The organism is Nocardioides sp. NPDC051685 (assembly GCF_044453405.1).
GTDB lineage: Bacteria > Actinomycetota > Actinomycetes > Propionibacteriales > Nocardioidaceae > Nocardioides.
This window is the reverse complement of sequence record NZ_JBITCR010000008.1, coordinates 1-112784: the sequence shown is the minus strand read 5'-3', so window position 1 is coordinate 112784 and position 112784 is coordinate 1. Positions and strand designations below refer to the sequence as shown.

The following is a 112784-nucleotide window of genomic DNA, read 5'->3' as shown; positions in this document are numbered from 1 at the left end:
GGCCAGGCCGATCTTGAGCTGATCGAAGAAGTTGACGTCGAGCACGGTGGCTTCCAGTTCCTTCGTTAGTTCTTGGAAAGTTCAAAGGGGACTGAGGGAGGGAGGTGCGCCCGGAGGCGCACCTCCCGCTCGTCAGACTTCCTCTACGGAAGAGGGCTCGCGACGGGAGAGGTCGATACCGAGCTCCTCGGCGGCGCGGAAGACGTCTTCCTCCGCGTCACGGAGCTCGATCGCCGAACCGTCCTGGCTCAGCACCTCGACGTTCAGGCACAGCGACTGCATCTCCTTGACGAGAACCTTGAACGACTCCGGGATACCCGAGTCGGGGATGTTCTCGCCCTTGACGATCGCCTCGTACACCTTCACGCGGCCGGGCACGTCGTCCGACTTGATGGTCAGGAGCTCCTGCAGGGCGTAGGCGGCGCCGTACGCCTCCATCGCCCAGACCTCCATCTCACCGAAGCGCTGGCCACCGAACTGGGCCTTACCGCCGAGCGGCTGCTGGGTGATCATCGAGTACGGACCGGTCGAGCGCGCGTGGATCTTGTCGTCGACCAGGTGGTGCAGCTTGAGGATGTACATGTAGCCCACGGCCACCGGCTCCGGGAACGGTTCGCCGGAGCGACCGTCGAAGAGACGGGCCTTGCCGTCGGTGCCGACCACACGCTGACCGTCCCGGTTGGGGAGGGTCGCGCTGAGCAGACCGGTGATCTCGTCCTCACGCGCACCGTCGAAGACCGGGGTGGCCACCTTGGTGCCCGGCTCGGCCTTGTCGGCGTGGATCTTGATCAGGCGCTGCTTCCAGTCGCTGTCCTCGGGGTCGTCGGAGAGGTTGAGGTCCCAACCCTGCTTGGCGAGCCAGCCGAGGTGGAGCTCCAGGACCTGTCCGATGTTCATACGACGCGGAACACCGAGCGGGTTGAGCAGAACGTCGACCGGGGTGCCGTCCTCCATGAACGGCATGTCCTCGACCGGCAGGATCTTCGCGATGACGCCCTTGTTGCCGTGACGGCCGGCGAGCTTGTCACCCACGGAGATCTTGCGCTTCTGCGCCACGTAGACCCGAACCAGCTGGTTCACGCCCGGGGGCAGCTCGTCGCCCTCCTCACGGTCGAAGACGCGGACACCGATGACGGTGCCCTCCTCACCGTGCGGAACCTTCATCGAGGTGTCGCGGACCTCGCGCGCCTTCTCACCGAAGATCGCGCGGAGCAGACGCTCCTCCGGGGTCAGCTCGGTCTCGCCCTTCGGCGTGACCTTGCCGACCAGGATGTCACCGGTGGTGACCTCGGCGCCGATGCGGATGATGCCGCGCTCGTCGAGGTCGGCCAGCATCTCCTCGGAGACGTTCGGGATGTCCCGGGTGATCTCCTCCGGGCCCAGCTTGGTGTCGCGAGCGTCGACCTCGTGCTCCTCGATGTGGATCGAGGTGAGGTAGTCCTGCTGCACCAGACGCTGGGAGAGGATGATCGCGTCCTCGTAGTTGTGACCCTGCCACGACTGGAAGGCGACCAGGAGGTTGGCACCCAGCGCCATCTCGGCACCCTGGGTCGCCGGGCCGTCGGCCAGCGGGGAGCCGACCTCGACCCGAGCGCCCTCGTCGACCAGCGGCTGCTGGTTGACGCAGTTGCCCTGGTTGGAGCGCTCGAACTTCGCGAGCTTGTAGGAGGTGTAGGTGCCGTCGTCGTTGAGGGTCTCGATCAGGTCGGAGGAGACCTCCTTGACCACACCGGCCTTCTTCGCGACGAGCACGTCACCGGCGTCGACAGCCGCGCGGTACTCGATGCCCGTGCCGACCAGCGGCGAGTCGCTGCGGACCAGCGGCACCGCCTGACGCTGCATGTTGGCGCCCATGAGCGCACGGTTGGCGTCGTCGTGCTCGAGGAACGGGATCAGCGCGGTCGCGACCGACACCATCTGGCGCGGCGAGACGTCGATGTAGTCGACCTCCTCGGCCAGGAGCTCGGAGACCTCACCGTCGCGCTGGCGGACCAGGACGCGCTCGGTGGCGAACCGCATGTTCTCGTCGACGGCCGCGTTGGCCTGCGCGATGACGTACTTGTCCTCGTCGTCGGCGGTCAGGTAGTCGATCTTGTCGGTGACGACGCCGTTCTCGACCTTGCGGTAGGGCGTCTCGACGAAACCGAACGGGTTGATCCGACCGAAGGAAGCCAGCGAACCGATCAGACCGATGTTGGGACCTTCAGGGGTCTCGATCGGGCACATCCGGCCGTAGTGCGACGGGTGGACGTCTCGGACCTCCATGCCGGCGCGGTCACGGGAGAGACCACCCGGGCCGAGGGCCGACAGACGCCGCTTGTGCGTCAGGCCCGCGAGCGGGTTGTTCTGGTCCATGAACTGCGAGAGCTGCGAGGTGCCGAAGAACTCCTTCAGCGCAGCGACCACCGGACGGATGTTGATCAGGGACTGCGGCGTGATCGCCTCGACGTCCTGGGTCGTCATCCGCTCGCGCACCACGCGCTCCATACGAGCAAGCCCCGTACGCAGCTGGTTCTGGATCAGCTCGCCGACCGTACGCATCCGGCGGTTGCCGAAGTGGTCGATGTCGTCGGCGGCGATGTCGATCGTGCCCTGCGGCGTCTCGAGCTGCGTACGCCCGTCGTGCAGCGCCACGACGTACTTGATCGTCGCGACGATGTCGTCGACGGTCAGGGTCTGCTGGTCGAAGGCCTCGGTCAGACCGAGCTTCTTGTTGACCTTGTAGCGACCGACCTTGGCGGTGTCGTAACGCTTCGGGTTGAAGTAGTAGTTGTTCAGCAGCGTCTGCGCGGCCTCACGCGTCGGCGGCTCGCCCGGGCGCAGCTTGCGGTAGATGTCGAGCAGCGCGTCGTCCTGCGCGGTGGTGCTGTCCTTCTCCAGGGTCAGCATCATCGACTCGTACTCGCCGAACTCCTCGCGGATCTGCTCGTTGGTCCAGCCGAGGGCCTTGAGCAGCACCGTGACGTTCTGCTTGCGCTTGCGGTCGAGGCGGACGCCGACCAGGTCGCGCTTGTCGATCTCGAACTCGAGCCAGGCACCGCGGCTCGGGATCAGCTTGGCGGTGTAGATGTCCTTGTCGGACGTCTTGTCGGCGGTGCGCTCGAAGTAGACGCCCGGGGACCGGACGAGCTGCGAGACGACGACGCGCTCGGTGCCGTTGATCACGAAGGTGCCCTGGTCGGTCATGAGCGGGAAGTCACCCATGAAGACCGTCTGGCCCTTGATCTCACCAGTGTCGTTGTTGGTGAACTCCGCCGAGACATAGAGAGGCGCGGAGTAGGTGAAGTCCTTCTCCTTGCACTCCTCGACGGTGTACTTGGGGTCGTAGAAGACAGGGCTCTCGAAGGAGAGGGACATGGTCTCCGAGAAGTCCTCGATCGGGGAGATCTCCTCGAAGATCTCCTGCAGACCGGACTTGTGGGACACGTCCTCACCCGCTGCTTCGCGGGCGGCAACCTGCTCCTGCCAGCGCTCGTTGCCGATCAGCCAGTCGAAGCTGTCGGTCTGGAGGGCGAGGAGCTGAGGAAGCTCGAGAGGCTCTGAGATCTTTGCGAAAGAGATGCGGCGAGGGGTGGAGTCACCCGACGAGGTGCGCGCGGCCAAGAGGAATCCTTCGACAAGGTTCGCAGGTGGATTCGCGCTGCCGACCACCGAACAGCCACCGGGCAGGCTGAGGGGCATATGAAGGCATGCGCAAAGCGCCATAGTACGGCACAAAAGCGCACTTCACAACACCGGGCCCGATTAAAAGTCCGGAGTACCTTCCTTCACACCTGCGGCGCTCGAAGATCGGCGTGGTCCTGCAGTGCCTTCGTCGAGCATCGCGGATGATCATGCGCCCCATCGGCACCCTGGGTCAAGCATCCGCGCCAATCGGTCCGCCCCACGGAAATGTTATTCCAATCACTTGACAGGTAGCGCAAAGGCCTGGGCGGCCGGGCCCGACCGGCCCCTAGCCCTTGCTGGGCTGCGTCTCGACCTTGTCGACCAGCCACTCGTCGCCGACCTTGGCCATCGTGAGCATCGCGTACTCCTGGTAGCCGATCGGGGTGCTCCGCTGAGCGTTGGTGACCTGGCGGTCGACCAGCACCAGGATCTGCACGGTGTCCTCGGAGACCCGGATGACGCCGGCGTCGACCGGAGCCAGGGTCTTCACCACGGTCTTCGTCTCGGGGACGTTGTCGACGAGCACCGCGAAGAGGCGGTCGTAGTCCTCGCGGTAGTCCTTCGTCATCACGGCGTGAGCCTTGCTCTTCGACTCGTCCATCTTGCTGTAGTCGTAGGAGAGCAGCGGGACCGCGGCCTTCTTGGCCGCCTCGAGAGCGTCGGCGCCCTGCTCCTCGACGAGGAGCTTGTGGTTGCGGGTGATCTGCTTGCCCATCGCACCCTCGACCGTGCTGGTCGTGACGTTGTTGTTGGAGACGGTGGAGACCTTCTCCTGGCCGAAGAAGACCACACCGGCAGCGACGACCGCGGCCAGGGCGAGGGCGCCGGCAGCGACCAGCCCCCACGTCGGGAGCGGGGGCAGCGTACGTCCTGCGGACTCCTTCACCTCGGCATCGGAGCCTTCGTCGGCGGGCTCGGCCTCGTCGGATACCTCGTCTTCGAGCTCGTCCTCGGCGGTCTCCTCGACCGCGGCCTCCTCGAGAGCGGCCAGCTCTGCGTCGTACGCAGCCCGCTTCTCCTCGTCCAGGAGGACGGCGGCAGCCTCGTTGAGGGTGCGGAAGCGACGGTCGGTCGGGTCCAGGTCGGCGATAGCCGCCTTCCACGCCGCGCGGATGTCGTCGGTCGCGGCATCGGGCTCGACGTCGAGCAGGTCGTACCAGGTCGGACTAGTCATCGTGGAACTCATGGTGTCACCCCTTCGCCGCTTTCCGAAGTAGGAGCCTCCTCGGCGGGGTACCAGTCGTCGACCAGCCACTTCCCGTTCTGCTTCACGAGCTCCACCTCCGTCCGCGCGAGCTGGCGCGCCGCCTCGACGCGCTCCTCGGACCCTTCCGACTTCGGGTAGCTGATCGCGAGCTCGGCGACGACCAGCACAGTCGCGCTGTCCTCGTCGAGACCGGCGACCGCCGTGCTGTGCACGCTCGTCGTGCGACCGACGCCCTGCTGGACGACGGTTGCCTCGGCGAAGGCGACGTTGCCCAGGAAGCTCTTCTCGAACTTCGGGGTCAGCAGCTCGCCCACTCGCTCGCGATACTTCGGCATGGTCTTCTTGTCACTGCCGACGTCCTCGGGACCGTAGGTGTTGACCCGGCCGACGAACTTGTCGGCCGCTGCCATGACCTGCTCGCGCTGGCTCACCACCGAGTCGGCGGCGCCGCGGGTCAGCTGCCAGCCGACGTAGCCGGCGGCAGCCAGGATGACGGCGATCAGCAGGGCCAAGACGCCCCAGCGGAGCAGAGAGCCTCGCTTCCCGGTCGTCTGGTCGGTCTCTGAGCCGGTCTCCGTATCGGGGCCGGGGTCGGTCGTGGTGCTCAAAACGGATCACTCTCTGTGGTCAGTGGCTCAAGGAGCCATTTCCAAGCATCATCACCGTACGCCGCAGGCGAGTCGGTCGATGCGGCAGCACTCCGGGACCCCGACCCCGATCGGCTGCGTGTGGTCTGGGGCGTCCGGCTACTCGGTCTCCATCGGCTGGAGGTAGAGCCACTTCCAGGCGTCGTCGCCGTAGGAGGCCGGTGCCGCGGTCGACACCGAGGCATTCTCCGGGTCGGCCCAGGTCAGCTTGCCCGTGTCAGGGTCGAAGGTGGCCACCGAGCCGGGGTCGCCGACCGCGGCGCGCGGGATCTGGCTGGAGCCGCGGGCGTTGGACTTGGACGGGGGCTCGGTGCAGGTGACCTCAGTGTTGAACGGACGGTCACGCAGGTCGAGCGGGCTGCGCTTCTTCGTGCTCTCGTAGCCCTGCTTGCACGGCGGCTGGGTGGTGATGACCATCCCGAAGTGGGCCTGCGCCAGGCCTGGGTGGCCAACGTCGACAACCCCGAAGCCGCCCTCGACCACGAGCGGAAAGACCGAGAGTACTTGCTTGACGCCCGGAAGGTTCTTCCGGACGACCTTCCCGGTCACCAACACCTCGTTGAGGAGCTCGCCGAGATCTACCTGGTTCTGCTCCAGGAACTGGCGCAGCTCGGTGGAACTGGCCGATCCGCTCTCGATCAGCCTGATCAGGTCCTTGTTGGAGCCGGCCAGCGTGCCGGTGAACAGCTCCAGGTCGGTCGCGAACGACTTGATCGCCGAGCTGCTGTCCAGCTGTCCTTGGAGGACGGTGTTGCTGTCCCGGATCAGCTGGGTGGTGAGGCCGAAGTTCTGGTCGGCGGTCTCCACGAACGCCGTGCCGGTGTCGATGATGGTCTGCAGGTCCCGGCCGGTGCCGGCGAACCCCTTGCCCAGCTCGTCGACGGTGGTGGTCAACGCTTGCTTGTCGACCGAGTTGACAGTCGTGGTGATGTCCTCGAGCAGCTTCTCGGTCGGCAGCGGGGTCGTGGTGGCCGCGCGGGCGATCTCGGAACCTTCCTCGAGGTAGGGCCCACCCTGCGACTGCGGCTGCAGCTCGACGTACTGCTCACCGACCGCCGAGCGGTTGCCGACCACGGCGAGGCTGTCGGCCGGGATCTTGTTCTTCCACGCGTTGTCGATCTTCAGCGTGACGTCGACACCGCTGCGGTTGAGGATCAGGTCGCCGACCTGGCCGATCTTGACGCCTCGGTAGTCGATCTCCGCGTCCTCGTAGATGCCGCCGGACTGCTCGAAGTGAGCCATCACGACGTAGTGGTCCTTGACGAACAGGGACCCCAGACGGGCGTAGCGCGCACCGACGAAGCTGACCCCGAGCAGGGTGATCAGCAAGAAGACCATCAGCTGGATCTTCGTACGGCGGGTGATCATGAGACGCCCTCCTGGTGAGTGTTGCCCGAGGTGCTCAGCGCCGGGATCATCAGCGAGGTCAGACCCGGGTCGAGCTCCTTGCTCAGCTCGTCGTACGTCACCGCGTACGTCCCCGGGGTCGCGCCGGCGCGACAGAACAGCAGCAGGACGCACCCGGAGCCGTCGTCGGTGGCGGTCCCGCCGCCGGACGAGGACGTCCCGAGCCCGAGCAGGCCGTCGAGGGTCTTCCCGATGGACCCCAGCACACCCGTGACGCACTCCTGCGGCGCCGTGGACTGCCCGGTCAGCGCTTCCTGGCACGTGTCGATGGCACTGGCCAGGCCACCGTCCTTGCAGACGTTGGTGAGGTTGTTGAGCCAGTCGAGGGCGGTCTCCTCGTCGGGGTACGTCTTCAGCTTCCGGTTGATCTCCTCGAGACCCCAGCAGGCGGTGCTGCCGACCCGAGGGGCGTTTTGGAGCAGGGTGTCGAGGTTGAGGTCGACGGTGACGTCGAGGTTGACGAAGTCGCCCTGGTGCAGGTTGCGAGCAGCCTGGGGGGAGCCACCGACGGCCTGGTCCACGAACGGGTAGGTCAGGATCGTGTTCATCGCCCGGACGAACTTGTCGCCCGAGTCGGCCAGGTTCGTCAGGACCGGCTGGAGGTCCTTCACGATGCCGATGGTGTTCTCCTTGGACGCCCGGATGACGCGTACGCCGGTGTCCCCGAGCCGTTCCAGAGCCTTGAGCATCTTGACCAGGTCGGCGCGCTGCTTGTCGATGCTCGAGAGCGCCGAGGGCAGCTCGTCGAGCGCGGCGTCGATCGAGCCCATCTGCGCGTTGGTGGCCTTGGCCAGCGCGTCGAGCGCCTCGATCGCCGCGACGATCTTCGCCTTGTTGTTGTCGAGGTCGCGCGCCAGCTTCTCCACCTGGTGGAGAACCGAACGGGCGGAGTCCTCGCGACCGGCGAGCGCCTTGTTGAGCTCGGTCGAGATCGTCTTCAGCTGGGCGACGCCACCGCCGTTGAGCAGCAGGCTCAGGGCACCGAAGACCTCTTCGATCTCCGGGTTGCGGCCGGTCTGGGACAGGGGGATGGTCGAGCCGTCAGTGAGCTTCGTGGACTCGGGCTCCGCGGGCCGCTCCAGGGAGATGAACTTCTCGCCGAGCAGCGACGTCTGCTGGATCGAGGCCCGTACGTTGGCGGGCAGATTCACGTCCTTCTTCAGCAGCACCTCGACGGTGGCGACGCCGTCGTCGAGCCAGATCTTGTCGATCTTGCCGACGTCGATGTCCTCGAGCTTGACGGTCGACTGCGGCACCAGATCGAGGGTGTCCTGGAACTGCACCGTGACCGACATCGCGTCGTCCCCGGCGTCCACGCCACCCGGGAGCGGCAGGTCGTAGACGGAGAAGGTCCCACAGCCGGTCAGCATCAGGGCGCCGACGACCACGCCGACGAACGCCTGAGCGGCGCGCTTCATCATGGGCATCGTCGTCTGCCTCGGGCTCAGCTTCGGCATCATTCCTTCACCTCCACCAGGCCGCCGAGCGACATGTCATAGGGAACCCCGTAGGACGAGCCCGTGCCGGGGCCGATCGCCGCGGAGCGGTTGAGGCCCGGCATCTGCCGGATCTGGGTGCAGATCTCGGCGCTGCTGCCGTTGGTCGCCTGGTCCACGAGGCTGCACAGGAACGCGGCGGGGTTCTGGGTGATCTCGTCGATGACCATCGACAGGTTGGCCTGGGTGTCGAGCGTCCCCGTCTCCGGGTTGTACGCATGCCCCAGGTTGGTGAGGGCCAGCGGCGCGGTCCGCAGGCTCTCGTCGAGCGCCTTGCGCTGCTTCACGAGGACCTTGCCGACCCGGTTGAGACCCTGGATGTCCTCGCGCAGGATCGACTTGTTGTCCCTGACGAACTGGGTCACCTTGGTCAGCGCCACCGACAGGTTCCGCAACGACGCGGCGAGCTCGTCGCGCTCGCCCTCCAGCATGGAGGACACCTCCGAGAGAGCCTGGGCGAAGTCGCGTACGGTCTGGTCGTTCTTCGCGAGCGTGCCGATGAAGCCCTCGAGCTGCTCGGCCGAGTTGAAGAACTGCTCGTCACGGTTGTCGAGCGCCTTGGTCAGCTTGCCGAGGTCGCCGATGGTCGAGTTGATCTTCTCGCCCTGGCCGCCGAGGTTCTTCGCGGTCTGCTGCAGCAGGTCGGTGAGGGCGCCGTTCTTGTTGGCGCCGTCGGGTCCGATCGCGACCACGAGGTCGTCGACGCTGGAGTAGATCTGGTCGAGCTCGACCGGAACAGAGGTCTTGTCGGTGCTCAGCACCGCACCGTCGGCCATCTTCTTGCCGCCGTCGTAGGCAGGCGTGACCTGGACGTAGCGGTCACCGACGATGGACGGGGAGATGATCACGGCCTTCCCGTCTGCCGGCAGGTCCACGTCCTCCCGGTATTCCATGGTGACCTTGACATCGGTGCCGTTCGGGTCGACGTCCGTCACCTTGCCGACCGGCACGCCGAGCACGCGCAGGTCGCTGCCCTCGTAGAGGGAGACCGTGCGCGGGAAGTGCGCCACCAGCGTCTTCTCGCCGGTGTCGCGGACCAGCGCCCAGGCGCCGACGCCGAGGACGAGGGCGCCGATGATGATCGGGACGATGAACTTGTTCATGGGGTCCCCCCAGTGACAGCCGGGACGGGAGGCATGTTCTGGACGTAGGTGTCCCACCACGGGCCGTTGCCCAGGGTGTTGTTGAAGACCCGGTAGAACGGGGCCATCAGGCGCAACGACTTCTCGAGGTTCTCCTCGTTCTTCGTGAACACGTCGAGGATCACGTCCAGGCTCTCGAGCGCCGGCTTGAGATCTGCCCGGCTGTCATCGACCAGCCGGGAGAGCTCCTTGGAGAGCTGCTGGGTGGACAGGAGCAGGTTGTGGACCGCCTCCCGACGCTCGACCAGCGCCGCGAAGAGCTGGTTGGCGTTGTTCATCAGCGTGAGCAGATCCTCGTCGCGCTCGTCGAGCACCTTCGTCACCCGGTCGAGCTGGGTGAGCAGGGACTCGATGCGCTCGTCCTTGGCGGCCAGGTTGCGGGAGAGGTCCGAGACGCCGGTGAGGGCTGCCTGGAACTCCTCCGGCGTCGACCGGGTCAGGTCGGCGAGCGTGGTGAGCGCCGCGGCGAGCTGGTCCTTGTCGATGTTGGCGGAGGTGTCGGCCAGGCCCTCGAAGGCCTCGACCACGTCGAAGGGAGACTGCGTGCGGTCCACCGGGATGGTGGCGCCCGCCTTCATCTGGCCCTCGCCGGCCGGCTGCAGCTCGAGGAACATGTCGCCGAGCAGCGTCTTCACGCGTACGCCCGCTCCAGAGTTCTCACCGAAGTTGACCTTCTCGCGGATCTTGAAGCCGACCTTGACCTGGTCGCCGTCGAGCTCGATCGAGTTGACCTTGCCGACACGGACACCGGCCACCCGGACCTCGTCGCCGGTCTTCAGGCCACCGGCCTCGGAGAAGTTGGCGTAGTAGGTGGTGCCACCACCGATCAGCGGCAGGCTGTCGGCCTTGAAAGCCATCACCAACAACAGCAGGAGAACGGCGATCGAGACGGCGCCGATCTTGACTGGGTTACGTTCGCGGAAGGGAATCATCCGAGGTTGCACCTCGCTTGACCGGGCTGGTAGATCGGAATGTCGAGGTCCTTGCCGTCCGTGTCCCGGATCGTGCCCCGCAGGCCACACAGGTAGAAGTTGAACCAACCGCCATAGGTGGCCGTCGCACCGATCTTGTCCAGCTTGATCGGCTGGAGCTCGAGGGCGTCGTCCAGCTCGCGCTTGTCCTTGGCGATCTCGTCGGAGAACCGCCGGGTCTGGCGCAGGTCCTCCAGGAGCGGGTCCTTGGCCTCGTGCACCAGGTCTGCGGTCTCGACGGAGAGCGCCGAGATCTGGTCGAGGGAACCCAGGATCGCGTCACGGTCCTTGTTGAGACCGCCGATGAAGTCGCGGAAGGTCACGATCAGGCTGGAGAGCTCCTTCTCGCGATCCCCGACATGCTCGAGCACCTCGGTGAGGTTGTCGATCAGGGCGTTGATGATCTGGTCCTTCTCGGCCAGGGTCGAGGTGAGCGACGCCGTGTGGGAGAGCAGGCTCTCCAGCGTGCCGCCCTCGCCCTGGAAGACCTGGACGATCTCGTACGACAGCGTGTTGACGTCGTTGGGCGACAGCGCCTGGAAGAGCGGCTTGAACCCGTTGAAGAGCACCGTCAGGTCGAGCGCCGGGTGGGTCTGGCCGACCGGGATCGTCTGGCCCTCCTGCATCGCGGAGGCGTCGCCCACCAGCTGGTTGGTCAGCGCGAGGTAGCGCTGGCCGATCAGGTTGCGGTATTTGATCGTCGCCTCGGTCGTGGTCGCGATCTGCTGCGCGCTGTCGACCGTGAAGGTGACCACGGCGCTGCGGGCGTCGTCGGAGATCTCGATGCCCTTGACCGAGCCGACCTTGACCCCGGAGATGCGTACGTCGTCGCCCTTGTTCACACCGGTGACGTCGGTGAAGACCGCCTTGTACTCATCGGTCCGACCGAACGTGACGTTGCCGATCGTGATCGCGAGCAGGCCGGTGGCCAGCGTCGTGACGATCACGAAGATGATCAGCTTCCAGAAGTCCTGGAAGGTCTTGGCGTCGAAGAGCTTGACTGCGCTCACCGGTAGCTCACCTCCGCTCCACGCGCGGCCGGACCGAGCATCAGCGCGCCGAGGTCGGGGACCTCGTCAGCACTCATGCCCAGACCCGGAGCGAACAGCTCGTTGATGACATCGGCCTCGGCCGACGTACCGACATAGGACAGGGGCGAGAACTCGCTGGTCCCGGTGGCCGCACGCATGGTGCCCTTTCCGGTGGGCTCGTCGACTCCGTCGTCGACGTTGGGAACCTGGGTGAAGGGGTTCTTCTGGGTCCAGGGGGCGTTCGGGAGCTTTCCGCACCTGGGTCCGGTGTCCGCGCCGTAGCGCGGCTTGTCCTTGGTCGACCACGGACGTGGCTGGTGCGGCAGCGTCTCGAGCGTGATGTGGACGGTGTAGTTGCGGAACACCTCGGTGTACTCATCGGTCAGGGTGTCGATGCCGCCGATCAGGCACGGGAACATCGGCGCGTAGCGCGCCAGGGTCTGGGTGACCGGCCGGCCGACCTCGCCGAGCTGGATCAGTGTGTCCCCGTTGTCGTCGAGGAACCCGTCGGCCGTGTTGGAGAAGGCGGTGACGTCGGTCAGCATCTTGTTGAGCTGCACCTCGCGGTCCTCGAGCGTGGTCGCGGTGACGATGGTGTTGCGGAGGATCTGACCGATCTCCGGAAGCACCGCCTGATAGGTCCCGGAGACCTTGGTGGCGAGCTCGAGGTCCTCGATCAGCGCCGGAATCTGGGGGTTCAGGCGCTTCAGGTAGGAGTCGAGGGTGTCGAGCGACTCCCCGAGCTTGTCGCCCCGACCCTCGAGCGCCGTGGCCATCGCGTTGAGCGTGTTGTTGAGATCGGCCGGCTGGATCGTCCGCAGCAGCGGGTAGAGGTCACGCAGCACCGCCTGGACCTCGGTCGCGATCTTGGTCTTCTCGATGACCGCACCCGGCTTGATCGACTCGGTGAAGTCGGTGTCGGGCGGGATCAGCGAGACGTACTTCTGCCCGAAGAGCGTCTTGGGCAGGATCGCGCCGGTCACGTCGGGGTGGACCTTGCTGATCTCGTCGGGGAAAAGCCCCAGGGTCAGCTCGGCGCCGTCCTCGGTCGGCTTCATGTCGAGGACCTCACCGACGATCAGGCCACGGACCTTGACGTCGGCACGCTCGGGAAGCTGCAGGCCGATGCGGTCGGCCTTGAGGGTGATCTCCTCGAAGTCTCCGAACTTGTTGGTGAACTGCGCCCAGGTCAGGACGAGCGCGGTGAGGACCAGGGCGATGAAGACGATCCCGAGGATCTTGCCCTTCTGCCGGGCCCAGGCCAGCGCCACGGCGCTCCTCTTGTGAGGAGCAGGCACGTGGTGCTCGATGCCGCCACGGGTGAGTGTCTGGGTCATCCCGCCAACCTCACCGTCGTCGTGCTGCCCCAGATCACCATCGAGAGCATCAGGTCGACCACGTTGACGGCGACGATGCTCGTACGCACCGCCTTGCCGACCGCGACACCGACACCGGCAGGGCCGCCGGAGGCGTGGTAGCCGTGGTAGCAGTGGATCAGGATCACCACGACCGCGAAGATCAGCACCTTGCCGAAGGACCACAGCACGTCGACGGGCGGCAGGAACGTGTTGAAGTAGTGGTCGTACGTGCCCGCGCTCTGGCCGTAGAAGAGGACCACCGTGAACCGGGTGGCGACGTAGGAGGACAGCAGGCCGACCACGTAGAGCGGCACGATCGCGATCAGGCCACCGATCATCCGGGTGGTCACCAGGAACGGAAGCGACGGGACCGCCATGACCTCGAGCGCGTCGACCTCCTCGGAGATCCGCATCGCACCGAGCTGGGCGGTGAATCCACAGCCGACCGTCGCCGCCAGCGCGATGCCCGCGACCAGCGGGGCGATCTCACGCGTGTTGAAGTAGGCCGACACGAAGCCGGAGAACGCCGAGGTGCCGAGCTGGTCCAGGGCGGTGTAGCCGGAGAGCCCGACCTGGGCTCCGGTGAAGAACGTCATCGCCAGGATCACGCCGACGGTGCCACCGATGACGGCCAGCGCGCCGGAGCCGAGGGTGACCTCGGCGAGGATCCGGAGGATCTCCTTCTTGTAGCGCCGCAGCGTGCGCGGGAACCATCCGATCGCGCGCAGGTAGAAGCCGAGCTCGTCACCGAGATGGTCGAGGCTCTTGGCCGGCTTCTCGTAGATCGCCTTGATGTTCGCCATTTCCTCGCCCTCCTAACCGGCTTTGCTGGGGATGATCTGCAGGAAGATCGCAGACATCACGAAGTTGGTGATGAACAACAGCAGGAACGTGATGACGACCGACTCGTTCACGGCGTCACCCACACCCTTCGGGCCGCCACCCGCGTTCATGCCCTTGTACGCAGCCACGATCGCCGCGATCAGACCGAACACGAGCGCCTTCGCCAGGCCCTGCCACAGGTCGGCCATCTGCGCCAGCGCGGTGAAGCTGGCCAGGTAGGCACCCGGGGTGCCGCCCTGGATGATGACGTTGAAGACGTACCCACCCATGACGCCGACGATCGAGACCATGCCGTTGAGGAAGACCGCGATCATCATCGCGGCAAGCACACGTGGGACCACCAGACGCTGGATCGGGTCGATGCCCAACACCATCATCGCGTCGAGCTCTTCGCGGATCTTCCGGGCACCGAGGTCGGCGGCGATCGCCGAGCCACCAGCACCCGCGACCAGCAGCGCGGTCGCGATCGGGGCAGCCTGCTGGACGACCGCGAGGACCGCGGCCGACCCGACGAAGGACTGCGCGCCGAACTGGGCCACCAGGCCGCCGACCTGCAGCGCGATGACCGCGCCGAAGGGAATCGCGACCAGCGCAGTCGGGACGATCGTCACCGACGCGATGAACCATGCCTGCTGGATGAACTCCCGGAACTGGAAGGGGCGCCGGAACAAGGCGCGCCCCACGTCCAGCCCGAACGCGAAGAGTGAGCCAGCGGTCCCGATCGGTTTCAGGACCCTGGCGGCGGTCAGAGATGACATCAGTGAGGAGCCTCTGTGGGATCTGCTTTCACGCCGCCGGGGGCCATGGCGGCATCCGGACGGAACGATCCGGGCGGCGGGGTGACACCGTTCTCACGGCACCAGGCACCCGGCGGGCGCTGGTATTTGCGGGGAATGCCGTTGGACGGCTCGAGCTGCATCGGGATCGGCGGCAACGGCGGCAGACCCATGTCCTTCTCCGCAGCCAGCTCGTCGGCGTCCTTCTCCTCGGACATGCCGATCGGGCCGATCGTCTGAGCGTTGAGGAACTGACGGACCACCGGCTCCTCGGAGCTGAGCAGCATCTCGCGGGGACCGTACATCGCCAGGTGCTTGTGGTAGAGCAGGCCGATGTTGTCCGGCACCGTACGCGTCGAGTTGATGTCGTGGGTCACGATCAGGAACGTCGCGTCGATCTGCGCGTTCAGGTCGATGAAAAGCTGGTTGATGAACGCCGTGCGCACCGGGTCCAGACCGGAGTCGGGCTCGTCGATGAGCAGGATCTCCGGGTCGAGGACGAGAGCACGCGCCAGGCCGGCGCGCTTGCGCATACCACCGGAGATCTCACCAGGAAGCTTGTTCTCGGCGCCGATGAGACCGACCAGGTCCATCTTCTCCATGACGATGTTGCGGATCTCCGACTCGCTCTTCTTCGTGTGCTCACGAAGCGGGAACGCGACATTGTCGAACAGGTCCATCGACCCGAACATGGCGCCGTCCTGGAACAGCACCCCGAACAGCTTGCGGACCTCGTAGAGGTCTCGCTCCGAGCAGCTGGCGATGTCGACGCCCTCGATGACCACCGAGCCCTGGTCGGGCTTGATCAGGCCGATCAGCGTCTTCAGGAGCACGGACTTACCCGTACCGGACGGACCCAGCATCACGCTGATCTCGCCCGCAGGCAGCGTCAGCGTGACATCTTTCCAGATGAGCTGCTTACCAAAGCTCTTGGTCAGCCCTTCGATCTTTACGTCTACACCCATCCGGGCCGGCTCCCTTCCTGTTCGCGGGGGTCTCCCTCAAGTCCCCTACTGCCCGACTAACGGCAGAGTGTGACGGGGGTTACGCACTTCCTGCGACACGAGTCACACTTTTGTAAACCATAACGGTCTGCGAATGGCGACGATGATCACCACCCGAGACGAGCTCCCCCTGCGAACACGTCGACGGTCGGATTGCGACCGCCTCGCTCGGCGTGTGTTCAAGATAACGAAACAAACCGCGGGAGGCTACTCCCGAGTAGCCTCCCGCGGTTGGAACGATCGGAACACTGCGCTGCAGCTTGGCCGATCTGTTGCGGAACTGTTTCCGCGATGTAGCGAGCCCGGGCCCGGCGGAAACCGCCGAACCCGGGCTCGCAGGGCCGAAGCCCTCAGATCACTTGACGGTGACCGTGGCGCCGGCGGCCTCGAGGGCCTCCTTCGCCTTGTCAGCGGTCTCCTTGTTGGCGGCCTCGAGGACGGCCTTGGGGGCACCCTCGACGAGCTCCTTGGCCTCCTTCAGACCGAGGGAGGTCAGGGCGCGCACCTCCTTGATGACGTTGATCTTCTTGTCGCCGGCGGACTCGAGGATGACGTCGAACTCGTCCTTCTCCTCGGCAGCGGCGGCGGCCGGGGCACCCGGGGCGCCGGCAGCGGCAACGGCGACCGGAGCGGCAGCGGTGACACCGAAGGTGTCCTCGAAGGCCTTGACGAACTCGGAGAGCTCGATGAGGGTGAGCTCCTTGAAAGCGTCGAGCAGCTCGTCGGTGGAGAGCTTCGCCATGATGGCATTTCCTTTCGTGGTGGCCCTGTGCGTTTTTCTGTGAGTACGCGGCAGGGCCGGGTTACAGGTGGTGGTTAGTTACGACCGGGGCCATCAGGCCTCGGCCGGAGCCTCCTCGGCGGCAGCCGGCTCAGCGGCACCACCTGCGAGGATCGAGGGGTCCTCCGCGGCCTTGGCCTCGAGAGCGGCAGCGAGCTGCGCGGTCTTCGAGGGCAGAGCGTTGAAGGCGTAGAGAGCCTGCGACAGCGACGCGGTGAACGCGCCCGCAAGCTTGGCGAGCAGGACCTCGCGCGACTCGAGGTCGGCAAGCTTGCCGACCTCAGCAGCGTCGATGGCCTTGCCGTCGAGGTACCCGCCCTTGATGACAAGGTTGGGGTTGGCCTTGGCAAAGTCACGCAGACCCTTGGCCGCCTCGACGACGTCACCCTTGATGAAGGCGATCGCGGTCGGGCCGGTCAGCAGGTCATCGAAGCCTTCGATGCCGCTCTGGGAGGCAGCGATCTTGGCCAGCGTGTTCTTGACCACGGCGTAGTTAGCGCTCTCACCAAGCGAGCGACGAAGAGTCTTCAGCTCGCCGACGGTGAGACCACGGTACTCGGTCAGCACGACGCCGCTCGAGGCGCTGAACTCGTCAGCGATCTCGGCAACGGCAGTCTGCTTGTCAGCCCGCGCCATGGGTCTCCTTCTTCCGGGAATCGATCCCACCGGCGAGGGCCCGTGAATGACAAACGCCCCGAGCGCAGGCTCAGGGCGTGACGTACGTTCTCGTCTTGCTCTTCACCTACGCTGGCCGTCCGCATCTCAGCGGTACCTTCGATCGGGTGCATGCGCACCTGACAACCGGCGGTCTCTGGTTTCGAACAACAATTATGCGTACGCCGCGGGGCACGGCCAAATCGACGGCGGGCGCTACCTTTGCGGGCATGGAGAGCCACACCTTCGGAAGGATCGGGCGCTCGGCGTCGGTCATCGGTCTCGGCACCTGGCAGCTCGGTGCCGACTGGGGCGAGGTCAGCGAGTCGGACGCGCTGGCGGTGCTCGAGGCCGCGGTGGGCGACGGGGTCACCTTCCTCGACACCGCCGACGTCTACGGCGACGGTCGGAGCGAGCAGGTGATCGGGCGATTCCTCCGCTCGCACGACGGGATCTTCGTCGCGACGAAGATGGGGCGCCGGGTGGACCAGGTGCCTTCGAACTACACCCTGCCCGCCTTCCGGTCGTGGCTGGATCGGTCTCGATCGAACCTCGGGGTCGACACGATCGACCTCGTGCAGCTGCACTGCCCGCCCTCGGAGACGATCGAGTCTGCGGCCACCTATGACGCCCTGGACACCCTGGTCTCGGAGGGGGTGATCGCGGCGTACGGCGTCAGTGTGGAGACCTGCGACCAGGCCCTGGCCGCGATCGCGCGGCCCAATGTGGCCTCGATCCAGATCATCCTGAACGCGTTCCGGCTCAAGCCGCTGGACCGCGTGCTGCCCGCGGCCGCGGAGGCCGGTGTCGGGATCATCGCGCGGGTGCCGCTGGCGTCGGGGCTGCTGTCGGGGCGCTACTCGGAGTCGACGACGTTCGCCGCCGACGACCACCGCACCTACAACCGCCACGGCGAGGCCTTCGACGTCGGTGAGACCTTCTCGGGCGTCGACTTCGCGACTGGCGTCAAGGCGGCCCAGGAGTTCGCCGCACTGGTGTCCGAGCACGGCCCCGAGGGCGCGACTCCCGCGCAGGTCGCCCTCGCGTGGGTCGCTCAGCAGCCCGGCGTCACCACCGTCATCCCCGGCGCCCGCAACACGTCGCAGGCCCACGCGAACTCCGCCGCCGGCTCGCTCCCACCCCTCTCGGACGAGCTGCTCTCCGGCGTACGCCAGATCTACGACACGCACCTCCGCGAGGCCGTCCACTCCCGCTGGTGACCATCCCCCGCCGAGACGTCACCCGCGTCGGCCGAGTGGGCACCGCGATGACCACTCGGCCGACCGGAGTGACGTCTCGGCCGACCGGAGTGACGTCTCGGCCGACCGGGGTGACGTCTCGCCCAGCATAAAAATAGTGAGCCTTGGTAACGAATAGTGCAGAGTAAAGGCGTGACGACGGAGACGACGACCAAGGAGTTCCGGTTCCGAGACATCGCGGTGGTGGCGTACGCACCCTCGATCGTCAGCTCCATGGGGCACGGTGCGGTGATGCCGGTGCTGGCGCTGCGGGCCTCCGACCTGGGTGCGGACGCATCGATGGCCGCGTTCGTGGTCGCGCTGCTCGGGATCGGGTCGCTGGCCACCTCGTTGCCCGCGGGCTCGCTGGTGGCGAGGATCGGCGAGCGGCGTACGTTGATGGGTGCCGGCGCGCTCGACGCGGTGGCGATGACCGTGGCGTTCCTCAGCAGCTCGGTCGCCGTGCTCGCTGTCGCCGTCTTCGTGAGCGGGATGAGCTGGACGGCGTTCCTGATCGCGCGGCAGGGCTTCCTCATCGACGCGACGCCGCTCTCCCACCGGGCGCGGGCGATGTCGCTGCTGGGCGGGTCGTTCCGACTCGGCGTCTTCGTCGGCCCGCTGCTCGGCGCCGGCCTCATCCATCTCTTCGGGCTTCCCGTGGTCTTCCTGTTCGCGGCCGCGATGTCGCTGTGCTCCGCGGTGATCGGCGGCTGGATGCCCGAGCTCGGCCGGACCCGCTCGCGCGAGCAGGGACACCTGAGCGTACGCAGCGTGCTGTGGGCCCACCGGCGGACCTTCGCCACGCTCGGGGTGGCCGTGGTGATCATCGGGATCTCGCGGTCCGTACGCACCGGCCTGCTCCCGCTGTGGGCCGACCACATCCACCTCGACGCCTCGGTCGTGTCCCTGCTCTTCGCCGGGGCCGCGCTGGTCGACATCGCCCTCACCCTGCCCGGCGGCTGGCTCCTCGACCACCGCGGGCGGCAGGTCGTGGCGATCCGGTGGTGCTCGCCGTCGGCGTCGGCTGCCTGCTCCTCCCCCTCACCCACGACGCGCTCAGCCTGGGCGCGGTGATGGCGCTGATCGCGATCGGCAACGGCCTCGGCTCGGGGATCGTGATGACGCTGGGCGCCGATGCCGCGCCGGCCGACGGACGCGCGCAGTTCCTCGGCGGCTGGCGGCTGTGCGGCGACCTCGGCGGCACCGGCGGACCGCTCCTGGTCTCCGGGCTGGCCGCGGTCTTCTCGATCGCCGCCGCGCCGGTCGCGCTCGGGCTCTTCTCGCTCGCCGGGGCGGTCTGGGTCGGTCACTGGACCGGCCGTGCCGACCGCGACCGGCTCTCTCGGCTGCCGGCCCGGCTACGGGACGATCGCGCGTGAGAGTGCCTCGGCCAGGGCGGCCTCGTCACCGGTGACGGTCAGCTCGACGGCCTTGGGCGACGTACGGCCCCAGAGCAGCAGCGCCAGGTCGCGAGCGGATCCGGTGACGGACACCTTCTGCACCGCGTTCGGTGCTCCGATCGCCCAGGTGCCGCCGGTGTCGGTGGCGGTGAGCTCGATGCGGGTGACGACCTTCCGGGTGCGCTTCAGGGCGATCTGCCGCGGGTACATCACGGTCAGCACCTCGTCGACGGCGTCCGCCCAGAGCTCCGAGGTCGCCTCGGGCGCCGGTAGCCCGAGCGCGGTCCGAATGTCCCAGAGGTGGATCAGGGTCTCGTGCACCTGACGCCGGAACCAGAACGAGACCGGCCCACGGCCGTCTTCGGTCAGCCCGTTGAGGATCCGGCCGGTCGCGTCCGGCCCCAGCTCCGAGAGCGTCGCGCGCAGCTCGGCGGCCTGCGCCTCGTAGGTCGCGACCAGGTCCAACGGGACCGGCAGCGGCTCCTCGTCCTCGTCGCGGGCCATCGCCGCCGCCCAGTGGTGCACCCCGGCCAGATGATCGGCCAGGTCCCCGACCGACCAGTCGTCGCAGGAGGGCACCGGTACGTCCGGATCGGCCTGCTTCAGCGCGGCCGCGAACTCGGACTGCAGCTCACCGAGGGTCACGAAGTAGTCGTCAGGCGTGGGCACGTCGCCGACCCTACTGGCATCGGAGGCCGGGCTCAGCGGCATCTCGGCAGGACCACGGCAAGCCGCTCCTCGAGGCGGGCCAGCTCGGCCGGATCGGTGATGAACGACGCCCTGCCCGGTGGCGGGAGGAAGCCGACGACGTCCATCACGTCGAAGTAGGGCTGTGGCACGCGACCGGTCGTCGTGGCGTACGCATCGGCGAAGCGGTCCGCGACCTCGGTGCCGTGAACCAGGGCGAGATTGGTCGCACAGTGGGCCACGTCCAGCCAGGCCGGTCCGATCGACGTCTCGACCCAGTCGACGACGCCCGTGATCTCACCACGAGACCACAGCACGTTGCGCGGCTGGAAGTCACGGTGGATGAAGCAGGGTTCGTAGGCCGGCGGCTCGCTGCGCAGCAGTGCGAACGCCTCCTCCCACAGGCCCCCGTCGCTCGCCCAGGCCGGGACGACGAACTTCGCCTCCCACGCCCACGACTGGTAGCTGCGTACGTCGATCGTGGTGTCGATCGCGTGGATGCTCGCCAGCAGCCCGGCGAGCCGGGCGAGCGAGGCGTCGTCGTCGCGCTGCGGCTCGATCTCGCCCGGGAGCAGCGTCATCAGGTGGGCAGGATGTCCGCAGTGTTCACCCGTGGCGTCGAGCGCGAGCGACCGAGGCGCCGGCACGTCGGTGGCCGCGAGCATCCGCTGGACCTCGCTCTCCCGAGTGGTGAGCGGTTCACCGTGCGTACGCCACGGCTCGTTGGTCATCAGGCGGAGCACCGCCGGCTCGTGGCCGTCGGCCGAGATCGCCAGCATGGTCGAGGTCCAGCCGCCGGAGAGGCGGCGTACGTCACAGAAGGGATCGCCCAGCTGCCCCTGTGCCCACTCGAGCGCCGCAGACCAGTCCACTGTCCCGGGATCAGTTCGCACGCAGCAACCCTAGTGAGATAGTTCGGGACGTTCCTGCCCATTACCCGCCGGTAGACCGACCGAAACGTCCCGGACTACTTCTGGCGGGCCCGGTGTGCGGCAGCCTTGACGCGGCTCTGGCATCGCGTGGAGCAGAAGCGGCGGCCGGCGTTCTTGGAGGTGTCGACGAAGGCGCGGTCACAGGGCGCCGCCTGGCAGACGCCCAGCCGGCCGGCCAGATCCGAGCCGATCGCCAACGCGAGCCCGGCGGCGATCCCGGCACCCCAGCCGACGACCAGGTCGGGCTCGCGACCGTGGAAGTGGAGTGTCCAGCCGCCTCCACGGGCCCGGTCGAGCTGCGGGACGGAGCCCATCTCCCGCAGGAGCCCGTTGACCGTGGTCGCGGCGGTGTCGAGGTCATCGCGCGCCGCGGCTTCGAACACGACCCGCAGCGACTCGGCGAGGGCGACCATCCCGTCCGCCGCGGTCTCGTCGACCCGCGGGTCGTAGTCGCGACGGGCCAGCAGGTCGTGGACGACCTGGGCCCGCTGCCCCGCTGGCGGCGGCTCGACGGCGCGGGTGCCGTCGTGACCGGAGGTCAGCGCGTTGACGAGCCTGCAGGCCTGATCGGTCACCGTGTGCACATGACTGTCGAAATGTATTTGACCAGTCACCATCGTCGGATCTACCGTCGCGCTCATGACTGTCATTCAACCATTGGCCAGTCACCAACGCACGAGATGGCCGAGGTCGCTCGTCGCCCTGGTCATCGCCCGAGCGGTCAACCGGCTGGGTTCGTTCGCCATGGCGTTCATGGCGGTCGTCCTGGTCGAGGTGCACGGCGCATCCCTCGCCACGGCCGGCGCGGTCGTGACGGCGTTCGGCGCCGCCACCATCCCGTCACGGCTCCTCGGAGGTTGGCTGGCCGACACCGTGGGCCGTCGCCCGACCATCGTCGCGGGACTCGTGGCCTGCGCGGCGGCACAGCTGGTCATCGCCGCGTCGCCAGGCATCGGCGGTGCGCTGGTCGGCGCGACGCTCCTCGGGCTGGCCTACGAGATCTACGAGCCGGCGTCGCAGGCGCTGATCGCGGAGTCGGTGGAGGCCGAGCGGCGGCCGCAGGCGTACGGGCTCTATGGAGCCGCGATGGCTGTCGCGGGCGTCGCGGCGGGCGCGCTGGCGGCTCTGGTGGGCGGCGTCGACCTGCGCCTACTTTTCGTCGCCGACGCGGTCACCTGTCTGTGCGCCGCGGGCCTCGTCCTGGCTCTCGTGCGGGACACCGGTGGCCGAGTCCCGGGCCCGCGGCGACGCGGGCGGAGCCCCTGGCGCGACCGTCGGCTCCTGACGATGCTCGCCCTCGGCACCGGGTTCGCGACCGCATGGATCCTGAGCACGATCGCGCTCCCGCTCACCGCCTCCGCCCGCGGACACGAGGCCGCGGCGACCGGCTGGCTCCTCGTCGTCGCCGCCATGGTCACGATCGCCGGCCAGCGCCTGCTCCGCGGCGCCGCCGCCCGGCCCTTCGCGCTCATCCGCGCGGGCCTGGTCCTGATGGCCGTCGGCTTCGCCGTCGTCGCGTACGCAGCGACGTTGCCGCTCCTCGCCGTCGGCTCGGGGATCGTGGCACTCGGCGAGGTGCTCCTTCTCGCCCCACCGATCGCGCTCGTGGCCGGCCTGGCGACCGACGCGTCGCGAGCGGGCTACCTGGCGGCGTACGGGACCTGTTGGGGGATCGCGCAGACGATCGGCCCGATCCTCGCGACCGGCCTGATGTCGCACGGGGTGCCGACGGTCTGGCTCACCGGCACCGGTCTGTGCCTCGCCCTCGCGGCGGCCACCGCGCCGGTGGGACGCTGGATGTTCACCGAGGGATCTCGGTGAACATCCAGGCTCAGAGCACCCGGGAGAGGAACGCCTGGGTGCGCTCGTGCTGCGGGTTGCCGAGGACGTCGGCGGGGAGGCCCTCCTCGACGATCACGCCGCCATCCATGAAGACGACCTTGTCGGCGACCTCGCGGGCGAAGCCCATCTCGTGGGTCACCACCATCATGGTCATGCCCTCGGAGGCGAGGTCCTTCATGACGGCCAGGACATCCCCGACGAGCTCGGGGTCGAGCGCCGAGGTCGGCTCGTCGAAGAGCATCATGTCGGGGTTCATCGACAGCGCCCGCGCGATGGCGACGCGCTGCTGCTGGCCGCCGGAGAGGTGCGCCGGGTAGGCGTCGGCCTTGTCCGAGAGGCCGACCTTCTCCAGGGTGGCCCGAGCGATCTGCGTGGCCTCGGCCCGACCACGCTTGAGCACCTTCTCCTGAGCAACCGTCAGGTTGCGGAGCACCGTCATGTGCGGGAACAGGTTGAACTGCTGGAAGACCATCCCGATCCGCGCCCGCAGCGCGTCCACGTCCGCGTCGGGGTCGGTGATCTCGTCGCCCTCGACCAGGATCGTGCCGCTGGTCGGCTCCTCGAGCATGTTCACGCAGCGCAGCAGGGTCGACTTGCCGGACCCGGAGGGCCCGATCACGCAGACCACCTCGCCCCGCCCGACGTGGAAGTCGATGCCTCTGAGCACCTCGTTCTTTCCGAAATACTTGTGCAGGTTCTGTACGTCGATCGCGGCGGCACTCCGCGCGCTCGCGGTCACAGTCTGATCGGTCATGCGCGAGCCTTTCCGGCCTTGGCCTCGAGCCGACGTACCAGCATCGACAGCGGGATGGTGATCAGCAGATAGCAGAGACCGACGATCACGATCGGCGTCAGGTTGGCCTCGCTGTTCATGCCTTCCCTACCCCACTTCGTGAGCTCGTACTGGTCGAGCGAGAGGCCGAGCAGGTAGATGAGAGACGAGTCCTTGGTCAGCAGGATCAGCTCGTTCGTCAGCGGCGGCAGAATGATGCGGAACGCCTGCGGGATCACGACAGTCGTCATCGCCCGTGCATGCGACATTCCGAGCGTGCGTGCTGCCTCATACTGTCCCTTCGGCACTGCCTGGATCCCGGCCCGGATCGTCTCGGCCATATAGGCGCCACCGACCAAGCCAAGCGCGAGGGTGGCGACGCCGTAGTTGTCGAACGGGATGTCCAGCTGCGGGAACGCTCGAGACCAGCCCGGTCCCAGCATCAGGAAGACGACCAGGGCGGGAAGCCCGCGGAAGAGCTCGATGACTCCAGTCGACAACCATCTCCAAGGTCCCACACTGGAGAGCCGCATCAGCGCCAGCAGGAGGCCGAGAAGTAGGCCGAATGTGAACCCCAGCGCGGTATAGATGACCGTGTTCTTCAGCGCTACGGTCAATACCTTGGGGAACTGATCGACGACCAGATCCCACTTGAAGAAACTGTCGAGCAGTGCCTTCCAGTCCGCGAAGATCGCCGCGATCACGACGATCGCGGCGATCAACACGTACTGGGCGTAGCGGATCAGCGCCCCACGCCGGCGCTTGCTCAGAGCCATCACTGAGCGGCGGCCTCGCCGAACCACTTCTCGTAGGCCTTGTCGTAGTCCGGGCTGGCAATCGCCTCGTTGAGCACCTCGAGAAGCTTGTCGTTGCCGTCCTTCTTGACCGCCAGGCCGTACTCCTCGCCGGTCGAGAACTCAGTCGAAACCTTCACCTCAGGGTTCTGTTCCACGTAGTAGTTGACCAGTCCGTTGTCGTTGACTCCGGCGTCGACGTCGCCGTTGCGGACCGCCTCCATCATCAGGACCGAGTCCTCGTAGGAGACCGACTTGGCACCCTTGGGCAGGTTCTCCTTGACGTACGTCTCGCCCGTCGTGCCCTCCTGGACGGCGATCTTCTTCCCAGCCAGCGAGGCCAAGTCGGCGACCTTCGAATCCGCAGGAACCAGCAACGCCTGGGTGGCCTGGAAATAGGGGTCGGAGAAGTCCATGACGGCCGCGCGCTGCTCGGTGATCGTCATGGCGCCCAGGGCGACGTCACAGTCGTCGTTCTTCAGGGACTCACCGGAGACGATCGTCTCCCACGGGGTGTCAACGACCTCGACCTCGAGACCCTCGGCCTTCGCCGCGATGTCGACGATGTCGATGTCGAACCCGACGACATCGCCGCCCTTCGTGAACTCGAAAGGCTCGTAGGGAAGGTGCGTGCAGACCGTGAGCTTGCCCTCTTCGATGACCTTGGCGCCCGATTCGGTGGTCGCCGGTCCGCCGCCACCACATGCCGCGAGAGCCAGCCCCAACAGCGGCACGGACAGGGCAGCAGCGTAGTTCCGCAGATTCATGCGCCGCACTCTACGACGCTTTGTACGACGATGGCCCGCCACCCCTCGGGGTGGCGGGCCATCAGCGTGAGATCGTGAGGCTCAGGCCTCGTCCTCACCCGCAACGTTCTTGATGCGGTTGGGGTCGACCTGGACACCGGGGCCCATGGTGGTCGAGAGGGTGACCTTCTTCAGGTAGCGGCCCTTGGAGGAGGACGGCTTCAGACGAAGCACCTCCTCGAGAGCAGCGGCGTAGTTCTCAGCGAGCTGGGCCTCGGAGAAGGAGGCCTTGCCGATGATGAAGTGAAGGTTGGCGTGGCGGTCGACCCGGAAGTCGATCTTGCCGCCCTTGATGTCGGTCACGGCCTTGGCCGGGTCCGGGGTGACGGTGCCGGTCTTCGGGTTCGGCATGAGGCCACGGGGGCCGAGCACGCGGCCGAGGCGACCGACCTTACCCATCATGTCGGGGGTCGCGACGACCGCGTCGAAGTCGAGCCAGCCACCGGAGACCTTCTCGATGAGGTCGTCGCCACCGACGACGTCCGCGCCGGCCTCGCGAGCGGCCTCGGCCTTGTCCGGAGCAGCGGCGAAGACGATGACGCGCATCGTCTTACCGGTGCCGTGGGGCAGGCTGACGGTGCCGCGCACCATCTGGTCGGCCTTGCGGGGGTCGACGCCGAGACGCATGACGACGTCAACGGTCTCGTCGAACTTCTTCTTGCTGGAGCCCTTGGCGATCTTGATCGCGGCCAGCGGGGCGTAGAGCTCGTTCTTGTCGAACGTCTCCGACGCCGCGCGGTAGGTCTTGCTGCGCTGCATGGTGATTCCTTCGGTAGTTAAGAGGAGATGTGGTTAGCGAGCCAGCGCGGCTCTCCCACGTATCAGTCGGTGGTGACGCCCATGGAGCGGGCGGTGCCCTCGACGATCTTCATCGCGGCGTCGATGTCGTTCGCGTTGAGGTCGGGCAGCTTGGTGGTCGCGATCTCGCGCACCTGGTCCTTGGTCAGCTTGCCGACCTTGTCCTTGTGCGGGACGGACGAGCCCTTCTTCAGGCCGGCGGCCTTCTTGATCAGCTCAGCGGCCGGCGGGGTCTTCGTGATGAAGGTGAACGAGCGGTCCTCGTAGATGGTGATCTCGACGGGGATCACGTTGCCGCGCATGGACTCGGTCTGGGCGTTGTACGCCTTGCAGAACTCCATGATGTTCACGCCGTGCGGACCGAGCGCGGTACCGACCGGCGGGGCCGGGGTCGCGGAGCCGGCCTGCAGCTGCACCTTGACGAGCGCTGCGATCTTCTTCTTCGGAGGCATTCTTGAGATCTCTTCCTTCTCGTGGTCATGACGAAGCCGCTTGTACGTTTCGGCCTCTGCCACCTGCGGTGTTGCTCTCGCAACTGGTCAATTGTCCGTGATCTGTCCGGGTTCGCGAAATCAGCGCGGGGCGGCCCACTGAGTGGGACCCCCTGAGTGACGGGCACCACTCCCCTTGGCATACTCCCCCGGGGATTTACAAAGGGAGCTCAATTGTTCAATCGACGCCTGTCCAAGTTCGCCGCGCTCGTGCCGCTGGCAGCGCTCTCGGCGGCGTGGACCGCCGCCGCGACCGGTGCCGGGTTCGACCCGGTCGAACCCGTGACACTGCCCGGCGGGGAGACCTTGGTGACCTCGGCGATCGACCAGCCCGCGAGCGTCACCGAGCCCGCCCCGGCGCAGGGGGCCCGCGAGGGAGCCCGGACCGGCACGATCGCCATCGCGATGGCGCGGGGCAGCGACATCCCGATGGCCGCGCTGGCCGCCTACCAGCGTGCCGCCGCGGTCGTCACCACCGCCGACCGGGCCTGCGCCCTGGACTGGACGCTGCTCGCCGCCGTCGGGATGGTCGAGTCCGACCACGGGCGCCTGAAGAGCAGCCGGCTCGACGACGCGGGCAAGGCTCACCCGGCGATCTACGGTCCCGCGCTGACCACTCCCGCCGGCGATCCGGCACCCGACACCGACGCCGGCGCCGTCGACAAGCTCACCAGCGGCGACCGCGCCGTCGGGCCGATGCAGTTCATTCCCACGACCTGGCCGTTGGTGGCCGTCGACGGAGACGGCGACGGCGTACGCGACCCGCAGGACATCGACGATGCCGCGCTCGCCGCCGCGGTCTACCTCTGCTCCGGCGACGAGGACGTCTCCACCGAGGCGGGAAAGAAGGCCGCGCTCACCCGCTACAACCGCAGCGAGGCGTACGTCTCCACCGTCCTGAAGATCGCCAAGGGCTACTCCGACAGCCCCTATGCCGGTGACGACATCGAGCTCGCTGCCGCTCCCGCGCACGCCGAGCCCAGCCCGGGCGGCCACAAGCCGAACCCCGGGAAGAGGGCCGACAAGAAGCCCACGAAGAAGAAGCCCGCCAGCACCGCACCGAAGCCGACCGCCGGCGCCCAGCCCTCGGCGAAGCCGAGCTCGAGCCCGTCGACGGCCCCGAGCCCCAGCCCCACGCCCACCGACGACGGCAGCTGGGCCTCGATCTCCGAACGTCGCGGGATCTGTGCCGCCGAGCTGTCCTCCCGCTTCCCCGAGCTCGCCGACGGCTGGGACACCGACCGCGCCATCGATGCCTGCAGCATCCGGCTGCTCGGCAAGACCGTCACCCAGGCCAACGCCGCCGTGCCCGGTGTCGTCACCGACATCTCCGGGTACGTCGAGTGGCTGATCAAGACGCTGCCGTGAGGCGCCCTCGCGGCCCCCGGACGCTCACTTGGCACTCCGGATAGGCTCGAATCAAGGTCACAGTCGTCCAGGTCACTCTCGACACTGGCATGGTGACAAACCCGAGGCGGTGGCACATGGCCGCACCCGGCGCGTCTCGGTCGGCCCCGACCCACCAGGCGTGGTGGAAGTCGGCGGTGGTCTACCAGATCTACGTCCGCAGCTTCGCCGACTCCGACGACGACGGCATCGGTGACCTTCACGGCATCGTGCAGCACCTGGACTACCTCCAGGAGCTGGGGATCGATGTGATCTGGCTGTCCCCGGTCTACCGCTCGCCGCAGGAGGACAACGGTTACGACGTCAGCGACTACCAGGACGTCGATCCGCTCTTCGGCACCCTGGAGGACCTCGACCGGCTGCTCGCCGCGGTCCATCTGCGGGGCATGAAGCTGATCATGGACCTCGTCGTCAACCACACCTCTGACCAGCACCCCTGGTTCCTCGCCTCGCGCGCCTCGCGCGAGGCGGCCACCTCCGAGTGGTACTTCTGGCGGGACGCACGGCCGGGGACGGTCCCGGGTGCGCCCGGGTCGGAGCCGAACAACTGGGGCGCGTCCTTCGGCGGGTCCGCATGGGAGTGGGTGCCGGAGCGCGGCCAGTACTACCTGCACCTGTTCGCTCGGTCCCAGCCCGATCTGAACTGGGACAACCCGGACACCCGCGAGGCGGTGTTCACCATGATGAACTGGTGGCTCGACCGCGGGATCGACGGCTTCCGGATGGACGTCATCAACTTCATCTCCAAGGATCCCCGGCTGCCCGACGCGCCGCTCAACCGCGACGGCTACGGCGACGGGATGCCGTACTTCAGCCATGGCCCCCGGATCCGCGACTATCTGGCCGAGATGAAGCGCCGGGTGTTCGACTCGCGGCCGGGCAGCTACCTCACCGTGGGCGAGATGCCAGGGGTCACGCCCGAGCAGGCCCGGGAGTTCACCCACCAGGTGCACGGCCAGCTGGCCATGGTGTTCCAGTACGAGCACGTCAACCTCGACGCGGACGGCGACAAGTGGACCCAGCGACGGATGAGCGTGAAGGACCTGCGCGACACGCTCGCGACATGGCAGACCGCCCTCGGCGACACCGGATGGAACAGCCTCTACTGGAACAACCACGACCAGCCCAGGGTCGTCTCCCGCTACGGCAACGACACGACGTACTGGCGCGAGTCGGCAACCGCCCTGGCCACGGTGCTGCACCTGCACCGGGGAACCCCCTACGTCTTCCAGGGCGAGGAGATCGGGATGACCAACGCCCCGTTCACCGGCATCGACGACTTCCGAGACATCGAGTCTCTCGACTACTACGCGAGAGCGGTCGGTACGCACCGCGTGGACGCCGCCGTCGCGTTGGACACCCTGCGACGGCGGAGCCGGGACAACGCACGTACGCCGATGCAGTGGAGCCCCGCGCCCGGCGCCGGCTTCACGCCCGGCACTGCCTGGATCGGGATCAACCCCAACCACAGCTGGTTGAACGTCGCCGCGCAGCGCGGTACGCCGGGCTCGGTCTATGAGTACTACCGCGCCCTGATCGCGCTGCGGCACCGCCTGCCGGTCGTGGTGGACGGGCACTTCGCCGCCGTCGACACGGGCCGTGACCAGATCTACTCGTTCCGGCGCCAGCTGGACGGCACGACCCTCACCGTGGATGCGAATCTGTCTGACCTGCCGGTCTCCGTCGACCGCGACGACCGAGTGGCTCGCGACCTGGTGCTGGCCAACTATCACCGCAGCAGGATCGATCCCGATCGGCTGGAGCCCTGGGAGGTCCGCGTCTACGTGAGGTGACGTCCCGGCGGCTAGACTGGGGCCAAGACTGCAGGACACCTACCGCCCGACGCGGACATCGCGGAGGCACACGGCAGCGGTGTCGGCAGCAACCCGCAGACAGTGGGCAGATGGCTTCGTATCTCGACGATCGTCCGACGACAGTCGGAAACATCTACTTCGTCTGGAACCCGCACCAGCCACTGCCGGCGGGCACCGGAGGCACCGAGAACTACACGATCGGCCACGTCAGGGAGCTCAATCGCCGCGGTCTCAACGCCCACGTCGTCACCATCGGAGTCGGGATGACGGACGGACGCGACGAGTTCGCGGACGTCCCCTTCCTCTCGATGGCGTGTGTCGCGGACGTCGGCGAGCTCGACGGGGTTGTGATCTTCGTGGCCGAGTTCCCCGTCGTGAGGACCAAGCGACCTGCCTACCAGATGCTGCACGTGCCACCACCGGGAGACGCTGCCGGCCGGGTCCGCATCGCGGCGACGATGCAGGACCGGTCGCTGATCGCGACCAGCCGATTCTCGGCGCGGTTGTGGGCCGAGTTCCTCGATGTCGACATGGACACCATCAGCATCGTCTACCCGTACGCCGAGGCGTGCTTCAGCACCGAGATACGCCCGCCTTCCGAGGAGACGGGGACTCGCATCCTCTACGCGGGCCGGCTCAGCCCCGAGAAGGGGATCTACACGTTGCTGGCGATGCTCGACCTGGACCCAGCCGGCCAGGAACGGACCTTCACCTGCACGGCCACGACCGCGGGCTCCGACAAGCCACAGGGCCGCAACATCGAGCGGGTCCTCGAAGCGCATCCCAGCGTTCGGCTCGTGCCCCGCAGAACCACGCCGAGCGCGATGGCCACATTGATGGCCCGGCACGACATCATCGTCATGCCCTCCAACAGCCAGTACTGGCACGAGACCTTCGGCATCGTCTCGATCGAGGCCCAGCACTCCGGCTGTCGCGTGGTCGCCTCCGACGACGGAGGACTCCCTGAGACGGACTGCGGATCGATCACGCTGGTCGCCCCCGACGACCCCGCCGCGTTGGCTCGAGGCATCCGCGAGGCCGCGGCCCTCGGCTCGGTCGACGAGCTCATCAGGATCGACGCCGCCGCCAGGTTCACCGTCGACAACTCGGTCGACGACCTCATCGACGTGTTGCTGATGCCCTCTCCGATCACGCCCGCAGCCGTCGTACGCGACTTGGAGACTCTCGTTCGGTTGCCGGCTGCTGCGGAGCCGCTGGAGCGGCCGGCTTTGCAGACACCCGCCTGGAGCTCAGCGGCCGACGCATCAGGCCCCCTGTTCGGATGACGAACAGAGGGCCTGATTGCTACGGGAAAGTGGGTCTCGACCCGCTCGACCTCTTCGCGTTGTGACCTGCGACTTCGTCGCAGGTCACAGGCTCAGACCTTCTCGATCTGGTTGAACGAGAGCTCGACCGGGGTCTCGCGGCCGAAGATCTCGACGAGCGCCTTGACGCGCTGGGACTCGGCGTTGAGCTCGGTGATGGTCGCGTGGAGGGTGGCGAAGGGGCCGTCGACGACGGTGACCGAGTCGCCCTCGGCGAAGTCGACGACCTCGATGGGCTTCTTGGCGGTGCCGGTGGCACCCGCGGTGGCGGTCGCGGCCTCGCCGGCGGCGGCAGCCTCGGCCTCGGCCTGGGCGACGACGGCGGGGGCGAGCATGTTCTCGACCTCGGTCATCGACAGCGGCACCGGCTGGTGGCTGTGGCCGACGAAACCGGTGACCGACGGGGTGTGGCGTACGGCGGCCCAGGACTCGTCGGTGAGGTCCATCCGGACCAGGACGTAACCCGGGAGAACGGTGCGCTTGACCATCTTGCGCTGGCCGTTCTTGATCTCCGGGACCTCCTCGGTGGGGACCACGATCTCGTGGATGTAGTCCTCCATGTTGAGGGAGACGATGCGGTTCTCCAGGTTGGACTTCACCCGGTTCTCCATGCCGGAGTAGGTGTGGATCACGAACCAGTCGCCCGGCTTCGCCCACAGCTCACGGCGGAACGCCTCCAGCGGGTCGTCGTCAGCGGCCTCGGGGGCCTCGCCCTCGACGATCTCGTCGAACGACGTCTCGTCCTCGCCGGCGTCACCGGACTCGTCGAACTCGGCCTCTGCAGGTGCGTCGGAGGCGGCCTCAGCCGTCTCGAGGACCTCGGTCTCCTCGGTGTAGTCCTGCTCAGACACGTCCTGCTCCAAACCGTTGAATGTGTATTTCGGGTGTGCTCCGCGGGCCGGGGCCCACGCGATCACGCGTCGCGGCCGCCGAACACCCAGAACATCAACTTGCCGAACCCGAGGTCAAGGCCCGCAGTGATCGCCATCATCACGAGGACGAAGACCAGAACCACGATGAAGTACGTCGTGAGCTGATTCTGCGTCGGCCAGACGACCTTGCGGAGCTCGGCCACGACCTGGCGGTAGAACGTCGGGAGACTGGTGCGCTTCTCCGTCTTCTTGTTGCTCGGAGTCGGGACCGCCTTGCTGTCCGTCACGCCGCCACCTTCTCTCGAAAACGATCCATCGCTGGTCCGGCTTTGCAGGGCACGAGGGACTTGAACCCCCAACCTTCGGTTTTGGAGACCGATGCTCTGCCAGTTGAGCTAGTGCCCTACGGAGGTCTGCATCAGACGCGCGGTTGAGGGCGCGGCTAACCATGTGGGAAGACCACCGACGGTGAGTCTACGCACTCGGGTTAACGCGTTCCAAACTGGGCCCTCATGACCCATAGGATTGCGGGCATGACCTCAGATCCCCGTCCCCTCGCCGAGCTCTCGCGCGAGGAACTCGAAGCGTTCGCAACGGAGCAGCGCACGGCGTACGACAACTTGGTGGCCAAGGGCCTGAAGCTGGACCTGACCCGCGGTAAGCCCTCCGCGGACCAGCTCGACCTCTCCGACGGCCTGCTCCATCTCCCCAAGTCGACGACGGCCCCGGACGGCACCGACACCCGCAACTACGGCGGTCTGGCGGGCGGCATCGAGATCCGCGAGATCTACGCCGAGCTGCTCGGCCTGAGCACCGACCAGCTCATCGCCGGCGGCAACTCGAGCCTCACGATGATGCGCGACACGCTGATGTACCTGTGGCTTCACGGTGGCGTCGACAGCGAGCGCCCGTGGGGCCGCGAGGAGACGGTGAAGTTCGTCTGCCCGGTGCCGGGTTACGACCGCCACTTCACGCTGCTGGAGTGGTTCGGGATCGAGATGCTGCCGGTCCCGATGAACGCCGACGGCCCCGACGTCGAGGCCGTCGCCGCGCTGGTCAAGGACGACCCCGCGGTCAAGGGCATGTGGCTCGTGCCGACCTACTCCAACCCGACCGGCGACACCACCTCGCAGGAGATCGCCGAGCGACTCACCTCGATGCCGACCGCGGCTCCCGACTTCAAGATCTTCTGGGACAACGCCTACGCCCTGCACCACCTGACCCCGGCCGAGACCAAGACCGCCGACATCGTCTCGCTGGCCAACGCGGCCGGCAACCCGCACCGTCCGCTGGTCTTCGCCTCGACCTCGAAGGTCACCTACGCGGGCGCGGGCGTCGGCTTCTTCGGCGGATCGAAGGAGAACGTCGCCTGGTGGCTCGACCACCTGAGCAACGGCGCGATCGGCCCGGACAAGGTCAACCACCTGCGGCACGCGGAGTTCTTCGGCTCCGCCGCCGGCGTACGCGAGCACATGGCCAAGCACCGCGCGCTGCTCGCGCCTCGGTTCGCGGCCGTCGAGGACGCGCTCACCGACGAGCTCGGCTCGCTCGGTGTGGCGACCTGGACCAAGCCCGCCGGTGGCTACTTCGTCAGCCTCGACGTGCTCCCCGGCACCGCGACCCGGGTGATCGAGCTGGCCAAGGGCGCCGGCGTCGCGCTGACCCCGGCCGGGTCCGCGTTCCCCGGGAAGCACGACCCGGAGGACACCAACATCCGGCTGGCGCCGTCCTTCCCGCCGTTGGAGCAGGTCAGCGCGGCCATGGAGGTCGTCACGGCCTGCGTGAAGCTGGCTGCTGCGGAGAAGCTGCTCGCGTGAGAGAGCGTCGCGACCTCCGTACCCTCCCGAAGGCGCACCTGCACCTGCACTTCACGGGTGCGATGCGCCACGAGACCCTGCTCGAGCTGGCCACCCGCGACGGGATCCGGCTGCCCGAGCAGCTGGTCGCGGACTGGCCGCCGACGCTGAGCGCGGCCGACGAGAAGGGCTGGTTCCGGTTCCAGCGGCTCTATGACGTGGCGCGCTCGGTGCTGCGCACCGAGGCGGACATCCGGCGGCTCGTCATGGAGGTGGCCGAGGACGACGTACGCGACGGCGGCCGGTGGCTCGAGATCCAGGTCGACCCGTCGGGCTATGCGGCGAAGTTCGGCGGGATCACCGCCTTCACCGACCTGGTGCTCTCGGCGGTCGGTGACGCCGAGCGGGCGACCGGGCTGGGGATCGCGGTGATCATCGCCTCCAACCGCACCCGGCACCCGATGGACGCGCGCACGCTGGCGCGCCTGGCCGGGCAGTACGTCGACCAGGGTGTGGTCGGCTTCGGGCTCTCGAACGACGAGCGGCGCGGGCGGACCGAGGAGTTCGACCACGCCTTCCGGATCGCCGAGCGGGCGGGCCTGCGGTTGATGCCGCACGGCGGTGAGCTGCGCGGGCCCGAGCACATCCGCACCGTGCTGCGGTCGCTGCACGCGACCCGGCTGGGTCACGGCGTACGTGCTGCCGAGGACCCGGCGTTGCTCGACGAGATCGTGCGGGCGGGCGTCGCGCTGGAGGTCTGCCCGACCTCGAACGTGTCGCTCGGCGTCTACTCCGACCTCACCTCGGTGCCGCTGCCGCAGCTGCTCGACGCGGGCGCGACCGTGGCGCTGGGGGCCGACGACCCGCTGCTGTTCGGGTCGCGGCTGGCGGCGCAGTACGCCACCATGCGGGCCGCCCACGAGCTCACCGACGAGACCCTCGCCGACCTGGCTCGGATGTCGATCACCGCCTCGACCGCGCCCGAGTCGACCAAGAAGGGCCTGCTCGCCGAGATCGACGACTGGCTCGACACGCCCTCGGGCCCCACGGATGTCCCGAGTTAAGACAGAATGTCGGCCATGACGAACCCGTCCGACGAGCAGCCCGATCCCAACAAGCCGAGCGACGCGCCCACTCCGCCTCCGCCGACGCCTTCCGAGCCGGACCAGGGCGACGTGACCCAGGTGGCGACTCCGCCTGGGTCGACGCCGCCCGCGCCGACTCAGCCGATGTACGGCCAGACCTACGGTGAGCAGCCGTCGAACCCCTACGGGGGTGCGACGTTCGACCAGAAGCCGCCGGTCCCGCCGGCTCCGGCCGCGGGCTACGGACAGACGCCTCCCCCGCCGTCCTACGGCGGTCAGCCGGGTTATGGCCAAGCGCCCTACGGCGCCCAGCCGGCGTACTCAGGTCCCGTCGGCGCCCCGGACTCGGGCGCGACCACGGCGATGGTCCTGGGCATCATCGGGCTCGCGGGCGGGTTCTTCTGCGGGCTCCCGATCGTGCTCTCCCCCTTCGCCCTGTTCATGGGTCTGTCCGCGAAGAAGCGGATCGATGCTTCCGCCGGCGCCCTGACCAACCGCGGCAACGCGCAGGCCGGCTTCATCCTCGGGCTCATCGGCACCATCCTGCTGGTCCTGAGCATCCTCGCCATCGTCGTCGTCATCATCATCGGCGTCAGCGGCGGGTTCGACTCGGGATACGACAGTGGCTACGAGACGTACGACAGCGGGTTCTGAGCGATGACGAGCACGCCCCCACCGGGCTACCAGCCGGCGCCGTACGGCTTTCCGCAGCCTCCCCCACACCCCGAGGCCAACTCGGCGATGGTCTTCGGGATCGTCGGGCTGTGCCTCTCGGTCATGTGCGGCGGCATCGGCGTGTTCGTCGCCCCGTTCGGGTGGATCAAGGGCAGGCGGGTGATGGCTGAGATCGACGCCAACCCGGCGGCCTACAGCGGGCGTGGCAACGCCCAGGCCGGCTTCATCACCGGTCTCATCGGGACGATCTTCGGCGCGCTCTACATGCTCTTCTGGGTCGCCTACATCATCTTCATCATCGTGATGATCGTCGTCGCCTCCAACGAGACCGACAGCACGACGACGTTCGACAGCATCAACGCGATGCTGAGCAACCGAATCTGACGGATGGACTGCGGCTACTTCACCTCCGGCGTCTGCCGCTCCTGCCGCTGGCTGGAGACGGCGTACGCCGACCAGCTCACGCAGAAGCAGCAGCGGGTCGCCGCTGTGCTCGATTCCTTTGGCGTCGGCGACGTACGTTGGGAGGAACCGGTCTCCAGCCCGGAGGCGGGTTTCCGCAACAAGGCGAAGATGGTCGTCGCCGGCTCCGTGGAGGCGCCGACGCTGGGGATCCTGTCCCACGACGGCCTCGGCGTGGACCTGCTCGCGTGCGGGCTGCACACGCCGGGGCTGCAGGCGGCGCTGCCGGTCCTGTCCCGGTTCGTCACGACCGCGCGGCTGACCCCCTACTCGGTGCCCGAGCGGCGCGGCGAGCTCAAGCACGTGATCCTCACCGAGGCTCCGACCGGGGAGCTGATGGTGCGCTGGGTGCTGCGGTCCACCGAGGCGCTGGCCCGGCTGCGCAAGCACCTCCCGGCGCTGCTGGACTCGCTGCCGATCGCGGTGGCGTCGGTGAACATCCAGCCGGAGCACAAGGCCGTCATCGAGGGGCCCGAGGAGATCTTCCTGACTCCTCGTGAGGCGCTCACGATGGAGGTCAACGGGATCGGTCTCCGGCTGCGCCCGCACTCGTTCTTCCAGACCAACACCTCCGTGGCGGCGGCGCTCTACCGCCACGCCCGTGACCTGGTCTCCTCGGTGTCACCGAGCACGGTGTGGGATCTCTACTGCGGCGTCGGCGGCTTCGGCCTGCACGTCGCCGCCCCGGGGAGGGAGGTCGTCGGGGTCGAGTCCAGCGCGCAGGCCATCGAGGCCGCCGCCTCGACCGCCGCCGAGCTGGGCCTGCCGGGCACCAGCTGGGTGGCCGGGGACGCGACCGCGTACGCCCTCTCCTCCGCCTCCGCGCCCGACCTGGTCATCGTCAACCCGCCCCGGCGCGGCATCGGGTCCGCGCTCGCCGGGTGGTTGGAGCAATCGGGGGTCGAGCACGTCGTCTACTCCTCGTGCAACGTCGACACCCTCGCCCGCGACCTGCGCGACATGCCCTCGTTGCGGCCGGTGTCGGCACGACTGCTCGACATGTTCCCGAACACCGATCACCACGAGGTGCTCGTCTCGCTCACCCGCCGCTGACCCGCCGAGTCGGCGCGTCTGTCCCAGAAATCTCTGCTGAGTCGGCGCGTCTGTCCCATGCCGATGAGGCAGACGCGCCGACTCGGCGCCCTGGTGCGGGGCATTAGCGCCGGCTGGACGTCTTATCGCGGGACAGACGCGCCGACTCGACGGGATCGGGACAGGGCGAGGGCGCCCAGGACCAGGGCAGCGAGGCCTAGGACGATCGCTATCCCGCCGCCGACGACGCCGTTGCCGGTGCCCGGTCCGCCGTCGGCCACGAGCAGGTTGACGACACCGACGACCAGGGCGATCGAACCGCAGCCGAGCGCCACGACGGCGCCGTTGCGGCCACGGTTGCCGACGCCGCGGGCTGCGCGGGTCAGGGCTGCGGCACCGGCCACCGCGCCGCCCAGGCCGACGAACGCGGCGAGCGTCGCCCACAGCCGGGCGGTGGTCAGTGTGTAGGCGCCGACGTCAGGGTCGGCGGCGCTGATGAGCAGGTCGTTGAGAGACATGGAGGACTCCTTCGTTCGGGTTCGACCGGATGACTCGATCGTCCCGTCGGCGCCCGCCGGAGTCGTCCTGCCTGCGTGGACTCTTCGGCGCCGCCGCTACTGCGTACGTGGTAGCCGGAAGTGCCGCGCCAGACGGACTCGCGCGCGACGCCGCGGGCATATCCTGCTGGCATGGCCAGGCGGCGGATCACAGTCGGGGACGCAGGTCTAGCCGCAGGAGTGGCCATGGCCCAGCTCGCTGCTGCGCTGAGCGGCGGCCAACCCGCCTCCGGAGGCGATCTCCTCGGCTACGCCGCGGTGGTCGCGAGCGGGCTGGTCCTGGTCCTCCGGCGCCGGGCACCTGTCCTCGTGCTGGTCCTCTGCGGTGCGTGCGGTCTGGCCTTTCAGGCGCTCGGGTTCCACGTCGCGGTGATCGCCTTCCTGGTCGCGGTCTACGCCGCGGTCCGCGAGGGGCACCGGCTGGTCACACTGGTCGCCGCGGTGGCGATGCAGAGCGGGCTCGTCCTGGTGGCCTACGCGTCGCTGGGGGACTTCGGCGCCGCCTCCGAGCAGGCGCGCAGCGCCCTGGAGATCGCCTGGCTGATCGCGGCCGGAGCCGCCGGCGAGGCGCTCCGGCAGGCGGAGCAGCGCGCCGACGAGGCCGAGCGCACCCGCGAGGCCGCCGCCCAACGACGGGCCGACGACGAGCGCCTCCACATCGCCCGCGAGCTGCACGACTCCCTCACCCACCAGATCTCGGTGATCAAGGTGCAGTCCGAGGCCGCCGTCCACGTGGCCCAGCGGCGCGGCGAGGAGGTCCCCGAGTCGCTGCTGGCGATCCGGGAGGCCGGGCGCGAGGCGGCCCGCGAGCTGCGGGCCACGCTCACGGCGCTGCGCGACGACGACCCCAACCCGCCGCGGGGGCTCGAGGACGTACGCGATCTGGTGGGGTCGGCCGGATCCACCGGGCTGGACGTCACGCTGACCGTCGACGGGCAGCCCGGTGCGGTGCCGGTCGCGGTGGGCCGGACGGCCTACCGGATCGTCCAGGAGGCGCTGACCAACGTGACCCGTCATGCCGCGGCCACCGCCGCGTCGGTCCACATCGACCATCGGCCCGACTCGCTCGGCATCCGGGTGGAGGACAACGGCACCGGCACCCCGGCCACGACCACGCCCGGCATCGGCCTGCTCGGGATGAGCGAGCGGGTCTCCGCGCTCGGAGGTCAGCTGCGGGCACAGCCCCGTGAGGAGGGCGGTTTCATGGTCGAGGCACGGCTGCCAGTGGAGCGTACGTCGTGATCCGGGTGCTCCTGGTCGACGACCAGCCGCTCATCCGCAGCGGCTTCCGGGCCCTCCTCGACATCGAGGACGACATCGAGGTGGTCGCCGAGGCGGCCGATGGCGTCGAGGCGGTCGCGCTCGCCCGCGCGCATCTGCCGGACGTGGCGCTGGTCGACATCCAGATGCCGGTGGCCGACGGTCTCGAGGCGACCCGGCGGATCGCCGCCGACCCGACGCTCGCTGACGTGCACGTCGTGATCCTGACCAACTACGGCATGGACGAGTACGTCCTCGAGGCCCTGCGCGCCGGTGCCGCCGGCTTCCTCGTCAAGGACATCCAGCCGGAGGACTTCGTCCACGCTGTCCGGGTCGCCGCGCGAGGTGACGCGCTGCTGGCGCCGTCGGTCACCCGCGCGTTGATCGACCACTACGTCAGCCAACCCTCGCCCGCCGATGCTCCCCGGGGCCTCGCCGAGCTGACCAACCGGGAGCGCGAGGCGGTCGCCCTGGTCGCCCGGGGCCTGACCAACGACGAGGTCGCCGAGGCCATGGTGATCAGCGTGCTGACCGCCAAGACCCACATCAACCGGGCGATGACCAAGCTGCACGCGCGCGACCGCGCGCAGCTCGTCGTCGTGGCGTACGAGTCGGGGCTGATCTCGCCTAGAGCTCCACGCCGAGCATGACGGGCTCGTTGACGAGCACGATCCCGTACGCCGCCTCGACCCCGTCCCGCACCTCTCGCGCCAGGGCGAGCAGGTCCTCGGTCGTGCCTTCGCCACGGTTGGTGAGGGCGAGGGTGTGCTTCGTGGAGAGCGACACCTTCCGGTTGCCGTGACCCTTCTTGAACCCGGCGTGGTCGATGAGCCACGCGGCCGAGGTCTTCACGGTGCCGTCGGGCTGGGGGTAGGCCGGCGCACCGTCGGGCACGTCCTCGGGCGCGACCACGGGGTTGGTGAAGAACGAGCCCGCCGACCAGGTGTCGTGGTCGGCCTCGTCGATGACCATGCCCTTGCTGCGCCGCAGAGCGAGGACGGCCTCGCGGATCTGCTTGGACGGCACCCGGGTGCCCTGCTCGACGCCGAGGGCGCCGGCGAGCTGGGCGTACGCGATCGGGGACCCGGTCTCGCCGTCGGTGCCGAGCCGGAAGGTGACCTCGAGGACCACGTAGCGCCCGGGCACCTCCTTGAACCGCGACCAGCGGTAGCCGAAACCACACTCTCCGGCGGAGAAGCTCCACACCTCGCGGAGCTCGCGGTCGAACACCATGACCGAGGTGATGGTCTGGGAGACGTCCTGGCCGTACGCCCCGACGTTCTGGATCGGCGTCGCGCCCACGCTTCCGGGGATGCCGGAGAGCGCCTCGACGCCGCTCCAGCCCTTGTCGACCGCGGTCGTCACGAAGTCGTCCCAGGTCTCGCCCGCCGCCACCGTGACCAGTACGCCACCCTCCACCGTCTCCGCCGCGACCCCCGTGGTCGCCAGCTTGATGACGGTGCCCGGGAACCCGGCGTCGGCGACGACCAGGTTGCTGCCGCCGCCGAGGACGAGCACCTCCTTGCCGGCGGCGTCGGCCGCGGTGACGGCCTCGATGATCTCCGCCTCGGAGGTCGCGGTGACGAACTCCGCCGCCGGGCCGCCGAGATGGAAGGTGGTGTGGTCCGACAGCTTCTCAGGCACGCACGGTCACCTTCGGCATGCCCAGCACCTTCTGGTCGCCGGAGACGACGGTCAGGGCGATCGTCGCGAGCCCGTCCTCGACCGACTTGACGGTGCCGGAGACGGTGACGGTCGTCCCCTCGTCGTCGTCCGGCACGACCACCGGGTTGGTGAACTTCGCGCCGAAGTCGACGACCTCGGCCCCGTCGGTCCACTCCGAGACGGCCCGGGCGACCAGCGCCATGGTGAACATCCCGTGGGCGATCACGCCGGGGAGGCCGACGGCGGTGGCGATCCGGTCGGACCAGTGGATCGGGTTGAAGTCGCCGCTGGCGCCGGCGTAGCGCACCAGCGACGCGCGGGTGATGGGGTAGGTCTTCGGGGCCAGCTCGGCGCCTGCTTCGAGCGTCATCAGGCGACCTCCGCCGCTCGGTGGACCAGGGTGGCCGAGGTGGTGCACACGACCGCCCCGGAGTCGTCGGTGATCTCCGAGACCGTGCCGATGATGTCGTTGCCGCCGATCTGGCGCAGCGAGGCGACGCTCAGGGTCGCGGTCAGCACGTCCCCCGGCGCGATCGGGCGGGCGTAGGAGAACTTCTGCTCACCGTGCACGATCCGCGACAGCTCGACCTGGACGTCGTCCAGGAACGCGTTCATCGCATCGAAGGCGAGCACGATCGGGAACGTCGCCGGAACCGGGTCCCCGCTCTCCCAGCCCACACCGGTGGCGGCAGCGAACTCCCGCACCTTCTCGTCGGTGACCCGATAGGGCCTGGTCGGAGGAAACGCGCGCCCTACGAGCGACCCATCAACTGCCATGCGGGCAACTGTAGTGGTCCCCCGAGAGGTCCCGGAAAAGTACGAACGCCCCGCCTCCCGGAACTCGGGGCGGGGCGTTCGGAGCGCCGATCAGCGTCGCGCTCTACCTAGAAGACAGGCTTCAGCGGGTCTCGCGGTGCGGCGTGTGCTTGCGGCAACGCGGGCAGTACTTGTTGAGCTCGATCCGGTCGGGGTCGTTCCGACGGTTCTTCTTCGAGATGTAGTTCCGCTCCTTGCACTCGGTGCAAGCGAGGGTGATCTTCGGGCGAACGTCGCTGCTCTTGCTGGCCACGGGAGAATCCTTACGGTGCTGATCGAGGTGTTGCGGTCTTTGGCGGTAGCGGGGGCGGGGATCGAACCCGCGACCTCACGATTATGAGTCGTGCGCTCTAACCGCCTGAGCTACCCCGCCTCAACAGGAATCAGGCCCGCCGTATTCCTACCGCGGGTCCCGAACTCCAGAGCCCCTTTACGGAATCGAACCGTAGACCTTCTCCTTACCATGGAGACGCTCTGCCGACTGAGCTAAAGGGGCGTTGCGAGAGAGAACGTTACGGCAGGGGCGCCATGCTCAACAAATCGACACGACCCCTCCGTGAAGCCGTCGCATCATCCCAGGTCAGCAGGGTCCTCGGCGTCGCCGCCAGGCTCCCAGATGCGCGCGAAACCCATCGCTTCCTCGAGCTCGTAGGACAGCTCGAGGAGCATTCGCTCCCGCCCCGGAGCCGCCCCGAACATCATCCCCTGCGGAAGCCCGGCCAGGGTCTGCTGCACCGGCAGCGACACCGCGGGCCCACCGGTGACGTTCTGCCACGGCGTGAACGCGACCCAGTCCATCAGCCGCTTCATCACCACCTCGTAGTCCTGGCTCGGCGCCAGCCGGCCGACCTCCGGGGTCTCGTGTGCGACGGTGGGCGACAGGACGACGTCGTACGCAGCGTGGAACCCCTCCGCGATCGCCTGGGCCTTGCGCAGCCGGACGATGGCTGCGGGGACGTACTTGGCGTTCTTGAGCGTGTGCTGGGCCAGGCCGACGGTGAGGTTGTCGAGTCGCTGACGGTCCCACGTCTTGCCGCGGAGCGGGCCGGCGTTGACCAGGGCGACGGCGAGCGTGCCCCAGTAGAGGACGAAGTCGTCGGCGAAGGTCTCGGGCACCGGCGGCGGCACGGTCTCGACGGTGTGCCCGAGCTCCTCCAGCACAGCAGCGGTCTTCAGCGTCAGCTCCGCGACCTCCGGACTGGCCTCGCGCCCGAGCGCGCCGGTGAAGACGGCGAAGCGGAGCCGCTTCGACCCGGGTCCGGTGACGTCCCCGATCGGCGCCAGCGAGGTGTGGTGCGCCTTCTCCGCCTCCCGGAGGAAGGCGGCGGTGTCGCGCACCGAGCGGGTGAGCACGCCGTCGGTGACGATCTTGAGCGGCAGCAGCCCGTAGAGCGGGTCCTGCGGCATCCGGTCACGGGTCGGTTTGAGCCCGACCAGACCGCAGGCGCCGGCCGGGATCCGGATCGATCCGCCACCGTCGTTGCCGTGGGCGACCGGCACGGCCCCGGCGGCCACCAGCGCACCCGATCCGGCCGACGACGCACCCGCCACCCGGCCGGTGTCCCACGGGTTGCGCACCGCGCCGAGCCGCGCGTGCTCGGCGGTGCCGGAGAATCCGAACTCCGAGAGCTGGGTCTTCCCCAGCGACAGCAGCCCGAGCTTGAAGAGCAGCTTGGTCATCTCGCCGTTGCGCGAGGCCGGCGGCATGACGTACGAATCCGTGCCGTTCCTCGTGGGCACCCCAGCGACGTCGGTGTTGTCCTTGATCAGGGTGGGCACACCGGCGAAGAAGCCGGCCCGGGGAGCACGCGCCTGGATCCGGGCACGGTCGAAGGTCCGGTAGGCCATCGCGCCGAGCGCCGGGTCGACCGCCTCGATCCGGGCGATGGACGCCTCGACCGCCTCGACGGTGCTGAAGTCACCGCGCCGCAGAGCCTCGGCGACCCCGACCGCGTCGAGAGTGCCGAGTACGTCGTCGGTGAAGGCGTGCACACGGGCCATGGAACCAACGTTAGGCCGCAGAGAGCCTCAGAGGAGGAAGTACGCCACCAGCGGAACCAGGAGACATGTCACAACCGCGGTGAGCCCCATCGCCAGCCCTGAGAAGGCGCCCTCGACGCGGCTCTCCTCCAGCATCCGGGCGGTGCCGATGCCGTGCGAGACCGCGCCGACGGCGATGCCGCGGGCCCGCGGGTCACGGATCCGGAGCAGGGTCAGGACCCGTGGCGCGACCATCGCCGCGAAGGTGCCGATCACGATCGCGAAGCACGCCGACAGCTCCGGATAGCCACCCAGCCGCTCGGCCAGCGCGATCGTCACCGGCGCGGTGACGGCCTTGGTCGCCATCGTCCGCTCGAGTACGTCGCCGCCACCGAGCCAGCGCACCAGCAGGATGCCGCTGACCATCGACACGACCGCGCCGGCGGTCAGCGCGACCAGGACGGGCACCACCATCCCCTTCAGTCGCGCGACCTGGTGGTAGAGCGGGATCGCCAGCGCAACCGTCGCCGGGCCGAGCAGAAAGCTGATCAGCGTGGTGGCGTCGGCGTAGTCGTCGTAGGTCGTGCCGCTGACCGTCAGCAGGGCGCCGACGATCACGATCGCCACCGCCACCGGCTGGGCCAGCGGCGAACGGGTCCGCGCCCGAAGCCACCGCCCGAGCTCGTACGCCGCCACCGTCACGAACAGCCACAGGATGACGCTCAAACCGCCACCTCCGTAGCGCAAGCGCCACAATACGGACGTGGCGGTTTGAGGCTCATTGTCGCTCGCTGACGCTCGCTCATTCGATCTCCTCCCCCGGAGCACCTTCCGTGCCGGCCACCGACGGCACCCGGCGCAGGAACAGGTTGAGCACCCAGCCGACGGTGGCCAGCCCCAGGAACCAGGAGCCGAGCAGCGCGACGACGATCGGCACCGCGGCGTCACGGATGACCGCGAGGTAGGCGATCACGCCGACGCCGGCCGGGATGAAGAAGAGCTGCAGGTGGGAGAGGAAGTAGTCGCCGACCTGGATGACCGGGTCGTCCTCGCCGTCACGGCGCCGCAGCACCAGGACGACGAAGAGCAGCAGCATCCCCACCACCGGGCCGGGCAGCGGGATCCCGGTCAGCTCGACGATCGCGGTTCCGGCCAGCTGGCATCCGAGCAGCCAGAGCAGGCCGACGATCACTGCGGGTCGGAGAGGGACTCGATCGCCATCGCGGCGCAGCCCACCAGGCCCGAGGAGTCGCCGTGCAGCTGGGCCATGAAGGTGAGCTCGCGGGTGGCGATCGGGTTGGAGCGGGCGTAGACGCTCTCGCGCACCCCTGCGGTGTAGAGGTCGAAGGCTCCGGCCATGTCGCCGCCGATGACGACGACCTCCGGGTTGAGCAGGTTGACGGCGGTGGCCACCACCTCGCCGAGCTGTCGTCCGCCCTCGCGCAGGAGCCCGCGCGCCACGGCGTCGCCGGCGAGCGCGGCGGCCACCAGGTCGCGTACGTGGCCTGCGGGGACGCCGGAGTCGGTCAGCCGCTGGGCGAGCGCCCAGCCGGAGGCGACCGTCTCCAGGCAGCCGGTCGAGCCGCAGCGGCAGGGCCGGTCACCGGCGGCGTCGATGCGGGTGTGGCCGATCTCGCCGGCCGCCCCGAGGGCGCCGGTGACCAGCTTGCCGTCGACGATGATGCCCATGCCGAGGCCGGTCGAGGCCTTGACGACCAGGGCGTTGCGTACGGGATGGTCGGAGTTGAAGAGCTCCGAGCGCGCCAGCGCGTGGGCGTCGTGGGCGAGGATCAGCGGGGCGTCGGTCAGCGCGGTGAAGTAGGGGGCCAGCTGGACGCCGTCCCAGCCACCCATCGCCGGGGTGTCGATGCTCATCCCGAGCTCGGGGTTGACCACCCCGGGCAGGCTCATCCCGATCGCCAGCACCGGCAGGTCGACCGAGGCCACCATCTTGGTCATCCGCTCGACGATCTCGGGCATCAGTGCCTCGGCGGAGATGCCGACCTCGTGGTCGCGGGTGTCGCCCGCCAGCTCCCGCCCGGCGAGGTCGAAGACCGCCGCCTGGCTGCGGCTGCGGCCCACCGCCACGGCCAGCACGACCCCTGGGTCTGAGGATTCGTCACTCACGACTGCAGTCTAAGCACGACCCTCGACGCCGCCTAAGACCGCTGGCTACGACCGCGAGCGGAGGCGGGCGTTGGGCAGCGGAGGCGCCGGGATCGGCCTCTGGTGGTTGCCCTCGACCACTCCGAAACGCCCCTCGGCCAGGTCCTGGGAGTCCTCGACCACCTCACCGCCACCGCGGGTGACCTGGTCCTGCCACTCCTGGCGGTAGCCGACGACCTCGTCATGGGTGCGTCCGACGAAGTTCCACCACATGATGATCGACTCACCGAACGGCGGACCACCGAGGAGGAGCAGCCGGGTCCAGGCCTCGCCGGCCTGCAGGACCAGCGTGGTGGCGCCCGGAGGCGCGTAGGCGAGCGAGTCCTTCTCCACCTCGGCCGAGGCGGGACCCGACGGGCCCACACCGGTCATCGACACCTGCCCGGTGTCCACCAGTACGCCGTGCTCGAACCGGTCGTCGACCGGGATCTCGAGCCGGGTGCCGGGCTCGAGCAGGATCTCGGCGCCGAGGATTTCGGAGTGGGTCCGCACCGGCGACGTCACGCCCAGCAGCGACCCCAGGAAGACCCGGATCGTCGCCCCGTCGCGCTCGATCGGCGTCGGCCGGTGGTTCTCGAATGCGGGCTCCACGTCGCGGAACTCGTCGGGGAGCGCGACCCACAGCTGCGCCCCGTGCAGGACGGTGGTCTCGGGCGTCGAGTTCTCCGAGTGGGAGATCCCGCGTCCGGAGGTCATCAGGTTGACCTCGCCCGGGCGCACCATCGCCACGGTGCCGACCGAGTCCCGGTGCTCGATCTCCCCGGTGAACAGCCAGGAGACCGTCGCCAGCCCGGTGTGCGGGTGGGGCGGCACCTCCATCCCGCCGGAGACCACGACGTCGTCGGGACCGTAGTGGTCCAGGAAGCACCACGCGCCGATCAGCGAGCGCGCGCGGGCCGGCAGGGTGCGGCGTACGTTCATCGCTCGTGGACCACCCAGCGGCACGTCTCTCGGAGTGATGATCTGGATCTCGACGCCCTCGTCGCCGGTCCCGCCGACACACTCGACGGGGGTGGGGTGCGCGTCCAGGTTGGTCATATCTTCAACGATATCTCGTACGTTGCCTCGCCATGCCGCCGTCATATCGAGGTCGCCGGCGGGCTACCTCGATGCCACACGATGTGGCCCGTGCTCATCGCTCAGCTCGCGAACTTCGTCGGCCCCACCTCCGGCGGGATGAAGACGGCTCTGGAGGCCCTCGCCCGTGGCTATCTCGAGGCGGGCCACGACCGACTTCTCGTCGTCCCCGGCCCGTACGACGCGGTCACCTCGACCGACCTCGGCGAGGTGGTGCAGCTGAGAGCGCCGCGGGTCGGTGGCGGCTACCGGCTGATCATCGAGCCGTGGCGGGTGACCGACGCGCTGACCCGCTACCGCCCGACGAGCCTCGAGGTCAGCGACAAGTTCACGATGCTGCCGGTCTCCCGCTGGGCCCGGCGCCAGGGCATCGGGACGGTGCTCTTCTCCCATGAGCGGCTCGACGAGTACATGCCCACCTACACCGGCATGGACACGACCTCGAAGGTCTCCACCGCGCTGCTCAACCGGATGCTGGTGCGCTCCTTCGACCAGGTGCTGGTGACCTCCGACTACGCCCGGCACGAGTTCGAGCCGCTGGCGGCGACCGTCGGCTGCCCGATCGCCCAGGTGCCGCTGGGCGTGGACCTGGACTTCTTCCACCCCTCGCTCGGACACCGTGACGACACCCTGCGCCTCGTCCACGTCGGCCGTCTCTCCCGCGAGAAGTCGCCCGATCTCGCCGTGGCCACGGCCGTCGAGCTGCATCGTCGCGGGTTCGACGTACGCATGGACGTCTACGGCGACGGCCCGCACCGCGCCGAGATCGAGGCGCTCGCCGCCGGGGCACCGGTCACGTTCCACGGTCATGTCTCCGACCGTCACCGCATCGCCCGGGCCCTCGCCGAGGCCGACGTCGCCCTCTCCGTCTGCCCCCGCGAGACCTTCGGACTGGCGGTCCTGGAAGCCCTCGCCAGCGGTACGCCGGTGGTGACCGCCGACCGCGGCGGCGCCCGTGAGCTCATCGACCCCCGGTGCGGAGCCTGGGCGGCGGCCCATCCGGCCGCGCTGGCCGACGCGGTCATCGACGTCGCCGAGCGACCGGTGGTGGCGACCCGCCACGCCGCTCGCGAGCGGGCCGAGCAGTTCCCGTGGTCGCGCACGATCGAGGAGATGCTGGCACTCCACGAGAGCCTCGCCCAGGAGACCGCACCGACCTATCTCCTCGCTCGTTCGCGCCAGCGACAGACGGCTCGACGGGCTCGGCGTTACGCATGAGCCGTTGACTCGTTAGGAGGTTCACCATGAGCGATTCAACGAAAGCCACCGCTGAAGCCGACCAGGGAACACTGCAGCAGCCCACGCACTTCGCCGACTCGTTCGGCCCGGCGTGCAGCGCATACGGAGAAGATCCGCAGACCACCTACGACTACCGCAACGTCACCTGCAGCGCCTGCCGGCATGCCGCGCCCTACATCAGCGCCCTGCCCGAGCATCTCAAGCCGCGGTCGACGAGGCGGCGTTCCTGGCCTCGGTCGATGCAGGAGCGGGCCTAAGACACCCGAACCTCGGTCCGTTCGGGCTGCGCCGGCGTCCACCTCACCGCCGAGCGCGACCTGGCGAGCCCGCCGATCCCCGTGACCAGCAGCGCCCCGGCGCTCACCGCGACCCACGGCGTGGGGGCGGAGGCGCCGAAGGCGACCACGGCGGCGACGTACGAGACCGTGGGGTTGGTGATCGTCATCGCCGCCATCGCCCAGGGCAGCGGCCCGGCGGCGAGCGCCGCCTGGGTGAGCACGATCCCGAGTCCACAGGTGCACAGCAGGCCGTAGAACGCCGGCAGCGTGAGCAGCCCGACGATGCCGTCGTCGGCCGCCCGGTCGGCGGTGATCTTCAGCAGCACCGAGGTCGTCGCAAACGAACACCCGGCCGCCACCGCCGTGGTCGCCGCCGCGACCGGCGGCGGGAACCGGTGGGCCACCAGCAGAAGTACGCAGATCACGACCGCCACGCACCCGGCGAAGAGCGCGACCCGGCCGACGTCGGCATAGGTGCCGCCGCGATGGTCGTCGGTGACCAGCAGGATCACGCCGCCGCAGATCGCGGCCCCACTGCCCCAGTCGGCGAGCGTCGGCCAGTGGCGGGCGGCGATCGATGCGAAGACGAGCGCGAAGAGCAGCTGCGTGGGCATCACCGACTGCACCACCGAGACCGACCCCAGGTGGAGCGCGACCGCCTGCACGCCGAAGCCGATCGCGTTGATCGACGCGCCGGTCACCCACAGCGGGTTGCGCACCAGCGCCAGCATCAGCCGCTCGATCCCGGAGATCCCGCCGCTGCGGCCGGGCGCGAGCGCACTGGCACGCTGCTGGACGGCCGCGGAGAGCGAGAACAGGACGCATGCGCCGATGGCCAGGCCCACGGCCGCAGCATGATGCATGCCTCGACGCTAGGCCGCGCGAGGAAACGCCCGCCCGCCGCTCACGCGAGCATCGGATGAACCCTGGGGGTCAGTTTCGTCACCACGGCGCTCGAGATCTCACCTTCTTCGACTGCGAAAAATGACCGCCTAACCCAACGGGGCTGGGTATTACCCGGCGGTATGGAACGTTTACCTTGACTTGGTAATCCCTGGGCCGTGTCGCACGAACCATGAGTCGTTGAGTGTCTTTAGCGTCATGAAGCGGTCGCGGACGTGCTGATGCTCATGTTGTCGGCGCGAATCGTGGCCGCTGATGTTGTTTCAATTCGAATTGACGACGAAAGGTATGAAATGAGCAAGAAGACAGGGCTGCTCCGCCGCGCCGCGGCCGTCGCCGCCTTCTCGGGTGTCGCCTTCGCGCTGTCCACCGGAGCTGCCACGGCCGCTCCCGTCGACGCCGACACCACGACCGCCGTCAGCACCTCGACGTCGGACCTCTCCCCCTCGAGCCAGAAGGCCTGGGAGGACTTCATCCTCGGCGGCTCGTACATCACCGGCGGTGCTTCCCAGATGGTCAGCGGCGCCTGGGTCGGCGCTCCCGGCCTGATCCTCGCCGGCGCCACCGGCTCCCCGATCACCCCGGAGCAGGCTGCGGCCTGGGAGAACTGGGACGAGGGCGGGCAGAAGATCGGCGAGGGTGCCGCGATGATGGTCGCGGGTGCCTACGTCGGCGCGCCGGGCATCATCCTCGACCAGATCGCGGGCGGGGCGACCCCGAGCGACCTGTCGCCGACCGAGCTCGAGCAGGTCTCGTTCCTCATCCCGGAGGACAGCCCGGCGCTCGACGGTGTCGCCACCGACCAGATCCCGAACCCGATGGCTCCCTTCGGGTCCCTCTGAGCGTCGACATGACGACCGCCGACCGACCGTAGCTCCCACCACGATCCGATCGGCACCGTCCACAGATGGCCCCGGCCGTGCCCTCGCGCACGACCGGGCCATCTGCGCATTTACGCACGTTCAATCAAGAACGTTGCAGTTTATCGAAAATTACGTCATTACATTTCATTCGGCACTAGTTGACATGAAAACGGCCGTGTCGACTTGCTGTGATGATCGTTGATCCTCTTAGCATCACTTCTCGGGCGCGAACGTATCGATACTCGTGTTATCGATCCGGGGGTCGCTCCCGTGCGTGATGTTTCAATTCGGATTGATCGATGAAAGGTACGAAATGAACAAGAAGACAGGGCTGCTCCGCCGCGCCGCGGCCGTCGCCGCCTTCTCGGGTGTCGCAGTCGCACTGACCACGGGGACCGCCACCGCGGACGACGGCACCCACCACAACCGCACCGAGGCCGAGTGCATCAAGGAGAACTCCTCCGGCGCCTCCGACCTCTCGCCCTCGAGCCAGAAGGCCTGGGCCGGCTTCATCTGCGGCACCGGTCAGGCGACCGGCGGCGCGGCCCGCATGGTCTCCGGCGCCTGGGTCGGCGCCCCGGGCCTCATCCTGATGGGTGCCACCGGCGACGACCTGAGCCCCGCGCAGAAGAAGGCCTGGGTGAACTGGGACGGCGGCGCGCACCAGGTCGGCAACGGTGCCGCCATGGTCGTCTCCGGCACCTACGTCGGTGCGCCCGGCATCGTCATGGACAAGATCATGGGCGGCGCCATGCCGTCCGAGCTCTCGGACCGCGAGATGGACCAGGTCTCGTTCCTGCTCCCGATGGAGAACCCGGCTCTCGACGGCCTCCCCGTCGACCAGGTTCCGAACCCGCTGGGTCCGCTCGGCACCTTCTGAGAGATATGACGATGGCCGAGTGATCACCCCCTACCGACTGCTCGGCAACGTCCCACAGGTGGCCCCGGGCGTGCACATGTGCACGCCGGGGCCACCTGCACGTTCTGCACAGACCCTCAGTCGTACGCCAGCGGCTCCTCGATCACGTCCATCACCGCCCTGGCGAGCCAGTAGTGGCGGCCACCGCGGCCCGATCGGCCGGCAGCCTCGATCCATCCGCGCCGCTCGGCATCCTGGATCAGGTTGCGCGCGCCCTGGTTGGTCAGGCCGGTCGCGTCCTGGACGCGCCTGACGGTCAGGTAGGGGTTGGCGAACAGCAGCGTGACCAGCCCGGACAGGTTGGCGCGTGAGGTGGCGGCCTCGTCGAGATAGCCCTCGCGCAGCGCGACCAGGCGCTCGGACCTGGTCGTCGCGTCCTCGGCCGAGCGTCGCACCGCGGTGAGGAAGAACTGCAGCCACTCCTGCATCTCGCCGCGCTCCCGGACGCTCTGCAGCCGCTGGTAGTAGGTCTGCCGGTGGGCCTCGATGTAGCCCGAGAGGTAGAGCAGCGGCGTGGTCATCCGCCCTTCCTCCATCAGCATCAGGTTGATCAGCAGCCGCCCGATACGCCCGTTGCCGTCGAGGAACGGGTGGATCGTCTCGAACTGGTAGTGCATCAGCGCGCACCGCACCAGCGTCGGGGACAGGTCGGGGACGTTGACGTACGCCTCCCAGTCGGCGATCAGCTCCGGCAGGTCGGCCGGGAGGGGCGGGACGTACGCGGCGGTGGTGGGGTCGTCGGTCGGCGAGCCGACCCAGACCGGCATCCGCCGGAACTCACCCGGGTGGCGCTCCTGGCCCCGGACCCCGGTCAGGAGGGTCTTGTGGAGCGCGAGGACGAGCCGCTGGCTGAGCGGCCAGCTCCTGATCAGCTCGAAGCCCTGACGGGTCGCGGCCAGGTAGGCCCTGACCTCGGCGACGTCCTCGCTCTTCGTCGCCTGACCGCTGGCCTCGTCCTGGAGGACCTCCTCGAGGGAGGTCTGGGTGCCCTCGATCCGGGAGGAGGCGACCGCCTCCCGGGTCAGGTAGGGCCCGATCAGCAGCTCGGGATCGTGGATCAGCGCGCTCACGCCCTGGAGCCGCCCCAGAGCGGCGTCGGCGTCGGAGAGCGCCTTGACCGTCAGCGGCTGTAGGGGCAGGTCACGCGGGATGTGAGCGGGCCGGTAGTACCAGTAGGCCCACTTGTTGCCCGGCTCCCGGGTCGCCCTGCCGAACTGCGGAGCGTCGTACCTCTCCGGATCCATGACCGGTCAACTTACCACTCAGGTGGTGTTTGAGTTGGAAGTTGTCAGGAACTTCCCAGTCGGACTTGGGAGTTCCCCGGCTACCTCCAACTCCGGCCTAGGCTGGAGATCGTGCAGTTCGGTCAGTATCCCTCTCCCCGTCATACGATCGCCCACCTCTCCGACCCCCACCTCTATGCCGGGGACCGGCGGATCTTCGGCAAGGTGGACCCCGAGCCCGGCTTCGAGAGGGCGCTGGACCGGCTGCGCGGGATGACCACCCCACCGCAGGCGATCGTCTTCACCGGCGACCTCGCCGACCTGGGTGAGCGCGATGCCTACGTACGCCTCAAGAAGCAGGTCGAGCCGGTCGCCGCGGATCTCGGGGCCGAGATCATCTGGGTGATGGGCAACCACGACGAGCGCGAGGTCTACTCCGAGGTGCTCTTCGGGTCGTCGTCGGGCGAACCGCAGGACCGGGTCTACGACGTCGACGGGCTGCGGATCATCGCTCTGGATACGACCGTGCCGGGCTGGCACCACGGCGACCTCACCGAGCCCCAGCTGGAGTGGCTGGCCGAGGTGCTCGCCGAGCCGGCGCCGCACGGCACCCTGCTCGCGATGCATCACCCGCCGGTCCCGCTCCCCCTCAACGAGGCCAGCGTGATCATCGAGCTCGACGGCCAGGATCGGCTCGCGCCGGTGCTGGAGGGGACCGACGTACGCGCCGTTCTCGCAGGTCACCTGCACTACTCGACCAGCACCACCTTCGCCGGCATCCCGGTCTCGGTCGCCTCCGCGAGCTGCTACACCGCCGCGCCCGCGACCCTCGACCGCTACTCCGCCTCCGTCGACGGCCACCAGGCGATCTCGCTGGTCCACCTCTACGACGAGGGCGCCGGCGGCGTCCCCGGCGCCCCGGTCGTCCACACCACCGTGCCCATCGGCGAGGCGCCCGAGGTCGCCGGCTTCCCGTCCTCTGTGCTCGCGAAGCTGGAGGCGATGACCCCCACCGAGCGCCGCGACCTCTTCTCCCGCAAGGGCAAGGCCGCCCGCGCCCTGCGGCGTCAGCTCCGAGACTGACGAAGGTCAGCCTCGATCTCCTACTCGAGGCTGATGTGGGCGTACGTCCGGGCCCGGAACGATGGCTGCGAAACGTCAACGACGACAGGAGCAGCCATGTCTCGGACCCTCGTCCGCACGAGCACCGCAGCGATCGCCGCGGTGCTCCTCCCCCTGACGGCCGTCCCGGCCGCGTACGCCGAGCCTGATCCCGCACCAGCGGCGGTCGCGCCGGACCCGACCGCGCTGACCCGCGAGGCGACCGCGATCGCCGAGCGGGCCGCCGCCGAGCAGCAGGGGCTCCGGGCCCGGTCGGCCACTCCCACCGCCGCCGACCTCGACCGAGCCGTCGACGCGATCATCGCCGACGGTGCCGTGGGCGTCACCGCTCGGGTAGAGACGCCCGATCTGGTGTGGGCGGGGGCGGGTGGCGTACGCGAGGTGGGGAAGAAGACCCCGGTCCGGCCCGGTGACCGGTTCCACATCGCCAGCAACACCAAGACGCTGATCGCGGCCCTGGTGATGCAGGAGGTCGAGCGCGGCGGCTGGACCCTGGACACACCAGCCAACGACGTGCTCCCGGGGACGTTCCCCGACGGCGTGACGATCAAGCACCTGCTCAGCCACACCTCCGGCGCTCCGCGCGGGCCCGAGGAGGTCCTCTTCGACCGCATCGAGGACCCGACCTCGTGGGAGCAGTCGATCGACGCACTCAGGCAGTACTACTCCGAGGCCGAGCACCTCGCCTTCATGCGCGACGCCGGCTGGCTCTTCGAGCCCGGCACCGACTTCTCCTACTCCAACTACGGCTACGTCGCGCTCGGGGTGATGCTCGAGAAGGAGACCGGGGAGCGGGTCGAGGATCTCGTACGCGACCGCGTGCTGAAGCCGGCCGGCATGCGTCGGAGCGCCTACCCCACCGATGCCCGCAACCGCGGTCCGTTCCTCGAGGACGCGGGCTGGTTCGGCGGCCGGTGGCGGCCGATGACCGACCTGCACCCGAGCATCTTCCACGCGGCCGGCGCCGCGACGAGCACGACCGAGGATCTCGCCGACCTCAACGAGTCGCTCCTGACCGGGCGGCTGGTCAGCCCCGCTTCGGTCGAGAAGATGCTGCCGCCGATCGCGGGCAGCGCCGACCCGGACTACGGGTTCGGGATCTATCGGGTCGCTGACCCGTGCAACCCCGGCGAGTATCTCTACGGTCACGACGGCGCCCACATGGGTGCCCAGTCGATCAGCTGGGGCTCGCCCGACGGCACCCGTCAGATCACGCTCGGCTGGACCGGCCGCAACTGGGACAGCACCGACCCGATCTACGACCTCGGTCTGCTTCTCGAGCCGATGCTGCTCGCGACCTGCTGAGATGCCGGGCGCCGGTGTCGACACCGAGCTCGGCGAAGTTTCGACGGGCGGTGGCCCACCAAGGACGTTAACGCTAACATTCCCCGCCATGCCGGACGTACGCCATCTGCTCCTGCGGGCGTTCGTCGTCGCGACACTCGCCTCGGTCGCCGTACCGCTCGCCGATGCCCCTGCCCGGGCGGCGACGAACATCACCGACAGAGTTCGGGCGAACGAGAACATCGAGCTGGCGGGCGATGCGACCATCACGCTCGGCGAGGGCGAAGAGATCGTCTACGGCGGCGTCATCTCCGGTGTCGGCACGCTGACGGTCACCGGGCGCGGCAAGCTCACCGTCACGGCGGACAGCGACTTCCAGATCCCGGAGAACCGCCGGCGGCAGCGGCTCGAGATCCTGGGCGAGCAGAACCACCCGTACGCCACGGTGCGCGATCCCGATCCCCCGGCCGTCACGGTCGAACAGGGCGCGACGCTCCAGTACGGCGACGGAACCGGCGGCACGACCGGCCGGATCGGCCACTACCCGTACGATTATCCGAACTTCGCCTGGAACGCCCTCAACCACCGCGTCGACGGCACGCTGATCGTCGCGGTCGCCGGGCCGTCGTACCACCCGGGCATCCTCTCCGGCGGCGGCGTCCTGAAGCAGCCCCGTTTCATCTGGGACGGTGTCGAGCTGGCCGGGGACCACCCGTTCTCGGGCACCATCGTCGACGGCACCTTTGCCAAGGCCAGCAGCCGGGAGCAGTACCGCACGTCCCTCCCGAACGCGAAGTTCGTCAACTACGGCACGTTCCAGGTGGACACGCCGCACGACTACGACACCGTCCTCGGGTTCGACGTCTGGTCCCGCGAGTGGGGGAACGACATCAACTTCTACGGCGCCCCGGACGGCAGCCGGGTGATCATGTCCGGCGTCTACTCGTGGAGCGACCAGGGCACCGAGACCGACCCCCGGCTCTCGGACGCCGGCCTGAACTGGCGGCCGGTGCCGAAGAACATCAACAAGCGCGGCGTGAACATCCAGGGCGCGATCGTCCAGTGGGGCGACGGCACGCACAACCGGTTCTTCCTGCCCGGAACGCGCGAGACCATCTACATCAACCTGTACTCGCGGCGGGCCCGCGGCCACCTCATCTTCGACTACAACGGGCCCGTCACGCTCGGCGCGCCGATCTCGGGCGGCGTCTTCCACGACACCATGGCCGCCGTCGCGGTCGGGGACGTCACCGTCGCCGGCACGCCGGGCAACGACGTCACCTTCGCCGACCAGCAGAACTACGACGGCACCACCACGATCGAGCGCAAGGCGAAGCTGCGCCTGGGGACCGGCAAGCCGGGCGAGGACTCCTGGCTGATCACCGGGACCGCAGGCTCGCGGATCGTCGACAACGGCAAGCTCGTCGTCCACAACGCGAAGCGGGCCGTCGAGCTCTCCAAGATCTCCGGGACGGGCTCCTTCCAGCAGGCCGGCCCGGCGCCGGTGAGGTTCACGGGCGACGTCACCTACACCGGTCGCACCACGGTGTCGGGAGGGAAGCTCGTCCTCGCAGGCGGGAGCCTGGCCAGCTCGTCCGGCGTACGCCTCACCAAACCGCGGGCGACCCTCGACATCGGCAGGGCGGGCGACCAGACCGTCAAGAACCTCAGTGGTGTCGCGGGCAGCGCCGTACGGCTCGGCGACTCCACCCTGACCGTCAAGAGCACCAAGGACACGACGTTCGCCGGCGCTGCCCGGGGAGGCGGCGGCCTGGTGAAGGCCGGTACGGCACGGCTGACGTACTCGGGCACCAGCAACGCTCGCGGCCCCTGGGAGGTCGCCGCCGGGACGCTGGTGCTGAAGCAGGCGAAGGTCGCCGGGGACCTGGTCGTCGACACGGCGCTCGGCGTCAGCGGCCCAGTCGCGGTGGGCGGCGACGTGACGCTCCGTCAGACGTCCACCCTTCAAGCAGGTACGGGCAGCCACCTGGAGGTGGGCGGCGACGTCGCCTTGGCGGGCGCCGAGCTCTCCGTCGGCCACGAGCCCGGCGCCGCCCTGCCACAGGAGATTCCGATCATCACCTCCCGAGGGCGGGTCAAGGGGACCTTCGCGGGCCTCGACCAGGGCGACCCGGTCGACGTCGGAGGCACTGCGTACGAGATCACCTACACCGACCGCCGCGTACTGCTCTCCACTTCCGAGCCCACCGCGGCCACCGCGGAGAACGGCACCGTCGAGCGCCCGTCCGCCCGATGGATGGTCTACCTCGCGATCGGACTCGCCACGGCCGCGCTGGCTGTCATCGCCTTCCTCGTCGCACGACGACGCCGCCGAACCCCTCCGCCGCACGACGCAGATCGTTCGTGACGCCAGGGCTGCCGTCAGGGTCGCAGGATGCGGCGCTCGATGGCCGTGGCGACGGCGCCGGCGCGGGTGTCGACACCGAGCTTGGTGTAGATGTGGGAGAGGTGCGACTTGACCGTCGCCTCGCTGACCAGGAGCTCGCGGGCCATCTCCTTGTTGCCCAGACCTTTGGCGAGGAGCCGCAGGATCTCGACCTCGCGCGGGCTCACCTTCGGTGCCGGCGAGGCGGCCCGCTGCAGCAGCCGGGTGGCGACCGACGGTGCCAGCACAGTCTCTCCGCGGGCGGTGCCGCGGATGGCCCGGAACAGCTCGTCGGGCGGCGCGTCCTTCAGCAGATAGCCGGCCGCACCGGCGTCGACGGCCTCGAGTACGTCGGCCTCGGTGTCGTACGTCGTCAGCACGAGCACCTGTGGCGGCGACGGCAGGTCGCGGACCAGTCGGGTCGTCTCCGCCCCACCCGGTCCGTCGCCGAGGCTGAGGTCCATCAGCACCACGTCCGGCTTCGTCTCGCCGACGACCGCGACCGCCTGCGCCGAGTCGGCCGCCTCGCCGACGACGTCCAGGTCGTCCTGGGCGCTCACCAGGGCGCGTACGCCTGCCCGGACCACCGGATGGTCGTCGACCAGCACCACCCGGATGTGTTGCTCAGCCACGACGTTCCTCCCCCTGGGTGGTTGCTGTCTGTCCGGCCGCGAACGAGGCCGCGACCACCGTGCCCTCGCCCGGCGCGCTCTCGATGACCAAGTCTCCACCCAGCAGCCGGGCGCGGGCCCGCATCCCGGCCAGGCCGTGTCCGCGCAGCCCGTCCGACTCCTTGAGTGCGGCCGGGTCGAAGCCGGCCCCGTCGTCGCGTACGTCCAGGGCGACCCCGCCCTCGTGGAAGGTCAGGGAGACGACCGCCGTGGACGCGCCGGCGTGCTCGGCGACGTTGGCGAGAGCGCCCCGCAGGGTGCGGACGACGGCCGTCGCGACCCGCCCGCCGACCTCGTGCGGGTCGCCGTGGACGTGGACCGGGACGGCGAGCCCGGTGGTGGCGGCGACGTCGTCGGCGACCTGGCGTACGGCGGTGACCAGGGCGGAGCCGCCGGCGAGCTCCGCGGGGGCGAGGTCGCGGACGACCCGGCGTGCCTCGTCGAGCGAGGAGCGGGCCATCGTGGCCGCCTGGTCGACGTGATCGCGGGCGTCGGCCGGGCGCGAGTCCCACTCCTGGTCGGCGGCCTGGAGCAGCAGGTTGATGCTGGTCAGGCCCTGGGCGACGCTGTCGTGGATCTCCCGGCTCAGCCGCGCTCGCTCGGCCACGACACCGGCTCGCCGCTCGGCGTCGGCGACCTCGTCCTGGGCCGCCTCGAGCTCGTTGAGGAGTAGGCGACGGGTCGCGGCGTCGCGCTCGAGAGCGCGGTAGGCGGTCACCGCGAGCACCGCGACGCAGACCGGTCCGAGCAGCACGGTCGGGTCGGCCAAGCCGGTCATCCGGCTCCAGGCGACCGCGACGACCGCGACCAGGAACACCGTGACGGCCACCGCCCAGCGGAACGGCAGCACCCGCAGTGCCAGGAAGACCAGCGGCACCGCCGCCCACGAGAACGACGGCGCGATCAGCGCCAGCACGGTCCAGCAGGCGACCACCGCGGCCAGCCAGACGACCGCGGCCGTGCCGGTGAGACGCCGGCCCGCTGCGTACGCGATCAGGAGGAGGGCGGCGCCGGGCAGCACCACCTCGGCCCGGTCACCGAAGCCGTGGCCCTGGAGGTAGCGCGCGGCCGAGGCGATGACGAGCACCACCAGTGAGATGTGGAGCCAGCGGTCGAGCATCGTCTGGCCGGCCAGGATCCCACCGGCTCGAGGGCGGAGCGCAGCATCGGTCGACATGGTCGTCCCAGGCTAGGCCGGTCGCGGGGCCCGGGCATCATCCGATCGGCTATCCGGGGTGTCGCCGGACGGCTATCCAGGGGTCGCCGGTCGCCCGATGTCCAGGCCCCTCTCCGACGGCGATGGTTGATGCATCAGCCACAACCGGAGGAGAACCACCATGCGTACGTCCCGAATCGCCGCCCTCGCCGGGCTGGCCGGCCTGGCCGCCTCGGCCACCCTGTCCTTCACCGTCCTCGGCACGGGTACCGCGGCCAGCGCCGCGGAGGGCAACAGCCGTCCGGCGAGCTACCTGCTCGAGGGCGACCCGTCCGCCCAGGGCGGCTCGAAGTTCGAGGGCATCGGCGTCGACCAGGAGTCGGGGACGTTCTACGTCAGCGAGGTCACCGGCGGCGAGATCCAGCGCGGCACCGCCGACCGGGTCCAGGCCGAGGAGTGGCTGGCCGGCGACGGCACCGACGGCCGTTACACGGCCCGCGGGATCACCGTCGACGACGAGGGCCGGATCTACATCGCCGGCGGCCCGAACGGTACCGGCAACGACCGCCCCGACCTGTGGGTCTACAGCCCCTCGGGCGAGCTGCTGGCGGCGCTTCGCGTCCCCGACAACGACGCGTTCCTGAACGACGTCGCGATCGGACCCGACGGCGCTGCGTACTTCACCAACTCCAACGACCCGACGATCATCCGGGTCGCCGAGGGTGCCTCCGGCTGGGAGGCGACCGAGTGGGCCGACGGCAGCTCGCTGATCACCCGGCAGGAGGGCTTCAACCTCGGCGGCATCGTGACGAGCACGGACGAGTCCGCGTTCGTGGTCGCCCAGGGCAACACCGGCCAGCTGTGGCGCTTCGACATCGCGACCGGTGAGGTCAGCGGGATCGACACCGACGGCGCCGACCTGCGCAACGCCGACGGCCTGATCCGGCAGGGCCGCGACCTCGCGGTGATCCGCAACTTCGACAAGCAGATCGTGCACCTGGAGCTGAACCGCTCCGCGACCTCGGCCGATCACATCTCGTCGCGGGCGACCGATCCGGACCGCGTCTTCACCACCGGCAAGCTGCTCGACGGCCGGATGCTGCTGGTCGACAGCCACTTCGACGAGCAGACCGCGCAGGGGCCGTACGAGATCGTCACCGCCAGGATGCCGCGATGACGCTGTTCACATCTGTGCGGCCACACCTGCGGTGGTCGATGGCCGCCGCGGCGCTGACCGTACTTCTGGCAGGCTGCGCCGCGACGCCGTCAGAGACCGCCCAACCGTCACCGTCGACCTCTGCCTCCCCCAGCGCGACCGCGCCGGCGACCACCACTCCCGAGGAGCAACAGCGGATGAACGAGCAGCTGATCAAGGCAGCGTGGGACAACGACGTCGCCCGTGCCCGCGAGCTGATCGAGGCCGGCGCGGACGTCAACTACGCCGACGACACCCAGCAGAGCGCCTACCTCATCGCCGCGAGCGAGGGGTACGTCGACCTGCTCGATCTGACCCTGCGCAACGGTGCCGAGATCGACGCCAAGGACTCCTACGACGGCACCGCGCTGATTCGCGCCGCCGAGCGCGGGCACGCCGACATCGTCGGGCGTCTGGTGCAGGCCGGCATCGACCTCGATCACGTCAACAACCTGGGCTGGACCGCGCTGCACGAGGCGATCGTCCTCGGCGACGACGGGCCGGATGCGGCCGACACCGTGCGTGTGCTCGTCGCCGCTGGCGTGGACATCAAGATCCCGGCCGGCCGGGACGGGAAGACCGCTCTCGAGCACGCCGAGGAGCGCGGGTTCGACGCGATCGTGTCGACGCTGCTACGGCTTCCTCCGAGGTCGCCGACGGTGATGCCCAGCTCCTGCGTTCCGCTTCAGCGGGCGATGCGGACTCGGCCGCGGCGGCCCTCCGCAGCGGCGCGGATCTGGAGGCGAGGGACGGCAACCGGCGTACGCCGCTCCTGCTCGCGGTCACCGACGACCACCTCTCCACGGCTCGTCTGCTCGTCCACCTCGGTGCCGACCCGGACGCCCTCGACGGCCAGCACGACACCCCCTGGCTGGTCACCGGCGTCACCGGGAGCGTCCCGATGGCCGAGCTGCTGCTCACCGCCGACCCGGACCTGACCGTCCGCAACCGGTACGGCGGCGTCTCGATCATCCCCGCGAGCGAGCGCGGCCACGCGGACTACGTGGAGCGGGTCGCTCGCACCGAGATCGACATCAACCACGTCAACGATCTCGGATGGACCGCGCTCCTCGAGGCCGTGATCCTCGGCGAGGGATCCGACCGCTGGCAGCGGATCGTCACCAGCCTGCTCGAGCACGGCGCCGACCCGAGCATCGCCGACCGCGACGGCGTGACCCCGCTCGAGCACGCCCGCAACCGCGGCTTCACCGACATCGCCCGCATCATCGAGCAGCACGGCGGCTGATCGACGACCGCCGTCCCAGAGCTCGAGGCCTGACCGGTTCCCCCGCCGGTCGGGCCTCGACCATCCCCGGCCACCGCAATGGGAGCGGACTGTTGTCTGGCTGTGTTCGGCGGTGTTCCACCATCTACAGACGTTCACGTCCCCGGCACGTCGTCGCTCGCAGCGCTGACGATGCGGAGAAGCGGCGGACCGAAGGTGCAATCGACGAGGGCTGGCTCCTCGCCCGGGCTGATACTGGTTGAGGAACGGCCCACAGAGGCGCGACGTATGCGGCATGATCGGCCCGTGTCGATGACCAAGCAGAGCGTGGACGCCTTGGTCCAAGCAGCCGTCAGCAACCTGCGAGCTGGTCGGGCGGTGGAAGACGATGCTGGCCTTGAACTGAAGGAACGTTGGCCCGACCCAACGACAAGGGCACGCCAGCTGGCAGCGGCGGCGAACGCGCTCGGCGGTGAAGCGCTGGTGTATGCGATCGGAGTCAACGACAAGAACGGCGACGTCACTACGCCGGAGAGGCGAGAAGTCCAGGATTGGTGTGCGCAACTTGCGAAGCAATTTGATCAGATTGCACCAGAGCTGCTCTGGTCCCAGACCGTCTACGTCGGCGACGACGCCGATTCGATACAGGTTCTGGTATTCGATACCAGCGATTTTCCCTATGTCGTGAAGGCTCCCGAGAATCGATTTGAAGTACCCTATAGAAGAGGCACCGCAACGCGGAGTGCCCGGCGAAGTGATTTGGTTCGAATGCTCTCTTCGCGGACACGCGTCCCGCCAATCGCCATCGCCGAGGCGAAGGTCTGGTTTCGGGCTTTTGATGACGCGAACTCAGGAATTCGGATCACAGGGGCGATTGAGGCCGATATATTCATTGAGCAGGCTATCGGTGAGGTTGCAACTCTGCCGATTCGTGATATGCGTGCCAGGATCGCTGTTAACGACGTTCATATTCCTGCCGACGTTGAAGTGAGGCAGCTCGGTGAGCGATGGTCAATAAGAAGGCGCGGGGAACCGTATCCTCCGGAGCCGATTCCGCCCGCCTTGGGTGTTTACGCTCGAGATGGATTCGTTGTAGCGACGGCTCCGGGCGAGTTTCAAGTTTCTTCCAGAGTCACCCTCCCGTCCGCGGACGCTCCAGAGGCGTTGAAACAGCCGCAGACGATCCTCGAGATGAAAGACATTCTTGGAGCCGCCGACGAGATGCGCGCTGACCTTGCGCTCAGAGTTGTTGGCGCTGAGAGACTCGTCAGAGTCTCTGCCTCTCTGGTTCGGGTTGACGAGGGAAACTCGTCTAAGGTCGCACTCGGCACGTGGGAGTATGCGGTAGTCGCCGTTGACCCGTGGACAGAGGACGATCAGCCGTAGCCTTCGGACAACTACCTAGGCTGCCCATCGGGGCGGGTCGGCGCACAAGCGTGAGCTCGTGGGTGCTGTGCCCGGTTGCCTAGATTCGCCCGGACCAAGTTCCCCACACGAGCGACCCGGCGGCTTTCGCGATTCGACTCGGAAAGTCATTGCCGCTTGGGGGGGGGGGCACCGACGACTCTGGGTTGTATACCTCGACGTCCAAGGAGAAGGCAGGTAGTCGGCCGCCCTCCTCGTAGGCCCGCGCATGCCGCCGTCGGTCATACCGCATTTGGGGTACGCAGGTGGCTGCGCCTTGAATTCGCCTGCGGAGCGCCCGTGCTCAGGGGCACCATCGGATCCACTCGGTTGCCATGCGCGGCGCCTAGATCACTACTGCGAGATCCCATACTTTGGAGGCTCGTTTGAGAGGGGATGAGCGTGGCTGGTTGGCGGGCGCATGCGCAAAGGCCGCAGGCATCGACGTTGAGTGCTGGCGCCGACCTGATCCTCGATGCTGCCTTGAAGGAGCCAGGGCAGGACCGGTTCGATCATGAAGCGATCGCAGGAGTTGTCGCTGACCTGGCCCTGAATGCCACACCTCCTGTCAACATCGCGCTTTTCGGTCCCTGGGGATCCGGAAAGTCCAGCTTCTTTGGTTTGTTGAAAGATCGTCTCGACGCGTCCGACCAATCTGTTAAGGTCGCGACCTACGACGCGTGGAAGTACGGTGGGCGAGCCCTTAAGAAGCATTTCGTTGGAAGCGTTGCCGAGCAGTTAGGTCTTGGCGGCGACGACTTCGACGAAAGGCTTGCACATGGGCAGGAAGACTCCAAACTCGACCTTTGGAGTTGGGCCTGGGGCAACAAGGGATCATTGGCAATCGGCGCCGTTATGGCGATTGTGTTCGCGCTCGTCTGGTTCCTCCTCGTCAGTGTTGCTATCTGGATTGTCAACTGGGATGCCGGCTTTGGCAAGGCTACACAGGTCGCTGTCACAACTTTGGGTACCGTTCTTTCTCTCGGTTTCGCGGCGTTATTGTTCGGACCAAGAATCCTGGAATCAGCCGTAGTTAAAGTCAAGGAGGCTGCGCCAGAGACGGACGATGAGTTTGCTAGGTCCTTCCAGCGACTAGTGGCCCGCGCGATCAAGTTGGACAAGGGTGATCGCCTAGTGGTTTTCATTGACGAACTCGATAGATGCAGTCCTAAGGATGTAGTAGCAACTCTTATAGACCTCAAGACATTCCTCGATGTCAACGGTTGCGTCTTCGTCGTCGCTGCGGATCGTGAAGTGCTTGAGCGATCCCTTCGGGAAGTGCCGCAGGCAAACCCTGTTCGGGACGAAGATCCGTACTACTCGACTCCGGGCGCCTTCCTCGACAAGATCTTCCAGCACCAGATCCCGCTTCCGCCGCTCCGTCCGCAGGCGTTGACTCGTTTTGCTCGAGAACTCGTGGAGGCCCAAGGTGGGCTGTGGGCCGATCTGCGTGCAGCCCAGGAAGACGAACGCCTCTTCCTTCGTGTCGTCTACGGACTGGTTCCCGTGCATGTGCGTAGTCCGCGCCGCGTGAAGGTGCTGCTGAACAACTACGCGACCAACGTTCGGATTGCCCAGTCGCGAGGCGTTTCCTGGTTGCGGCGAGCCGAGGAACTCGCCGTATTGACGGTCCTCGAAACTGAGTTTCCCGCCGTTGCGTCGGATCTCATCCGGTTCCCGTCTCTACTTAGATATCTGCGCGACCCCGGCCTCACGGCTAGGTCGAAGAACGCGAGGACGATCGTTGAGTCCTACTTCAACCTTCTAAAGGAGCGTGGAACTCCAGGGGCCGACGACGCCACCGGGTCACCTGTCGCAGGCGACCTGCTCGTCGACGACGACAAGGCCGCTGGGCGGAGGGCAAACAAGGTGTTAGTCGAGAACCTGCTCACCTATCTGCGGAAGATCGAGGCTTCCGGGATCGACGACCCGAAACCCGACCTGTTGTACCTTCAGTCGGCCGGTGCTCAGGAAGGAATCGACGACCCGGACCTTGCCGAAGTGATCGACTTCGCCGCGGATTACAGTGCACTTGATGTCGTCGTGAAGTTTGCTGATCAACCGTCAGCTGTCGTGGCGACGGCTATTCGTCTCCTTTCACAGCAGGCCGATGCAGAGCGGGGCCCGGGGCGTCTCGCCATCACTGAGTCCGTGTGCCGTCTAACCGAGCAACTCGACGCCGCCGACGCCCAGGCAATCGCACCGCTGGTTGCAGGAAGCGTTCTGGCCGAGAGTGGCAACCCAGATTGGCCGACGGACGCAACACCAGGAGCGCTTATCCTCGGCGTCATCGGCGCGTCGAAGCCGCTAGTCGAAGCTCTCCTCACTAGTCAAAGCGCCGACGTGATGGCCAAGGCCGGCGTTCTTGGGCGCATCGCCTCGGTTCTTATGTACGCCAGCGAAGAGCAAGCCGAGCTTGTTTACGATCTTCTCCGATCTGCGTACTATCTCCACCCCGAGCCGCTGCATGACGCGATTCGGACGACGCCGGCAGAAGTCGCGCGAGAATTGTGGAATAACGTTGAAGTGACGGTCACTGAGGCCCTCACGAAACTCGCCCAGCAGGCGGACCCAGCTCAATTGGCTTCGTCTGGAGATGCTGCTCCTGCCGAAACGGCCGTTGAGCGGTTCGGAGCACTCCTTACCGCTGCCGAGAGTCGGACTGACGGTGAGTCGGAGCACATCATTTCCAACGTCCTGAGGCTGGGCCAAGGCTCAAGCGACAACGACCTACGCAAGTCGGCCAGCGACCGCGCCGAGGAAGCGCTTGACCGGATCGCGGATACCGCAGCGGTGAACGTGCACGCCATGCTTGGACTCCGGTACTCACCACTTGAGGAAGCCGCATGGTGGGCAGAGCGCCTCTCCGAGGCCGTACCGGCGCCAGATGGGTACATGGTCTTCGAGCGCCTTGTAGACGCCTTAGCAACCTCGGAAGGCGAGGGCACAGATACCCTCGCCGCGGCCATCCCCGCAGTAATTCCCCATGTACCGGAGGATGAACTGTCGGACGCGCAGCACTGGATTGCAGTCGCGCTGGGTCGGACCCCGTGGGCAATCCTCGGGACGGCCACTGCGAGGAACCGCGCGGCTTTGTACGCGGTCGCCGCGGCAGTGCGGCCTCGCCTTACCGACGAGGATACGGAGACCCTCGACTTTGCCATCGCAGCAGACCTTGTGGGCGGCTTGGCCGTCAGCAACGAGGAAGTGCACGGCAACGAACAGCGCAGCCTTGTCAAGAATGTCCCTGAACCCGTTGCCGTCGAAGTCGAGCACCTAGCTGTGGGGCGAACCCTCACTCCCGCCGACACCGTGCCCACACTTCGACTGAGGATCGCCGCCGCAGGACGGGGCTCGGGCGGCGTCATTGCTTCTGCGGACGTTCTCGCAGCCAAAGGCCTCGACGGCGACAAGCTCGCGTTCGGCGATTGGCTCATGCTCAACCCGACAATGCCGGAGGCCCTGCAGGTCCTAGGGAAGATTGCCGTCAGCATCACTGCGTTGGACACCTACGCCAAGGGGCTCAACATCGAGGATCGGACGACTCTCTGGATTGATCTCGCAGGGCGTGAGGAAAATTGGAGCCAGGCCGCGTTTCGGGCAGTCGGCAAGCACGGGCTGAGTTCCGAAGCCGTCAAGTTCGCTGCGAAGGAGATCTCGGCATCCCCGAACCAGAATCGCCGGGACGTTCTGATTGATCGACTCGAAGCAGCGACGTTGATCGAGCAGCCTCAACACAGGGCGGCAACCGACTTGGTTCTCCAGTTGTTGGATACGGGGGTTGGTGGCGACATCGCACTTGCTGCTCGGGTCGCAGTCCATACGGGTGGGGCGGCGTACGGCAAGACCGTTCAAGTCCGGGAAGCTTTCGATGCCGTCGTCGCTGCCAAGCCAAAATCGCTCACCAAGGCACAGCAGCTGAGACTGCAAAGCATCAAGCTCATGTCGGAGCCAAAGCGCTCGAAGGGGCTTCTCGGAAGACTTGGCGGGCAGAGCAAGCGCCCGTGAGTCAGAGGAGCCCGGGCGCGGGCGTTCGACCTGTGGATTGGAGTCGTAGGTCTCGAAGAGCGGCAGCGACGGGGCGCGACGGATCTGTGACTGGATCCGTGACTGAGACGAGTGCGACAGGTAGAGACGGTCCGCGGGAAATGGGGACGTGACTAGGTGAACGGGCGAGACGCACGAGCCCGAGACGACCGCTATGCGACCCGTGAGACGTGCCCAGGGCTACTGCTACTCATGACCCAGAGATCACGGGATTCCTGTTGTGAGGTCCTTGGCCAGAGGGGCTGGGTGTCGAGAGCTTGCATATCCCGGAAGTTTCCACATCTGCGTCCCCCGCTGAGCGGATCTGCAATGATTGTGCAGCTCGCAGGGGGGGTGTGTCCGGCGCTCTGTAAATCCGTCGGCCTTCGAGGCTCAAACCCTTCATCTGCCACACGTGTCTCGCCATGGATGTTGCGGCAAGCGGGTGCCTGTCGCGGGAGTCACGGGTGCGGTGAGTCCTCTACGCGCCGGCGAAGTCGTCCGCCTCACTATCATCAAGCTGGCACAGGACGGTGTCGGCTGTCTTCACGACCACCTTGATGCGGGCGTCGTCGACCCCGCAGAGCTTCAGGCACGACGAGGCCATCCAGACCTCTTCGTCAGTCCCCACCAAGCGATCTGACGCCCGAATCCCGATGACCTCCTCCACCGTGTGGACCAACTTCTGCCCCAGGCGAGCCGGCCCCACCAAGTCCAGCAACTCAAACGTCGCGACACATGTCGCCAGGCGGGCATAGGTGGCCGCCAGGTCGTCGCGGACAGCGATGAACTCCTCGAACCCCTCGACCTGGGCGACCATCGACAGCGAGATAGAGCAGCCCGACGTTGTGAGGAGCCCGCGTTAGGGTCCGTACGTCGGTGAGCGCCAGGAGATACAGAGCCGTCTCGGGGTCGTCGGCTAAGGACTCGATCCGAGCCATGGCCTCCACGGTCGGCCGGATCGTCTGACTCAGCAGCTCGGTTACGATCTCGCCCTTGCCATTGAAGTGATAGTAGAGCCAGGCCTGTCGAATCCCTACCGCGTCAGCGATCTCCCGAGTCGACGTCGCGGCGTACCCCTTGCTCGTAAACAACCGAGCCGCCACCTCAAGGATCTGATCCCGTGGCGAGCCTGCTAACTGGGCGGGCACGAGGCGGGGCCGACCAACGGCTCGCGGGGTTGTTGTCATCGCTCGGGTCTCCTCCGTGGCTGCTGGAATGCCCCAACCGCGATGCCTTGGAGGCGCCGTGGCCGGGGCAACTGCCACGTTGCCCGCGGAGACGACACCGCCTCGATCCCTTCGCGTATATCTCACCGTGAGATAACTTGGGCGCGTCGGGACAGAGTTGGAGGAGGACGGGATGGTCATCGGCTCGGATCCAGTGGCGATGCCGTCGTGGGCTTGGGAACGGCCCGAAGTGCGCGAGGCGCTGGTCGGTCGTGACATGGGCGGTGTGTTCCGTGCCATGCAGCAGTACGGCGGGTTGAGCCAAGCACGGATCGCGTCGGCGACAGGCCTGTCGCAGTCAAGGGTGAACGAGGTCATCAACGGCCGACGCGAGATCACCAAGCTCGACGTGTTCGAGCGGGTCGCCGACGGGTTGGGGATTCCAGCCGAGAGCCGACGCATCCTGGGACTCGCGCCCGCCCGAAGGCCCGGGCAGCGCGACCCTGCAGATCTCTCGGCCTATCCGGAAGTCGTCAATGTCTACCGCGACCAGGGGTTCGCACGCGAGGAGATCGCGGCCCAGCTAGAGATCACCTCGAACGTCGATGTCCTTGCGATCCGCGGACTCGGCCTACTCGGGCTCAACGACTCGCTGCTGCGCTCGCGTCTGACCGGAGGAGGTCCGACCAACGTACGTATCATGCTCCTCGATCCTGACTGCGAGGCGACAGCCGCCAGGGCAGTAGAGGTGGGCGAGAGCCCGCAGGAGTTTGCTGCGGGTATTCGGATGACCATGTCCCGCCTGGAGGGGCTTCCCGGCGTGCAGGTCTATCTCTATGACCAGATGCCGGTGTGGCGGGTGATCAGGCTCGATAACGTCATGTTCGTTTCCACCTTCGGCACCTGGGAAGGACACGAATCAGCGATGTACAAGATCATCGCCACTCCCCGCGGCCCTCTCTTCCACGGGCTCATGCGGCACATCGAGGCCCTGACCACGCCGCCTGCAGCAACTGGGTCAGCAGAACACGGGAAGGCGGAACGATGAGTGGACTCATCGAGGTCGAACTGAAGGCCAGGGTCGACGACGTCGGCCACGTTCGGGCCGAGCTCGAACGACTCGCGCCCGGCGTCGAGGAGACCTACCACGACACCTACTACGACCTTCCCGACGAGGCCCTCACCGCCCGTGACCAGGAGCTTCGGGTCCGGACCGTGGCCAATGACGCCGGCAGCCGTTCCCTGCTGACGTTCAAGACCGCTCCCGTCGAGGAAGCCTCGGGGTCGAGACCCGAGCACGAGACCGAACTTGCCGACCCGGCCGTTGCCGACACCGTGCTGAAAGCACTCGGGGCGGTGGAACTGATCTCGCTCCGCAAACTGTGCCGCAACCATCGGTTCACCGCCGAGAATCGTGAGGTTCTGGCGACCCTTGTCGAGGTGCCCGAGATCGACGGCACCTACCTGGAGGTCGAGACGCTGGCACCGGCCCACGAGGTCGACGCCGGTCTGAGCACCATCCGGACCATCCTCGCGAGGCTCGGGATCGGTGAAGGAGACCTCACCAACGAGACCTACACCGGAGCAGTCGCCGCCGCCCGCCAGCGCGACATCGGATAGGTCACGAAGTGGAGCCCAAAAGGCTTCATGATGGAGGGACTTCCTCAGGTACTTGTTGTCTGGCCGGACGGCGCCGAGAGGGACCAGTGAAGGAGAGGACTTTGTCGGTGGAGCACGGACGTGTCTTTCGAGAGGCATGGATTGCCGGAGTCCGGAAGCACTACCCTGGTGACCCCAAGCCGGGCTACGTAGCCCCGTGGGAGGACACGCCGGACTGGGAACGCGCGAGTGCGGCGGCGGTCTACGAACAGGTCCGTGATTTCGTCGACACGTCAGGTGGCGCGACGACCAAGCTCACGCGCGAGCAGAAGGGCCGTTTCGTCGCGCTCTGCTGGATCGGGCAGATCTTCAAGCACTTCCCGGACCCGAAGCCTTCCTATGTCGCCGACTGGGACGACATGCCCGAGTGGCAGCGCGAGACGGACGCGGATATCTTCGAGCGAATCGAACACGGGGCTTAGCCGAGAAGCTGTGGGCAGGAGCACGATGAAGATCGGCATCACCGGCCACTCGAACCTCAGCGCAACTACTGAGACGTCGGTCCACAAAGCGGTCCGCGATGTGCTCGATCTGTATTCGGCGGAGGGCATCACAGGGGTGACCTGCCTAGCCAAGGGAGCCGATCAGGTCTTCGCACAGGTGGTTCTGGAGGTCGGCGGCGACCTCGTGGTAGTGCTCCCTTCACCGAACTACCGGGACAAGAAGGTCAAACCGGCCAACCGCGAGAAGTTCGACGAACTGCTGTCCAGAGCATCCGAGGTCGCGTATCAACCCTTCGACGTGCCCAACCGTGACGCGTACATGGCGGCGAGCGAGGAACTGGTCTCCCGTAGCGACCTGGTGATCGCGGTCTGGGACGGACAGCCCGCTGCCGGTCACGGCGGGACCGCTGATGTCGTCGCGTACGCCCGCGAGCAGGGACGCGACGTCGTCATCCTGTGGCCGGACGGCGCCGAACGCGAATGAGTGCGCTGGGTCATCCCGCGATGTCCGAAGCCGAGAAGGAGCCTTGCATGATCGACACCCCTGCGGCGAGCCAGATCGATGACGCTCGGAAAATCTGGGACTACCACCAGATGGGACACCAGCTTCGACCCTGTGACGTGGCGATCGGACTCGGTAGCCACGACTTGAGCGTCGCAGACCACGCCGCTGCGCTCTACCACAAGGGTTTGTTCGAACGGCTCGTCTTCAGCGGAGCCAACAGCCCGACCACACAGGCCCGTTTCCCGCGCGGGGAGGCGGTCCACTATCGCGAGCACGCGATGCGTCTCGGGGTCCCGGACGAGGCCATCATGATCGAGCCCGAGGCCGCCAACACCGGTCAGAACATCTCGCTGTCTCGGGCACTTCTCGCCAGCGCCGACATCCTGCCCACCACGGTCATGTTGATCTCCAAGCCGTACATGGAACGCCGTGCGTACGCGACCACCCGCCTCGCCTGGCCCGGGGTCGAACCGATCTGTACTTCCGCGCCGCTCGAGCTCGAGGCGTACATCGACTCCATCGGAGACGCTCGCCTGGTCCTCGACATGCTCGTGGGCGACCTCCAACGGGTCATCGAATACCCCAAGCAGGGTTTCGCCATCGAGCAAGACGTACCGGAGCCGGTCCGCGAGGCCTACCAGCGACTCACTGACGCCGGTTACACCTCACGCCTCATGAGTTGACCATGGCAACCTGCGCGAGCCGCTAGCCAAGCAGGTCGAGGATCATCGGACCTCATCCCGGGTGAACGTGAGCTGCTGGACGTCGATGTAGCCGGCCGCGAACCCGGCCCGGGTGTACTCCAGGTAGAAGTGCCACATCCGCAGGAAGGTTTCGTCGAACCCGAGCGCCCGGACCTCGGGGGCGTGCTCCCACAGGGCGAGGTCCCAGCGCCGCAGGGTCTCGGCGTAGTGGGGGCCGAAGGAGAGCCGGCTGCGGACCCGGAGCCGGGTGTGCGCCTCGGTGACGCCGGTGATCGCCTCGGTCGAGGGCAGCAGCCCGCCGGGGAAGATGTACTTGGTGATCCAGGTCTCGGTGTTCCTCGTGGCCAGCATCCGGTCGTGCGGCATGGTGATCGCCTGGATCACCGCGGTGCCGCCCGGGGCCAGGACCTCGTCGATCTTCGCGAAGTAGACCGGCCAGAACCGCTCCCCCACCGCCTCGATCATCTCGACCGAGACCACCGCGTCGTACGTCCCGTCCACGGCCCGGTAGTCGCGCAGCTCCACGTCCACCCGATGGGCCAGACCGGCCGCGCCGATCCGGCGCCGCGCCAGGTCGGCCTGCTCGACCGAGAGGGTCACCGTGGTGACCTGGGCGCCACGAGCGGCGGCCCGCAGGGCGAGCTCGCCCCAGCCGGTGCCGATCTCGAGCAGCCGAGTGCCCGGGCCGACGCCGGCTTCGTCGAGGATCCGGTCGATCTTGCGGTGCTGCGCGATCGCCAGGTCCTCGGTGGAGGGAAGCGAGGAGAACAGCGCCGAGGAGTAGCTCATCGTCGGGTCGAGGAAGAGCGCGAAGAAGTCGTTGGAGAGGTCGTAGTGGTGCCCGATGTGCTCGCGCGCGTTCTCCGGGGTGTTCAGGTCGGTGGCGCCGCGGCGACGCTCGTAGACCGCGCCCGCCTTCTGTGCCCATCCGGGCAGCAGATCCCTGACGTCGCGGCACAGCACGGTCAACGTGTCACCCAGCTCCGGAGCGTCCCAGGCTCCGGTCAGGTACGCCTCACCGAAGCCGATCAGCCCGTGCCGGCTGATCCTGGCGTAGAACTCCTCGGGCCGGTGCAGCACGATGTCGGCCGGGCTGCCGTCCTCGCTCACGCTGATACCGAGCCGACTCGTGGCGGTCCGGAACAGGGTGGCCGCGGCGGCCGCGGCACCTCGGGTCACCAGGCCGGTGGGCGCCTTCTCCAGCATCGGCCAGCGATCGGCCTCCACGGCCGGGGCGGTGGGTGCTTCGACGGTCATCATCGGACTCCTTCTTGATGGTGCAGCGGCCGGCTGTGAACCGGCAGGCGTCGTAGCCACAGCGCTACGCCGTGGATGCGGATCCAGACCGCGCCGAGCAGCGCGGCGGGAGCGGAACGGAGCACGGCCCCGAAGCGAGGTTCGACCCGGACGCCACGGACGGCGGCGTCGAAGACGGTGCCGTCCTCGTTGGTCAGACGGACGGCGACCGCGAGCCGGTCGTCGGGTGGTGGCACCGTCAGCGTGTAGTGGCCGTCGACGCCGTGGAAGGGCGAGACGTACATATCCTTCGTGACCCGCGCCCGATGCTGCTCGTCGGGGCGGACGAGGTAGGCGTGCCGGTCGCCGTAGGTGTTGTGCACCTCGACGACGGTCGCCAGCGGCTCGCCCGAGACGGCGGTGCACCAGTAGACGCTGATCGGGTTGAAGCAGAACCCGAACGCTCGCGGCTGCGCCGCCAGCAGCACCCTTGCCTCGCCCAGGTCGACGTCGTGGAGCTTCAGGAAGGCCGCGAGGTTCTCCCGGATGGTGCGCTCCGGGTCGCCCAGGTGGTCGCGGGCCTCGAAGCGGCCGAGGATGCCGTGGTCGGGCAGCCGGTCGACGTCGACCACGCGCCAGTACGAGCGGTGCACGAACCGGTTCCGCAGCGGACCGCGCCGGGTGTGGCTGATCGTGGTGCGGTAGAGACCGGTCGCGACGTCCCCGGGCCGCTTCGTGGGCTTCGTCCAGCGCAACCCCAGCCGCTGCGCCGCCCGAGCCCCGGAGCGGGCGCCGTCCTCGTGGAACCCCCAGCCGCGCCAGGCGCCGGCGAAGACCAGCGCGTCGGAGTCGAGCTCGTCGGCGCGCTGCTGGGCCGCCACCGACTCCGGGGTGTAGAGCGGGTGCTCGTACTCCATGGTGGCGATGACCTTGTCCGGGTCGATCAGGTCGGCGCCGCCGAGCGTGACCAGGTGACGTACGCCGCCGGGAGCCGGCAGCCGCATCAGCCGGGTCAGGTCGTAGGTGACCGTGACCTCGCCGCGGCCCGGGCGCTCCAGGTAGTTCCACGACGACCGGGTGTGCTCGCTGCGCGGCAGCAGGCTGGTGTCGGTGTGCAGCTGGGCCTGGTTGGCGGAGTACGGGAACGCGCCCAGGATCTCCCGCTGCGCGTCCGTGGGCTCGCCGAGCATCGCCAGCGACTGCCCGGGGTGGGTCGCGAGCACGGCGGCGTCGTAGACCTCCGTGTCTCCGTTGCCGTCGGTGATCTCGACACCGGCACCGGTCTCGGCGACGTTGACCACCTTCGTCGAAGTCAGCACCCGGCCGCCACGGGCACGGATCGCGGCGGCGACCCGCTCGACGTACGTCGCCGATCCGCCGGTGACCGTGCGCCAGCGCGGTGAGCCGAAGACCTGCAGCATGCCGTGGTGGCTGAGGAACTCGAAGAGGTAGCGAGCCGGATAGCTCAGCGCCGTGGCGGGGTCGCAGGACCAGACCGCGGCGACCAGTGGAGCCATGAAGTGGCGGCGGAAGTGCGGCGTGAACCCGTGCTCGTCCAGGAACTCCTCGAGCGTCCGGTCGTCGGGCTCACCCTCGGCGAGCAGTGCCCGGGCCGCACGGTGGAACCGCGGGATCTCGGCGAGCATCCGCAGGTGCGCCGGACGCAGGGCCCGCCGGTCGGGCAGCCCGCCGCGGATCCCGCGCGCGCCCGCGTACTCCACGCCCGCGTCGTCCGAACGCACCGACATCGACATCTCCGAGACCTGCGTCGGCACGTCGAGCTCGGCGAAGAGCCGCAGGAGCGTCGGATACGTACGCCGGTTGTGCACGATGAACCCGGTGTCGATCGCCAGCTCGCTCCCGTCCGGCGTGGTCACCCGGTGGGTGTCGGCATGGCCACCGAGCCTGTCGTCGGCCTCGTAGAGCGTGACCGCGCCGTGCAGCGACGCGATGTACGCCGCGGTCAGGCCGGCGACACCGCTGCCCACCACGGCGATCCGCCGGCGTTCGGGGTCGGGGGTGCTCATCGGGCTCCTCGGGGGTCGAAGGGGCGACCGGCGCGGAGGCGCCGTCACCCGGTCTTCGGTCACCGAGGCGAATCGGATTTGCTGTTCAGCTCATTGATCTCGTCACGTCGTCGGCGAGCTCCGAGGCGGGTCAGCCGCGGCCGGCGTACGGCATCCCGGTCGCGAGGATCGTCATCGCGGGCACGCTGACCCCGAGCGGCAGCTGCGCCATGGCGACCACCGCGTCGGCGACGTGCTGCGGGTCGAAGGTCGGCTCGGGGCGTACGGTGCCGTCGGCCTGACGGGCGCCGACCGCGATCCCGGCGGTCATCTCCGTGGCCGCGTTGCCGATGTCGATCTGGCCGACCGCGATGTCGTGGGCGCGGCCGTCGAGGGCGAGAGCCCGGGTGAGGCCGGTGATCGCGTGCTTGGAGGTGGTGTAGGCCGCGCTGCCCGGCCTCGGGACGTGGGCGGAGATGGAGCCGTTGTTGATGATCCGCCCGCCGCGCGGCTCCTGCCGCTTCATCTGCGCGAAGGCCTCGCGGGCGCAGAGGAAGGAGCCGGTCACGTTGACCGCCAGCGTCGCCGCGAACTCCTCGGGCGCGACCTCGTCGACCTCGCAGCTCGGCCCGAACGTGCCGGCGTTGTTGACCAGCAGGTCCACGCGCCCCCAGAGTCCGACCACCGCGGCGAACGCCGCCGACACCTCAGCGGCGGAAGCGACGTCCGTGGGCAGCACGAGGGACCGCGCCATCACCGACGCGGTCTCCTCGAGCGAGGCCTTGGTGCGGCCGAGGAGCGCGACCTGGAAGCCGGCGCCGTCCAGGGCCTGGGCGATCACCCTGCCCAGGCCGGAGCCGGCGCCCGTGACGACCGCGACCGGCATCAGGTGAACTGCCTCGACAGGACCGCGTGCCGGTTGACGTCCTTGTAGAGCAGGTAGCGGAACCGGTCGGGTCCGCCGGCGTAACAGGCCTGCGGGCAGAACGCGCGCAGCCACATGAAGTCGCCCTCCTGCACCTCCACCCAGTCCTTGTTGAGCAGGTAGACGGCCTTGCCCTCGAGGACGTAGAGCCCGTGCTCCATCACGTGCGTCTCCGGGAACGGGATCGCGCCGCCGGGCTCGAAGCTGACGATGTTGACGTGCATGTCGTGGCGTACGTCATCGGGGTCGACGAAGCGCTGGGTCTTCCAGGCGCCGTTGGTGCCCGGCATCTCGCCACCGGGCACGTCGACCTCGTTGGTGACGAACGGCTCGGGAACGTCGATGCCCTCGACCGCCTGGTAGGCCTTGCGGATCCAGTGGAAGCGCGTGACCCGGTCGCTGGTGTTGCGCAGCGTCCAGGCGGAGCCGGGCGGGAGGAAGGCGTAGCCGCCGGGGGCGAGGTCATGCTTCTCGCCCTCGACCGAGAGCGTCAGCGCGCCCTCGACCACGAACAGGACGCCCTCGGCGCCCGCGTCGAGCTCGGGCTTGTCGCTGCCACCGCCGGGCGAGACCTCGACGATGTACTGCGAGAAGGTCTCGGCGAAACCCGAGAGCGGCCGGGCGATCACCCACAGCCGGGTGCCCTCCCAGAACGGGAGCTTGCTGGTGACGATGTCGCGCATGGTGCCGCGGGGGAGCACGGCGTACGCCTCGGTGAAGACGGCCCGGTCGGTGGTCAGCTCCCGCTGCGACGGGTGGCCGCCGGTCGGCGCGTAGTAGCGAGGTTCGCTCATGGTCGGGCTCCTTCTGTGGTGACTCTGCTGAGCAGCCGGCCCTGGGGCGCGGCTTCGATGTCGATCTTCTCTCCGCGCAGCCAGGTCTCGCGGACGACGCCTGCGAGGGTCCGGCCGTGGTAGGGCGTGACGGCGTTCTTGTGATGGAGCCTCGCGGCGTCGACGACGAAGGTGTCGTCGGGGGCGAGGACCGCGAAGTCGGCGTCGTGGCCGACCGCGATCTGCCCCTTGCCCGGCAGCCCGGCGTGGCGTGCGGGGGCCGCGGACATCCAGCGGGCGATGTCGGTGAGGGCGAAGCCGCGTTTCCTTGCCTCGGTCCAGACCGCCGACAGCCCGAGCTGGAGGGAGGAGATGCCGCCCCAGGCGACGCCGAAGTCGCCGGTGTCGAGGGCCTTCAGGTCAGGGGTGGAGGGCGAGTGGTCGGTGACCACCATGTCGATGACGCCGTCGCGCAGGCCCTGCCAGAGCAGCTCGCGGTTGGCCGCCTCCCGGATGGGCGGGCAGCACTTGTACTGCGTCGCACCGTCGGGGATCTCCTCCGCGGCGAAGGTCAGGTAGTGCGGGCAGGTCTCGGCCGTGATCGGGACCCCGTCACGTCGGGCCGAGGCCAGCATCGCAAGCACGTCGGAGCTGGAGACGTGGAGGATGTGGACGCGGCAGCCGGTCCACCGGGCCAGCTCGATCACCTGGGCGATGGCCAGGTTCTCCGCGCCCCGCGGCCGGCTGTGCAGGAATCGCTCGTACGCCGCGCCCCCTGCCTCCGGCGCGTGCTCGATCGCGTGCGGGTCCTCGGCGTGGACGATCAGCAGACCGTCGAAGGACGCGATCTCGCGCATCGCGAGCTCGAGCTCGTCGGCGTCGAGGGGCGGGAACTCGTCGACTCCCGAGTGCAGCAGGAAGCACTTGAACCCGGAGACGCCCGCCTCGTGGAGGGGTCGGAGCTCGGCCACGTTGCCGGGGATCGCGCCGCCCCAGAAGCCGACATCGACGAAGACCTGTCTCCACGCCGTCTTGCGCTTGAGGGCGAGCGCCGGGAGGTCGCAGGTGGGCGGGATGCTGTTGAGCGGCATGTCGACGATCGTGGTGACCCCGCCCGCGGCCGCGGCCCGGGTCGCGGAGGCGAAGCCCTCCCACTCGGTCCGGCCGGGGTCGTTGACGTGCACATGGGCGTCTACGACGCCAGGCATCAGCACCTCGTCGTCGGCGAGCTCGACCACGCGGTCCGCGGTCAGGCCCCCCGGCTCGACCGCGGCGATCCTCCCGCGTCGGATCCCGACGCTGCCCGCTGTCTCGCCGTCCGGGGTCACCATCCGCGCTGCCCGGATGACGACATCGAGATCTCGACTCACACCTTCACCTCTGCCTCATCGACTGCCTCTTCGACTGCCACCACCCGCGTCCGCTGGCGACCGAGACCGGTCACCTCGGCCTCCACCACGTGCCCTGCTCGCAGGAAGGGCCGGGGCTCGGGCCGCAACGCTGCGACCCCGCCAGGCGTCCCGGTCAGCACCAGGTCGCCGGGTTCGAGTGTCATCAGCGTACTGAGGTAGGCGAGGACCCCGCCGACGCCCAGCGCCATCCGGGCGGTCGTCCCGGACTGTCGCCGCTCGCCGTCGACCCACAGCGCCAGGGTCAGCTCCTGCGGGTCGCCCGCGGCGTCGGGCGTGACCAGCCAGGGACCGATGGGGGTGAAGGTGTCGGCGCACTTGCCCTTGGCCCAGGTCGGCCCGGCAGCGATCCGGGCCCGCTCGCTGACGTCGTCGGCGGTGAGGTAGCCGCCGACTGCTTCCAGGGCCCGCTGCGGGTCCGGGCACCGGGAGAGCCTTCGCCCGATCACCACGCCCAGCTCGACCTCGTAGTCGGTCATCGTCGAGCCGGGTGGCAGCTCGATCGCGTCGTAGGGCCCGACAACGGTCGTCGAAGGCTTGAGGAAGACGACCGGCTCGTCCGGGATCTCGACCCCGGCCTCCTCGGCGTGGTCCTCGTAGTTGAGCCCGACCCCGACGACCTTGCCCGGCCGGGCCACCGGTGGCCCGATCCGGATGCCGTCGGCAACCACCGGGAGGCGGCCCGAGGCGATCGCCTCCCGCACTCGCCCGAGCCGCCCCGGGTCGCCGAGCAGGTCGCCGTCGATCGACGGCACGACCGCCGAGAGATCTCGCAGCACGTCCTGGTCGTCGAGGGCCGCGGGGCGTTCCTCGCCCGGCGCTCCCACACTCAGCAGCCTCATGCGGCGGTCTCCTCGGATGCTGACCGAGTTACCTCGGTCTGGTTGCGCTTCCCTCGTGGAACTCCACGAAGGAGGTGGTCGCTCACCGAGTTACCTCGGTGAGCATTCCGCTGCCAGCTCATGCCTTCCTCCTCGGATGCCGACCGAGTTACCTCGGTCTCGATGCACTCCCCTCGCGGAACTCCGCGAAGGAAGTGGCCACACACCGAGTTACCTCGGTGAGCATTTCGCAGCTCGCTCATGCCTCCTCCTTGACCAGATGGTCGGCGGCGATCCGCTCGGCAAGCTGCTCGAGCAGGGCCGCACCGTTGCTCAGGCAGCGGCTCAGGTCGGGTTCGATGTCCGCCAAGGCGTACGCAGCCCCGATCCCGGCTGCACGCAGCCGGTCGTGGTCCAGGTGGTTGACCCCGCAGACCGCCACGACCGGGACCCCGGCACGGGCGGCCGTGGCGGCGACGCCGGCCGGGGCCTTGCCGTGCAGGGTCTGCTCGTCGAGCGCTCCCTCGCCGGTGACGACGAGGGTGGCGCCGTCCAGGGCCGAGGCGAAGTCGACCAGCTCGAGTACGAGGTCGATCCCGGAGCGGAGTTCGGCACCGAGGAGCGCGACCGCGGCGAAACCCACACCCCCGGCAGCACCGGCACCCGGGTGGTCCCGGTGATCGGCACCCGTCGTGGCCGCGACGACGTCGGCCCAGTGGCCGAGCGCGGCGTCCAGGCGCCGCACCTGATCGGGATCGGCGCCCTTCTGCGGCCCGTAGACCGCGGCCGCGCCGCGGGGTCCGGTGAGGGGGTTGTCGACGTCGCAGGCGACGGTGATCTCGACGACTCCCTCGACCCGGCGGCGGAGCTCGGAGAGGTCGAGCCGGGCCACCTGCTCCAGGCCGACGCCGCCATCGGGCACCGGCGCGCCGGAGGCGGTGAGGAGCCGGGCACCGAGCCCGCGGAGCAGACCCGCTCCCCCGTCGGTGCTGGCGCTACCGCCGATCCCGAGCACCACCCGGCGACAGCCGGCATCGATCGCGGCCGCCATCGCCTGGCCGGCCCCGAGGCTGGAGGCCCCCAGAGGATCCGGCGGCCCCGGCAGCCGGGCGAGACCGGCCGCGTCGGCGAGCTCCACGACGGCGATGTCGTCGCGCCGGGCGTACGCGGTCCTCACCGGCGACCCGGTCGGCCCGGTCACGGTGACCGGCACCAGCGTGAAGCCGGCGGACTCGGCCGCCGCGAGGGTGCCGTCGCCGCCGTCGGCGACCGGGATCGCGTCGACGACCACGCCAGGACGCCCCCAGCGCATCCCGGCGCTCACCGCCGCCGCGACCTCGGCGGCGGTGAGCGATCCCTTGAACTTGTCGGAGGCGACCAGGACTCTGACCACGAGTCGGCCTCAGTCCAGCGGGACGAGCGCGGTCGGGGCGTGCTCGCCACGCTCGGCGAGCTCCTCGAACTCGACGACACCGTCGATCTCGAGGCCCATCGAGACGTTGGTGACGCGCTCGAGGATGACCTCGACCAGGACCGGCACGCGATACTCCGCCTGAAGCGCCTTGGCCTTCTCGAAGGCGGCCCCCAGATCGGCGGGGTCGGTCACCCGGATCGCCTTGCAGCCCAGCCCCTCGGCGACCTTGAGGTGGTCGACGCCGTAGCCGTCGACCTCGGGGCTGTTGACGTTGTCGAAGGCGAGCTGGACGCAGTAGTCCATCTCGAACCCGCGCTGGGCCTGGCGGATCAGGCCGAGGTAGGAGTTGTTCACGACCACGTGGATGTAGGGGATGTTGAACTGGGCGCCGACCGCCAGCTCCTCGATCAGGAACTGGAAGTCGTAGTCGCCCGAGAGCGCGACGACCTGGCCGTCGGGGACGGCGGTCGCGACCCCCAGCGCGGCCGGTAGCGTCCACCCAAGAGGACCCGCCTGACCTGCGTTGATCCAGTGCCGCGGCTGGTAGACGTGCAGCAGCTGCGCCGCCTGGATCTGGGACAGACCGATCGTGGTGACATACCGGGTCGAGGGTCCGAAGGCGCGGTTCATCTCCTCGTAGACCCGCTGCGGCTTGATCGGGACGTTGTCGAAGTGCGTCCTGCGGTGCAGGGTCCGTTTGCGCTCGGCGCACTCCTCGGCCCAGGCCGTACGGCTCGGGATCCTGCCGGCGCCCGCCCACTCCCGGGCGACCTCGACGAGCACCTCGAGCGCCGCGCGGGCGTCGGAGACGATCGAGTAGTCCGGCGCGAAGACCCGGCCGATCTGGGTCGGCTCGATGTCGATGTGCACGAACGTACGTCCGGCCGTGTAGGTCTCGACCGAGCCGGTGTGGCGGTTGGCCCACCGGTTGCCGATGCCGAGCACGAAGTCGCTGGCCAGCATGGTCGCGTTGCCGTAGCGGTGCGAGGTCTGCAGACCCACCATGCCCGCGTTGAGCGTGTGGTCGTCCGGGATCGTGCCCCAGCCCATCAGCGTCGGGACGACCGGGACACCGGTGACCTCGGCGAGCTCGACCAGCAGGTCGGCGGCGTCGGCGTTGATCACGCCACCGCCCGCGACGATCAGCGGCCGCTCCGCGACCAGCATCATCGTCAGCGCCTTCTCCGCCTGGGCACGGCTGGCCACCGGCCGGGCGATCGGCAAGGGTTCGTACGTCTCGATGTCGAAGTCGATCTCGGCCAGCTGGACGTCGAGCGGCAGGTCGATCAGGACCGGACCCGGACGTCCCTCGCGCATCAGCCGGAAGGCCTTCTGGAAGGTGCCGGGAACCTGGGCGGGCTCCATCACGGTGACCGCCATCTTGGTGAGCGGTCCGGCGATGGCGGCGATGTCGACCGCCTGGAAGTCCTCCTTGTGGAGCTTCGCGACCGGCGCCTGACCGGTGATGCACAGGATCGGGATCGAGTCGGCTGAGGCCGAGTAGAGACCGGTGATCATGTCGGTGCCGGCAGGGCCGGAGGTGCCGATGCAGACGCCGATGTTGCCGGCCTTCGCCCGGGTGTAGCCCTCGGCCATGTGGGAGGCCGCCTCGACGTGGCGGGCGAGCACGTGCTGGAGCCCGCCGTGCTTGCGCATCGCACTGTAGAACGGGTTGATCGCGGCACCGGGGAGGCCGAACAACTGGGTCGCGCCCTCCTTCTCCAGGATCAGGACGGCGGCGTCGACCGCGCGCATGCGTGCCATGTCAGTTCTCCCCCTTCGTGACGGAGCCGCTCAGCCGCTCGACGCCCCGCAGCAGGGCGGAGTGGTCCAGGCCGCCGTCGCCGTTGGCCCGGGCGCTCGCCATCAGCTGGGCGACCAGCGAGCCGAGCGGGACCACGACGCCGGCCTCACGGGCGGCGGAGGTGACGATCCCCATGTCCTTGTGGTGCAGGTCGATCCGGAACCCGGGCTGGAAGGAGCGGGTCAGCATGTTCTCCTTCTTCTGGTTGAGCACGCTCGAGCCCGCGAGCCCGCCGCCGAGCACCTCGAGAGCGGCCTTCGTGTCGACGCCGTACGCCTCGAGGAAGACGACCGCCTCGGACAGCGCCTGGATGTTGGCCGCGACGATGAGCTGGTTGGCCGCCTTGACCGTCTGGCCGGCGCCGCTCGGGCCGACGTGGACGATCGTCTTGCCGACGGTGTCGAAGAGCGGCTTCGCGGTCGCGAAGTCGTCGGCCGAGCCGCCGACCATGATCGAGAGGGCCGCGTTCTTCGCACCGGCCTCGCCACCGGAGACCGGGGCGTCGAGGGTGCGGAAACCACGGGCGGTGGCCTGCTCGGCGAGCGCCGCACTCACGTCGGGCCGGATGCTGGAGAAGTCGATGATCAGCGCACCGGTGGGCGCATTCTCGAAGACCCCGCCCTCACCGGCGAGGACCTCCTCGACGTGGGGCGAGTCCGGGACCATGACGCAGACGACCTCGGCGTCGCGGCAGGCGTCGGCGGTCGAGGTGGCCGCGCGGCCGCCCGCCGTGGCCAGGGCCTGGGTGCGCTCGGGGCTGTGGTCGAAGCCCGCGACGGTGTGACCGGCGTCGACGAGGTGGGCGGCCATCGGGCTGCCCATGATGCCGAGGCCGATGAAAGCGATGTTGGTCATGATGTTCCTCCTGAAGGGTCGTCAGCGGGTTGCGGTGGTGGCGGCGCGGCGCTCGCGCGGCAGCCAGTCGAAGCTCTCGGCCGAGGTCGTGGCGGGCTTGTACTCCAGCCCGACCCAGCCGGTGTAGCCGGCCGCCTCGAGCGCGGCGAGCTGCCGCTCGAGCGGGAGGTCGCCGGTGCCGGGCTCGTTGCGGCCCGGGGCGTCGGCGATCTGGACGTGGGCGGTGCGAGCGGCGTACGCAGCGATCACCGTGTCGACGTCGTCACCGTTCACGGCGAGGTGGTAGAGGTCGGCGAGCAGGCCGATGTTGGGCTCGCCGGCGCGATCGATCGCGGCCACCGCGTCGGCGGCGGTGAGCAGCGGGTAGCGGTCGGCGCCGCTGACCGGCTCGACCAGCACGGTGCCACCGATGCGCGCGGCGGCCCGGGCGGCCAGCGCGAGGTTCTCGGCGCCGAGCTCGTCCTGCGCCTCGGGAGCGGTGTCGTCGACACGAAGGCCGTAGAGCGCGTTGAACGCGGTGCAGCCGAGCCGCTCGCCGATGCCGATGGTGACGTCGATGTTGTCGCGGAACTCGGCCGACCGGGCCGGCCACGAGACCAGACCGCGGTCACCGGCCGGCATGTCTCCGGCGAAGAAGTTGAGGCCGACCAGCTGCACGCCGGCGTCCTGCACGGCGGCGACGAACGCGTCCACGTCCTTGTCGGACGGCACCGCCTCGGCGAACGGCCACCAGAACTCCACCGCGTCGAAGCCGGCGGCCTTCACCGCCGCGGGGCGCTCGAGCAGCGGGAGCTCGGTGAACAGGATCGAGCAGTTCACCTCGTAGCGGAGCTGGTGGGACATCCTCACCATTCCTTCCGTAATGCGGAATTTGATTTCTGACATTCGAAATATAAGGATGTGAGCGGAGTCACGTCAACCCGGGCCAGGTCTCAGGCCGCAAACTGATGAAGAAACGACAACGGGCCTCCCGCGTACGTGCGCAGGCGTTGTACGTTCCTCCAAGACGCGGCTTCGGACCTGCGGACCGTGGAGGCACCCGTGCTACTTGCAGAGCTGTTGGAGACGCCCAGCCTGAGGCTGCGGCTCCTGCATGCGCCCGAGGGCTCGCTGGAGCGTCCGGTCGGGCGCACCATCACGATCGACCTGCTCGAACCCGGCCGCTATCTGAACGGCGGCGAGCTCGTGCTCACCGGCCTCGTCTGGCGCCGCGGACCGGAGGACAGCGAGACGTTCGTGTCCTCGATCGCGGAGGGTGGCGCGACGTGCCTGCTGGCCGGCGCGGCCCTGCTCGGCGCGGTGCCCGACGACCTCGTAGAGGCCTGCCGCCGCCACCAGGTCGCCCTGGGCGAGGTCCCCGGCGACGTGGCGTTCGCCGACGTGACGGAGTACGTCGCGGCCGCAGGCGCCGCCGGCGAGAGCGCCCGGATGTCGGCCAGCCTGGCTCGCCAGCGCCAGCTCCTCTCCGCCATCGCCTCCGGCCGCAGCCTCGACGAGCTGGCCGCCCGGGTGGCCTCCGAGATCGGGCACGCGTGCCGGGTGCTCACCGCGAGCGGCCGACATGTCGTACCCGGTCCTGGCGAGCTCGATCCCGACACGGTCGACGCGCTCACCCGCCGCTTCCTGACCGCCGATCTGCTGCCGGCGGTGGCCGAGGTCGGCGACCGCAGCTACTCCCTGTTCCCCGTCGGATCCGGCCTGGCCGACCGGGTCACCGGCTGGACCGTGGCGGTCGAGGGCGACCACACCACCTGGCCACGGGAGGACCTCGACATGGTCCACGAGTTCGGCGCCATCACCGCCCTCGACCGCTCCCGGCGCGACGAGGGGTTCCGCGTCCGGCGGCCGCTCGCCGCCATGACTCTCGCCCATCTGGAGGCCGGTGCGTCACCCGTCGAGATCGCGACCGGGCTGCGCCAGTCCGGGCTCGACCCCGACCGTCCGCTCGTCCTCGCCGTGGCCGAACTGGGACCCGGTGGCCCGCCCGACGCGGTGGCCGCGGTGCTCGAGGACGTCGCCCTCGGCCTGGGGCCGTCGATGGTCGCCAGTGCCGCCCGCGACGGCTGCGCGGTCGCCTTCCTCCCCGCCCGCCCCGACCTCACCGACCAGCTGCGCCGCTCGCTCACCCGGCTGGCGCCGGCGCTGGTCCGCGGCTCGCTGTCGGTGGGACTGAGCGGCGAGAGCGGCATCGACGCCCTGGCCGGCGCGCTCGAGGAGGCGCGCTTCGCACACCGGGTCGCCCGCTCCGGCGGCGGCGCCGTCGCGCTGTCCAGCTCGGAGGAGGTCACCTCCCACGTGCTCCTGCTCGCCACCGTCCCCGACGACATCCGCCGCACCTACGCGCAGCGCGTCCTCGGCCCCGTCCTCGAGCACGACCAGCGCACCGGGAGCGATCTGGTGCCGACGCTCGACCGGTTCCTGACGTACGCCGGTTCCTGGACGCGCACGGCGGAGTCGCTCCATCTCCACGTCAACAGCGTGCGCTACCGGATCTCCCGGGTCGAGGAGCTGACCGGGCGTGACCTGACCACGATGGAGGACCGGGTCGACGTCTTCCTCGCCCTGCGATCGCTCTGAGATCCGGCCCGAAGCGCCGCCGCCCGCCCGTGTAACACGCTGTTCGTAGGACTACTCGCCCTATCGGAACGACCGGATAGACCTACGAACAGCGTGTTACAGGCGATTCCCGGCGCCACCCGTCACCCCGTCGAAACCACATCGAAACCCGCAGCACGCCATCCTGGAGCATCACACAAAGGCCGGATCGACGCAGACCCCAACTTCGGATGATCGGCGGGTGCCGCTCGGGGCCCGAACAGACCAGGCTGTGGTGAGAGTCACAGCTCACCTGCCCACCAGGGCGCCCCCAGAAAGGTGTGAGGATGAACGCGAGAGCAGTCCTGAGGTCGATCCGGCCCCAGAAGAGGGACGTTGGACGACCCACCCACCCCGTCGACGAGGTGCTCCCGGCGGGCAAGCTCGCCGTCTACGGCCTCCAGCACGTACTCGCGTTCTACGCCGGCGCGGTGATCGTGCCGATCCTGCTCGCCAACTCGATCGGGCTGAGTCAGCAGGAGCTGATCCACCTGATCAACGCCGACCTGTTCACCTGCGGCATCGCCTCGATCATCCAGTCGGTCGGCTTCTGGAAGGTCGGCGTACGCCTGCCTCTGCTGCAGGGCGTCACCTTCACCGCCGTCTCGCCCATGATCGCGATCGGGCTCGCGGCCGGTGGCGGCACCGACGGGCTGCTCGTCATCTACGGCGCGGTGATCGTCGCCGGTCTGGCGACCTTCTTCATCGCCCCCTACTTCAGCCGGCTGATCCGATTCTTCCCGCCGGTCGTGACCGGCTCGGTGATCACCATCATCGGCATCGCGCTGCTGCCCGTCGCCGCCGCGGACGCGACCGGTGGCGCCGGCCCGACCTCGGACCCCACGAGCGGCCGCAACCTGGCGTACGCCCTGGGCACCCTGGCCCTGATCGTGGTCATCCAGCGCGTGTTCAAGGGCTTCATGGCCACCGTCGCCGTGCTCGTCGGCCTGGTCGTCGGCACCCTCGTCGCGTGGGCCCTCGGGGACGCCCACTTCGACGCGGTCGCCGGCTCCGACTGGGTCGGCGTGACCACCCCGTTCCACTTCGGCTGGCCACAGTTCTCCGCCGCCGCGATCGTCTCGATGATCGTCGTCATGCTGATCACCGCCGTCGAGACCACCGGTGACGTCTTCGCCACCGGCGAGATCGTCGAGAAGCGGATCGGCCGCAACGACATCGCCCGCGCGCTGCGCGCCGACGGCCTGGCCACCACCATCGGCGGCGTCTTCAACTCCTTCCCCTACACCTGCTTCGCCGAGAACGTCGGCCTCGTCCGGCTGACCCGGGTCAAGAGCCGCTGGGTCGTCGCCGCGGCCGGCCTGATCATGGTGTTCATCGGGCTCCTCCCGAAGGTCGGCGCGATCGTCGCCGGCATCCCTCACCCGGTCCTCGGCGGCGCCGCCCTGGCCATGTTCGCGACCGTCGCGGTCGTCGGCTTCCAGACGCTCAGCAAGGTCGACTTCCACGACCACCGCAACGTGGTGATCGTGGCGACCAGCGTCGGGCTGGCGATGTACGTCACCGCGCAGCCCGAGGTCGCCCAGGCCGTCCCGGGGTGGGCCGAGATCATCTTCGGCAGCGGCATCACCCTGGGCAGCCTGACCGCGATCCTGCTCAACATCCTGTTCCACCACGTCGGCCCAGACTACGGCCCGGCCGTTGCCGGACAGCCCGGCGAAGGCGTCCGGCTCGACCAGGTCAACCAGATGGGACGTACCGAGTTCGTGGAGACGTTCGACGGTCTCTTCCAGGGGCCGCGGTGGATGGTGGAGCGGGCCTGGGAGCAGCGGCCCTTCGCCGACACGCACGCCCTGCGTCGCGCCTTCCAGGACGCCCTCTTCAGCGGCTCGGCCGAGGAGCAGCGCGAGCTGATCGAGGCCTACCCCGAGCTCGGTTCGAAGCTCGTCTCCGAGGGGCTGGTCGGCGAGGAGTCGCTGCGCGACCAGTCGTCCAAGGGCCTGACCCACCTGGCCGAGCCGGACCAGGAGGCGCTGACCTCGCTCACCGACGCCTACCACGAGCGGTTCGGCTTCCCGCTGGTCATCTCCGTACGCGACTCCGACTCGCTCGACCGGATCCTCGCCGAGGGCCGGGAGCGGCTCGGCAACTGCGAACGGCAGGAGCACGCCGCCGCGCTGATCGAGATCGCCAAGATCGCCGGCCACCGCTTCGACGACTTCCTGCGCGACGCCAACCCGATCCACAGCGCCCGCACCCGCAACCCGATCCGGAGCCAACGATGAGCACACCCAGCGTCCCCTCTGTCACCGTCAACGGGGACCACGTACCCCTGACCGGGGTCGCCACTCACACCACCGCCCTCGACTGGCTGCGCGGACGTGGCCTGACCGGTGCCAAGGAGGGCTGTGCCGAGGGCGAGTGCGGCGCCTGCTCGGTGCTGGTCGCCCGGCCCGGCACCACATCGCCGACCGAGTGGACCGCGGTCAACGCCTGCCTCGTCCCCGTCGCCGCGCTCGACGGCCAGGAGCTGGTGACCAGCGAGGGCCTGGGGTCCAGCGACGACCTGCACCCGGTCCAGCAGGAGCTCGCCGTACGCGGCGGGTCGCAGTGCGGCTACTGCACACCGGGCTTCGTCTGCAGCCTCGCCGCGGAGTACTACCGCCCGAACCGGGAGCCGGCCGCCGGCGACGCCGCCGCCTGCGACCACGAGCACGGCCCGAACGGCGTCGACCTGCACGCGCTGAGCGGCAACCTGTGCCGCTGCACCGGCTACCGCCCGATCCGCGACGCTGCCTACGCCCTCGGCGCACCCGAGGCCGACGATGCATTCGCGGCGCGACAGCAGCAACCCCCGCCCGAGCCGCGACCGACCCGGATCGCGGTCGACGGCGCCCAGTTCGTACGCCCGGAGACGCTCACCGAGGCCCTCGATCTGATCACCGAGTGGCCGGAGGCGCAGGTCGTCGCCGGCTCGACCGACTGGGGCGTCGAGGTCAACATCCGCGGCCGCCGCGCACCCCTGGTCGTCGCGGTCGACCGGCTGCCCGAGCTGCGCGAGCTCTCCTTCCGGACCGGCCATGTCGAGATCGGCGCGGCCCTCACGCTGACCGAGATCGAGCGCAAGCTCAACGGCCGGGTCCCGCTCCTGGCCGAGCTGTTCCCGCAGTTCGCCTCACGCCTGATCCGCAACGGCGCGACGCTCGGCGGCAACATCGGCACCGCCTCCCCGATCGGCGACGCCCCGCCCGCACTGCTAGCGCTCGACGCCGAGGTCGTCCTGGCCTCGCCGCGCGGCGAACGGGTCGTCCCGCTGGCCGACTACTTCACCGGCTACCGCGAGACGGTCCTGGCCGCGGACGAGCTGATCCGCAGCGTACGACTGCCGTTGCCGCTGGCTCCGGTCGTCGGCTTCCACAAGATCGCCAAGCGCCGCTTCGACGACATCTCCAGCGTGGCCGTGGGCTACGCGCTCGAGATCGCCGACGGCACCGTGGTCCGCGCCAGGATCGGCCTCGGCGGCGTCGCGGCCACCCCGCTGCGTGCCGTCGCCACCGAGGACGCCCTCGTCGGCCGACCCTGGACCGAGGAGTCCGTACGCCGCGCCGCGGCCGTCCTCGCAACCGAGGGCACACCGATGGACGACCACCGCGCCAGCGCGTCCTACCGCTCGGCGATGCTGGGCCAGTCCCTGCTGCGCCTGTTCCACGCCCACCCGCAGACACAGGAGGTGCCGGCATGAGCGCCCTGTCCGAACGCCCCGAGAACCCGATCGTCGGGATTCCGCTCCCACACGAGAGCGCCGCGCTGCACGTCACCGGCGAGGCGCTCTACACCGACGACCTGGTCGGGCGGATGGCCGGCGTGCTGCACGCCTGGCCGGTCCAGGCGCCGCACACCCATGCGATGGTCACCGCGCTGCGGACCGCCCCCGCCTATGACGTGCCCGGCGTCGTACGCGTCCTCACCGCCGAGGACGTCCCCGGCATCAACGACGCCGGCGTCAAGCACGACGAGCCGCTCTTCCCGACCGAGGTGATGTTCCACGGCCATGCGGTGTGCTGGGTGCTCGGCGAGACCCAGGAGGCCGCCCGGCTGGGCGCGGCCGCGATCGAGGTCGACTACGAGCCCTTGCCGTCGCTGGTGACGGTGAAGGAGGCGATCGCGGCGGAGAGCTTCCAAGGGACCCCGCGCAACCTCTCCCGCGGCGACGCCGCGGCTGCCCTGGAGGGCGCCGCCCACGTGTTCGAGGGCGAGTTCGAGTTCGCCGGCCAGGAGCACTTCTACCTCGAGACCCACGTCTCCCTCGCCCTGGTCGACGAGGGCGGCCAGGTGCTGGTGCACAGCAGCACCCAGCACCCCTCCGAGACCCAGGAGATCGTCGCGCACGTACTCGGCGTCCCGAGCCACGAGATCACCGTCCAGTGCCTGCGGATGGGCGGCGCGTTCGGCGGCAAGGAGATGCAGCCGCACGGCTATGCGGCCATCGCCGCGCTCGGCGCCACGCTGACCGGTCGGCCGGTGCGGCTGCGCCTCAACCGCACCCAGGACATCACCATGTCCGGCAAGCGCCACGGCTTCCACAGCACCTGGCGCGCGGGGTTCGACGACGAGGGCCACATCGTCGGTCTCGAGGCCACACTGACTGCCGACGGCGGCTGGAGCCTCGACCTCTCCGAGCCGGTGCTGGCCCGCGCGCTGTGCCACGTCGACAACGCCTACTGGGTGCCGAACATCCGGGTCGACGGCCGCGTCGCGCGTACGAACAAGACCTCGCAGACCGCCTTTCGCGGCTTCGGCGGACCCCAGGGCATGCTCGTCATGGAGGACCTGCTCGGCCGGTGCGCTCCCCTGCTCGGCATCGACCCTCTCGAACTGCGCCGACGCAACTTCTACCAGCAGAACCAGACCACTCCCTACGGCCAGCAGGTCCGGCAGGCCGACCGGCTGGCCGCCTGCTGGGACCAGGTCGCCACGTCCGGCGAGGTGGCCCGGCGACGGGCCGAGATCGCCGACTTCAACAGTCGCCACCCGCACACCAAGCGGGGCCTGGCGATGACGCCGGTGAAGTTCGGCATCTCGTTCAACCTCACCGCCTTCAACCAGGCCGGCGCCCTCGTCCACGTCTACAAGGACGGCTCGGTGCTGATCAACCACGGCGGCACCGAGATGGGCCAGGGCCTGCACACCAAGATGCTCCAGGTGGCCGCGACCGCGCTCGGGCTCCCGTTGTCCCGCGTACGCCTCGCCCCCACGCGCACCGACAAGGTGCCCAACACCTCGGCGACGGCAGCCAGCTCGGGCGCGGACCTCAACGGGGCCGCGATCAAGAACGCCTGCGAGCAGATCCGCGAGCGGCTCGCCCAGGTCGCCGGCGGTCATCTCGGGATCAGCCCCAGCGACGTACGTTTCGACGACGGTGTCGTCCACGGCCTCTCTCCCGCGTCCGGCGAGATCGGTTGGAACGAGCTGGTCAACATCGCCTACCACCAGCGAGTGCAGCTGTGGGCGGCCGGTTTCTACCGCACGGAGGGCCTGCACTGGGACCCCAACGTGATGCAGGGCGAGCCGTTCAAGTACTTCGCCAACGGGGTGGCCGCCTCCGAGGTGGAGGTCGACGGCTTCACCGGCGCCTACACCCTGCGGCGGGTCGACATCGTCCACGACGTCGGTGACAGCCTGAGCCCGCTGATCGACATCGGTCAGATCGAGGGCGGCTTCGTCCAGGGGGCCGGCTGGCTGACCCTCGAAGACCTGCGCTGGGACACCTCCGACGGACCCAACCGTGGCCGGCTGGCGACGCAGGCGGCGAGCACCTACAAGCTGCCGAGCTTCTCCGAGATGCCCGAGGACTTCCGGGTGAAGCTGCTCGAGAAGGCTCACGAGGAGGGCGCCGTCTACGGCTCCAAGGCCGTCGGCGAGCCCCCGCTGATGCTCGCCTTCTCCGTACGCGAGGCGCTGCGTGAGGCGGCCGCTGCCTTCGGCCCGGCCGGGACCAGCGTCGAGCTCGGCTGTCCCGCGACCCCCGAGGCCGTCTACTGGGCCCTCGACAAGGCTCGTACGCCGCAGGCCGCCGAGTCGGGCGGCGAGCCCGAGCCGGTCATGGCCGGAGAGAGGTGATGACATGGAGTGGCTGAAGGCCGTCCAGCGGCTGCGCGAGCAGCGGGTGCCCGGCGTACTCGTGACCCTCACGTCCGTACGCGGCCACTCGCCGCGCGAGGCCGGGGCGAAGATGGTCGTCTCGGCCGAGCGCACCTGGGCCACCGTCGGTGGCGGCAACCTGGAGGCGGTCGCGATCGAGCGCGCCCGCGCGATGCTGACCGAGGGCCTCGCGGTGCCGGAGAGCCTGAAGGTGTCGCTCTCCGACAAGGCGCCCTACCAGCACGGCGTGCAGTGCTGTGGTGGTGAGGTCGAGCTGCTGCTCGAGCCGCTGCCCGTCGTCCCCTCCGTGGCCATCTTCGGGATGGGCCACGTCGGGCTCGAGCTGGCGCGCATCCTGGCCCGCCACGACCTCGAGCTGCACCTGGTCGACTCCCGCGCCGACCAGCTTTCCCCTGAGCAGCCGCACGGGCTGGACGATGCCGTCGCCGGCATCCACGTCCATCAGGTGCCGGTGCTGCCCGAGCTGGTCATCGGCGAGCTGCCCGAGGGCACCCACGTCCTGATCATGACCCACGACCACGCCGAGGACGCCGCGCTGTGCGACGCGGCTCTCCGCGCCAGTCAGCTGGCGTCGATCGGGCTGATCGGCTCCAGCGCCAAGTGGAGCCGGTTCCGGGCCAAGCTCGCCGAGGAGGGCCACACCCCCGAGGCGATCGCCCGCATCACCACCCCCATCGGCCTCCCGGATCTCGGCGGCAAGGAGCCGGCCACGATCGCGGTCAGCGTCGCGGCCCGGCTGCTGCAACTCTTCGCGGGCGACCCCGCGCGGACCGAACAACAAGCAAGGTGACATCCCGAATGACGCTCTACCGAGGAACCTTCCTCGACACCCCCGACGACCCCTTCACCGGCGGCCGGCTCCGCACCGAGCAGGACGGCGGCCTGTTGGTACGCGACGGCGTGATCCGCGCCCGCGGGTCCTTCGCCGACCTGCGCAGACAGCACCTCCAGGAGGAGGTCGTCGACCTCTCCGGCGGCTTCGTGCTGCCCGGATTCGTCGACACCCACGTGCACTTCCCGCAGGTACGCGTCATCGGCGGCCTCGGCATGCCGCTGCTCGACTGGCTCGACCAGACCGCCCTCCCCGAGGAGGCGCGCCTGGCCGACCCGGCCTACGCCGCGGGCGTGGCCACCGACTTCGTACGCGGCCTGGTCGGCGCCGGCACCACCACAGCACTCGTCTTCGGCAGCCACTTCGCTCCCGCGGTCGATACGGTCTTCGCCGAGGCCGCCCGGGTCGGCCTGCGGATCACCAGCGGTCTCGTGGTCAGCGACCGGCTCATCCGCGAGGACCTGTTCACCGACCCTTCTCGGGCGCGGGAGGAGTCGCTCGCGCTCGCGGCTCGCTGGCACGGCGTCGGCCGGGCCCGCTACGCGGTGACCCCGCGGTTCTCGCTGTCGTGCACCGAGGAGCTGCTCGAGGCCTGCGGCGACGTTCTGCGCTCGGTGCCGGGAGCCATGCTCACCTCCCACGTCAACGAGAACCTCCGCGAGATCGAGACCGTCGAGGAGCTCTGCGGCTGCGACTACGTCACCTCCTACGACCGCCACGGCCTGGTCGGCCCCGGCACCGTCCTGGCGCACAACGTGCACCCGACCGACCCCGAGCTCGCTCTGTTGGCCGCCCGCGGCGCCGCCGTCGCGCACTGCCCCTCCAGCAACGCCGCCCTCGGCAGCGGCCTGTTCCCGCTGGCCCGCCACCGCGCCCACGGCGTACGCGTCGCCATGGGCTCCGACGTCGGCGCCGGCACCGGATTCTCCCTGCTCAAGGAGGGCCTGAGCGCGTACGTCGCCCAGCAGCTCCTCGGCGAGGCCGGTCACCCCTTGACCCCCACCCACCTCCTCCACCTGGCCACGCGCGCGGGTGCGGAGGCACTCGGCCTAGCGGCCGCGGTCGGCGACTTCTCCGTCGGCCGCCGCTTCGACGCCCAGTGGATCAAGCCCACCCCGAGCACCCCCCTCGCCGTCGGCCTCACCCACGCCGCAGACCCCGCCGACGCCCTCGCCAAGATGTTCGCCCTCGGCACCCCCGCCGACGTACGTAGCGTCTGGATCGATGGCGAGCTCGTCAACACCCCCGACCCCCACCTAGTCGGCTGAGGCATGCCGAGACGTCAGGCCGGTCGGCCGAGACGTCACCGCAGTGCCAACTCGGCCGGTGGGAGTGACGTCTCGCCACGGCCTACGCCCCGATCCAGGCGAACGAAAATTCGTTCGCCTGCGACCTTCAGACGGCATAGTCGGCCAGTGCGCGCCTGATCACCTCGGACCGGGACAGGTGCTCTCGTTCGGCCAATGCGTCCAAGGCCGCGAGCTCCTCGGTGGTGAAGCGGACGGCAACAACCTGCATCGGCTCGGCGCCGCGCCCTGGGCGACCGCGTCCGCGACGTTTCAGTTCCTCGACGTCGTAACCCGCTTCGGCCTCATCCGCCCACGCCTGGATCTGCTCGCCAGCGCCCATATAGAAATCGTATGACGAAAATCGGACTGCGGTACTCCCGACCCATCGATGAGGCGTCACGGACGTCGGCCGAGTGGGCACTTCGGTGCCTACTCGGCCGACGTAGCTGACGTCTCGCTGGTCACGACCGCTCGATGTCGTCGTCGAGCCGGTCCCCGAAGCCCTCACGAGAGTCCTGCGAGGCGGCGAAGACGGAGGCGCCGGAGCGGTTGCCGAGGGTGATCTCGTTGAACAGCAGGTTGAGTACGACGGCAACGAGGGCGGTGGCGCTGATGCCGGAGTGCATGATGACCCCTAGCCATTCCGGGAAGGCGTCCCAGAAGGTCGGGGCGGCGATCGGCAGGATCCCGACGGCGAGAGCTACGGAGACGATGACCATGTTGAGGTTGTCCTCGTAGTCGACGCGGGACAGCGTGCGGATCCCGGACGCCGCGACCGAGCCGAAGAGCACGATGCCGGCGCCGCCGAGCACCGGATACGGGATCGCCGCCACGACCGCGCCGACCACCGGCAGCAGCCCGAGCAGCAGCAGGACGAGACCACCGGTGGCCACGACGTACCGACTCCGGATGCCGGTCAGGGCGACCAGCCCGACGTTCTGCGCGAACGCGCTGCACGGGAAGGTGCCGAACAGCGGGGCGACCGTGGTGGCGGCCATGTCGGCGCGGAGACCGCGAGCGACACGTCTAGCGTCCACGTCGGTCTCCACGATCTCGCCGATCGCCAGGATGTCGGCGGTCGTCTCGGTCATGATCACCAGCACCACTATCGTCATCGAGACGATCGCGCCGACCTCGAAGGTGGGACTGCCGAAGTGCAGGACCGGCGGCAGCGCGACCAGGCGAGCATCACCGACCGAGGAGAAGTCCGTCCGCCCCGCGATCGCCGCGATCACCGTCCCGACGACGAGCCCGATGAGGATCGAGAGGCGTGAGATCGCGCCCTGGAACACCCGGCTGATCACCAGGATGATGAGCAGCGTCAGCCCGGCGTACGCGATGTTGGTCACCGACCCGAAGTCGGGCGCCTCCGCGTCGTTGCCCATCGCCCACCGGAAGGCCACCGGCATCAGCGAGAGCCCGATGACGGTGATGATCGTGCCGGTGACGACCGCGGGGAAGAGCCTGACCAGCTGGGCGAAGAACGAGGACAGGACCAGCCCGATCAGGCCGGCGACGATGATCGCGCCGAAGACCGGCCGCAGCCCGTCCTCGCTGGCGATGGTGACCATCGTCGAGACGCTGGCGAACGAGATGCCCTGCACGATCGGCAGCCGACTGCCGAACGGCCCGAGACCCAGCGTCTGCAGCAGCGTCGCCAAACCAGACACGAAGAGCCCGGCGGTCACCAGCAGTGCGAGGTCCGTGCCCGAGAGGCCCGCGGCACCCCCGACGATGAGCGGCGGCGCGATCACGCCGCCGTACATCGTCAGGATGTGCTGCGTGCCGTAGGCGAGGAGCTGGCCGGGTGGATGCCGCTCGTCCTCCGGTCGGGTCGATCGGGTCGAGCCGGACACAGCCTGCCTCCTACGACCGAACATGGCCGGTCCTCAGCAGAATCCGGGGATGGCGTGCCAGGCGTTGCCGGCGTCAGGGGCCTCGTCGCGTACGACGGAGGCTTCGATCAGGCCGTAGGGCCGGTCCGCGGCGAAGAAGACCTCGCCGGGGTTGTCCAGGCCGAAGGGCGAGAGGTCGGAGAGGAAGTGGTGCTTGTTCGGCGCGGAGAACTTGATCTCGGCGACGTCACCGTGCTGCTCGAGCACCGAGGTGCCCATCCCGTTCAGGGTCTGCTGCAGCGCGAGGCTATGGATCTCCGCGAACCGCTGCAGCAGCAGCGCCCGGATGGAGTCGTACGTCTTGTCCCAGTCCACCTCGGTGGTGGAATAGCGCCAACGAGCCACGAGCGAGGTCGCCAGGATCCGGTCGGTGGTCTCCTGCAGGGTCGTGTATTCATCCTTGAGGAAGCCGTGGAACTCCGAGCCGGTCGACTTGAGCACGACCAGGTCCTTGATGCCGGAGACCACATGCGCGACCCGGTCGGACCCACGGCCGTCGACGTTCACCACCGTCGTCCGTACGCCGCCACCCGATCGCACGAAGGAGTGGTCGTGACCCGCGCCGTCGACCTGGATCCGGTCCCAGGCGTACTCGTCGATCTCGACCCGGGCGCCCTCGGCGGCCGGGCAGGCCTCGAGGTAGCGGTCGGCGAGGGCGAGCGCGAACTCCTCGATCGAGGCGACGCCGATCTTCTTCGCGTAGGCGAAGACGGTGTTCTTCTGGGTGTCGGTGGGCAGCACGTCCTTCTGGTCGCCGCTGGTGTGGGCGTCGTCGAAGCGGCCGCGCAGCGCGGTGGAGACGTTGAGGTCCCGGATCTGGTGGCGAGGCGTGTCGCGGTAGATGCGTACGACGCGGTTCTCGGCCTTGCCGTACTGGTTGGGTCCAAGGCGGATGGGCATGTCAGCTCCCTCGGTAGGTGGAGTAGGCGAACGGGCTCAGCAGAAGTGGCACGTGGTGGTGCCGCCGGTCTGTGACCGCGAAGGTGACGGAGACCTGCGGGTAGAAGCACTCCTGACCGGTCGCCGCGTAGTAGGCGGCGGTGCCGAATCGGAGCTGGTAGGTGCCGGCCGGGACCTGATCGGGTCCCAGGTCGGTCACCCGGCCGTCGTCGTCGGTGACGGCATCGGCGAGGACGACGGCGGACTCGTCGGGGTCGATCCGGCTGAGCCGGACCGGGACACCGGCGGCCGGGCGGCCGAGCGCGGTGTCGAGTACGTGGGTGGTGATGGCACTGGCCCTGTGCCCGCTCATGGGGAGACCTCCTCGACGGCCAGGACCCGCTCGAGACGGAGCAGCGCGATGCGACGCAGCTCGTCGGCGACCACGGCCGCCTCCTCGGCGGGCTGGTGGCGGAGCCGGTCGCGGAGCGAGGCCAGGACCTGGTCGGCGGTGAGGCCCGTGGCGCAGATCAGGAAGACCCGGCCGAAGCGCTCCTCGTAGGCCCGGTTGCCCTCGTGGAGGGCGCGAGCCGTGGCCGGGTCGGTGCCGACCGCGGCCTGCTCGCGCCGCGACCAGGCGGCCTCGGCGTGCTCGCCCTCGGCGCGCTCCCCGATCCGCGGGTGCGCGGCCAGCGCCTGGTCGACGTCGGCGGCGGTGAACCGCCGGGCCGCCTCGTCGGCGGCCCGGACGACGCCGGCCTCGTCGGCGTAGGGCCGCCCGGCCAGCACGGCGGCGACCCAGCTGGGCGCGTCGCAGCAGGCCTTCAGCGCTGACCGGACGACGTCTGCCGGTGCGGTGTTGAAGCTCTGGAGATCCATGAACCGTTCTCTCTCGCTATGCGGAAACTAATTTCCGTACAGCAACAACGATTGCATGTGTCTCTCGTCACAGTCAACAGTTTGTTGAAAAGTTTGGGCTACTCCCGCTCACGGTTGAGATAGTTGTAGACCGTGAACCGGGTGACCCCGAGCGCGGCGGCCACGATCTCGGCGCTCTTGCGGTAGTCGAAGGCGCCGCGCTCCTCCAGCAGCCGCACGGCGCGCTGCTTCCCCTGCCGGTCCAGGGACCGCAGGTCGCCACCGAGCTCGTCGGCGACCTCGGCGAGCAGCCCCTCCAACCCGTTGGCCGTACGCCGCGGCGCACTGCGTCCCTCGACGCGCACCTGGAAGGTGATCTGGTCGGCGCCGTGGTCCAGGCCGGCGGCCACCACGGCGGCAAGGGTCGCCAGGACCGCCTCCCGCTCGCCGCGCACCGACGTGCCCAGCGGCCCGAAGTCACACTCCAGACCGGCCTCGCGGGCGGCCTCCAGTGCCGCCGTCGCGTGCTCGGGCGGCTCGCCCTCGCCACGGAACGGTTCGGTCGTGAACTCGGCTTCGACGCGCATGGCGGCAGGCTACCCAGCCTGCCGCCATGCGTTCGGCATGCTCAGTCGGGGATCCGCCGACGGGCGAGCTCGGCCAGCTTGGCGAGATCGATCCCGGCCAGGCTCTCGACCTCGTCGGCCGCGACCGCTCCGCACTCCACCCCGCGCAGCACGAACGCGGCGAGCGCGGCAGCGGTGGCAGGCTCGTCGAGATAGCTGGACTCGCCGCCGTGGACGTACGCCCGCAGGCGGGCCGAGGCGACCTCGAGCCCGTCCCTGAAGAACGCGTACGTCGCGAGGTAGCGGCTGGGGAGCTGGGCCGGATGCAGGTCCCACCCCTGATAGATCCCGCGGGCCAGCGACCGGCTCACCAGGCGCGAGTGGAGCTGCCAGGCCGAACGTACGGCCTCCGCGTCCCCGACCGGGAGCACGTTGGTCGAGCCGTCGGAGACGAAGACACCGGTACCGGCGGCGGCCACCTGCATCACGTCCTTGGCATGGTCGGCGACCGGGTGCTCCATGCTCTGGAAAGCAGCCGCGACGCCGAGCGAGGCGGAGTAGTCGTAGGTCCCGTAGTGCAGACCCGTGACCCGGCCGGACCCGGCGGCGATCATCCGTGCGACCAGCGCGGTGCCGTCGGAGCCGAGGATCGCCTGCGGTGTCTCGACCTGGATCTCGAACCGCAGGCTCCCGGCCTCGATCCCATGGGCGGCCTCAAGCGTGGACAGCGCGGTGACCATCGCGGTGACCTGCTCCACCGAGGTCACCTTGGGCAAGGTGATCACGAAGCCGTCACCCAGACCGTCCTCGCGGACCAGCGCCCCCAGGAACAGGTCCAAGGTTCGCAGCCCCCGACGTCGCGTCGGCTCCTCGAAGGACTTGATCCGGATGCCGTGGAACGGCGGCGCGGCGCCGTCGCGGACGGTGGCCGCAAGAGCCCCGGCGGCCGCCACGACCGCAGCGTCCTCGTCCTCGTCGGGCCGGTTCCCGTAGCCGTCCTCGAAGTCGATCCGCAGGTCCTCGATGGGCTCGTCGGCCAGCTTGGCCCGCACCCGGTCGTAGATCGCGTCGGCCAGATCGGTGCGCAGACCGAACACCGCGGCGATCTCGGCAGCCGATCCCCCGAACTCGTCCAGCGCGGCGACGGATTCGGCCGACCACTGCGCCACCGTCTTGTCGGAGTAGCGGTCGCCGGGCACGTAGACCGTGTGCACCGGCTGCCGTACGCCACGGTCCCCCGGATAGCTCGCCGCCAGTGCCGCGTCGGCGCCGACGAGATCCCGGTCGAGCCGCCCGATCAGATCCTCGAGATGACTCATGCACCCACCACCTGGTCATAGGCCGGCAGGGTCAGGAAGTCGATGTAGTCGTCCGCGAGCGCGACCTCCTCGAAGATGGTGCGGGCCTGCTCCAGGCGGTGCTCGATCCCGTCGGCCGTCGCGAGCAGCTTCGCCATCTCCTCGTCCAGGACCTGGCGTACGAGCTCCGCGGTCACCGGCGTCCCGTCGTCGAGCTTCGACTCGTTGTGGATCCACTGCCAGATCTGCGAGCGGGAGATCTCGACGGTGGCGGCGTCCTCCATCAGGTTGTGGATGGCGACGGCGCCGGCGCCGCGGAGCCAGGCGTCGAGGTAGACCAGCGAGACCTCGACGTTGTCGCGCAGGCCGGCGAGGGTGATCGCGCCGCCCGCCGAGGCGACGTCGAGCAGGTCCGCAGCAGCGACCGAGACGTCGTCGCGCTGACGGTCGACCTGGTTCGGCCGGTCACCGAGGACGCCGTCGAAGATCTCCCGGCAGATCGGGACCAGGTCGGGGTGGGCGACCCAGGAGCCGTCGAAGCCGTCGCCGGCCTCGCGCTCCTTGTCCTCGCGGACCTTGGCGAAGGCGATGGCGTTGACCTCCTGGTCCCGGCGGCTCGGGATGAACGCGGCCATCCCGCCGATCGCGTGGGCGTTGCGGCGGTGGCAGGTCTTGACCAGCAGTTGGGCGTACGCACGCATGAACGGCGAGGTCATCCCGACCGTGGCCCGGTCGGGCAGCACGAAGGAGGGCCCGGCGTCGCGGAAGTACTTGATCAGGCTGAACAGGTAGTCCCAGCGACCGGCATTGAGGCCGGAGGCGTGGTCGCGCAGCTCGTAGAGGATCTCGTCCATCTCGAACGCGGCCGGGATGGTCTCGATGAGCACCGTCGCGCGCACGGTGCCGTGCGGGATCTCGAGCCGCTCCTGGGCGAAGCGGAAGACGTCGTTCCAGAGCCGGGCCTCGAGGTGGCTCTCCATCTTGGGGAGGTAGAAGTAGGGGCCGCTCCCCCGGGCCAGGAGCTCCTTGGCGTTGTGGAAGAAGTAGAGCCCGAAGTCGACGAGCGCACCAACCACGGGCGCACCGTCGACCAGCACGTGCTGGTCGTCGAAGTGCCAACCACGGGGGCGCATCACGATCGTGGCGAGCCGCTGGTCCTGCTTGAGCTCGTAGAGCTTGCCCTGCGGCGACATCGCCGAGATGTCTCGCCGGATCGCGTCGCGCAGGTTCACCTGGCCGCCGACGACGTTGCTCCAGTGCGGGGTGCTGGCGTCCTCCATGTCGGCCAGCCAGACCCGGGCCCCGGAGTTGAGCGCGTTGATCGTCATCTTCCGGTCGGTCGGACCGGTGATCTCGACACGGCGGTCGAGGAGGTCCTCGGGCACCGGCGCGACGGTCCAGTCGCCGGCGCGTACGTCGGCCGTCTCCGGCAGGAAGTCGAGCCGACCGGTGCGCGCGACCTCCTCGCGGCGGGTCCTGCGGGCGGCCAGCAGCTCGTCCCGGCGGGCCCCGAACCGTCGCTGCAGCTCAGCCACGAAGTCGAGGGCTTCGGGGGTGAGGATCTCGGCTCCTCGCTCGACCTCGCCACCGGTGATCTGAATGTTCACGAGCTCCACCCTCCCAGGGCTACAGTTTTCCTTTGAATGGATTCTTCTTTCCGCATTGCGGATATTAATCCGCGGGAACAACCGGCGCAACCGTCCGGATTTCCTCTAGCCGACGCTAGACTTCCGTCATCCGGAAGAACAGTCCGGACGAACAAAGGAGTTCAGGTGAGCGAGAACGAGAAGGCGCCGAAGGCACGCGCCGGGGCGGTGCAGTCGATCGAGCGCGCCTTCGCGCTGCTGGAGACGATGGCCGACGCCGGCGGGACCATGGGGCTCTCCCAGCTCGCCGCCGCCTCCGGGCTGCCGCTGCCGACCATCCACCGGCTGGTCCGCACCCTCGTCGACCTGGGCTATCTCCGCCAGGAGGCCAACCGGCAGTACGTCCTCGGCCCCAAGCTGATCCGGCTCGGCGAGAGCTCCTCCCGCATGCTCAGCACCTGGGCCCGCCCCCACCTCGCCCGCCTCGTCGACGAGGTCGGCGAGTCGGCCAACCTGGCGATGCTCGACGGCGACCAGATCGTCTACGTCGCCCACACCGAGTCGCGCCAGTCGATGCGTATGTTCACCGAGGTCGGCCGCCGCGTCTCGCCCCACTGCACCGCCGTCGGCAAGGCGATCCTCGCCGACATGGCTCCCGACCAGGTCCGCGACATCATTCGGCGCACCGACATGGTCCCCTACACCTCCACCACGATCACCTCGCGCGACGACTACCTCGACCAGCTCGAGCAGGTCCGCGAGCGCCGCTACGCCATCGACGAGGGCGAGCAGGAGGCAGGCGTACGCTGCGTCGCCGTCGCCGTCCCCGACTACGCGCCGCGCCTGGCGATGTCGATCAGCGGACCCACCGGACGGATGAGCGACGAGCTCATCGAGCGCGCCGTCCCACTCCTCACCGAGGCCGGCAAGCAGCTCGCGGCCGACCTCGCCTGACCTCCCGCTGGAGATCAGGCGCCGCCGTACGGAACCGTGATGATCTCGAGGTTGTGCCCGTCCGGGCTCTCCCAGTAGACCCCCCGGCCGCCGTCGTTGTGGTTGATCTGGCCCTCCCGCCGGTGGAAGGGGTCGGCCCAGTAGGTGATCCCGCGCTCGGTGATCCGCCCGAAGATCTCGTCGAACTCGGCCTCGGTCACCTTGAACGCATAGTGCTGCGGCCGGAAGCCCTGGTCCTCCACCACGTCGAGGCTGACCTGGTTGGAGAGCTCGACGACTCGGAACGGGCCGTAGACCTGGGCCTCGGGAAGCCCGAGGATCTCGGTCAGATGGGTCGCCGTGGCGTCCCGGTCGGAGGCGTGGACGATCGTGTGGTTCAGCTGGACGCTCATCGGATTCTCCTCTCGCGTCATGACGACTCTAGGTCGCGGATACGACGCCGCCGACCGCAATTCGTGGTACGTATTGCGGTCCACGGGTCACCTCGACCCGGTAGATCTCGGGAGATCTGACATGAAGCGCACCACCGTCGGGCTGAACCGTCGCGCACTGCTCCAGGGAGCCGCCGCCATCGCGGGGCTCACCGCCCTGTCCTCGTCGGCGGCCGCATCCGCGACCTCCGCCGGCCCGCCGCACCAGAGCCCCATCCGCATCTACCGCGGCGGCACCCAGCAGGAGCACCTGCCCGCCCTGCACGTCCACTATCCCCACGACGCGACCGTCACGATGAAGTACATCCGCGAGGACGCCGACGAGCCCGATGGCTGCACCGTACGCGGCGACGAGGAGACCGTACGCGCCGAGCTCCCGCCCGGCGTCGGGTCGCTCGAGATGGCCGGCGTGACGTACGGCCTGGTGCAGTTCCACTGGCACACCCCGAGCGAGCATCTGCTCTCCGCCCGGGACTACCCGATCGAGATGCACTTCGTGCACCAGGACGCCTCCGGCCACACCCTCGTCGTCGGTGTCTGGGTCCGCCCGGGCCTCGTCAACCCGACCCTCGGCCGCCTCTACGACCACTTGGTCTCGGAGTGCTCGACCGCCGACCACGTCGGCCACATCGACGTCGGCGCCCTCCTACCCCGCCGGCACACGTCCTACCGCTACGACGGCTCACTGACGACCGCGCCCTACACCGAGCACGTCCAGTGGGTCGTGCTCACCGACCCGATCACCGCCTCAACTCGCCAGATCGACCGGTTCCGCACCATGTTCCCGACCGGCAACCGGCGCGACGCCCAGGACATCAACGACCGCGTGATCCTCACCGACCGCGGGCTCTGACAGCCTCCTACCAGCCCGACGGACGTACGTTGCCCAGCACCCGGGTCACGGTGATCTCGATGACCACGCGCTCCGGGTTGGGCCGCGGCTGCCGGTAGCGCTCGGCGTAGCGCCGCTCGGCCTCCGCGACCGACTCCGCGTCGTCCTTGACCACCGCAGTGCCCTCCAGGGTGCACCACCGCCGCCCGTCGACCTGGCTGACCGCCACCTGCGCACCGCCGGGCCCGGAAGCACGTACGTTGCGGGCCTTCTTGCTGCCGGCGCTGCTGATGACGCGCGCGATGCCGGCCTCCGGATCGAACGTCACGCCCACCGGGACGAGATGCGGGCTCCCGTCCGGCCGGCTCGTCGTCAGGAAGCAGACCCGGCGCTCCCGCCAGAACTCATCGTTGTCCGCGGCGGGCGGAGGTGCGTCGACTGTCATGGTGTTCCCTTCTCTAGCTGCAAGTCACCATCGCGCTTGCGCTGGTAGTGCCGCGCCACGCGGGCCCGGTTGCCACACTCCGCCGAGCACCACTCGCGCCGAGAATGGCTCCGGGCGAAGTAGAGAACGCACCCGGGCCCGCCACAGGCCCGCAGCCCCTGTCCGGTCAGCAGGTCGGCGCCCTCGAGCGCCAGCACGGCGAGCTCCTGCCGGAAGGAGCTGGCGTCGCCCGACCGCCAGACGCGGCTGTAGCCCTGGCCCGCCTCGTGGCGGAGCACCGGCGTGCAGTCCGCCAGGAAGCGGTTCGTCACGGCCAGCGCCGCCTGGGGGTCGATGTCTGCACTCACCGCCCCTCGGCGGTCATCGTGCGTGGCGTCGGCGGCGAGTCGGCGCAGCGCGTCTCGAAGCTCCCTGGCCACGTCGAGGTCGGACTCGTCGACCTGACCGTCGCCGATGCCTGCCCGCACCGCCCACAGCTGCAGGTGAGCGAGCGTCTCGAGCGAGTCGTGGACGCTGGTCCGGTCGGCCCAGACGGTGTTCATCAGACGCACCGCCTTCGGCTGCGTCGGATAGAGGACAGGCACCTCCAGGTCCATCACAACCTCCTCGTCCGGCATCCAGGAAACGTCAGGAGTCTTCCACGCCGGCGGCCTGGCCCGCCCTCGCCTCGACGAGCTCGGCCTCGAGCCGCGCGATCCGCCCAGCCAGCTCGTCGATCGTCTGCTTCACCACGTCCAGCGGCACCAGTCTCGGGATGTGCTGGCGACAGTTCCAGTCCAACGCCTCGATCTCGATCAGCACGGCGCGTTCCACCTTCGCCGGGTAGTCGGGAGGGGCCAGAGACGCGACCAGCGCGGCATCGTCCTCGGGCTCGACGACGCGTGCTCGTCCGAAGATCTTCATCCGGGCCTGGAGCCGGTAGTCGACGAGGAAGAGGGAGACCCGCTCGTCGTGGTCGAGGTTGCCCCGAGTGATGTACTGCCGGTTCCCGCGGAAGTCCGCGAACCCCAGTGTCTGTTCGTCGAGCACCCGGAGGAAGCCGGGCGGCCCGCCGCGGTGCTGGACGTACGGCCAGCCGGTCTCGCTCACCGAGGCGATGAAGAAGCTGTCCCGGGACTCGATGAAGTCCGCCTCATCGGCACCGAGACGGTCGGAGCCGTCTCCGGAGGCGGCCATCCGCGCGTAGGCGTCGGCGCTTCCGTGGGCGGCTTGGTGACTGGTCACGAGAGGTGTGAAAGCCACCTGCGCGTAGTGCCCGCTCATGACTTGCGCACCAGGACTGCTCGCGCCCGCTGGATCCGCGGCAGGACCAGGTATACGACGATCGGGACGGTGAGGCCGGTCACCACCAGGGTCCGCACCAGATGCAGGAGCGGCTCGAGCAGGTCGCCCAGCACGAGGTCGAGCAAGGTCAGTGTGGGGAACACCCCCAGCCAGATCATCAGCGCCTGCTGCATACGTGGAACCGGTGTGGTCGCCGTCGAGCGAGCCTCCACATGTGAGGTCTTCATGATGCTCCTTCTTCCAGGGACACGCGTCGGTTCATCGTGTCCTTGCCCTCGGAGCCGCAACGAGCGGCGGCATCTAATGTTTACGAAGATCTAAAGCATTAGATCCTCGACAACATTCCCGACGGCAGGAAGTCAGGGCACATCTGGGCACAGACTGCTGGAGATCTCCGGACATGACCGGACAAGCGAAACGCCCCGGTGACCAACGTTTCCGCTGGCCACCGGGGCGTTCTCCCAGGCGTGGCAGGTGAAGGATTCGAACCTTCGAAGGCAAAGCCGACGGATTTACAGTCCGCTCCCATTGGCCGCTCGGGCAACCTGCCTGGGTTGTGCGCGCGCCCCGACAAAGGGGTTCGCGACAGCAAGAAACAATAGCGCAGGGGCTGGCGGCGTACGAAAACGGCACGAGGTCCTAGGGTGAGACAGGTACGTTCCCGGGGCACCGTCCTGGTCAGAGGCTAGAGGAGAGAGTCATGGCTGACTCGTCGTTCGACATCGTGAGCAAGATCGACCGCCAGGAGGTCGACAACGCGCTGAGCCAGACCGCGCGGGAGGTCGCGACGCGGTTCGACTTCAAGGGCACCAACGCGACCATCGAGTGGAGCGGTGAGCAGGGGATCGAGATCTCGGCCTCCGCCGACGACCGCGCCAGCGCGGTGCTCTCGGTCTTCCAGGACAAGCTGATCAAGCGCAAGCAGTCGCTGAAGATCCTCGACGCGAGCGAGCCGCGCCAGTCGGGGCAGCAGTCGAAGATCTCGATCACGCTCAAGGAGGGCATCTCCTCCGAGGACGCGAAGAAGATCTCCAAGCTGATCCGCGACGAGGGGCCCAAGGGCGTCAAGGCGCAGATCCAGGGCGACGAGCTCCGCGTCTCCTCCAAGAAGCGCGACGACCTGCAGACCGTGATCTCGCTGGTCAAGGGCCAGGACTACGACTTCGCGGTGCAGTTCATCAACTACCGCTGACGATCACGACGCCGAGCCGGGACCGAGCTCACCATTCGTGGCCGCCGCGAGCGCGGCCGTGAACGCAGCGGGCGAGCCTGCTCCTCGGAACAGGCGACGTTGCCTGTCGGCCCCGCCACCGACGGCGCGTAGACGGTCGATGGTGGAGAGCACCAGGGCTTCGTCTCCGTGTGCGCGCAGCCGCTGTCGAACCCGTGCGACCATGCCGTCGATGAGCTCCCAGGAGGGGACGAGGGTGCCGGTCCGCGGATCGGTCATCATCCCGCAAAGGCCCGCCCGGGCGGCGGACCGACAGGACCGCCGAAGCAGTTCCTGACGAACGGGCACCACAGGTCGACCGGCGGCGGCATCGTCGACCGCCATGCTGACCAGCGCCCGAACCAGTCCTGCGTACGCGACGGCTTCCTCGGCGGTCAGGCTCATGTCAGCCGCTCTGACCTCGATGGTGGGGTATCTGGGCGACAGGCGAGCCAGGAAGTACACGCTGCGCCTGTCCAGCGCCTGGCCCGCCACGACGGCCTGGTCGACCATCTGGTCGTACTCCTCGACCGAGTGCACCGGTGGCGCGGGCATGAGGGTCGGCCAGCTGGACGCGAGGACGAAGCGTCGGCTGGCCCAACCGGTGACCTCGCCTTCCCAGATGGGCGAGTTCGCGGCCAGTGCTATGAGTGGCGGCAACCAGGGTCGGAGCCGGAGCAGGGCTTCTACGGCGACCTGTCTGGTCGGCACACCGACGTGGACATGACAGCCGCAGGTTCCGTTGGTGCGCATGGCCGCCGGGAAACGTCTCGCGAGCTCGTTGTAGCGAGGTTCATCCGTCACCAGGGGTGGGTCGGGCAGCCCGAACGGTGCCACCCCTGTCGCGACGACGATGGCCCCGTGGCGGCTCGCGACCTCCGTGACCCGGCGACGCAAGGTGCTCAATCCCTCGTGGACCTCCGCGAGTGTGGTGCACACCGGGGTCCGCGTCTCCACCATGAACCGCATCGACTCGGCGACCACGCGTGTCGGGTAGCCGCATTCGCGAATGATCTCGATCGCCGCCGGGACGACCGCACCGCTGCATGGGTCCAGGAGGGTGAACTCCTCCTCGACGCCTACGGTCGGCACCTCGATGGCACCAGCCGATCCGTCCAGTGTGCCCACGTGTGTGTCGCGGGCCGTGTCGGTGGGTCTCATCTGTCCGAGGTCCTGCACGCTCACCAGCGTCGACGACTCACCGTGAGGTATGTAGGGCCGATCAGCACTCTGGTTGCGGACGAATGGCCCGACCGATCGTCGAAGTCGGGATGTCCGGTTGCAGTTCCCCGACTCGATGGACCGTGGTCGGGTCGAGAGACACGCCGCCCCAGGACCTTGGCCACTAACCGCTCCGGCCCGAGCGAGGTTGCATCGAGAGGGGCTGATGGAGCCTCGAGAGGAGGGGCGATGGCGCTCACGAAGGAGCCGATCCCGGTCGCAGTCACTCTGCGAGGCAACGTCGGCGAGTACGCCGGCGAGTACGCGCGGAGCAAGATCTCGACCGCGCTGGGCGTAGCGCACGGACCGGTGTTGACCGCGCACGTCGTGCTGGACTGGCGGCACAACCCAGCGGCGGAGAACCATGCCATCGCGGAGGCGTCGGCGAACGTCGACGGGCTGATGGTCAGGGCGAAGACAGCGGCCTCGACCATGCCGGAGGCCGTCGACGACCTGGAGTCCCGGCTGCACCGGCAACTGGCGCAGCTGCAGGATCGCATCCGCACCCGGCACCGCCGGACACGCATCCCAGCCGAGCACCAGTGGCGCCATGGCGACCTCCCGCGCCATCGGGTTCCCTACTTCCCGCGGTCGGAGGAGACCCGGGAGGTGGTCCGGCACAAGTCGTTCGCCAGCACGCCGATGACCGCCGAGCAGGCGGCGTACGAGATGGACCTGCTCGACCACGACTTCTTCCTCTACCGAGACGCCGCGTCGGGCAGGCCCTCGCTGGTGCATCATCTCCCCGCGGGTGGGTACGGCGTCCAAGGAGCTGAGTCGGACGAGACCACCGCCTCGATGTCCCAGGCGCCCCCACCGCCCCCACCGCCCTCGCTGACCGAAGGCCAGGCGCGTGCCCGGCTGGAGGCTGCCGGGGAGCCGTTCGTCTTCTACCTCGACGCAGGCACCGGTGCCGGTTGCGTGCTGTATCGCCGGTACGACGGACACTACGGCCTGATCGTGCTCGCCGACTGAACCCCGGCATCCCTGGCACCACTAGGCTCCGGCTGTGAGCTACGAGCACCCGAGGGCCTCGTCCGAGATCGACGCCCCGATCGAGGTGGTGTGGCGGGCGATGGTCGAGACGGAGTCGTACGCCGCCTGGAACCCGTTCGTCGTCGGGGCCGAGACGGCGCAGCCGGCGGCGGTGGGCAACCCGATCGTGCTGCATGTGACCTGGGCGAACGGTGGCCGCACGCGCTCGCCGGAGCGGATCTCGGCGCTCGAGCCACCGGTCGTCGGCGCGGACGGGGTCGGGGCTGCGTACCTGGCCTATGTCTATGAGGGCTGGCCGGCGCGGCTCGGCCTGGTCCGGGGCGTACGCCACCAGCGACTGACCCAGCAGCCGGGCGGGCCCACGCGCTACGAGACGGTCGAGGAGTTCTCCGGTCCGCTGGTGGGACTGGCCGGTCCCGAGCGGGTCGCCGAGGGCTTCCGGCGTCACGCCGAGGCTCTCAAGGTGCGAGCCGAGACGCTCGCGAATGAAAGTGGACTTGACCACTAGATTGAGCGAAATTCTGCATTCATCTGCAAGAATGTGGCCGTGCGAGTATCTGCCAAGTCCGACTACGCCCTCCGCGCCCTCATCGAGATGGCCGCGCGCGAGGACGGAAAAGCTGTCAGCGCCGAGGAGCTCGGCCGCGCCCAGGAGATCCCCCACGGGTTCCTGCAGGCGATCCTCGCCGACCTCCGCAAGGCCGGCGTCGTCATCTCCCAGCGTGGGCAGTCGGGCGGTTGGCGCCTGGCCCGCAAGGCGTCGGACGTCTCCGTCGCCGACGTGATCCGCGCCGTCGACGGCCCGCTGGTCTCGGTCTACGGGCTGCGCCCCGAGGCGGTCACCTACAACGAGCGCGCCGATGTCCTCCAGCACGTCTGGATCGCCGCGCGCGACTCGCTGCGCGAGGTCTTCGAGAAGGTCTCCATCGCCGAGCTCGCCTCTCGTGAGCTGCCCGACGAGGTCACCACCCGCACTGCGCGCGACGAGGCCTGGCTGCCGCACTGAGGTCCCGGATGTTGGTCTAGGTATGCAGCCGAACCGTCACTTCCCATGTGGAGCTCCGCACGGGAAGTGACGGTTTCTCTGCATACCTAGACCAACCGCCCCCTACGCCGCCGGCGAAGGCGCCGGCATCGTGTAAGCCCCCGGCGACGGCGTCACGAACACGTTGACACCCTCCTCGAGCCGCAGCGCCCGAGCGTGCGTACGCGTCAGCTCGGCGGTCACGACCTCGCCGTCGTCGGTGAGGACCGTGAGGCGCACCTCGAACCCGATCCGCAGGACCCGCGAGACGGTGCCCTCGAGCGAGTGCTCGGAGATCGGCGACGGGGTGACCTCGACGTCGTGCGGGCGGATCAGAGAGCCGCCCAGCGTGGTCACGTCGCCGAGGAACGACATCACGAAGTCGTTGGCCGGCTCGTCGTAGAGCTGCTCGGGGGTGCCGATCTGCTCGATGCCGCCCTGGTTGACGACCACGATCTCGTCGGCGACCTCGAGCGCTTCCTCCTGGTCGTGGGTCACGAAGACGGTGGTCACGTGCACCTCGTCGTGGAGGCGGCGCAGCCAGTCGCGCAGCTCCTTGCGTACCTTCGCGTCCAACGCGCCGAACGGCTCGTCGAGCAGCAGCACGGACGGCTCGATCGCCAGGGCCCGTGCCAGCGCCATCCGCTGCCGCTGACCGCCGGAGAGCTGCGAGGGCAGCCGGTTGGCGAACTGCGAGAGATGCACGAGCTCCAACAGCTCCGCCACCTTCGCCTGGATCTCGGCCCGCGGCCGCTTGCGGATCTCCAGCCCGAAGGCCACGTTGCGAGCCACCGAGAGGTGCTTGAAGGCCGCGTAGTGCTGGAAGACGAAGCCGACATTTCGCTTCTGCACGGGCAGCGACGTCGCGTCCTTGCCCTCGATCACGACCGACCCGGAGTCCGGCGTCTCCAGCCCGGCGATGACCCGCAGGAGCGTGGTCTTGCCGCCGCCGGAGGGCCCGAGGAGAGCGGTCAGCTGCCCGGTCGGGATGGTCAGGTTGATGTCCTCCAGCGCCACGAAGTCGCCGTAACGCTTGTTGACACCACTTACTTCGATGCTCATGGAACGTGGTCCTTTCACCGCACGCGCGCACCGCGGGCGCGCAGCACGAAGACGACGAGGATGCAGATGACCGAGACGCTGGCGAGGAGGAAGGCGACGGCGTACGCACCCTGCTGGTCGAAGTTCAGGTACTTCTCTTCGACCGCGAGGGTGGCGGTGCGGGTCTGGCCGAGCACGTTGCCGGAGACGACCTTGACCGCGCCGAACTCGCCGAGCGAGCGGGCCAGGGTGAGCACGACGCCGTAGATGACGGCCCACTTGATGCCCGGCAGCGTGATCCGCCAGAACGTCTGCCAGGAGCTCGCACCCAGCGACGCGGCGGCCTGCTCCTGCTCGGTGCCGATCTCCTCGAGCACCGGGATGACCTCGCGGATCACCAGCGGCAGCGACACGAACGCGGTCGCCATGATGATCCCGGGCGTCGCGAAGATGACCCGGATCCCCGCGGACTCCAGGAAAGGTCCGAACCAGCCGTCGCGGCCGCCGTAGACCAGCACGAGCGCCAGGCCGACGACGATCGGAGAGACCGACAGCGGCAGGTCGATCAGGGCGCTCAGGACGCGCTTGCCCGGAAACTCCGTCCGGACGAGGAGCAGCGAGATCGAGACGCCGAAGACCAGGTTGATCAGCGTCGCGACCACGGCGGCCATGCAGGTCAGCTGGATCGCGTGCATCATCTGCGGGTCGCCGAAGATCCCGGCGAACGCCTCGGTCGTGAACCCGACGTCGGGCACGTGGAAGGCGTTCCAGGCGACCAGAACCACCGGCCAAGCCACGAGCAGGCCCAGATAGGCGATGACAACCAGACGGAGGACGTACGTCAACGGGGTGCGCGGAGCGCGACGGGTCTCAGCCACGGCGGACCATCCTCCTCTGGACCAGGTCGAGGACGACGATGACGAGCAGGGAGACGACCAGCAGCATCGCGGCGATCGCCGCCGCCCCTTCCCGGTTGTCGTTCTCGATCGCGGACAGGATCCGCACCGAGGCGACCTCGGACTTGAACGGCAGGTTGCCCGAGAGCAGGACCAGGGAGCCGTACTCCCCCATCCCGCGCGCGAAGGAGAGCGCAGCACCCGCCGCGATCGCGGGCGCCAGCGAGGGCAGGATGATCCGCCGGAACGTGGTGAACCGAGAGGCCCCGAGGGAGGCAGCGGCCTCCTCCACGTCGGCGTCCAGCTCCTCGAGGACGGGCTGCACCATGCGTACGACGAAGGGCAGCGTCACGAAGGCGAGGGCCAGGTAGACCGACATCGACGTGTTCGCCCAGTGCAGGCCGAGGGGTGATTCGGAGCCGTAGAGGGAGAGCAGCACGAGACCCGCGACGATCGTCGGCAGCGCGAACGGGATGTCGATGATGACCTCGAGCAGGCCCTTCCCCCAGAACTTGTCGCGCACCAGCACCCAGGCGATGACGGTGCCGACGACGACGTTGATCAGCGTGACCACGATGGCCGCGCGGATCGTCAGCAGGATCGCGGAGGCGGTCTGCTCGTTGTTGAGCTGGTTCGCGAAGGCGGACCAGCCCCCGCTGGACGCGGTGATGATCACCGCGACCAGCGGGATGAGGACGAGCAGGCTGAACCAGAGCATCGTGACACCGAGCCCGATGCCGCTGGTTCTTGTCAGAGTGGTGGTCGGCCGGCTGCGCCTTGTCGAACGGGGGGCAGCCGGCTCGGCCGTAGGGATGGTTGTGGTCATGACGGACTACTGCGAGGCCTTGCCGGACTTGGCGATGGCGTCGGTCACGATGCCGAGGGCTTCGCCGTCCTCACCCGTGCCGAAGAGCTTCTCCTTGACGCCCGACCAGTCGCGGCCGCCGAAGTCGTTCTCCAGGGTGAGGAGCTGCTTCGGCGCCGGGAACGGGTCGGCCGGGTCCTTGGCACCCTTGATGTCCTCGGGCTTGAGCCCGATCGCGTCCCAGTCGACGACGCCGGGGTTCTCGGTGTTGACCGGCCGGAAGCCGGTCAGCGCGAACTGCTTCTGGCCGCCCTTGGGGTCGAGGACGAAGTCGAGCCAGTCCTGGGACGGCTTCGAGGCGTCCTTCAGGATGGCGCCGGGATTCTCGATCAGGACCGTGGAGTCCGGGATGATGTAGTCGAAGCCCTCGCCCTGCTGGGCCGCGAGGATCGCCTCGTTCTCGTAGGCGAGCAGCACGTCACCGGTGCCGCCGAGGAAGGCGGTGGTGGCGTCGCGGCCCGAGTTGGTCAGGGTGACGACGTTCTTGAAGAGCTTGTCGAGGTACGCCTTGCCCTCCGCCTCGGTGCCACCGTTCTTCACCACGGAGCCCCAGGCAGCGAGCGCGTTCCAGCGGGCCGCGCCGGACGAGGCCGGGTTGGCGGTGACCACGCCGACGCCCGGCTTGACCAGGTCGGCCCAGCCCTGGATGTTCTTCGGGTTGCCCTTACGGACACCGAGCACGACGACCGAGCTGGACACGATGCCCTTGTTCGGGCCGTCGTCCCACTTCGGGTCGACCAGGCCCGCCTTCTCCAGCCGCTGCACGTCGGTGCCGACGGACAGGTGGACGTAGTCGGCCTTCAGACCGGCCTCGACCGCACGGCTCTGGTCACCCGAAGCGCCGTAGGAGGTCTCGAAGGTGACGCCCTTGCCCTCGGGGGTCTTGTTGAACTCCTTGGCGATCGCCTTGTTGGCCGTCTCGGGGACGGCGAAGCCGACGATGGAGATCGACTCCGCGTCGCTGCCGCCGCCGGAGCCACCGCACGCGGTCAAGGTCAGGATGCTCGCAGCGGCCAAGGCCACTGCAACCTTGATCTTCTTCATCTGGTTCCTCACTTCCGCCCTGCCGAGCCAAGGTCGATCGGATTACGAATGTCGAGGACAATACTGGAGTTAGTCGAGTGAATGTGAAAACACACGATCGGTCCGCTCCTTGGACGTCAACCAGTCGCCGAGACGTGGCACACGGGGGGGGGGGGGGGGGGGGGGGGGGGGCCGGGGCCGCCCGGCGGGGGGGGGGGGGGGGGGGGGCCCCCCCCCCCCCCGGCGGCGGGCCAGCGCGCGGAGCGCGCCTTGAGTCAGTAGAGAAAGTTCTCAC

Annotated in this window: 111 protein-coding genes, 4 tRNA genes and 2 pseudogenes (1 of these 117 running past the window's edge); 44 read left to right on the top strand and 73 right to left on the bottom strand. The window is 68.9% G+C overall.

The features are described 5' to 3' along the window. From ACIA03_RS21820 to rplJ, 15 genes are all read right to left on the bottom strand, one after another. A protein-coding gene (locus ACIA03_RS21820) for a DNA-directed RNA polymerase subunit beta' (RefSeq protein WP_396986379.1) crosses the window boundary here: on the bottom strand, positions 1–45 show its beginning. The gene continues 3831 nt to the left of window position 1, outside the view; the window shows 45 of its 3876 coding nt (coding positions 1–45); the start codon lies at positions 43–45; its stop codon lies beyond the left edge, outside the window. Positions 46–132: 87 nt separating this feature from the next. Beyond that, the gene (rpoB, locus tag ACIA03_RS21815; RefSeq protein WP_396986377.1) at positions 133–3603 is read right to left on the bottom strand and encodes a DNA-directed RNA polymerase subunit beta; all 3471 of its coding nucleotides are present in this window, start codon (positions 3601–3603) and stop codon (positions 133–135) included. 349 nt (positions 3604–3952) lie between these two features. Continuing rightward, positions 3953–4840, bottom strand: coding sequence for a J domain-containing protein (locus ACIA03_RS21810; RefSeq protein WP_396986375.1), 888 nt, complete (start codon positions 4838–4840; stop codon positions 3953–3955). Positions 4841–4848: 8 nt separating this feature from the next. Then, the gene (locus ACIA03_RS21805; RefSeq protein WP_396986373.1) at positions 4849–5481 is read right to left on the bottom strand and encodes a hypothetical protein; all 633 of its coding nucleotides are present in this window, start codon (positions 5479–5481) and stop codon (positions 4849–4851) included. 138 nt (positions 5482–5619) lie between these two features. Continuing rightward, positions 5620–6888: an MCE family protein gene (locus tag ACIA03_RS21800; RefSeq protein ID WP_396986371.1), complete on the bottom strand. Its 1269-nt coding sequence runs from the start codon at positions 6886–6888 to the stop codon at positions 5620–5622. Beyond that, the gene (locus tag ACIA03_RS21795; RefSeq protein WP_396986368.1) at positions 6885–8384 is read right to left on the bottom strand and encodes an MCE family protein; all 1500 of its coding nucleotides are present in this window, start codon (positions 8382–8384) and stop codon (positions 6885–6887) included. The genes ACIA03_RS21800 and ACIA03_RS21795 overlap by 4 nt, the downstream gene beginning before the upstream one ends. After that, positions 8384–9526: an MCE family protein gene (locus ACIA03_RS21790; protein WP_396986366.1), complete on the bottom strand. Its 1143-nt coding sequence runs from the start codon at positions 9524–9526 to the stop codon at positions 8384–8386. The genes ACIA03_RS21795 and ACIA03_RS21790 overlap by 1 nt, the downstream gene beginning before the upstream one ends. After that, positions 9523–10497: an MCE family protein gene (locus ACIA03_RS21785; protein ID WP_396986364.1), complete on the bottom strand. Its 975-nt coding sequence runs from the start codon at positions 10495–10497 to the stop codon at positions 9523–9525. Before ACIA03_RS21785 ends, ACIA03_RS21790 begins: the two co-directional genes overlap by 4 nt. Next, a complete protein-coding gene (locus ACIA03_RS21780; RefSeq protein WP_396986362.1) occupies positions 10494–11546 on the bottom strand; it encodes an MCE family protein in 1053 nt (350 codons plus the stop codon). Before ACIA03_RS21780 ends, ACIA03_RS21785 begins: the two co-directional genes overlap by 4 nt. Beyond that, on the bottom strand, positions 11543–12904 hold the full coding sequence (locus ACIA03_RS21775) for an MCE family protein (RefSeq protein WP_396986361.1): 1362 nt from the start codon (positions 12902–12904) through the stop codon (positions 11543–11545). The genes ACIA03_RS21780 and ACIA03_RS21775 overlap by 4 nt, the downstream gene beginning before the upstream one ends. After that, a complete protein-coding gene (locus ACIA03_RS21770; RefSeq protein ID WP_396986360.1) occupies positions 12901–13728 on the bottom strand; it encodes an MlaE family ABC transporter permease in 828 nt (275 codons plus the stop codon). Before ACIA03_RS21770 ends, ACIA03_RS21775 begins: the two co-directional genes overlap by 4 nt. Before the next feature lie 12 nt (positions 13729–13740). Then, a complete protein-coding gene (locus ACIA03_RS21765) occupies positions 13741–14526 on the bottom strand; it encodes an MlaE family ABC transporter permease (protein WP_396986358.1) in 786 nt (261 codons plus the stop codon). Further along, positions 14526–15509 (bottom strand): ABC transporter ATP-binding protein, encoded by a 984-nt coding sequence (locus tag ACIA03_RS21760; protein WP_396986356.1) that lies wholly within the window; start codon positions 15507–15509, stop codon positions 14526–14528. Before ACIA03_RS21760 ends, ACIA03_RS21765 begins: the two co-directional genes overlap by 1 nt. 394 nt (positions 15510–15903) lie before the next feature. Beyond that, positions 15904–16290 (bottom strand): 50S ribosomal protein L7/L12, encoded by a 387-nt coding sequence (gene rplL, locus ACIA03_RS21755; RefSeq protein WP_008362878.1) that lies wholly within the window; start codon positions 16288–16290, stop codon positions 15904–15906. A gap of 93 nt (positions 16291–16383) precedes the next feature. Then, positions 16384–16965 carry a 50S ribosomal protein L10 gene (rplJ, locus tag ACIA03_RS21750; RefSeq protein WP_336736151.1) on the bottom strand — a complete coding sequence of 194 codons (582 nt, stop codon included), beginning with the start codon at positions 16963–16965 and terminating at the stop codon, positions 16384–16386. Between the two features lie 248 nt (positions 16966–17213). On the opposite strand from rplJ, the gene ACIA03_RS21745 reads away from it, so the two are divergent. The 3 genes from ACIA03_RS21745 to ACIA03_RS21735 all read left to right on the top strand — a co-directional run bounded on the left by ACIA03_RS21745 (position 17214) and on the right by ACIA03_RS21735 (position 19600). Continuing rightward, a complete protein-coding gene (locus tag ACIA03_RS21745) occupies positions 17214–18203 on the top strand; it encodes an aldo/keto reductase (RefSeq protein ID WP_396986353.1) in 990 nt (329 codons plus the stop codon). Between the two features lie 171 nt (positions 18204–18374). Then, positions 18375–19295, top strand: coding sequence for an MFS transporter (locus ACIA03_RS21740; RefSeq protein ID WP_396986351.1), 921 nt, complete (start codon positions 18375–18377; stop codon positions 19293–19295). Beyond that, positions 19223–19600, top strand: coding sequence for a hypothetical protein (locus ACIA03_RS21735; RefSeq protein ID WP_396986349.1), 378 nt, complete (start codon positions 19223–19225; stop codon positions 19598–19600). Before ACIA03_RS21740 ends, ACIA03_RS21735 begins: the two co-directional genes overlap by 73 nt. Here ACIA03_RS21735 and ACIA03_RS21730 read toward each other — a convergent pair. The 3 genes from ACIA03_RS21730 to ACIA03_RS21720 all read right to left on the bottom strand — a co-directional run bounded on the left by ACIA03_RS21730 (position 19580) and on the right by ACIA03_RS21720 (position 21881). Beyond that, positions 19580–20290: a maleylpyruvate isomerase family mycothiol-dependent enzyme gene (locus ACIA03_RS21730; protein WP_396986347.1), complete on the bottom strand. Its 711-nt coding sequence runs from the start codon at positions 20288–20290 to the stop codon at positions 19580–19582. The genes ACIA03_RS21735 and ACIA03_RS21730 overlap by 21 nt on opposite strands. 32 nt (positions 20291–20322) lie before the next feature. After that, entirely contained in the window at positions 20323–21201 is an 879-nt protein-coding gene (locus ACIA03_RS21725) for a phosphotransferase family protein (RefSeq protein ID WP_396986345.1), read from the bottom strand. A 74-nt stretch (positions 21202–21275) separates the two neighbouring features. Beyond that, positions 21276–21881, bottom strand: coding sequence for a CGNR zinc finger domain-containing protein (locus tag ACIA03_RS21720; protein WP_396986343.1), 606 nt, complete (start codon positions 21879–21881; stop codon positions 21276–21278). Here ACIA03_RS21720 and ACIA03_RS21715 point away from each other — a divergent pair. Beyond that, positions 21880–23061: an MFS transporter gene (locus tag ACIA03_RS21715; RefSeq protein WP_396986338.1), complete on the top strand. Its 1182-nt coding sequence runs from the start codon at positions 21880–21882 to the stop codon at positions 23059–23061. The genes ACIA03_RS21720 and ACIA03_RS21715 overlap by 2 nt on opposite strands. A gap of 10 nt (positions 23062–23071) precedes the next feature. Here the strand turns inward: ACIA03_RS21715 and ACIA03_RS21710 are convergent, their stop codons facing one another. The 5 genes from ACIA03_RS21710 to rplK form a co-directional block, all read right to left on the bottom strand. Continuing rightward, positions 23072–23836 carry an amino acid ABC transporter ATP-binding protein gene (locus ACIA03_RS21710; protein ID WP_396986336.1) on the bottom strand — a complete coding sequence of 255 codons (765 nt, stop codon included), beginning with the start codon at positions 23834–23836 and terminating at the stop codon, positions 23072–23074. Beyond that, positions 23833–24579, bottom strand: coding sequence for an amino acid ABC transporter permease (locus ACIA03_RS21705; protein WP_396986334.1), 747 nt, complete (start codon positions 24577–24579; stop codon positions 23833–23835). The genes ACIA03_RS21710 and ACIA03_RS21705 overlap by 4 nt, the downstream gene beginning before the upstream one ends. 50 nt (positions 24580–24629) lie before the next feature. Then, complete coding sequence (locus ACIA03_RS21700) at positions 24630–25415, bottom strand: transporter substrate-binding domain-containing protein (protein WP_396986332.1); 786 nt, start codon at positions 25413–25415, stop codon at positions 24630–24632. Positions 25416–25496: 81 nt separating this feature from the next. Next, positions 25497–26213: a 50S ribosomal protein L1 gene (gene rplA, locus ACIA03_RS21695; RefSeq protein WP_350829417.1), complete on the bottom strand. Its 717-nt coding sequence runs from the start codon at positions 26211–26213 to the stop codon at positions 25497–25499. A gap of 62 nt (positions 26214–26275) precedes the next feature. Then, positions 26276–26704, bottom strand: coding sequence for a 50S ribosomal protein L11 (gene rplK / locus ACIA03_RS21690; RefSeq protein ID WP_045550585.1), 429 nt, complete (start codon positions 26702–26704; stop codon positions 26276–26278). 213 nt (positions 26705–26917) lie between these two features. Here rplK and ACIA03_RS21685 point away from each other — a divergent pair, with 213 nt between their 5' ends. From ACIA03_RS21685 to ACIA03_RS21675, 3 genes are all read left to right on the top strand, one after another. Beyond that, positions 26918–28111, top strand: coding sequence for a lytic transglycosylase domain-containing protein (locus ACIA03_RS21685; protein ID WP_396986329.1), 1194 nt, complete (start codon positions 26918–26920; stop codon positions 28109–28111). Positions 28112–28227: 116 nt separating this feature from the next. Continuing rightward, entirely contained in the window at positions 28228–29943 is a 1716-nt protein-coding gene (locus ACIA03_RS21680; RefSeq protein WP_396986327.1) for an alpha-glucosidase, read from the top strand. 110 nt (positions 29944–30053) lie between these two features. Then, complete coding sequence (locus ACIA03_RS21675) at positions 30054–31250, top strand: glycosyltransferase family 4 protein (protein ID WP_396986325.1); 1197 nt, start codon at positions 30054–30056, stop codon at positions 31248–31250. A 92-nt stretch (positions 31251–31342) separates the two neighbouring features. Here the strand turns inward: ACIA03_RS21675 and nusG are convergent, their stop codons facing one another. The 3 genes from nusG to ACIA03_RS21660 form a co-directional block, all read right to left on the bottom strand. Further along, on the bottom strand, positions 31343–32140 hold the full coding sequence (gene nusG, locus ACIA03_RS21670) for a transcription termination/antitermination protein NusG (protein ID WP_396986323.1): 798 nt from the start codon (positions 32138–32140) through the stop codon (positions 31343–31345). Between the two features lie 62 nt (positions 32141–32202). Further along, positions 32203–32448: a preprotein translocase subunit SecE gene (gene secE, locus ACIA03_RS21665; RefSeq protein WP_396986321.1), complete on the bottom strand. Its 246-nt coding sequence runs from the start codon at positions 32446–32448 to the stop codon at positions 32203–32205. Between the two features lie 45 nt (positions 32449–32493). Continuing rightward, positions 32494–32566 (bottom strand) — tRNA-Trp (locus tag ACIA03_RS21660). 128 nt (positions 32567–32694) lie between these two features. Here ACIA03_RS21660 and ACIA03_RS21655 point away from each other — a divergent pair. From ACIA03_RS21655 to rlmC, 5 genes are read left to right on the top strand one after another with little or no spacing between them, the layout of a single operon-like run. After that, positions 32695–33978: an aminotransferase class I/II-fold pyridoxal phosphate-dependent enzyme gene (locus ACIA03_RS21655; protein WP_396986319.1), complete on the top strand. Its 1284-nt coding sequence runs from the start codon at positions 32695–32697 to the stop codon at positions 33976–33978. Continuing rightward, positions 33975–35021, top strand: coding sequence for an adenosine deaminase (locus ACIA03_RS21650; protein ID WP_396986317.1), 1047 nt, complete (start codon positions 33975–33977; stop codon positions 35019–35021). The genes ACIA03_RS21655 and ACIA03_RS21650 overlap by 4 nt, the downstream gene beginning before the upstream one ends. 15 nt (positions 35022–35036) lie before the next feature. Beyond that, complete coding sequence (locus ACIA03_RS21645; RefSeq protein ID WP_396986315.1) at positions 35037–35696, top strand: DUF4190 domain-containing protein; 660 nt, start codon at positions 35037–35039, stop codon at positions 35694–35696. 3 nt (positions 35697–35699) lie between these two features. Continuing rightward, positions 35700–36101 (top strand): DUF4190 domain-containing protein, encoded by a 402-nt coding sequence (locus tag ACIA03_RS21640; protein ID WP_396986313.1) that lies wholly within the window; start codon positions 35700–35702, stop codon positions 36099–36101. Between the two features lie 3 nt (positions 36102–36104). Then, positions 36105–37232, top strand: coding sequence for a 23S rRNA (uracil(747)-C(5))-methyltransferase RlmC (gene rlmC / locus ACIA03_RS21635; RefSeq protein ID WP_396986311.1), 1128 nt, complete (start codon positions 36105–36107; stop codon positions 37230–37232). A gap of 122 nt (positions 37233–37354) precedes the next feature. Here the strand turns inward: rlmC and ACIA03_RS21630 are convergent, their stop codons facing one another. After that, positions 37355–37729 carry a DUF6223 family protein gene (locus tag ACIA03_RS21630; RefSeq protein WP_396986309.1) on the bottom strand — a complete coding sequence of 125 codons (375 nt, stop codon included), beginning with the start codon at positions 37727–37729 and terminating at the stop codon, positions 37355–37357. A gap of 225 nt (positions 37730–37954) precedes the next feature. Between ACIA03_RS21630 and ACIA03_RS21625 the strand changes: the two genes are divergently transcribed. Both ACIA03_RS21625 and ACIA03_RS21620 read left to right on the top strand, forming a co-directional pair. Then, positions 37955–39010 (top strand): sensor histidine kinase, encoded by a 1056-nt coding sequence (locus tag ACIA03_RS21625; RefSeq protein ID WP_396986307.1) that lies wholly within the window; start codon positions 37955–37957, stop codon positions 39008–39010. Then, the gene (locus tag ACIA03_RS21620) at positions 39007–39678 is read left to right on the top strand and encodes a response regulator (protein ID WP_396986305.1); all 672 of its coding nucleotides are present in this window, start codon (positions 39007–39009) and stop codon (positions 39676–39678) included. Before ACIA03_RS21625 ends, ACIA03_RS21620 begins: the two co-directional genes overlap by 4 nt. Here the strand turns inward: ACIA03_RS21620 and ACIA03_RS21615 are convergent. The 11 genes from ACIA03_RS21615 to ACIA03_RS21565 all read right to left on the bottom strand — a co-directional run bounded on the left by ACIA03_RS21615 (position 39656) and on the right by ACIA03_RS21565 (position 46693). Continuing rightward, positions 39656–40672, bottom strand: coding sequence for a UDP-N-acetylmuramate dehydrogenase (locus ACIA03_RS21615; RefSeq protein WP_396986303.1), 1017 nt, complete (start codon positions 40670–40672; stop codon positions 39656–39658). The two genes, ACIA03_RS21620 and ACIA03_RS21615, sit on opposite strands and share 23 nt — an antisense overlap. Beyond that, complete coding sequence (locus tag ACIA03_RS21610; RefSeq protein WP_396986301.1) at positions 40665–41063, bottom strand: MaoC/PaaZ C-terminal domain-containing protein; 399 nt, start codon at positions 41061–41063, stop codon at positions 40665–40667. The genes ACIA03_RS21615 and ACIA03_RS21610 overlap by 8 nt, the downstream gene beginning before the upstream one ends. Beyond that, the gene (locus tag ACIA03_RS21605; RefSeq protein WP_141791534.1) at positions 41063–41470 is read right to left on the bottom strand and encodes a MaoC family dehydratase N-terminal domain-containing protein; all 408 of its coding nucleotides are present in this window, start codon (positions 41468–41470) and stop codon (positions 41063–41065) included. The genes ACIA03_RS21610 and ACIA03_RS21605 overlap by 1 nt, the downstream gene beginning before the upstream one ends. 121 nt (positions 41471–41591) lie before the next feature. Next, on the bottom strand, positions 41592–41762 hold the full coding sequence (rpmG, locus tag ACIA03_RS21600; RefSeq protein ID WP_355019358.1) for a 50S ribosomal protein L33: 171 nt from the start codon (positions 41760–41762) through the stop codon (positions 41592–41594). 46 nt (positions 41763–41808) lie between these two features. Next, positions 41809–41882 (bottom strand) — tRNA-Met (locus ACIA03_RS21595). 50 nt (positions 41883–41932) lie between these two features. Continuing rightward, positions 41933–42005, bottom strand: a tRNA-Thr gene (locus ACIA03_RS21590). Between the two features lie 74 nt (positions 42006–42079). Next, complete coding sequence (locus tag ACIA03_RS21585) at positions 42080–43510, bottom strand: amidase (protein ID WP_396986298.1); 1431 nt, start codon at positions 43508–43510, stop codon at positions 42080–42082. Between the two features lie 27 nt (positions 43511–43537). Next, entirely contained in the window at positions 43538–44215 is a 678-nt protein-coding gene (locus tag ACIA03_RS21580) for an LrgB family protein (protein WP_396986296.1), read from the bottom strand. A gap of 76 nt (positions 44216–44291) precedes the next feature. Continuing rightward, positions 44292–44681, bottom strand: a complete 390-nt coding sequence (locus ACIA03_RS21575; RefSeq protein WP_396986294.1) for a CidA/LrgA family protein — start codon at positions 44679–44681, stop codon at positions 44292–44294. Continuing rightward, positions 44678–45616, bottom strand: coding sequence for an ROK family protein (locus ACIA03_RS21570; protein ID WP_396986292.1), 939 nt, complete (start codon positions 45614–45616; stop codon positions 44678–44680). The genes ACIA03_RS21575 and ACIA03_RS21570 overlap by 4 nt, the downstream gene beginning before the upstream one ends. Positions 45617–45661: 45 nt before the next feature. Beyond that, complete coding sequence (locus tag ACIA03_RS21565) at positions 45662–46693, bottom strand: pirin family protein (protein ID WP_396986290.1); 1032 nt, start codon at positions 46691–46693, stop codon at positions 45662–45664. Between the two features lie 81 nt (positions 46694–46774). On the opposite strand from ACIA03_RS21565, the gene ACIA03_RS21560 reads away from it, so the two are divergent. Together ACIA03_RS21560 and ACIA03_RS21555 are read left to right on the top strand one after the other, a co-directional pair. Then, complete coding sequence (locus ACIA03_RS21560) at positions 46775–47950, top strand: glycosyltransferase (RefSeq protein ID WP_396986288.1); 1176 nt, start codon at positions 46775–46777, stop codon at positions 47948–47950. A 26-nt stretch (positions 47951–47976) separates the two neighbouring features. Further along, positions 47977–48228, top strand: a complete 252-nt coding sequence (locus ACIA03_RS21555) for a hypothetical protein (protein WP_396986286.1) — start codon at positions 47977–47979, stop codon at positions 48226–48228. On the opposite strand, the gene ACIA03_RS21550 is transcribed toward ACIA03_RS21555, so the two are convergent. Further along, on the bottom strand, positions 48225–49112 hold the full coding sequence (locus ACIA03_RS21550; protein WP_396986284.1) for a DMT family transporter: 888 nt from the start codon (positions 49110–49112) through the stop codon (positions 48225–48227). The two genes, ACIA03_RS21555 and ACIA03_RS21550, sit on opposite strands and share 4 nt — an antisense overlap. A 333-nt stretch (positions 49113–49445) precedes the next feature. On the opposite strand from ACIA03_RS21550, the gene ACIA03_RS21545 reads away from it, so the two are divergent. Beyond that, complete coding sequence (locus ACIA03_RS21545) at positions 49446–49994, top strand: type III effector (protein ID WP_396986282.1); 549 nt, start codon at positions 49446–49448, stop codon at positions 49992–49994. 334 nt (positions 49995–50328) lie between these two features. Continuing rightward, positions 50329–50895: a type III effector gene (locus ACIA03_RS21540; RefSeq protein WP_396986280.1), complete on the top strand. Its 567-nt coding sequence runs from the start codon at positions 50329–50331 to the stop codon at positions 50893–50895. Between the two features lie 116 nt (positions 50896–51011). On the opposite strand, the gene ACIA03_RS21535 is transcribed toward ACIA03_RS21540, so the two are convergent. Next, positions 51012–52178: a Fic family protein gene (locus tag ACIA03_RS21535; RefSeq protein WP_396986278.1), complete on the bottom strand. Its 1167-nt coding sequence runs from the start codon at positions 52176–52178 to the stop codon at positions 51012–51014. Positions 52179–52289: 111 nt separating this feature from the next. Between ACIA03_RS21535 and ACIA03_RS21530 the strand changes: the two genes are divergently transcribed. The 3 genes from ACIA03_RS21530 to ACIA03_RS21520 all read left to right on the top strand — a co-directional run bounded on the left by ACIA03_RS21530 (position 52290) and on the right by ACIA03_RS21520 (position 56931). Next, complete coding sequence (locus ACIA03_RS21530; RefSeq protein ID WP_396986276.1) at positions 52290–53240, top strand: metallophosphoesterase; 951 nt, start codon at positions 52290–52292, stop codon at positions 53238–53240. A 96-nt stretch (positions 53241–53336) separates the two neighbouring features. Beyond that, a complete protein-coding gene (locus ACIA03_RS21525) occupies positions 53337–54584 on the top strand; it encodes a serine hydrolase domain-containing protein (protein ID WP_396986274.1) in 1248 nt (415 codons plus the stop codon). An 88-nt stretch (positions 54585–54672) separates the two neighbouring features. After that, entirely contained in the window at positions 54673–56931 is a 2259-nt protein-coding gene (locus ACIA03_RS21520; RefSeq protein ID WP_396986272.1) for a hypothetical protein, read from the top strand. A 14-nt stretch (positions 56932–56945) separates the two neighbouring features. Here the strand turns inward: ACIA03_RS21520 and ACIA03_RS21515 are convergent, their stop codons facing one another. Together ACIA03_RS21515 and ACIA03_RS21510 are read right to left on the bottom strand one after the other, a co-directional pair. Continuing rightward, positions 56946–57581: a response regulator gene (locus ACIA03_RS21515; protein WP_396986270.1), complete on the bottom strand. Its 636-nt coding sequence runs from the start codon at positions 57579–57581 to the stop codon at positions 56946–56948. Beyond that, positions 57574–58797 carry a sensor histidine kinase gene (locus tag ACIA03_RS21510; protein WP_396986267.1) on the bottom strand — a complete coding sequence of 408 codons (1224 nt, stop codon included), beginning with the start codon at positions 58795–58797 and terminating at the stop codon, positions 57574–57576. Before ACIA03_RS21510 ends, ACIA03_RS21515 begins: the two co-directional genes overlap by 8 nt. A 160-nt stretch (positions 58798–58957) precedes the next feature. On the opposite strand from ACIA03_RS21510, the gene ACIA03_RS21505 reads away from it, so the two are divergent. The 6 genes and pseudogenes from ACIA03_RS21505 (at position 58958) to ACIA03_RS21480 (ending at position 66608) form a co-directional block, all read left to right on the top strand. Further along, complete coding sequence (locus tag ACIA03_RS21505) at positions 58958–59953, top strand: SMP-30/gluconolactonase/LRE family protein (protein ID WP_396986265.1); 996 nt, start codon at positions 58958–58960, stop codon at positions 59951–59953. Further along, positions 59950–60465, top strand: a pseudogene (locus tag ACIA03_RS21500) (ankyrin repeat domain-containing protein); the annotation flags it as partial. The gene ACIA03_RS21505 and the pseudogene ACIA03_RS21500, both read left to right, overlap by 4 nt. Beyond that, a pseudogene (locus ACIA03_RS21495) lies at positions 60429–60779 on the top strand (hypothetical protein); the annotation flags it as partial. The pseudogenes ACIA03_RS21500 and ACIA03_RS21495, both read left to right, overlap by 37 nt. A 93-nt stretch (positions 60780–60872) precedes the next feature. Next, positions 60873–61217 carry an ankyrin repeat domain-containing protein gene (locus tag ACIA03_RS21490; RefSeq protein WP_396986658.1) on the top strand — a complete coding sequence of 115 codons (345 nt, stop codon included), beginning with the start codon at positions 60873–60875 and terminating at the stop codon, positions 61215–61217. A gap of 285 nt (positions 61218–61502) precedes the next feature. Then, positions 61503–62582 (top strand): hypothetical protein, encoded by a 1080-nt coding sequence (locus ACIA03_RS21485; protein ID WP_396986263.1) that lies wholly within the window; start codon positions 61503–61505, stop codon positions 62580–62582. A 465-nt stretch (positions 62583–63047) separates the two neighbouring features. Further along, positions 63048–66608, top strand: a complete 3561-nt coding sequence (locus tag ACIA03_RS21480; protein WP_396986261.1) for a P-loop NTPase fold protein — start codon at positions 63048–63050, stop codon at positions 66606–66608. Between the two features lie 499 nt (positions 66609–67107). Here the strand turns inward: ACIA03_RS21480 and ACIA03_RS21475 are convergent, their stop codons facing one another. Further along, complete coding sequence (locus tag ACIA03_RS21475; RefSeq protein ID WP_396986656.1) at positions 67108–67446, bottom strand: hypothetical protein; 339 nt, start codon at positions 67444–67446, stop codon at positions 67108–67110. Then, positions 67349–67816 carry a TetR/AcrR family transcriptional regulator gene (locus ACIA03_RS21470; protein ID WP_396986259.1) on the bottom strand — a complete coding sequence of 156 codons (468 nt, stop codon included), beginning with the start codon at positions 67814–67816 and terminating at the stop codon, positions 67349–67351. The genes ACIA03_RS21475 and ACIA03_RS21470 overlap by 98 nt, the downstream gene beginning before the upstream one ends. A 172-nt stretch (positions 67817–67988) precedes the next feature. Between ACIA03_RS21470 and ACIA03_RS21465 the strand changes: the two genes are divergently transcribed. The 5 genes from ACIA03_RS21465 to ACIA03_RS21445 all read left to right on the top strand — a co-directional run bounded on the left by ACIA03_RS21465 (position 67989) and on the right by ACIA03_RS21445 (position 71085). Next, a complete protein-coding gene (locus tag ACIA03_RS21465) occupies positions 67989–68843 on the top strand; it encodes a transcriptional regulator (protein ID WP_396986257.1) in 855 nt (284 codons plus the stop codon). Next, positions 68840–69415 carry a class IV adenylate cyclase gene (locus ACIA03_RS21460; protein ID WP_396986255.1) on the top strand — a complete coding sequence of 192 codons (576 nt, stop codon included), beginning with the start codon at positions 68840–68842 and terminating at the stop codon, positions 69413–69415. Before ACIA03_RS21465 ends, ACIA03_RS21460 begins: the two co-directional genes overlap by 4 nt. A 107-nt stretch (positions 69416–69522) precedes the next feature. Next, positions 69523–69876 carry a hypothetical protein gene (locus tag ACIA03_RS21455; protein ID WP_396986643.1) on the top strand — a complete coding sequence of 118 codons (354 nt, stop codon included), beginning with the start codon at positions 69523–69525 and terminating at the stop codon, positions 69874–69876. Positions 69877–69901: 25 nt separating this feature from the next. After that, entirely contained in the window at positions 69902–70381 is a 480-nt protein-coding gene (locus ACIA03_RS21450; RefSeq protein WP_396986253.1) for a hypothetical protein, read from the top strand. 47 nt (positions 70382–70428) lie between these two features. Beyond that, on the top strand, positions 70429–71085 hold the full coding sequence (locus ACIA03_RS21445; RefSeq protein WP_396986251.1) for a YdcF family protein: 657 nt from the start codon (positions 70429–70431) through the stop codon (positions 71083–71085). A gap of 42 nt (positions 71086–71127) precedes the next feature. Here ACIA03_RS21445 and ACIA03_RS21440 read toward each other — a convergent pair whose 3' ends face one another. The 10 genes from ACIA03_RS21440 to ACIA03_RS21395 all read right to left on the bottom strand — a co-directional run bounded on the left by ACIA03_RS21440 (position 71128) and on the right by ACIA03_RS21395 (position 83192). After that, positions 71128–72363: a class I SAM-dependent methyltransferase gene (locus ACIA03_RS21440; RefSeq protein WP_396986249.1), complete on the bottom strand. Its 1236-nt coding sequence runs from the start codon at positions 72361–72363 to the stop codon at positions 71128–71130. Continuing rightward, positions 72363–74369 (bottom strand): FAD-dependent oxidoreductase, encoded by a 2007-nt coding sequence (locus ACIA03_RS21435; RefSeq protein WP_396986247.1) that lies wholly within the window; start codon positions 74367–74369, stop codon positions 72363–72365. The genes ACIA03_RS21440 and ACIA03_RS21435 overlap by 1 nt, the downstream gene beginning before the upstream one ends. Before the next feature lie 130 nt (positions 74370–74499). Then, complete coding sequence (locus ACIA03_RS21430; RefSeq protein WP_396986245.1) at positions 74500–75234, bottom strand: SDR family oxidoreductase; 735 nt, start codon at positions 75232–75234, stop codon at positions 74500–74502. Then, positions 75234–76067 (bottom strand): bifunctional allantoicase/(S)-ureidoglycine aminohydrolase, encoded by an 834-nt coding sequence (locus ACIA03_RS21425; RefSeq protein ID WP_396986242.1) that lies wholly within the window; start codon positions 76065–76067, stop codon positions 75234–75236. Before ACIA03_RS21425 ends, ACIA03_RS21430 begins: the two co-directional genes overlap by 1 nt. Next, entirely contained in the window at positions 76064–77416 is a 1353-nt protein-coding gene (gene allB / locus ACIA03_RS21420) for an allantoinase AllB (protein ID WP_396986240.1), read from the bottom strand. Before allB ends, ACIA03_RS21425 begins: the two co-directional genes overlap by 4 nt. Further along, positions 77413–78297, bottom strand: a complete 885-nt coding sequence (locus tag ACIA03_RS21415; protein WP_396986238.1) for a fumarylacetoacetate hydrolase family protein — start codon at positions 78295–78297, stop codon at positions 77413–77415. The genes allB and ACIA03_RS21415 overlap by 4 nt, the downstream gene beginning before the upstream one ends. 238 nt (positions 78298–78535) lie before the next feature. Further along, positions 78536–79669: a glycerate kinase gene (locus ACIA03_RS21410; RefSeq protein ID WP_396986236.1), complete on the bottom strand. Its 1134-nt coding sequence runs from the start codon at positions 79667–79669 to the stop codon at positions 78536–78538. A 9-nt stretch (positions 79670–79678) separates the two neighbouring features. Beyond that, positions 79679–81454, bottom strand: a complete 1776-nt coding sequence (gene gcl, locus ACIA03_RS21405) for a glyoxylate carboligase (RefSeq protein WP_396986234.1) — start codon at positions 81452–81454, stop codon at positions 79679–79681. Position 81455: 1 nt separating this feature from the next. Continuing rightward, positions 81456–82349: a 2-hydroxy-3-oxopropionate reductase gene (locus ACIA03_RS21400; protein ID WP_396986232.1), complete on the bottom strand. Its 894-nt coding sequence runs from the start codon at positions 82347–82349 to the stop codon at positions 81456–81458. Positions 82350–82370: 21 nt separating this feature from the next. Continuing rightward, positions 82371–83192, bottom strand: coding sequence for a hydroxypyruvate isomerase family protein (locus tag ACIA03_RS21395; RefSeq protein WP_396986230.1), 822 nt, complete (start codon positions 83190–83192; stop codon positions 82371–82373). Positions 83193–83390: 198 nt separating this feature from the next. Here ACIA03_RS21395 and ACIA03_RS21390 point away from each other — a divergent pair, with 198 nt between their 5' ends. The 6 genes from ACIA03_RS21390 to ACIA03_RS21365 all read left to right on the top strand — a co-directional run bounded on the left by ACIA03_RS21390 (position 83391) and on the right by ACIA03_RS21365 (position 93164). Then, the gene (locus tag ACIA03_RS21390) at positions 83391–84926 is read left to right on the top strand and encodes a PucR family transcriptional regulator (protein WP_396986228.1); all 1536 of its coding nucleotides are present in this window, start codon (positions 83391–83393) and stop codon (positions 84924–84926) included. A 305-nt stretch (positions 84927–85231) separates the two neighbouring features. Then, positions 85232–87187 carry a 2-oxo-4-hydroxy-4-carboxy-5-ureidoimidazoline decarboxylase gene (gene uraD / locus ACIA03_RS21385; protein ID WP_396986226.1) on the top strand — a complete coding sequence of 652 codons (1956 nt, stop codon included), beginning with the start codon at positions 85232–85234 and terminating at the stop codon, positions 87185–87187. Next, positions 87184–88644: a xanthine dehydrogenase small subunit gene (locus ACIA03_RS21380; protein WP_396986224.1), complete on the top strand. Its 1461-nt coding sequence runs from the start codon at positions 87184–87186 to the stop codon at positions 88642–88644. The genes uraD (ACIA03_RS21385) and ACIA03_RS21380 overlap by 4 nt, the downstream gene beginning before the upstream one ends. Beyond that, positions 88641–91022, top strand: a complete 2382-nt coding sequence (gene xdhB / locus ACIA03_RS21375) for a xanthine dehydrogenase molybdopterin binding subunit (protein ID WP_396986222.1) — start codon at positions 88641–88643, stop codon at positions 91020–91022. Before ACIA03_RS21380 ends, xdhB begins: the two co-directional genes overlap by 4 nt. Before the next feature lie 4 nt (positions 91023–91026). After that, positions 91027–91854, top strand: coding sequence for a xanthine dehydrogenase accessory protein XdhC (gene xdhC / locus ACIA03_RS21370; RefSeq protein WP_396986219.1), 828 nt, complete (start codon positions 91027–91029; stop codon positions 91852–91854). A gap of 8 nt (positions 91855–91862) precedes the next feature. Continuing rightward, a complete protein-coding gene (locus ACIA03_RS21365) occupies positions 91863–93164 on the top strand; it encodes a guanine deaminase (RefSeq protein ID WP_396986216.1) in 1302 nt (433 codons plus the stop codon). Between the two features lie 127 nt (positions 93165–93291). Here ACIA03_RS21365 and ACIA03_RS21360 read toward each other — a convergent pair whose 3' ends face one another. The 8 genes from ACIA03_RS21360 to aceB form a co-directional block, all read right to left on the bottom strand. Next, positions 93292–93525, bottom strand: a complete 234-nt coding sequence (locus tag ACIA03_RS21360; RefSeq protein WP_396986214.1) for a CopG family transcriptional regulator — start codon at positions 93523–93525, stop codon at positions 93292–93294. 121 nt (positions 93526–93646) lie between these two features. Continuing rightward, on the bottom strand, positions 93647–95041 hold the full coding sequence (locus tag ACIA03_RS21355) for a nucleobase:cation symporter-2 family protein (RefSeq protein ID WP_396986212.1): 1395 nt from the start codon (positions 95039–95041) through the stop codon (positions 93647–93649). Positions 95042–95074: 33 nt separating this feature from the next. Next, a complete protein-coding gene (gene pucL, locus ACIA03_RS21350) occupies positions 95075–95980 on the bottom strand; it encodes a factor-independent urate hydroxylase (protein WP_396986210.1) in 906 nt (301 codons plus the stop codon). 1 nt (position 95981) lies between these two features. Continuing rightward, a complete protein-coding gene (gene uraH, locus ACIA03_RS21345; RefSeq protein ID WP_396986208.1) occupies positions 95982–96332 on the bottom strand; it encodes a hydroxyisourate hydrolase in 351 nt (116 codons plus the stop codon). After that, positions 96329–96838 carry a 2-oxo-4-hydroxy-4-carboxy-5-ureidoimidazoline decarboxylase gene (gene uraD / locus ACIA03_RS21340; protein ID WP_396986205.1) on the bottom strand — a complete coding sequence of 170 codons (510 nt, stop codon included), beginning with the start codon at positions 96836–96838 and terminating at the stop codon, positions 96329–96331. Before uraD (ACIA03_RS21340) ends, uraH begins: the two co-directional genes overlap by 4 nt. 98 nt (positions 96839–96936) lie before the next feature. Next, positions 96937–97404 (bottom strand): helix-turn-helix domain-containing protein, encoded by a 468-nt coding sequence (locus ACIA03_RS21335; RefSeq protein WP_396986203.1) that lies wholly within the window; start codon positions 97402–97404, stop codon positions 96937–96939. Between the two features lie 41 nt (positions 97405–97445). Then, positions 97446–98702: a DUF6986 family protein gene (locus ACIA03_RS21330; RefSeq protein ID WP_396986201.1), complete on the bottom strand. Its 1257-nt coding sequence runs from the start codon at positions 98700–98702 to the stop codon at positions 97446–97448. Continuing rightward, positions 98699–100288, bottom strand: coding sequence for a malate synthase A (aceB, locus tag ACIA03_RS21325; RefSeq protein ID WP_396986199.1), 1590 nt, complete (start codon positions 100286–100288; stop codon positions 98699–98701). Before aceB ends, ACIA03_RS21330 begins: the two co-directional genes overlap by 4 nt. A 165-nt stretch (positions 100289–100453) precedes the next feature. Here aceB and ACIA03_RS21320 point away from each other — a divergent pair, with 165 nt between their 5' ends. Then, on the top strand, positions 100454–101221 hold the full coding sequence (locus tag ACIA03_RS21320) for an IclR family transcriptional regulator (protein WP_396986197.1): 768 nt from the start codon (positions 100454–100456) through the stop codon (positions 101219–101221). A 14-nt stretch (positions 101222–101235) separates the two neighbouring features. Here the strand turns inward: ACIA03_RS21320 and ACIA03_RS21315 are convergent, their stop codons facing one another. Continuing rightward, positions 101236–101613 carry a VOC family protein gene (locus tag ACIA03_RS21315; RefSeq protein WP_396986195.1) on the bottom strand — a complete coding sequence of 126 codons (378 nt, stop codon included), beginning with the start codon at positions 101611–101613 and terminating at the stop codon, positions 101236–101238. A 121-nt stretch (positions 101614–101734) separates the two neighbouring features. Here ACIA03_RS21315 and ACIA03_RS21310 point away from each other — a divergent pair, with 121 nt between their 5' ends. Continuing rightward, on the top strand, positions 101735–102505 hold the full coding sequence (locus ACIA03_RS21310; protein WP_396986193.1) for a carbonic anhydrase family protein: 771 nt from the start codon (positions 101735–101737) through the stop codon (positions 102503–102505). A 7-nt stretch (positions 102506–102512) separates the two neighbouring features. Here the strand turns inward: ACIA03_RS21310 and ACIA03_RS21305 are convergent, their stop codons facing one another. The 5 genes from ACIA03_RS21305 to ACIA03_RS21285 all read right to left on the bottom strand — a co-directional run bounded on the left by ACIA03_RS21305 (position 102513) and on the right by ACIA03_RS21285 (position 104763). Further along, entirely contained in the window at positions 102513–102929 is a 417-nt protein-coding gene (locus ACIA03_RS21305) for a PPOX class F420-dependent oxidoreductase (protein ID WP_396986191.1), read from the bottom strand. Beyond that, positions 102926–103525, bottom strand: a complete 600-nt coding sequence (locus ACIA03_RS21300; RefSeq protein WP_396986189.1) for a CGNR zinc finger domain-containing protein — start codon at positions 103523–103525, stop codon at positions 102926–102928. Before ACIA03_RS21300 ends, ACIA03_RS21305 begins: the two co-directional genes overlap by 4 nt. Positions 103526–103556: 31 nt before the next feature. Further along, entirely contained in the window at positions 103557–104153 is a 597-nt protein-coding gene (locus tag ACIA03_RS21295) for a pyridoxamine 5'-phosphate oxidase family protein (protein ID WP_396986187.1), read from the bottom strand. Positions 104154–104188: 35 nt separating this feature from the next. Further along, positions 104189–104440 carry a hypothetical protein gene (locus tag ACIA03_RS21290; RefSeq protein ID WP_396986185.1) on the bottom strand — a complete coding sequence of 84 codons (252 nt, stop codon included), beginning with the start codon at positions 104438–104440 and terminating at the stop codon, positions 104189–104191. A 241-nt stretch (positions 104441–104681) separates the two neighbouring features. Continuing rightward, positions 104682–104763, bottom strand: a tRNA-Tyr gene (locus ACIA03_RS21285). Positions 104764–104913: 150 nt separating this feature from the next. Here ACIA03_RS21285 and ACIA03_RS21280 point away from each other — a divergent pair. Next, positions 104914–105405 carry a YajQ family cyclic di-GMP-binding protein gene (locus ACIA03_RS21280; protein WP_378838598.1) on the top strand — a complete coding sequence of 164 codons (492 nt, stop codon included), beginning with the start codon at positions 104914–104916 and terminating at the stop codon, positions 105403–105405. Positions 105406–105408: 3 nt separating this feature from the next. Here ACIA03_RS21280 and ACIA03_RS21275 read toward each other — a convergent pair whose 3' ends face one another. Beyond that, positions 105409–106584 (bottom strand): YbdK family carboxylate-amine ligase, encoded by a 1176-nt coding sequence (locus tag ACIA03_RS21275; RefSeq protein ID WP_396986183.1) that lies wholly within the window; start codon positions 106582–106584, stop codon positions 105409–105411. 249 nt (positions 106585–106833) lie between these two features. Between ACIA03_RS21275 and ACIA03_RS21270 the strand changes: the two genes are divergently transcribed. From ACIA03_RS21270 to ACIA03_RS21260, 3 genes are read left to right on the top strand one after another with little or no spacing between them, the layout of a single operon-like run. Further along, positions 106834–107619 (top strand): sigma 54 modulation/S30EA ribosomal C-terminal domain-containing protein, encoded by a 786-nt coding sequence (locus ACIA03_RS21270; protein WP_396986181.1) that lies wholly within the window; start codon positions 106834–106836, stop codon positions 107617–107619. Positions 107620–107653: 34 nt separating this feature from the next. Further along, the gene (locus tag ACIA03_RS21265; protein WP_396986179.1) at positions 107654–108148 is read left to right on the top strand and encodes an SRPBCC domain-containing protein; all 495 of its coding nucleotides are present in this window, start codon (positions 107654–107656) and stop codon (positions 108146–108148) included. A 39-nt stretch (positions 108149–108187) separates the two neighbouring features. Then, positions 108188–108646 carry an Rrf2 family transcriptional regulator gene (locus ACIA03_RS21260; RefSeq protein ID WP_141791482.1) on the top strand — a complete coding sequence of 153 codons (459 nt, stop codon included), beginning with the start codon at positions 108188–108190 and terminating at the stop codon, positions 108644–108646. 102 nt (positions 108647–108748) lie between these two features. Here ACIA03_RS21260 and ACIA03_RS21255 read toward each other — a convergent pair whose 3' ends face one another. Genes ACIA03_RS21255 through ACIA03_RS21240 form a run of 4 tightly spaced genes read right to left on the bottom strand, consistent with a single transcriptional unit; the run spans position 108749 to position 112510 of the window. Next, the gene (locus ACIA03_RS21255; RefSeq protein ID WP_396986176.1) at positions 108749–109726 is read right to left on the bottom strand and encodes a sulfate/molybdate ABC transporter ATP-binding protein; all 978 of its coding nucleotides are present in this window, start codon (positions 109724–109726) and stop codon (positions 108749–108751) included. Positions 109727–109740: 14 nt separating this feature from the next. After that, a complete protein-coding gene (locus tag ACIA03_RS21250; protein ID WP_396986174.1) occupies positions 109741–110583 on the bottom strand; it encodes a sulfate ABC transporter permease in 843 nt (280 codons plus the stop codon). Beyond that, on the bottom strand, positions 110576–111427 hold the full coding sequence (cysT, locus tag ACIA03_RS21245; protein ID WP_396986172.1) for a sulfate ABC transporter permease subunit CysT: 852 nt from the start codon (positions 111425–111427) through the stop codon (positions 110576–110578). The genes ACIA03_RS21250 and cysT overlap by 8 nt, the downstream gene beginning before the upstream one ends. A 6-nt stretch (positions 111428–111433) precedes the next feature. Beyond that, positions 111434–112510 (bottom strand): sulfate ABC transporter substrate-binding protein, encoded by a 1077-nt coding sequence (locus ACIA03_RS21240; RefSeq protein ID WP_396986170.1) that lies wholly within the window; start codon positions 112508–112510, stop codon positions 111434–111436. Positions 112511–112784 lie beyond the last annotated feature (274 nt).

Bases quoted from the DNA above. Each gene is read 5' to 3' on its own strand.
- ACIA03_RS21645 (WP_396986315.1), top strand. From the start codon at position 35,037: ATGACGAACCCGTCCGACGAGCAGCCCGATCCCAACAAGCCGAGCGAC.
- ACIA03_RS21280 (WP_378838598.1), top strand. From the start codon at position 104,914: ATGGCTGACTCGTCGTTCGACATCGTGAGCAAGATCGACCGCCAGGAG.
- ACIA03_RS21625 (WP_396986307.1), top strand. From the start codon at position 37,955: ATGGCCCAGCTCGCTGCTGCGCTGAGCGGCGGCCAACCCGCCTCCGGA.
- uraD (WP_396986205.1), bottom strand. From the start codon at position 96,838: ATGGATCTCCAGAGCTTCAACACCGCACCGGCAGACGTCGTCCGGTCA.
- ACIA03_RS21510 (WP_396986267.1), bottom strand. From the start codon at position 58,797: ATGTCGACCGATGCTGCGCTCCGCCCTCGAGCCGGTGGGATCCTGGCC.
- ACIA03_RS21505 (WP_396986265.1), top strand. From the start codon at position 58,958: ATGCGTACGTCCCGAATCGCCGCCCTCGCCGGGCTGGCCGGCCTGGCC.
- ACIA03_RS21680 (WP_396986327.1), top strand. From the start codon at position 28,228: ATGGCCGCACCCGGCGCGTCTCGGTCGGCCCCGACCCACCAGGCGTGG.
- ACIA03_RS21465 (WP_396986257.1), top strand. From the start codon at position 67,989: ATGGTCATCGGCTCGGATCCAGTGGCGATGCCGTCGTGGGCTTGGGAA.
- rlmC (WP_396986311.1), top strand. From the start codon at position 36,105: ATGGACTGCGGCTACTTCACCTCCGGCGTCTGCCGCTCCTGCCGCTGG.
- ACIA03_RS21535 (WP_396986278.1), bottom strand. From the start codon at position 52,178: ATGGATCCGGAGAGGTACGACGCTCCGCAGTTCGGCAGGGCGACCCGG.
- ACIA03_RS21545 (WP_396986282.1), top strand. From the start codon at position 49,446: ATGAGCAAGAAGACAGGGCTGCTCCGCCGCGCCGCGGCCGTCGCCGCC.
- ACIA03_RS21315 (WP_396986195.1), bottom strand. From the start codon at position 101,613: ATGAGCGTCCAGCTGAACCACACGATCGTCCACGCCTCCGACCGGGAC.
- rplA (WP_350829417.1), bottom strand. From the start codon at position 26,213: ATGCAGCGCAGCAAGACCTACCGCGCGGCGTCGGAGACGTTCGACAAG.
- ACIA03_RS21560 (WP_396986288.1), top strand. From the start codon at position 46,775: ATGTGGCCCGTGCTCATCGCTCAGCTCGCGAACTTCGTCGGCCCCACC.
- ACIA03_RS21675 (WP_396986325.1), top strand. From the start codon at position 30,054: ATGGCTTCGTATCTCGACGATCGTCCGACGACAGTCGGAAACATCTAC.
- ACIA03_RS21720 (WP_396986343.1), bottom strand. From the start codon at position 21,881: ATGAGCGCGACGGTAGATCCGACGATGGTGACTGGTCAAATACATTTC.
- ACIA03_RS21640 (WP_396986313.1), top strand. From the start codon at position 35,700: ATGACGAGCACGCCCCCACCGGGCTACCAGCCGGCGCCGTACGGCTTT.
- ACIA03_RS21605 (WP_141791534.1), bottom strand. From the start codon at position 41,470: ATGGCAGTTGATGGGTCGCTCGTAGGGCGCGCGTTTCCTCCGACCAGG.
- ACIA03_RS21440 (WP_396986249.1), bottom strand. From the start codon at position 72,363: ATGACCGTCGAAGCACCCACCGCCCCGGCCGTGGAGGCCGATCGCTGG.
- rplJ (WP_336736151.1), bottom strand. From the start codon at position 16,965: ATGGCGCGGGCTGACAAGCAGACTGCCGTTGCCGAGATCGCTGACGAG.
- ACIA03_RS21270 (WP_396986181.1), top strand. From the start codon at position 106,834: ATGGCGCTCACGAAGGAGCCGATCCCGGTCGCAGTCACTCTGCGAGGC.
- ACIA03_RS21310 (WP_396986193.1), top strand. From the start codon at position 101,735: ATGAAGCGCACCACCGTCGGGCTGAACCGTCGCGCACTGCTCCAGGGA.
- ACIA03_RS21800 (WP_396986371.1), bottom strand. From the start codon at position 6,888: ATGATCACCCGCCGTACGAAGATCCAGCTGATGGTCTTCTTGCTGATC.
- ACIA03_RS21290 (WP_396986185.1), bottom strand. From the start codon at position 104,440: ATGAAGACCTCACATGTGGAGGCTCGCTCGACGGCGACCACACCGGTT.
- uraD (WP_396986226.1), top strand. From the start codon at position 85,232: ATGAACGCGAGAGCAGTCCTGAGGTCGATCCGGCCCCAGAAGAGGGAC.
- ACIA03_RS21770 (WP_396986360.1), bottom strand. From the start codon at position 13,728: ATGGCGAACATCAAGGCGATCTACGAGAAGCCGGCCAAGAGCCTCGAC.
- ACIA03_RS21715 (WP_396986338.1), top strand. From the start codon at position 21,880: ATGACTGTCATTCAACCATTGGCCAGTCACCAACGCACGAGATGGCCG.
- ACIA03_RS21550 (WP_396986284.1), bottom strand. From the start codon at position 49,112: ATGCATCATGCTGCGGCCGTGGGCCTGGCCATCGGCGCATGCGTCCTG.
- ACIA03_RS21430 (WP_396986245.1), bottom strand. From the start codon at position 75,234: ATGCCGGTCGCGGTCGTCACGGGCGCCGGCTCCGGCCTGGGCAGGGTG.
- ACIA03_RS21745 (WP_396986353.1), top strand. From the start codon at position 17,214: ATGGAGAGCCACACCTTCGGAAGGATCGGGCGCTCGGCGTCGGTCATC.
- ACIA03_RS21255 (WP_396986176.1), bottom strand. From the start codon at position 109,726: ATGAGCATCGAAGTAAGTGGTGTCAACAAGCGTTACGGCGACTTCGTG.
- ACIA03_RS21565 (WP_396986290.1), bottom strand. From the start codon at position 46,693: ATGACCAACCTGGACGCGCACCCCACCCCCGTCGAGTGTGTCGGCGGG.
- ACIA03_RS21240 (WP_396986170.1), bottom strand. From the start codon at position 112,510: ATGAAGAAGATCAAGGTTGCAGTGGCCTTGGCCGCTGCGAGCATCCTG.
- pucL (WP_396986210.1), bottom strand. From the start codon at position 95,980: ATGCCCATCCGCCTTGGACCCAACCAGTACGGCAAGGCCGAGAACCGC.
- xdhC (WP_396986219.1), top strand. From the start codon at position 91,027: ATGGAGTGGCTGAAGGCCGTCCAGCGGCTGCGCGAGCAGCGGGTGCCC.
- ACIA03_RS21610 (WP_396986301.1), bottom strand. From the start codon at position 41,063: ATGACGCTCGAAGCAGGCGCCGAGCTGGCCCCGAAGACCTACCCCATC.
- ACIA03_RS21445 (WP_396986251.1), top strand. From the start codon at position 70,429: ATGATCGACACCCCTGCGGCGAGCCAGATCGATGACGCTCGGAAAATC.
- ACIA03_RS21435 (WP_396986247.1), bottom strand. From the start codon at position 74,369: ATGAGCACCCCCGACCCCGAACGCCGGCGGATCGCCGTGGTGGGCAGC.
- ACIA03_RS21555 (WP_396986286.1), top strand. From the start codon at position 47,977: ATGAGCGATTCAACGAAAGCCACCGCTGAAGCCGACCAGGGAACACTG.
- ACIA03_RS21415 (WP_396986238.1), bottom strand. From the start codon at position 78,297: ATGAGGCTGCTGAGTGTGGGAGCGCCGGGCGAGGAACGCCCCGCGGCC.
- ACIA03_RS21365 (WP_396986216.1), top strand. From the start codon at position 91,863: ATGACGCTCTACCGAGGAACCTTCCTCGACACCCCCGACGACCCCTTC.
- ACIA03_RS21700 (WP_396986332.1), bottom strand. From the start codon at position 25,415: ATGAATCTGCGGAACTACGCTGCTGCCCTGTCCGTGCCGCTGTTGGGG.
- ACIA03_RS21630 (WP_396986309.1), bottom strand. From the start codon at position 37,729: ATGTCTCTCAACGACCTGCTCATCAGCGCCGCCGACCCTGACGTCGGC.
- ACIA03_RS21305 (WP_396986191.1), bottom strand. From the start codon at position 102,929: ATGACAGTCGACGCACCTCCGCCCGCCGCGGACAACGATGAGTTCTGG.
- ACIA03_RS21490 (WP_396986658.1), top strand. From the start codon at position 60,873: ATGGCCGAGCTGCTGCTCACCGCCGACCCGGACCTGACCGTCCGCAAC.
- ACIA03_RS21475 (WP_396986656.1), bottom strand. From the start codon at position 67,446: ATGGTCGCCCAGGTCGAGGGGTTCGAGGAGTTCATCGCTGTCCGCGAC.
- ACIA03_RS21540 (WP_396986280.1), top strand. From the start codon at position 50,329: ATGAACAAGAAGACAGGGCTGCTCCGCCGCGCCGCGGCCGTCGCCGCC.
- ACIA03_RS21765 (WP_396986358.1), bottom strand. From the start codon at position 14,526: ATGTCATCTCTGACCGCCGCCAGGGTCCTGAAACCGATCGGGACCGCT.
- cysT (WP_396986172.1), bottom strand. From the start codon at position 111,427: ATGACCACAACCATCCCTACGGCCGAGCCGGCTGCCCCCCGTTCGACA.
- ACIA03_RS21655 (WP_396986319.1), top strand. From the start codon at position 32,695: ATGACCTCAGATCCCCGTCCCCTCGCCGAGCTCTCGCGCGAGGAACTC.
- ACIA03_RS21460 (WP_396986255.1), top strand. From the start codon at position 68,840: ATGAGTGGACTCATCGAGGTCGAACTGAAGGCCAGGGTCGACGACGTC.
- ACIA03_RS21395 (WP_396986230.1), bottom strand. From the start codon at position 83,192: ATGTCCCACCAGCTCCGCTACGAGGTGAACTGCTCGATCCTGTTCACC.
- ACIA03_RS21360 (WP_396986214.1), bottom strand. From the start codon at position 93,525: ATGGGCGCTGGCGAGCAGATCCAGGCGTGGGCGGATGAGGCCGAAGCG.
- ACIA03_RS21585 (WP_396986298.1), bottom strand. From the start codon at position 43,510: ATGGCCCGTGTGCACGCCTTCACCGACGACGTACTCGGCACTCTCGAC.
- ACIA03_RS21380 (WP_396986224.1), top strand. From the start codon at position 87,184: ATGAGCACACCCAGCGTCCCCTCTGTCACCGTCAACGGGGACCACGTA.
- uraH (WP_396986208.1), bottom strand. From the start codon at position 96,332: ATGAGCGGGCACAGGGCCAGTGCCATCACCACCCACGTACTCGACACC.
- ACIA03_RS21710 (WP_396986336.1), bottom strand. From the start codon at position 23,836: ATGACCGATCAGACTGTGACCGCGAGCGCGCGGAGTGCCGCCGCGATC.
- gcl (WP_396986234.1), bottom strand. From the start codon at position 81,454: ATGGCACGCATGCGCGCGGTCGACGCCGCCGTCCTGATCCTGGAGAAG.
- ACIA03_RS21425 (WP_396986242.1), bottom strand. From the start codon at position 76,067: ATGAGCGAACCTCGCTACTACGCGCCGACCGGCGGCCACCCGTCGCAG.
- rplK (WP_045550585.1), bottom strand. From the start codon at position 26,704: ATGCCTCCGAAGAAGAAGATCGCAGCGCTCGTCAAGGTGCAGCTGCAG.
- ACIA03_RS21335 (WP_396986203.1), bottom strand. From the start codon at position 97,404: ATGCGCGTCGAAGCCGAGTTCACGACCGAACCGTTCCGTGGCGAGGGC.
- ACIA03_RS21525 (WP_396986274.1), top strand. From the start codon at position 53,337: ATGTCTCGGACCCTCGTCCGCACGAGCACCGCAGCGATCGCCGCGGTG.
- ACIA03_RS21470 (WP_396986259.1), bottom strand. From the start codon at position 67,816: ATGACAACAACCCCGCGAGCCGTTGGTCGGCCCCGCCTCGTGCCCGCC.
- ACIA03_RS21775 (WP_396986361.1), bottom strand. From the start codon at position 12,904: ATGACCCAGACACTCACCCGTGGCGGCATCGAGCACCACGTGCCTGCT.
- ACIA03_RS21785 (WP_396986364.1), bottom strand. From the start codon at position 10,497: ATGATTCCCTTCCGCGAACGTAACCCAGTCAAGATCGGCGCCGTCTCG.
- ACIA03_RS21275 (WP_396986183.1), bottom strand. From the start codon at position 106,584: ATGAGACCCACCGACACGGCCCGCGACACACACGTGGGCACACTGGAC.
- ACIA03_RS21760 (WP_396986356.1), bottom strand. From the start codon at position 15,509: ATGGGTGTAGACGTAAAGATCGAAGGGCTGACCAAGAGCTTTGGTAAG.
- ACIA03_RS21450 (WP_396986253.1), top strand. From the start codon at position 69,902: ATGAAGATCGGCATCACCGGCCACTCGAACCTCAGCGCAACTACTGAG.
- rplL (WP_008362878.1), bottom strand. From the start codon at position 16,290: ATGGCGAAGCTCTCCACCGACGAGCTGCTCGACGCTTTCAAGGAGCTC.
- ACIA03_RS21520 (WP_396986272.1), top strand. From the start codon at position 54,673: ATGCCGGACGTACGCCATCTGCTCCTGCGGGCGTTCGTCGTCGCGACA.
- ACIA03_RS21400 (WP_396986232.1), bottom strand. From the start codon at position 82,349: ATGACCAACATCGCTTTCATCGGCCTCGGCATCATGGGCAGCCCGATG.
- xdhB (WP_396986222.1), top strand. From the start codon at position 88,641: ATGAGCGCCCTGTCCGAACGCCCCGAGAACCCGATCGTCGGGATTCCG.
- ACIA03_RS21790 (WP_396986366.1), bottom strand. From the start codon at position 9,526: ATGAACAAGTTCATCGTCCCGATCATCATCGGCGCCCTCGTCCTCGGC.
- ACIA03_RS21795 (WP_396986368.1), bottom strand. From the start codon at position 8,384: ATGCCGAAGCTGAGCCCGAGGCAGACGACGATGCCCATGATGAAGCGC.
- ACIA03_RS21300 (WP_396986189.1), bottom strand. From the start codon at position 103,525: ATGGACCTGGAGGTGCCTGTCCTCTATCCGACGCAGCCGAAGGCGGTG.
- ACIA03_RS21330 (WP_396986201.1), bottom strand. From the start codon at position 98,702: ATGAGTCATCTCGAGGATCTGATCGGGCGGCTCGACCGGGATCTCGTC.
- ACIA03_RS21810 (WP_396986375.1), bottom strand. From the start codon at position 4,840: ATGACTAGTCCGACCTGGTACGACCTGCTCGACGTCGAGCCCGATGCC.